Here is a 115,343-nt window from a genome sequence, read left to right as displayed (position 1 = left end):
AGTAGGGCTACACACGTGCTACAATGGTCGGTACAGAGGGTCGCAAAGCCGCGAGGTCAAGCTAATCCCACAAAGCCGGTCGTAGTCCGGATCGGAGTCTGCAACTCGACTCCGTGAAGTCGGAATCGCTAGTAATCGTGAATCAGAATGTCACGGTGAATACGTTCCCGGGCCTTGTACACACCGCCCGTCACACCATGGGAGTGGGCTGCACCAGAAGTAGATAGCTTAACCTTTCGGGGAGGGCGTTTACCACGGTGTGGTTCATGACTGGGGTGAAGTCGTAACAAGGTAGCCCTAGGGGAACCTGGGGCTGGATCACCTCCTTACCTATACGACTAACTCAATATTTGCTGAGTGTTCACACAGATAACTTGTTCTTGTTAGAGCAAGAAACACACCTTAACGGTGTTGTTTGTTCTTTAAAAATTTGGAAAGCTGATAGTGTTAATGTGAAAGGGACTATTGTAAAAGCTACTTCGTAAGAGGTAAGGATTGCAGTGGTTAATAGCATTAGCGCGAAAAATAAATAATTGAGTTCTCAAACACTTAAATCAAGTGCCGACTCTTTCATTAGAGCTTCTTGTATAAGAGGTCTTTAACGATTGGGTCATGAGTATTCTTTTGGCGAAAGTAAACACCATTAGTTGCGATACAGTCCTATGTGGGTTGTATGGTTAAGTGACTAAGCGTATACGGTGGATGCCTTGGCAGTCAGAGGCGATGAAGGACGTAGTAACTTGCGAAAAGCGTTGGCGAGCTAGTAACAAGCATTTGAGCTAACGATGTCCGAATGGGGAAACCCACTCACATAAGTGAGTATCACTACATGAATACATAGTGTAGTGAGGCAAACCCGGGGAACTGAAACATCTAAGTACCCGGAGGAACAGAAATCAACCGAGATTCCCCTAGTAGCGGCGAGCGAACGGGGATTAGCCCTTAAGTCTATGGGGTGTTAGTGGAATGAGTTGGAAAGCTCAGCGGCACAGGGTGATAGCCCCGTACATGAAAACTAACCATAGATGAAAACGAGTAGGACGGGACACGTGACATCTTGTCTGAACATGGGGGGACCATCCTCCAAGGCTAAATACTCCTGACTGACCGATAGTGAACCAGTACCGTGAGGGAAAGGCGAAAAGAACCCCTGTGAGGGGAGTGAAATAGAACCTGAAACCGTATACGTACAAGCAGTGGGAGCGGTTCTTGAGACCGTGACTGCGTACCTTTTGTATAATGGGTCAGCGACTTACATTTTGTAGCGAGGTTAAGCGAATAGCGGAGCCGTAGGGAAACCGAGTGTTAACTGCGCGTTTAGTTGCAAGGTGTAGACCCGAAACCCGGTGATCTATCCATGGGCAGGTTGAAGGTTGAGTAACATCAACTGGAGGACCGAACCGACTTATGTTGAAAAATGAGCGGATGACTTGTGGATGGGGGTGAAAGGCCAATCAAACCGGGAGATATCTGGTTCTCCTCGAAAGCTATTTAGGTAGCGCCTCGAGCGAATACCATTGGGGGTAGAGCACTGTTAAGGCTAGGGGGTCATCCCGACTTACCAACCCTTTGCAAACTCCGAATACCAATGAGTACTACTCGGGAGACACACGGCGGGTGCTAACGTCCGTCGTGGAAAGGGAAACAACCCAGACCATCAGCTAAGGTCCCAAAGTTATTGCTAAGTGGGAAACGATGTGGGAAGGCTTAGACAGCTAGGAAGTTGGCTTAGAAGCAGCCATCTTTTAAAGAAAGCGTAATAGCTCACTAGTCGAGTCGGCCTGCGCGGAAGATTTAACGGGGCTAAGCAATACACCGAAGCTATGGGTACTAGTGCTTGCACTAGTGCGGTAGAGGAGCGTTCTGTAAGCCGTTGAAGGCGAAGGGGTAACCCACGCTGGAGGTATCAGAAGTGCGAATGCTGACATGAGTAACGATAAAGGGAGTGAAAAACTCCCTCGCCGAAAGACCAAGGTTTCCTGTCCAATGTTAATCAGGGCAGGGTAAGTCGACCCCTAAGGTGAGGCCGAAAGGCGTAATCGATGGGAAACAGGTTAATATTCCTGTACTTCTGCTAACTGCGATGGAGAGACGGAGAAGGCTAGACTAGCGCGGCGTTGGTTGTCCGCGTTTAAGGTTGTAGGTTGTATTCTTAGGCAAATCCGGGAATACGCATTAAATTGCAAGACTGAGGACTGATGACGAGACCCTAAGGGGTTGAAGTAGTTGATGCCATGCTTCCAGGAAAATCTTCTAAGCTTCAGGTTAGTAGGAATCGTACCCCAAACCGACACAGGTGGTTGGGTAGAGAATACCAAGGCGCTTGAGAGAACTCGGCTGAAGGAACTAGGCAAAATGGTACCGTAACTTCGGGAGAAGGTACGCTCCCGACGGTGATGAGACTTGCTCTCTAAGCTGTTGGGAGTCGCAGATACCAGGTGGCTGCAACTGTTTATCAAAAACACAGTACTGTGCAAACTCGCAAGAGGAAGTATACGGTATGACGCCTGCCCGGTGCCGGAAGGTTAATTGATTGGGTTATCTTCGGAGAAGCTCATGATCGAAGCCCCGGTAAACGGCGGCCGTAACTATAACGGTCCTAAGGTAGCGAAATTCCTTGTCGGGTAAGTTCCGACCTGCACGAATGGCGTAATGATGGCCACGCTGTCTCCAGCCGAGACTCAGTGAAGTTGAAATTGCGGTGAAGATGCCGTATACCCGCGGCTAGACGGAAAGACCCCGTGCACCTTTACTATAGCTTGGCACTGAACATTGAACCTACATGTGTAGGATAGGTGGGAGACTTTGAAGTTGGGACGCTAGTTCTGATGGAGTCAACCTTGAAATACCACCCTTGTAGTTTTGATGTTCTAACTCAGGCCCCTGAATCGGGGTTGAGGACAGTGCCTGGTGGGTAGTTTGACTGGGGCGGTCTCCTCCCAAAGAGTAACGGAGGAGCACGAAGGTTGGCTAAGTACGGTCGGACATCGTACGGTTAGTGCAATGGCATAAGCCAGCTTAACTGCGAGACATACACGTCGAGCAGGTACGAAAGTAGGTCATAGTGATCCGGTGGTTCTGTATGGAAGGGCCATCGCTCAACGGATAAAAGGTACGCCGGGGATAACAGGCTGATACCGCCCAAGAGTTCATATCGACGGCGGTGTTTGGCACCTCGATGTCGGCTCATCACATCCTGGGGCTGAAGTCGGTCCCAAGGGTATGGCTGTTCGCCATTTAAAGTGGTACGCGAGCTGGGTTCAGAACGTCGTGAGACAGTTCGGTCCCTATCTGCCGTGGGCGTTGGATGATTGAAGGAAGCTGCTCCTAGTACGAGAGGACCGGAGTGGACGAACCGCTGGTGTTCGGGTTGTTATGCCAATAGCATTGCCCGGTAGCTACGTTCGGAATCGATAACCGCTGAAAGCATCTAAGCGGGAAGCGAGTCCTAAGATGAGTCATCCCTAGGAATTTAATTCCTCTAAAGAGCCGTTCGAGACTAGGACGTTGATAGGCAGGGTGTGTAAGCGTTGTGAGGCGTTGAGCTAACCTGTACTAATGACTCGTGAGGCTTAACCATACAACCCAGATGGGTTTGTGTAGTTAGTGTGTGTATTACTTCATAAGCACAAAAGAATACGAACTTGATTTAAGTTGGTCATAAAATGCTCCTGCATTTATGACATACAGTACATCCGTGTACTAAACCCAATTATTTATAAGCTTTCTAAATTTACCAAATTAGTCTGGAAACCATAGCATTGTGGCCCCACCTGAATCCATCTCGAACTCAGAAGTGAAACGCAATCGCGCCGATGGTAGTGTGGGGTCTCCCCATGTGAGAGTAGGTCATTTCCAGGCGCTCATTAAGTGAAAAAGCCACCTGAATAAGGTGGCTTTTTTGCGTCTGGGATTTAATAAAGTTTGGCTGAATAGCTCGAACTTACCGGTACAGATATCAGGTGACTTATCCACTTAGGAAGGCATGAATGCCTACCCCCGATGTCGCCCCGCCGCTGAGCGGGCTCTCCCGCTACGAAACGAAGTTTCTCCGCGTTCAATTAGGGCTGAATACTACGTATTCAAATCGCCGTAATTTCACCCCCATGTGTCCACTTCGTGGACTACGAGAGTAGGTCATTTCCAGGCGCCTAATTTCTCGTAAAGAGAGTCGATAAATCCCCAGCACTTAGTGTTGGGGATTTTTTCGTATATACGCTCCGCGAAGGAGCTACGCTCGATGTCGACTCGCCGCTGAGCGGGGTCCCCAGCTTGCAGCAAAGCTGCTGCGCGCTACGACAGTGCAATGTACTGCGTACATTAAGCACACTGTCTCCCCCCATGTGAGGTAGGTCATTTCTAGGCGGTAGTGGTATCAATAATGCGCCTCCGCTTTTTGTTCCTGCGCATCCAGAACACCTGAATTTCACCCCCATGTGTCAACTTTGTGGACTATGCGAGGTCACTGATATGCTCCTCGGTAACTGCTCCATGCGTTACTCTACCTCCTGAATCCTTTCAGTCGTGTATAAGTGACACTTCCCACATCCATGTGGGTCGTAGGTCATTTCCAGGCAATAGTGGTATCAATAAAGCACTTCGAAACCGGGCAATAGTCCAGACATCTACGAGAGCCAAATACTCTGGATTCAAAGAACCAGTTTCTTCCCTAAGCTCTAGGCATAAAAAAGCCTACATTTATTTGTAGGCTTGAGTGTTTTTTTGGAAGGAAGTCGTTAATCCATCGAGAGTTCTTTTAGCTTGCGGGTGAGGGTGTTACGTCCCCAGCCGAGTCGCTTGGCGGCTTCCTGTTTATGACCATTGGTGTGGGCCAGCGCCGTTTCCAGTAATATGCGCTCGAATGCGGGTTGTACTTCGGTGAGGAGATTATTTTCACCTGCACTGAGTCGTTCATCAATCCAAAGTTTTAATGACTCTTGCCAATTCGCTGGATCTCCCGATGATTGATTTTTGGCTTGGTTTTGCTCCTTAAGCAGTTCGGGAGGAAGATCTTGAGGTAGTATCTCTTGTCCCGATGCCATAACCATGAGCCAACGACAAGTATTTTCAAGTTGGCGGACATTACCCGGCCAAGGTAGTTCTGAGAGTTTTTCGGCTGTTTCTGCAGTCAGGATCTTAGGTTCGACTGCTATCTCTTTAGCGGCCGATGAAAGAAAATGTCTGGCGAGTTGAGGGATGTCTTCCCTTCGTTGTGACAATGGGGGAAGGTGGACCTTAATCACATTTAGCCTATGATAGAGATCTTCTCTGAAACCTCCCTTTTGTACTAACAGCTCTAAATCTTGATGGGTAGCGGCTATTATTCTCACATCGACTTGTACTGGTGAGTGGCCGCCGACACGATAGAACTGACCATCTGCTAACACTCTGAGTAATCGGGTTTGAACATCCAGAGGCATGTCACCAATTTCATCGAGAAAGAGTGTGCCACCATTAGCCTGTTCGAATCTGCCCTGTCTGACTCCTGCTGCACCGGTAAAGGCGCCCTTCTCATGGCCAAAGAGTTCAGATTCGATCAGATCTTTGGGGATGGCAGCCATATTGATGGCAATAAAGGGTTTATCTTTTCGTGGACTGTGTTTGTGCAGTGCGCTGGCGACTAGCTCTTTACCTGTGCCTGACTGTCCGTTGATGAGTACGCTAATAGAAGATCGTGATAAACGACCTATCGCACGAAATACCTCCTGCATAGCTGGTGCTTCACCAATAATTTCAGGGGCTTTAACTTGTATCTCTTCTACCGTATTTATAGTTTGGTCTGTAGAGTGAGTTAATGCTCGTTCGACTAAGGTTACGGCTTCATCGATATCGAATGGTTTAGGTAAATATTCGAAGGCACCAGCTTGATATGCACTCACCGCACTATCCAGGTCAGAATGAGCAGTCATTATGATGACTGGAATATTAGGATAGTGAGCTTGAAGCCTCTCTAATAGAGTGAGTCCATCCGTGCCAGGCATGCGTATATCTGAAATGATCACCTTAGGTTGTGACAGTTCCAGTGCTTCCCATAGAGACTCAGCCGCGGCAAAGCTTGCCGAAGAGATCTTTGCCCCTTTCAATGCTCTTTCTACGACCCAACGAATAGAGCTGTCGTCATCGAGTACCCAAACTTGCTCCGTCATACTGCTCTCCCGTGATGCTCTTCAATTTTTATTGGTGTTGTGCTTCTTGTCATCTTTTTACCGCTGTCTTTTATGTGGTTTTTATTGGCAGTAAAATTGTAAACTCGGTTTCTCCAGGCTTCGAATCACAGTCGATTCTTCCACCATGCAATCTGGCAAAGTTATGGGATATGGACAAACCTAAGCCTGAGCCTTGAGCTCTGCCTGTTACCATAGGATAAAACAAGGTATCCATGAGCTCAGGTTTGATGCCTGGGCCATTATCGATTATAGACAAGGCAATCACGATTTTATGCCTCTGGGTGCCAATAGTGACTTGGTGTTGGGTGCGTGTCTTTATGGTTATATTGCCATCAATACCTTCCAAGGCCTGAACCGCATTTTGCATAATATTAAGCACAGCTTGTTGAAGTTGCTCCGGATCCATATTTATATCTGGAATTGAGGGGTCGTAGTCTTGCTTGAATTGAATGTTTTCCGGCAGTGCCATGGTGACAAGTTTAAGCACTTTTTGAATTACTTCATGAATATTATGCAGTGTATGTTGGGTGGGCTTCTGCGGCCCAAGCAAGCGATCGACGAGATTTCTTAATCTATCGGCTTGCTCGATAATCATGTCGGTGAACTCATTTAGTTCGGGGTCATGTAGTTCACGAGAAAGCAGTTGGGCCGCCCCCCTAAGTCCACCTAATGGATTTTTTATTTCGTGCGCCAAATTACGCACTAGATATTGTGCTGCCTGTTGCTGCGCGTCGAGAGTCAATTGCTGATGAATTCGGCGTTGCTGATCTACCTGTCTCAATTCGAGCAGGCCTAAACCTTGCTCATCTTCTAATGGGGTTAAGGTTATATCCACAGTATGATGTTGATTATCAAGTGTCACTAGAGGTGCAGTGTTGACGGTTAACCCCTGATTATCCCTGATTGCATTACTGAGTATTTGTGTACTTACGCCTAAGACTTGAAAGTTATCTGCAAGAGAATGCTCAGTTAAGCGATGGCTGCTGACGCCTAATAACTGCTCGGCTGCAGCATTGGCATAACATAACCTAAGATCTACATCTATGACCATGACTGCGGTAACAAGGTTATTGAACAGGTGTTTCAGATCCATTAGAGCTCCCAGCAAATTCGATGCACCATCACAGTGCACCATTTTGGTGCGCCGTGCAATACCCTTCACTGAGTGTTTTATATCTAGATTATGACTAACTATCTAAAATAAATGCCTTTTCTAGTTTACACCGCCAAAAGGCGTTGGTGTTCCCTGGCGACTAATGATAGCTCTGTGAAGGTATATCTTTCTTGGAGGTGTTGATGCAAGTTGTTTGCCGTTTTGTGCAACAGCCTTGATAACAAAGCTATGCTCGCCTCTGTCGATATCTTTGAGGCTAAATATAGGGCTGGTTTGTGGAGTGCCAACAACAACCCCATCCATTAGAAGTACCAATACATGTTTGGTATCCAAATCCGGGGAAATTCTAGCCATGATGGTGATCTTGCCTTCGTTATCCCGAATGGTTTCCTCTTCGGCTGGAGAGGCGATACTCAAATTATACTGAGTTAACGATTCGGGATCGTCATTGCTAGCTGAAGCGTTAGCCTTAGGCATCTGCAACTTGATCTGGTTTTGAGTATTACTCTTAAACTCGACGGCTTCAGAGTTTTCGATGGGTTTATCCGAATAATGTATCTTGCCGTCTTTATCGACCCACTTATACACAGTGGCTTGGGCGAATAGGGTAAAAAATAGCAGGGAAATGGTAAGAGATAAGCGCATAGAAGTTCCTTTGTTACATATTTGTATGCTCTTCAAGATTAGCTTTTTTTCAGGCAAAAATCATGAGTAAATTTTTTCAGAGTAAGAGATTCAAGATTTACCATGGATACTTCATCGAAATGACTAGCTTAGTTATGTCGATGAAGTATCTCGCAGTGGGAGTTCTTTTGAAGCCGATATGATCCTAATGAAGTAAAATTGATCGCTATTGTGTACTTTCAATCGACTTGTCTTCGTATCGCTTACCATTTATGCGCTCGATGATCTGTGTCGCATTAAGGTCATGGATCACGTTGATTAAGGTCGCTGGAGCATCGGTAACGGCGCCGATTATCACTAGGATAGGAATGACCTCAATAGGCAAGCCAAGTGTGGTGACAATAAAGATCTCACCCAAAAATGCGCCACCGGGCACGCCACCTATAACGAAGGCTGACAGCACTGAAATCAAAATCGTGATGGCAAATACATCCGGGGTAAATTCTAAGCCTAGAAGTGAATAGATGAAGACGATCTTAAGTGCGGTTGTCATCGAGGCGCCGCCCTTATTTAAATTGACGAGTAGCGGCAAACATATATCGGCAATTTCTTCTCTGATCCCCATCTTACCCGCAGCACGGATATTGACCGGTAGGGTGGCAAGAGAAGAACTGGTGCCTAAGGCGGTTACCGAAGGTTCGATAGCATGTTTCCAGAATTGCCTAACCCCCTTAACTCCACCACCAAGCCAGGCATAGAAAGTGGAGCCTAAGGTAAAATAGGTAACTGCAGCGATAAAAAATAAGCCTATAGCGCGGGCGAAGGTACTGAGTAGATGTGCATCCTGACTCGCCATAGTCGAGGCAAAGTAGGCGCCTAAGCCCACAGGGGCCGCTACCATCAGAATGGAAACTATCTTCATGATGACAGTATTAAGGCTGTCGAGCATACGGGAGACTCTTACCCCATCTTCACCCGATTGACCTATGGCAATACCCGAAATCACAGACATAATAATGAGAGCTAAAATATTCGATTTTGATAATAAGCCGACAAAATCATTAGTGGTAAGCAGTCCAACAAAGTCCATGCTGTCTGAACCCGTTTCGACGCTCTGATGAAGGTCCAATATGACACCTTGAGAAGGGTCAAAAGCCAGTGCTAGCCCTACTATGGACAGAGCGGGAATAATTGCCATCACAATCGATACCAGCAATATAGTGATTAGGATAACGCCGAGCTTTTTTAAATCTGTCATGCGCGCAATTGATGAGGTCACGCTGATGGCGACGAGTGGCACAATTATCATAAACAGCAAGTTAAGGAAAACTTGCCCTATAGGTTTGAGTTTAAGGGCAAACTCGGGGCGAAGACTCCGACACAACCACCGATAACTAGAGCTGAAAGTAAAATGATGGACGAGCGATAGGGTTCGAGTTTTTGCCACATACAATAGATCCATTAATTTTATGTCAGATCACAGACTTACCATGACTTAGAGGCTCCAAACTATAATAAGCTGCATCAAAGTGTCAACTTATCAGCCTAAGTGCCGTATTAACAAAAAACAGGCCTGTAAGATCACAGGCCTGCTTTAGTCTAACTCATTGTCAGCTTTGGACTCACTAACGTCCTCTCCTGCCTTCTCTCATCACGCCGTGCTGACGGGCATTGCGAGAACGATTTAGTCCTTCACGATCTAAATTGCGATTATTCATCTGCTGACTGACATTATTCGGTCTGGCTGGCATAGTCGTAGGCATATTTATATTGCGATTATTTAAACCAGTATCGATTTTCTGACGCACCTCAGGCGTGGGAGTCCAACTGCCTCTGTCACGGCTCTGCCATTGCCCTTGTCATCTCGAGCAAGGTTGCCATTCTTGTCGGCAAAGACATTATTGGCACGATTAGCATTATGAGTCGCTTGCTTAAACTGATTATTGAGCTTAACAGGATCGGCATTACGCTTTCGGTTCTCCGGGCGATTATAGAGGCTGTTCTTACTCACTCGATTGCCTGAAATATTGTTATTTTTAACCAGCTTATTGGAGATGTTGGTTCGGTTACCTATGCTAATGCTATTACCAATATTGATATCGCCAGTGTTAATCACCACAGGTCGACGATAGCCACCACCATAGTAACCGCCGCAACAACGACCTGGATAGTAGTGGTTACCCCAGCCTACACCTACACTGAAGAATCCATTACTCCAACTGACGCCGACATTCCATCCAGTCCATGGGTTGTAGCCAACATGTAGCCCCCAAGTGGGTGGACGAGGGTAGTAGTATCGGCCCCAGTAAGGTGGGTAATACCAGCCAGTGCCGTAGACGGGCACACCGTAGTATGGGTAGGACCACATATATCCAGGAGTGTATCCCACGTAAACCACCTCAGGCGTGGAATCATATATTTCTACATAGGTGGTGTTGTAGACTGGCGAGCTTGGTGGGATCTTGGCTAACTCTTCCGTGGGGACTTTATCCGCGACTTTCCATGGGCCATTTGCCGAGCTGGCGGTGAACCAAACCCCGTTGTCGACCGCGTAATATTGGCCATTAATCTTCAAAACCTGAGTGCCAGTGTTAACGGCATAAGCTACTTGGGTTCCAGGAATTGATTCGAACTTAGGCTCACCATCATAGGTAACGCTCAGCTTAGCCTCGCTACGTTTAATGGCCGCTGTTTGTGGGATTTGTGCATCGAGCATAGCCTGATCGGCTTCCGATGTGCCGGCAACGGATACTCTTAAGCCGCCTATATCAGACTCTGGCGGAATGTCATTAAAACTAGCAGGCAGCTTATCGGCGCGGACAAAGGTCCAGGGGCCCGCTTCTTTTTTCGCTTTAAACCAGCGCCCGGAGAGAAGCAGATACATGTCACCAGTCGCTGTTTCTCTTATCCATGCCGTCTCAGTATTACTCACATAAAGTAGTTTGCCTTGAGTTAGACTCTTCCACTCAGGCTTTCCGTCGGTTGCCACTAACTCGCTGGGTTCATCGACTGCTATCACAGCTGGAGCATCGCCAGCCATAGAGCTTGTCTGATCGGATGTGGGTATCATCTTCACCAGATCTGCTGGCGGATAGTCGGTCATCTGCCATGGTCCCATAGGGTTATCCGCGACATACCAGAATGTCCCACTGCTGAGATAAACCTTGTTAGTCTTAGTATTGCGAGCAACAGCGAAAGGCGTATTTAATGCTCGCTCATAGGGACTGTTTTCTATCTCCCTAAATTGAGGACGACCATCATATGACAGTAAAACACTAAGTTGCTGACGGAAAATAATATTGGGGGCATCATTTTTAATCGCTTGTAGGCTTTTCTTTTCTTGTTTGGCATTGGCAAGACTGGCGGATAGTCGGTCCATGGATATCTCGAAGCTGCTTGCAGCCAACGCTTTCTCTACGACTTGGGTAAACCTTTGTTCATCAGCTTGTGTCGAATCTGGCCACCTCACTCGGGTGACTCTTACGTTTCTGACTGTCGTGCTGTTATTATCGGTATCAATACGTGCATTAAACCAAAATGCACCAAATATGGGATCTTCTCTGTCGATAAGCTCGAGTGACATCGCCGCTCGCCCCTGGAGAATATTACCGGAAAGAGATTCGGGCTGAGGTTGATAAACAACAATAGTGCCTTCTTTTGCTGTTACCTCCTGAGGCCATTTTATGGTGTTGGCGCTGACATTGAGTGTCCCTATTGAGAGGAGGACAATAGCGGCGAAGATAACGCGTAAATAAACTGATATTTTTGCAGGCATGACAGTTCCTTCTATCTGATACTTATCATAAGCTAACATAATTGCTCGATTTAGAAGCGATTTTTATTGTTTCTAGCTAGTTAGTATTACTCTCGTGAACGGCAGGTGGTGTGATTATAAAATGAAACTCGTGGCAAGAAAAAGGCCCTAAACAAGATGTTCAGGGCCTCTAAATACTAGCTGATTAACGAGCAGCTATGGATATACCATTGAGATTATAAGCTGTAGTAAAGCTCGAATTCGACAGGGTGAGTTGTCTGATTAACGCGCTCAACATCTTCAGATTTCAGCGTGATATATGAATCGATGAAATCGTTGCTGAATACTTCGCCGCGAGTCAGGAATTCACGATCCGCGTCCAGACACTCGAGTGCATTCTCAAGTGAAGTTGCCACTGTTGGAATTTCAGCAGCCTCTTCAGGTGGTAGGTCATATAGATCTTTGTCCATGGCTTCACCTGGATGGATCTTGTTCTGAATGCCATCCAGACCAGCCATCAGCATAGCCGAGAATGCCAAATATGGGTTAGCCATTGGATCACCGAATCTTAGTTCGATACGACGCCCCTTAGGGCTTGGAACCAAAGGTATACGAATCGAAGCGCTGCGGTTAGCCGCAGAGTATGCCAGCATTACAGGCGCTTCGAAATGTGGGATCAGACGCTTGTACGAGTTGGTGGCCGGGTTGGAGAAGGCGTTGATGGCGCGAGCATGCTTGATAACTCCACCGATAAAGTAGATTGCCATCTCGCTCAATCCGCCGTATTTGTCACCGGCGAATAGGTTGGTGCCATCTTTGGCCAGCGAGATATGGACGTGCATACCGCTACCATTGTCGCCAACGATAGGCTTAGGCATAAAGGTGGCCGTCTTACCATAAGAGTGAGCCACGTTATGAACGACATATTTAAGTACCTGAACTTCATCGGCCTTGAGCGTTAGCGTGTTGAAGCGAGTCGCGATCTCGTTTTGACCAGCTGTTGCCACCTCGTGGTGATGTGCTTCTACGACCTGACCCATCTCTTCGAGAACCAGACACATGGCTGAACGTATGTCTTGTGAAGAGTCGACTGGTGCTACTGGGAAGTAACCACCTTTAACGCTTGGACGGTGACCCGTGTTACCGCCTTCATAGCTAGTACCTGAGTTCCAGGCTGCTTCTTCGGCATCAACCTTGTAGAAACAACCTGACATATCGGCGCCATATTTAACGTCATCAAACAGGAAGAATTCTGGCTCTGGGCCAAGCAAGACTGTATCTGCTATACCGGTAGAACGCAGGTACTCTTCGGCTTTCTTGGCGATAGAGCGTGGGTCACGGTTATAACCAGTCATAGTGCCTGGGTTAAGGATGTCACAACGAATGTTGGCTGTCGTCTCGGCTGTGAAAGGATCCAATACGAAGCTTTCAGGGTCTGGCATCAAGACCATGTCTGATTCGTTGATTCCCTTCCAACCATTAATAGATGAACCATCGAACATCTTGCCGTCTTCAAAAAAGTCTGCATCGACCTGATGCGAAGGGATTGAGACGTGCTGCTCTTTACCGCGGGTATCGGTAAAGCGTAGATCAACAAACTTAACTTCTAATTCTTCGAGTTGTTGTAAAACTGATTCAGCTGACATTCTAAGTCTCCGAGTAGGGTAAAGGGTAAGCCCTTATTTAATTCTAAACTTCTATTAGCGCTTCTTATGCGATTCTGACTTTTAATAAGCGAGACTCGTGCCAAAAGCGTAAGATTATGATTTTTAAGAGAACAGAAACGATAGACTGCTCGCAGAAATGAAAGGTTGCACTATAATGGTGCGCTGAGTGGTCGATCTTGGTGCGATCACCATGATGGTGCGAAGACAGACAAAACATATTATTCATAGCTGACTAAAAAATAATCCTGTGCGAGAGCCCTCGGCTAGAGTAGAATGACACGTTTTTTATTGCAACAGCTATTATTAAGGCTGTTTCAAATATCCCACTATATATAGATGGTAAGAGGTTTATCAGTGTTAGAGAATTTACGTAACATCGCCATTATTGCACACGTCGACCATGGTAAAACCACCTTGGTAGATAAGTTGCTGGCGCAGTCTGGAACCCTTGAGACCCGAGGAGAAGCCACTGAGCGGGTGATGGATTCAAACGATCTTGAAAAGGAACGTGGAATCACGATTCTTGCAAAGAACACTGCCATCAAGTGGAATGATTACCGTATCAACATCGTGGATACTCCAGGTCACGCCGATTTCGGTGGTGAAGTTGAGCGCGTTCTTTCTATGGTTGATTCAGTATTGCTTCTTGTCGACGCAGTCGACGGTCCAATGCCACAGACTCGCTTCGTGACTAAGAAAGCTTTCGCCCTAGGCCTTAAGCCTATTGTTGTTATCAACAAAATTGACCGTCCTGGCGCGCGTCCTGATTGGGTTATCGACCAAGTTTTCGACCTGTTCGACAACTTAGGTGCTACCGATGAGCAGTTAGACTTCCCAATCGTTTATGCTTCTGCATTGAACGGTTTTGCAGGTCTGGATCCTGATATCACTGAAGGCGACATGACGCCATTGTTCGAGACTATCGTCGAGAAAGTTTCTTCACCAGATGCTGATGGAGAAGGCGATCTGCAGATGCAGATCTCGCAAATCGATTACAACTCTTATGTAGGTGTTATCGGTATTGGTCGCATCAAGCGTGGTAGTATCAAGACTAACCAACAAGTTACTATCATTAGCGCCGATGGCACTAAGCGTAACGGTAAAGTTGGCAAGGTTCTTGGTTACATGGGTCTCGATCGTAACGAAGTTGAAGTCGGTGATGCCGGTGACATCGTTGCCATCACAGGTCTGGGCCAGCTACTAATTTCTGACACAGTTTGTGCAACTACTAACGTAGAGGCATTGCCTCCTCTGTCTGTAGATGAGCCAACTCTGACTATGACCTTCCAGGTCAACACCTCTCCGTTCGCCGGTAAAGAAGGTAAGTACGTGACTTCACGTAACATCCTTGAGCGTCTGCAGCAGGAACTAGTACACAACGTAGCGCTACGTGTGGAAGAGACTGAAAGCCCGGATCGTTTCCGCGTTTCTGGTCGTGGTGAGCTTCACCTGTCAATCTTGATCGAAAACATGCGTCGTGAAGGTTACGAGCTAGCCGTTTCTCGCCCAGAAGTTATCGTTAAAGAGATCGATGGCGAGATGTGTGAGCCATTCGAAAACTTGACGGTTGACATTGAAGAGCAGCATCAAGGTTCTGTTATCGAGAAGCTTGGTATCCGTAAAGCTGACATGAAAGACATGCAGTTAGACGGTAAGGGTCGCGTACGTATCGACTTCGTTATCCCAAGCCGTGGCTTAATTGGTTTCCAAACTGATTTCATGACAGCGACTTCTGGTTCCGGCCTTATCTACCATTCATTCGACCATTACGGCCCTGTGAAAGGTGGTGATATCGGTCAGCGTGCTCGTGGCGTATTGATCTCTAACGCTACCGGTAAGGCACTGACCTTCGCCCTGTTTAACCTTCAAGCTCGTGGTCGTCTATTTATCGGTCACGCCGCAGAAGTTTATGAAGGTCAGGTTGTTGGTCTTCATGCCCGCGCAAATGACTTAACGGTTAACTGTTTGAAAGGTAAGCAGCTGACTAACATGCGTGCATCGGGTACCGATGAGGCGCAAGTACTGACTCCGCCTATCAACATGACACTTGAGCAAGCGCTTGAGTTTATCGATGATGATGAGTTGGTAGAAGTTACGCCGCTGAACATTCGTGTTCGTAAGCGTTACTTGACTGAGAACGAGCGTAAGCGTTATAACCGTAAGTAACTCTTTCGAGTTAGTTACGTCTTTCGAAACATAAAGTTTCGAATTTTAAGAAAAGCCCTGAGCATGCAAATGCTCAGGGCTTTTTTATGTCGGGAACATTTATGCCAGTACCCAGGGATGGACAAGTACTGGTATTTGTATATGGCCATAAATGTTCCATTCATTTATTGGCATTCGCACCATCCATGGCGGTCAGATGTACTAGAAGGGGATAAGTATCTGCGGACTGGCAGATAGTGTCAGTTTCATAGGGCTAACCTTATGGACATTGGATTACTTAATAGGAGAGTTAGGCTTCATTGTTGTCTATCTCCTGCCGTGGGTGCTGTACAGGATGTACGAATGTCGTGATCACATGGATGTGAATGAACGACCTTAAGTGCAAACGCTTCTGTGACACACCAGTAGGGGAAACTTGTCGGATATACAAGTTTCAAATCTCTTTTTAAATTAGGTTCATTGGGCTAGTTTGGTATTTGGCTATTTTCTGAAGGCCATTAGTTTACTGTAATCTAGCGCCTGCCCGGCGAGGAATGTGCAGATACTTCTGCGAGTCGCCGTGAACACATCCGTGTGGGCTCTACCAAAACGTCCCTGTTTTAGAAGCTCGCAGCCGCATCTACACAGGGGGAATTATCTCTTCGATTAAAGGTAGCGTGGTTTTTCAGTGGGGTTAACTGGCTAGTCTGGTATTTTTGGAATATCTAAATACCATTACAGTATTGATGTTTATTACTTGCAGCAGACTTATGCGATACGGTGAATATGGCGTAGCCATGAGCCTATGAACGAGAGGCAAGGATGACGAACGAACTGGAATATCACTCAAGCACTGTCCCTGTGGGCTCTGCGACATCAAACAACCTCCATGTTTAAGAGCCAGTTCGATATCCCTATCTCTCCGATTTGGCAATATAGACCATCAAACAAGGTCTTGGGATAGGAGATAAAGATAGTAAGTTCAGAATTAATAACCTTGTATGAGCTAAGTTGTTGAATTTATCATATATTTCAAAGCTGTGGTGGTGGGCACTTAAAGTAATAGACCCAGTGTTCTTCCCAATTGTCAGATAAACTAAAAACGGGTGAATCCCATGTAGAATTTCTGACGAGCCAACCTTCACTCAACAACAATTCACTTCTCAGTGCCCTAGAAATATTATTCGGAATTTTGGCGTTATCTTTATGTGACACAATATAAGTATTGATTGAATGTGTAATTTCACTACCACTACTCCACTTTTGCCTTTGCTTCTTCCGAATAATCAATCCTGCGAAAATGATAGGGATAAATACAGTCCCTTTAATCTTTTGGGCTTCGAGGTATCGGGGGAACGAGTTAAAAATTTCATCATCAAAATCTAGAATAGTTGTATTCTCAGAATAAAACTGTCTAGGCAGAACAATTTCATCAGTATGCTCCACTAGGGGCAATAAACCTGCATTGTAGTAACGCTCTAAATCCAAGATAGAACTTCGATTATAGATGTTGTCTATTTTGGGAACTAAAATGTAGTTGGCATCATCACATAACAATCCCTTAGGCTCTTCTTTTGTGTTAATTAAGTGTGCATAACAGCCATAATCTAACGAGTACAAGTTGAATTTCTGACTCTGAATCGATTTAACCGAAACGCCTTGTTTGATTAGATGGATAACACGGGAATCAAAGAGAAAATCTATAAGGTTATCATTAACATCGCTTTGAACAAGAAATGCTCTTGTCTTCTTGTGCCCAATTACAATATTGACTATCCACTCAAGTAACTGCACTGCCTCTTTTCGAGAGTTGATATCTTTGCTCTTTGAGGTTGTATACCAATACCTAGCAGCGTTTCGGATAGTTTTTACTCCTATCTTCTGGCCGTTTTGATTAAGTGATGCTTGAGAAATAATATGAATAGCATCTCTAGGAACGCCTTCACTTGCTCTAACAAATTCTTCTAGAGCTGGCTTATTTGTGAATATTTGAGATATAAATGATTCAATTTCATCAGGAACAATGTTGCCTTTATCTGCTGCTTTTACATGTTTATATATTAAGTTTTTAAAGAAATTTACGGATTTATCACTATCGCTATCAAACACCATGAACTGATCTAAGTTTATTGAAGTCGATGCATCAGAAGTGATTTCTAAGCCTATAAATCCACCATTAGCGCTGCAAATTCTGAAATTTGAGCGATGAGGTATAGCTGCAATTTTTACTGTTATGGTCGGTATGGCAAATACTATTCGCCTAAGCATGTCAGCAAGGTAAGGTTGTAGCTCTAAAGGAACTTCACTCCACTCGTCTATGAGTATTAAAAGCCTGTTTTGGGGAAGTTTTTGTACTATGCGTTTTAGCATTTTGGCTAGGGACCCAAAATGCATCCGAAGAATCTTTCTGCCAGTTTCTTTTGTGGTTAATGAATCTGAGTCACTTTCTTTTTTTAAGTTCTGACGTCTTACTGATAAATTTGCTTGTTTTGCGATTGAAGCTGTTAGATTGTGTGACGTCTCAGAGGCAAAAGAATTTCTCTTATTTACTTCTCTTTCAAACTGGCCATCAACACTCATGTTAGTCGCCTCTTCAACAAAGCAATCCAAAAGCGGTGCTAACTCGGATAGGTCGCATTGATCATATTCGTAGCAAGTATCAAGGATTTGCTCTCTAATCTCGCAGAGCGTATCTGAAAGCAAGCGGGATGCTCTTTCACTTAAACTGAGTTGAGAGTCTGAATACATACCACCAGTGGACCCCATTGTTCTCATATCTAGTTCTAGAGTTATTCCACCTTGACTCTGCACGTCGTTTTTCAGGTATTTAAGAAGGTGTGTTTTACCCGTGCCACGCCTACCGTATATGATTTGATTTTCAAGGCATGAAAATAGTGCAAAAACAGAACCTACATGTACAAACGACTTAACTAAATAGTCGTCAGGCTTCCTTTCTGCACGTTTCGGCATAGTTACCAGTATTTCACTCAATGATTTCAAACTTTGCTCCTGAATTCAGATACTCAAAACACATTAACTTTGGTAATGATATAAGTAAACTTAAATCATTGAAATTTAAGGTGTGTCCGACTGTGTTTTTCTATAATTAAGCTCTTATATGGCTGTAATTTTGAGGTCATAAGTAGTTTTAGGAAAATAACTTGATTTAGGTCTAGTTTCTTACACGACTCATTAGCTTTCTATGGTTAATCTGGATGAATGAGATTTGGGGTATATTCGTTAGAAATAAAGCTAATCGAAGAGATAGATAACTAGGTGTAAGTGAGAGCGAGGGCTTCAGGGATAACAACGGGATCGTAGCGAATTAGGTCGGTTTCATGATTTAAAATTGTTTACAGGCAAGGTCAAATAAATAACCTTCTTTGAAAAACTAAATGTAGATGCGGCTGTGAGCTTCGATGACAGGGATGTCATCGCAGAGCCTACAGGGATTGTACTCGCGGCGTTTCGCAGAAGTATCTGCATAAAAGCCCGCTGCAAGCGATAGGTAACCATGAAGGAGTGACATTCAAGAATCTTACCAATCCCAAATGAGCTAAAACTTAAAAAATGAAATCAGCCTTCATTCGAAGGCCAATCCATTTTGAAGGCTAGAGTATCAATGCCCAATTGAACCTAAGTGCTGTATCAGATAGATGCGATCTTCATCGGGTGTTTGGCTATGCCAAAACCCGCCCACATAGGCGCCTAATGGGATGAGGAACATAATGAGTAGCAGGATTATGGTTAATCCCCTTGCGGATAGCTTAATCCCATTGCGGGTGCTGAAGTGTAGCGCTTCCTTCTTGGGGCAGGCCGATACGCAGCGCATGCAGGCCTGGCATTCGTCGGAGCGAATATTCTTCTGAGTGTGGACTGAAATATTGGCCGGACAGGCGCGGGTACATTTGTCGCAGTTCATTCCCTTAGATTCGATCAAGCAGTGTTGTGTGCTTCTACGTATCTTAAACGGGCTCAGGAAGCTGATTAAGCCTAATAAGGCACCATAAGGGCAGATGTAGCGGCAGAAGCCCTGACGTCGCCATGCAGAGAGTCCCAAGATGAAGGCAAAGCAGGCTAAGGTCACTAACCCCGGGGTGATGAAGAACAGGCCCATCTTGAGATCGGCTATCTTGTGGTAGTTTCCCTCCAGATAGTGCGGGATAGATTGAGCTGGCATGCTGATGATGATGTAGAGCAATGCGGCTAACAGCAGGTATTTGAGCATACGAAGGGGCCAGTCTAACCAGGCTGGTGGTAGCATCTCATTCTTAATGAAGCGTTTTCTCAGCTTATACAAGTATTCCCCGCGAGCCCCAGGGGGCAGGCCCAACCACAGAAGGCGCGTTTGCATAGCAGTCCAGTTAGCAAGACCACGGCTAACATCACGGCAGCGGCAGGATGAGTCTGATCCCATAAGCCTAGAGTCAGTATGGCCTTGAGTTCTATGCCTCCGGCTATGGGTAAAAAGGCGTCGCCGACATCTGGCCTCATCAGCCAAGGCGTGATGCCGGCTTTTAATAATGCTGTGTTTATCGCAAATTGAACTCCGACTAACAACATAGACAGTGCCAGTAGATGTTGAATTGCATCTCGCAGGGTATTTATTCTCTGTTCACCTCTGGCTAGCTCAGGTTTAAATTTAGTTAACAGAAAGATCGAAAACGCGGCGATAGCACTCGCGAGCATCAAGGGCCAATACAGTGAGCTTATACAGGCGCCAATAGCAAGAATGATAGTGGCCAAGGCTCCCGATTTTTTCCCACTCCAATAAAGTAAGCTTGCGCTATAGGCGAGTGCAAGCATTAAGGTTAATGATTCTACAAAGGTCATAATGATCTGATATGAGTGACAAGGTGTATCAGTCAGAGGTTAGATTTTAAAGTAAGTTCTTCACATAAAATGCTTTTGTGTGTCACCTCTAAATAACAGCTGGTGTTTAGGGCTAGGCTAGGAGCTGTATCACAAACTTATGATTGAATGGCTTGTGTATATTGGTATCTGGGGTAGGGAAGAAAAAACGAGTATATAAAAACCACAAAAGCCCTGAACCTATATGCTCAGGGCGTTATTTTGTTAGCGGTCTAGGAGCTAGTTACCTTCCATGGAAGCAATAAACTTGTTGGACTCTTCGATAGACTTATTCATCTCTTTGATTAAACCTGAGATATCGGTCTGCAGGCTGGCAAACTCACCCTTGATGGCTCCGATTGCCTGAGCATTCAAGTTATGCTTCAGATAAAGCATATTGTCTTTCATTGCGGTTAATACCGGTGCCATCTTACTCTCGGCGCGCTTCATAGTGCGAACTAACTGCTCGTAGGAACGCTGAGTCTCACGCAACTTGCTTTCACTACTACGGCGTAGGCTGGCCTTGCTTATTTCGCCTATCTCGGTTTGCCATTCATCGAACAGAGCATCGGCCACATCTTCCACTTTTTCGATGCGATTGCTGACGTCATCAGCCGCATCCTGAGAGGATTCATATTCATCCTTGGCCTTGTTATAAGCTGTTTCCAGATCGCCACCATCATGGTTAAGCAGGGCCTGCATCTCTTCGAGTGCCGAGCTAAATTGCTTCTGTGCCTCTTCCTGAGACTCTCTGGCATCCTCTACCCGGTCGACCATGATGTCACGCTTGTGATAACCCACTTTCTCCATGGCACCATAATAGGCACTCTGACAGCCCGTCAGGAGTAAGCTGGTGGCCACGATGGCAATTGATATGTATTTCTTCATTTTTGGATGGTCCTTGTCCATAACTGGAAACTGAGTTCGGTCGAATCTAAACGATTAATCGGCTTTGAATCGTGCGGCGTCAATGATGCTCCATAGGTGAGCGATACCGCCTATAATTGCGGGAAAGATCAGCCACCACATGGCATAGCCTACGATAGTTATTATACAGAAAAGCAATGCTGCCATGATTCTTCCCTGTACCAACTGCCCTAAGCCGGGAAAAAAGAAGCTTGCGATGGCGGCAATAACGTTACCTGCCGAGCCTTGTTGTGACATCTATTTATTCCTTACACTTGTAAATCTTAGGTTATAAGCTTTATTGTACGAATATACGTATTTAATACCAAGTCTTCAAATCAACACAATCAAGAGATCGCAGTGATAAATAAGATAGATGGAACACATTTTCGTACCTTGGGGCTAAGCATTTGGCATTTCATGGTACATCTAAAACAGAGATTAGCGGAAGATCAGATCAATATTCGTGCGGGGCATCTAGCCTATGTCACCTTATTGTCTTTGGTGCCAATGGTGGCAGTGACCATGTCTATGTTGTCAGCCTTTCCTGTGTTTAGCGGTATTAGGAATCAGATAGAAAGCTTTATCTATGATAACTTTCTGCCAGCTGCCGGTGACAGTGTTCAGGTCTATATCAATGAATTTGTCGACAATGCTTCCAAGGGGACGGCTGTGGGTATTGCGGCATTGATGGTCGTGGCGATCATGCTGATATCTAACATAGATAAGTCCCTCAACAGTATTTGGCGCACCAAGGAGAAACGTTCCATGGTGGTGTCATTTTCCATGTATTGGATGGTGTTGACCCTTGGCCCTGTATTGATGGGGGCAAGCCTGGTGGCAACTTCCTATGTGGTGTCACTCAAGGTGTTCAATGGCGCCGACCTCTCGGGTGTTGTCCCCTTATTGGTTGAGCGTTTACCTATGTTTTTCTCGGTCGCTACCTTCCTGCTCATCTATATGGTTGTGCCTAATACTAAGGTTAAATTTTTTCATGCCCTGCTAGGGGCGATTGCAGCGGCACTATTGTTCGAATTCGGCAAGAAAGGCTTCGCCTTCTATCTGACTCAGTTCCCGAGCTACGAGGCGATATATGGTGCGTTGGCGACAATTCCCATCCTGTTTATCTGGGTGTACCTCTCTTGGATGATAGTCTTGATTGGCGCCGAAATAACGGCGGCATTGCCGGAATATCTGGATAAGACATTGCCAACCTCTTCCGAGTCGTCACCGGATACTGCATCTGCTAAAGATGCGATAAAGACCAGCATTTCCTATACCAGCCATATCTTAGAAGTTGGGCCAGAGAAGAAGGTCGAACAAAAAGTTGAAGATAAGGTCGCAGAGATATCGACAGAGAAAGTGACTAAGCTATGACGTCATTACCCACATTTATTCGCCGAGATTGGCTAGATGTGGGTGATGGCCATCAGCTTCATTTGGCGCAATACGGCGATCCAGATGGTGTTCCCGTGCTCTATCTTCATGGCGGACCCGGGGCGGGTTGTATGAGTGACGAATTAGCCCTGTTTGATGGTGATAACTGTCATGTGTTGATGTTAGACCAGCGGGGAACCGGGCGATCTAAGCCTCTGGGTGAGATAGAGAAAAATAATGTATTAGCCTTGCTTAAAGATCTGGAAAAAGTACGCCTATGGCTAGGGATCCCGGCCTGGTGTTTAGTCGGGGGCTCCTTTGGTGCCACCTTAGGCATGCTCTATAGTGGTTTATATCCTGAAAAAGTGCTGTCTCAGGTATATTGGGGACTGTTTATCCCCAGTGAGGATGGCACAAATTGGCTGTATTCGAATAAAGGCGCTGCTAACCTGTTCGCTGATGAGTATTTGGCATTTACAGCTCTTACGCCTTTCTGTTCCAATGTAGATCAGTTATTTAAAACATATCGACTCGGATTGAAGCATAATGATGCCGATACTCGTCATCATTATATTCGTTCTTGGCTAGCTTGGGAGTCTGCGCTTGCTATGCCTGCAAATGAGATGTCTGGCTCCGATGCATTTATGAGTAAAAGTTTAGCCGAAATAGAGCTCCATTATGCCAGTCATCAATATTTTGGAGCTTATTCATTAATGCGAGAAATATCAGCTGGGATTCAGGCTCCAAGCATTATATTACAGGGTGAGATGGATTGGGTCTGTCCCACTCAAATAGTTGAAAATTTCTTAACTCAGTTTGGCTGTGACACCATAAATTACTCTGTGATTAAAAGTGGGTATCATGGATTAGCCGATGATAAGATGTTTCGGGAAGTCGTCTATGCCATACGGGAAATGGCAAATAATATAAAGGAAGTATAGATAAATGAAAAAATTGATTATCGCTGGCTTGGCCATCACATTGAGTGCCTGTGCGGCGACGGAATCTAGCGATGGGGCTGCGACTGCCGTTGTGGCTCCGGAGAGTGTCACCTTAGGCGGCATGACGAATGAAGAAGCGACTAAAACCTTATTCGAGGCATTGATCCATAAGAATTATTTGGCGACTATGGCGAGTCCGAATAGGATTGCCCTGCAGTTTGATGATAACCAGTTTTTGCTGCAACCAAGCATTAACCCGAATGGTATCGATCGCATCATGATGAATCGCTTCTATGCCGTGCATCCCAAACTGAGGGGCAGCAGAGAGCTGCTTATTTTAATCGGTACTCTCAACCATAAGCTGAATTTCGCAAAGTTCACTCTCAGAGATAATGGCGCCGTGATTCAGGTGCAAGGCGCTGCGACCTTCGTCAACACCATAGAGCTGGAAGAGATCAGAAGATTTATGTTGTGGACAGATGAAGGTCTACGTCAGGTCGGTCACTCTCTACCAAAAGGCTCGGAGCAGCTAATCAAGCCTATCCCGGTAATGCAGCAATCTCAGTCTTTGTGATCCACTTAAGTTCCTAGTTCCTAGAACCTAGGAACTTCTTACATAAGAGTAAATTGAAACGTGATAGCCCTAATTCAGCGTGTAAAGCAGGCCAAGGTCGATGTCGATGGTGAAACTATCGGTGCAATCGATAAAGGTTTATTGGTACTGCTTGGTGTAGAACGTGAAGATGATACGGCTAAAATGGAAAAATTAGCCACTAAGGTGATGAGCTATCGTGTCTTTTCCGATGAAAATGGCAAGATGAATCTAAATCTGCAGCAGGCAGGAGGCTCCTTGCTGGTGGTCTCTCAATTTACTCTGGCGGCGGATACCGGGCGTGGCTTGAGGCCTAGTTTCTCCGGGGCGGGTACGCCGGAGCAGGCAAGAGTGCTATATGAAGAATTTATCGCATTCTGTCAGTCTAAAGGTGTGGCAACTCAGACCGGTGAGTTTGCTGCCGACATGCAGGTGAGTCTGGTCAATGATGGTCCTGTTACCTTTAACCTTACCGTATAGGCTAGGTTTTGATGGCTAATTCAGATCAATGTGCTGAGCAGAAAGACTCAGAGAAGCTGGGAAACATAGACAAGCTCTTGTCTGAGTTGCAGCAGACCTGGCATAAGACCATTCCTGTCAGCGGCTTTATGGGGATCATACCCGTGGCATATTCTGATAAGGAGTTTCTCACCACGGCACCACTCGAGCCTAATATTAACCTGCATCAAACCATGTTTGCCGGCAGTATCTATACTCTGATGACGCTCACTGGCTGGGGCATGGTGTGGTTACAACAGTCTCTTGCTGGCTTAAGGGGTGATATCGTCCTAGCCGATGCCAAGATAAGATATTTAGCCCCCATAGAGACGGCACCCGTGGCTAAGGTGACTTGGCCTGATGTGGATATGTCCGTGTTATCTAAGGGCCGCCGACTCAAGGTAAGGCTCGAGGTTAAACTCTATTGTGGTGACACATGTTGTGCGACATTTGAAGGCCTCTATATTAGTCAACCTAAGGGCGAGTAAGTCTGAGCTGAGTTACTCTGAGCTAGATAAACTTGGCTAATCCGTATATCTATAGCTGCTGTTATTTCAGCCAACCCGTCACACTAAACCTTTGTTTATGATTCTCGACCACTTCATGTTCGATGAGATGGCTTTTAAAGATCACGGTTTTACCAAAAATAGGCTCGACCTCGATCACCTCATCGTCGAGGTGCAGCTTTAGTTCGCCACCATCTCCCTGTTGCCAGGTGTCATTCAGATAGGTGATAAAAGAAAACTTTCGATTGGAGTCATTCTTGAAGCGATCTATGTGTTTCTGGTAAAAGGTGCTTTTCTCATAACAGGCGTAATGAAATTCAAAGTCAGAAATTCCGGTGAAGCAGGCTCGGTTCAGATAGCTATAGAAGGCATGTACAGCTTGATAATAAGCCTGTTCACAGGGAACCTTGGAATTGGTGTCGATCCAGGATATTTTATCAGAGCGGATAAGATCATTGATTGAGCTGTTGGCACCATTGCCGATCTCGGCCCGTTTCAACTCTTCCTCGGTATGCTTTTTGAGGAGTTCAGTTTTCAATTCGAATAATATCTTAGGCTCGATCAGACCATCGACTACCACATAATCCTTGGTAGCTAACTCATCTATGATGTGTTCGTAAGTTGCAACTGGAGTCATAATTTCTCTTCTAAAATAAATAAGTTACTCATAGATATGAATAACCTTGATCGATAACTAATAGTAATGGCTCAGGCGTACGTTGGTAAACGTCGAGCTAATACCAGATTTTACCTTAAAACCGACACTTTTTTCTATGATGTATATCCTAAGCTGGATACTTATTATCGACTGGCATTATATCGATTATTTATAATCAAAACTCATTTTCCATCCCAAGGTTGAAACCCGCTTACATCGATACAGTTCTATTTTTTAGGATGTTTTGATAGATTTTATCCGCTTTTATTCTTTTTTATGGTTTATTAAACTAGCTTCATCGAATTGAGAGATGATTTCTCAATCACTGGATCAGCTGGAGTTTATTATGTCTAAAGTTTTAATATTGAAATCGAGCATCTTAGGTGGCTACTCGCAATCGGGTCACTTGATTGAACATTTAAGTCAGCTTTGGACGGAGCAGGGAGCCGATATCACGGTTCGCGATCTGGCGGCTGAGCCTTTACCGGTTCTCGATGGTGAAATAGCCATGGGATTAAGAGGTGGGGATGATCTTTCTGAGCGTCAGCAAGAGGTGTTAAATCTATCTAACCAGCTGATTCAAGAGCTTAAAGATCACGACACCATAGTGATAGCTGCTCCTATGTATAATTTCTCCATTCCGACTCAGCTTAAGAACTGGATAGACCTAATAGCCCGCGCCGGGGTGAGCTTTACCTATACCGAGAATGGCCCAGAGGGACTGATCACAGGCAAGCGCGCCCTACTGATCACAACCCGTGGTGGGGTGCATAAAGACAGCCCAGCGGATCATGTTGTACCGTATTTGAAGACAGTGCTGGGCTTTATCGGCATCGAAGATGTTGAAACAGTCTATGGCGAAGCGCTGAGTATGGGCCCTGAGGCGACAGAGAAAGCCATGAGCGAAGCAAAAGCTGCATTGAATGCTATAGCGGCATAATTATACACTTTTGTAAAAAAGGCGCCTAAGGGCGCCTTCAGTGTTTATAGCTATGGGTATTAGTAATATTTCTTTAAGTACTTTGAGGCATATTTACGCAGCTTCTTCTCGCTACTGCTTTGTACCAATAGCTCGATAGTCAGTTTATATTTCTCATCACCTGTGGTGGCTTAAGCTTAAGCCTATGATCAATAATAATGTTCTCATTAGACTTCCTATCTATTCCATCGTTTAAAAATCAGTGATGTGTTGATCCCACCGAAGGCGAAGTTGTTACTCATCACATGATCTGTGTCGATATGGCGAATGTTATCTCGGATGTAATCTAACCTGCCGCAAGCGGGATCGATCTCGGTCAGGTTTAGTGTTGGCGCGAACCAGCCTTCATTCATCATCTCTATGCTGACCCAGGCTTCTAGTGCACCGCAGGCACCTAAGGTGTGACCCGTGTAGCTCTTGAGGGAAGAGATTGGCATGTTAGGACCAAACACTGAGTTGGTGGCTTGAGTCTCGGCGATATCGCCTCTATCTGTCGCTGTACCATGGGCGTTGACATAGCCGATGGCATCGGGAGCTAATTGGGCATCTTTCAATGCGTGTCTGATGGCGACTTCCATGGTGGTCGCATTGGGCTGAGTTACATGTACGCCATCAGAGTTAGTACCAAAGCCGACGACCTCGGCATAGATTTTAGCGCCTCTGGACTGAGCATGTTCCAGCTCTTCGAGCACTAAGGTGCAGGCACCTTCACCGATAACCAGACCATCACGATTCTTATCGAAGGGGCTGGGACTCAACTCAGGTGAGTCATTCTTGGTACTGGTGGCAAATAGAGTATCGAAGACGACGGCTTCGGTGGCGCATAGCTCTTCGCCGCCGCCGGCAAGCATCAGGTCTTGCTGACCATATTTTATCGATTCATAGGCATAACCTATTCCCTGGCTACCCGATGTGCAGGCGCTGCTGGTGGTGTGGACCCGGCCCTTGAGACCGAAGAAGACGCCTACATTGACAGCAGTAGTGTGGGCCATCATGCGAATGTAGCTGGTGGCGGTGATGCCTGACATGTCACCATCCTTGAGCATGTCGCCGAAGGCTATAATAGGGTCCGTACTGCCTGTAGATGAACCATAGGCTATGCCCATGGCGCCAGAACTGACAACCGGGTCATCGAGTAGGTTTGCATCTATAAGGGCGAGTTCACTGGCTCTAGTTGCCATTAAAGAGACGCGTCCCATGGAGCGTACCTTTTTACGCGAGTAGTGTGCCGGTTTCTCGAAGTCTGTCACCGGGGCCGCTAAGCGGGTGTTGAGACCATCATATCTATCCCATTCGTCGAAGCGAACCACGCAGTTTTTCTGAGCTTTTAAATTTCTGGCAATAGTCGGCCAGTCCTGGCCCAAGCTGGATATGCCCCCTATGCCGGTGATCACTACACGTCTGGACATTAGATCATGCCTCCGTTAACCGAGATAACTTGCCTGGTGATGTACGCTGCATCTTCAGACATCAAGAACTTAGCGAGTCCCGCGATTTCAGCAGGTTTACCCATGCGGCGCATAGGCACGATATCCTTGATCATATCTTTGGGGAAATCTGCGACCATATCTGTCTCTATAAGTCCGGGAGCGATGCAGTTTACGGTGATTTTACGTTTAGCCAGCTCAAGAGAAAGGGCCTTAGTCGCGCCTATGATGCCGGCTTTCGAGGCGCTGTAATTGACCTGACCTCTGTTACCTGCGATACCTGATACCGATGCCATAGTTATTATGCGGCCGCCTTGGCGCGTCTGAATCATCGGCATTATGGTGGGATGAATCACATTGTAGAAACCATCTAAATTGGTATGTACTACCTTGTCCCATTCATTTTCTGTCATGGCGGGAAATGCGGTATCACAATTGATACCCGCATTGAGTATCACGCCATAATAGGCGCCATGCTGCTCGATATCGGCTGTGATGGCGGTTTTGACCTGCTCGCGATGGGCGATATCAAACTGTAGGCAAGAAACTGTGACACCCAGCGCAATAAGCTCGCGCTTAGTCTGTTCGGCCGCTTCGACATTGCTGTGAAAGTGCAGGGCGATATCGAATCCGGCCTCTGCCAACTGTAAGGCTATGGCTTTCCCTATGCCGCGGCTAGAACCTGTGATCAGTACTCTTCTGTTTTCGTTGTTCATTTTTGCTCTTCCTGCTTGCTCTCAGAGATATAGGTTTCGACATCCTGAGGCTGAAATACATTCACATTCGCTGTTGCGACTAAGGTTTGCCGATGGAATATCTGACAATCGAATACCGCCAGTCCGGACTCCTCTTGGTAGAGTCTGGTGACTCGAGTCTGATAACTTTCCCCCAGCCGGTACTCTGGTATATGCATCTGAAGCTTACGTGTGCCAAGCAAGAAACCGACGCGGATAATATCGCCACGGGACTTAGCTTCCACACCCGCGAGGGCGGCAATGCTCTGAGCCATATACTCGATACCAACGTAATTGGGTACGGCGTTGAGCTGTGTATCGAAATAGGGGCTGAGTTCGCCGATATCCACCTGGGTCAATAGGCTGTCAGTTTCATAGCTGATGAGGCGATCGATCAAGATCATAGGATCTCTATGGGGGATTACATCTGCAATCGCCATCTGAGATAGTACTTGGGGTGACATCTGTTGTGGACTCATTATTTATTTTTCCCTCGCTGGTTTCTGGCGAGAATGAGGCTGGCGTTACTGCCGCCGAAGGCGAAGGAGTTGCTCATCAAATAGTTAAGTTCAGCACTCTGACCTTGGCTGACTAAGGGAAGTGACGGATCTTGTGGATCTTGAACGCCGTCCCATATCTGAGGTGGCAAGGTTTGTTGGCTGCTTTCCTGGCTCAATAACAGGTAACAAAATGCTGCTTCTATGGCGCCAGCTGCGCCTAGAGTGTGGCCTGTGATTGGCTTGGTGGAGCTACAGGGCGGAGGCGTCGAGCCGAAAACCTGCTTAATTGCTCTGCTTTCCATGGCATCATTTTTCTGTGTAGCTGTGCCATGTAGGTTGATGTAGTCGATGTCTTCAGCAATCAGATTGGCATCTTTCAGTGCCGACTGGATGGCAGCTATGGCGCCGCGTCCTTCGGGATGTGGCGCAGAGATGTGATGGGCGTCACTGGACTCGCCAATTCCGGCTAAGATCACACTGCTGGTGTCGTCAGCTGTTAGTTTTTCCAGTGTAAAAAGAGCTGCGCCTTCACCTATGTTGATGCCATCCCGGTTAATACTGAAGGGTTGGCAGTGACCCTTAGAGACAGATTCCAGCGAGCTAAAACCGTTAAGGGTTAGCTTGCAAAGACTGTCGCCGCCGCCGACGATCACCAGATCGCACAGATCCGCTTGCAGTAGGCGTCTGGCACTGGCGAAGACCTTGGCGCTGGATGAGCAGGCGGTGGATACTGTGTAACAAGGGCCGGAAATGTCGAAGTAGTGACGTAAAAAATCACTGCTGTTACCTAGCTCTTGCTGGGAATACTGATATTGTTCAGGAAAGGCCCCGGTTTGTGATCTTACCTTTAAGGCATCTTCACCCGCGCCGATCCCGGATGTGCTGGTGCCTATGACAATACCTATCCTTTGAGGGCCCCAGTCTGCTATTGCCCGGGCAACTCTGTCGGCAATCTGCTCTGCTGCACACAGGAGCAGTCGATTGTTGCGGCAGTCATATTTGGCCAGGAGCTTGGGTATCACAGGCAACTCGAAGGTGACTTCTCCCACTAAGGTTTCGGCATCGGGGATGATATCGGTTCGATTCTTCATCGCGCCAGTATCTCCCCTCGAGAGTCGGGGTAGTACGCTTTCAGCAGTCTTGCCCAGAGGCGTACACAAGCCTAAGTGTGAGATGGCTATTTTAGTCATTGTCTCTATTTATCTTCACTTTTTGATAGTGTGGGCCATGAAAAATATCAGCGACCTAAATTGGCGTTAGTGTTAACTCAAATTTAGCTTGCGGTATCTTCAGCGCTATTTCTGCCTGCCAAGGGTCATCATGACTGTACTCGATATTTACAATACTGTCATTCTGAGTGCCTGTGTTTACATTTATGGCCGGGTTGGAGCCAAGAGCATATATTTTTCGGCATCTGGACGCACCACAGTCACTTGAGGTTAGTTTTGCTCCTTGTAAATGAGCATTTACAGTCTCTTCGGGCCAATATATTAATTGAATAAGTGCCAGTAGATACTCGGCCTTGAACTCACTTCCCAATAAAACACTCTGTTCACTGGTGAGCGTGCTGCCGTCATAGATCAAGGTGAACAGTGCCTGACCCAAGGGGGCCAGTCCGACTAAGGTGAGCCCATTGGCGTCAATCTCGACTTGTGTCATAAGCTCATGTTGAGACGAATCGACTCTAATGCCGGCTTTTTGCGTTGCCGAGCGTACCCAGGTCTGACTCGTCTGGTCTAAGGGGATAGGTGCCAGACAATAATTAACGTCTTTGGCCAGAGCTACACAAGTTTGTCTCTGAAACGTCTGACTGCAGGCAGACAGCATGAATGCCAATAGGATAACGGCACTCAGTGCTATCACACTCTTTAGTTTGTGTTTAAGGCTTATAAGCAAGGTCAGTGAAATCACTATGAAACCCTTATCTGCATAATTCGACAATCATGTTTAAGCGACGCGCCGAGTCACTCACGAAGGGGTTGGTTTCATCCCAGGCGTATCCGGCTAAGATGGAGCAGATCATCTGCTTGATCTTATTATCGGGAGCATCGAAAAAAATGATCTCCTGGAAACGGCCATCATACCAAGCCTCGACATAGGTTCTAAAAGTATCGACGCCGCGCATAAGAGGCTTAGCGTACTCGTTATCCCAGTCCAACTCTTCACCATTGAGTTGTCTGACGACACATTTAGCCGCCATGGAGGCTGATTGCATAGCGATAGTTACCCCAGAAGAAAAAACGGGGTCGAGAAACTCTCCGGCATTGCCCAGTAAGGCAAATTTGTCGGTAGCAAGGGTGGTGACATTAGCGGAATATCCCTTGAGCAGTGAGCATTCCCGTACTACCTCGGCATTGGCTAAGAGTCGGTGTAAGTTTGGTTCCTGTTTTATCATCTCCATGAGCACTGTCTGCAGATCGGCTTCGGCATCCCCCAAGAGATGTGGCTCGGCTACAACGCCTAATGAACACCTGCTGTCACTCAAGGGGATCAACCAGTACCAGATATCTTTATTTTCAGGATGAACACTGATTAGAATCTTCTGCCGATCGAAATGGACATTTTCCTGGGCACTGGGGTCGATATTATCCTGAATATGGGTAAATACGGCGGTGCGGCTCGGTAGGCAAGAGGGCTTCTCCAGATCTAATAATCTAGGTAGCACTCGACCAAACCCACTGGCATCGAGTAGGTATTTAGCCTGAATACAATAGTCTTCTCCCTCGCGGTCTCTTATGGTTAGTATCGGGTCTTGAGTCAGATCTATGGCTTGAACCGATTCACCGAAACGTATCTCTACCCCTTGGGACTCGGCCGTATCTGCCAGTAGTTTATCGAAACTTGCGCGCTCTACCTGAAACGTAGTGCCGGGGCCACTGGAAAATTTATCGGTGAAATCGAAGTGGGTATATTTGCCTTTAGAGCTGAAGGCGGCACCATTCTTAAACTGAAAACCTGCATCGTTAACAGCCTCGAGCATGTTGGCTTCTTCGATGACACTCATGCAGGCTGGTAATAGACTCTCACCGATAGAGAAGCGGGGGAAATCTTGCTTCTCTATGACTATGACTCGCTTTCCTTGCTGGTGGAGCAGGCTGGCGGCAATGCTACCCGATGGACCGGCACCGATAATTGCAACGTCGTAACTTGCTCGTATGCCTGGGTTTGAGTGGGGTGCTTGCATCACTTAACAGTCCTTGTAAACGTTTGAATAAAGGGGGAGAGCATAAAGGTGAAACCTATCCCTATCAGTAGGGTTAATCCAAAAAAGTGTATTGCTGGGGTACTGCTAAATGCCAGTAAGCCAAATGCCAGTATCGTAGAGCTAGCCGACATAAACACAGCCATCATTACGCCTCGACTCTGTTGTTTAGATTCGGCGAAGAACACACTGTAATCTACGCCGATACCGAAAACGAGGATCAGTGCCAGGGAATGGAATAGGGTGAGTGAGGCACCCGTTATTCCGAGTATGGCTAAGGTGAAAATCGCCGATAGTGCCGGTACGGCAACGACCAGGCAGGCTAACTTTATACTGAACCGGCTGCAAAAAATCAGTACTGCAGCCAGCATGGCCACAGCCAGCAGTATCAAGGTCAGCTGACGATACTTGCCCATGACCTTAGATATATCGCCGACCTTATCGACCAGCTGCACATGAGGGTAATCTGCGAAGAAGTGACTGAGTTTATCTATATCTGAGATCCCGCCGATTAAGACTATGGCACCGAATTCTTCTTGACCAGCTGAAGGTGCGATCCATAAGGGGGCGAAGAGTTTTCCTGCTTGCGAACTTAAGAATGAGCTGGCATCGATATAATTCCCCTTGGCTGCCAGATACGCCTGTTTAAGCTGAGGGGCTAGCTCATCATCCAGACCAAGAGTGTCAATAACCTGGTTTAGATTCTGCTGATAAATCTCACCCTGAAGGCGATAATTGTTCTCTTGCCTGTGATGACTTGGGAGATAATTGCTCAGGCTGAATGAGTTACCAATTAGCTGTTGATTAAGCGCATTGTTTAATCTTGGGGCCAGCTCCTCTAAGTGCTGTAGCAAAGCTTGCTCGCTGTCGCCCCTGACTAACAGAAATTGATTATCCGTGCCACCACTGAGCAGAGCTCTCAATGTGTTCTCTTGTACTTGTACCTCAGGTGGGCTCTGCTGCAGGTTGCGGATATCATCATCGCTTGTCAGTCTCAGTATGCCAAAACTTGATACCGATAAGCAGATGATAACGATTAAGCTCAAGCCTTTAGTTGGGAGCTTTACCAGTAGGGTGTTGATTCTTTGTAGATATAGGTCTGCTAATTTGAGTTGCTTCTCGCCCTTAGGCAAGGTGCCCGATGCCAGTAATGGATAGGCAAGTACTAAAGTGATATAAGCCGAGATGAGGCCGGAAGCACAGAAAACGGCAACCTGTTGCATGCCGGGGAATGGTGCAAAACCTATGCTGGAGTATGCTAAGACGCTGGTGATAAGGGCCAGAGTGATCGCGGGAAATATGTGTTGGATAACTTGGGTCGCACTGGCATCAGGCTTATTCAAGCGCTCACAATAGAAATGAAAACTATAGTCGATGGCGATGCCTATCAAGCTGGTGCCGAAGACGAGCGTCAGCAGGTGCAGCTCAGAAAACACCCAGGTGGTCATGACGACGGCGACTAACATGCTAGTCGAGATGGTCAGTAAGGCTATGGTCAGTGGCATCAGGGAGCGAAATGCCAGCCAGACCAATAGGCATACGCCTATGAGTGAGGCCAGCCCCAAGCTGGTGACTTCACTCTTAGCTAGTTGGGTTGCGGCGGCGGCATGGAAAAGTGCACCTGCTCTGAGTATCTCTATATCTGTATCTTGTAGCGCTAACCGCTCGAATGCCTGGGTGAGTACCGACATCTGCCGATCTTGCACCTTAGGATTGAAGGCGCTGCCGACTCCTTTTGCCATGACGATGGCAGCCACTTTGACCTTTGAATCTTCTGCCGGCAGCCTGGCAATCAGAATACCTTGATGTACTTCTAATGCTTGTTTAGGAGCTAAAGCTTGCAGGTTTTGCGGATAGAGTAGCAGGGGATCATTGGCTAGCAGGCCGCTGGTTGCGTAGCTAAATGCGTTATAGAGTTGCTGTTGAGCTTGTCCTATGAGGCTATCTAGCTTGCCGCTCTCTAGTGTTTGAGCCTGATCTGGCGTTAGCAGGCTAAACCTATGGGGGAAATAATAGTTATTGAGAGACTCGGCCTGATTGATATCGGCGCTTTTTATATCGACAAAGATGCCTTTACCCTGTTCATTGAGTTCTGCCATCACCCCTTGTGCAGCTTGGATAGCTTGTGCCTGGTTATCGGCAACAAAACCAAGGTAGATGGAGTTTGATAGCTGTTCTTCTACCCGCGACAGGGCGATATCTGTGAGGGGATCTTCCTGAACATTTGGCAACATGGCTAAAATATCACTCTGAACTCTAGCGCCACCTTGCCAGAGTGAGCAACCGATAATCACAATGAGGGACATCATGGTTAGCCAGATGGAGAATTTAAATTTTGCCGAATATTGACTCAGCAGAGTGGCGAACTTATCGATCATGATGCCTGCTTAGGTTTAAGTTCGGGCTCGGTGATGGCTTGAGAAGGCTTGCCTTGTTCCTGAATGAAATCAGGTGAAACTAGCTCTAACTCCGCCTCAGTCAAGGGAGCATTGTTGATCTCTTCGAATTCGATTCTGCTGGTGTCCCCATTAGCGCTAACTAATGTGAGCGCCGAGATCTGATTGGTACCTTCTAATATCATCTGAGGGATGGCTTTTAGCATCAAGGGATCTTTGGGGATCAAGCCAAGTGTCCAAGGTGCCTGTGGATCTGCTGCCAGCAGGTAAAAGCTAAAGTGCTCATCTAAGGTCTGCAGTTCTCCACCGAGTAGGGATTTTAGCAGGGTTGGCAAGGTCTGCGCCAGGGCGCCGGCTCCTTGATTACCGCGGGTTTGAGAGAGCTGTTGCTTACCCGAACTATCGATTTGAATTAATGCATCATCCTTGAGTATTAAGGTGGATTTGAAGGGAGCCTCTTGACTCCAGACCAGACCCAGTTGGGCATCGAATATAAAACTCCCCTTGCTAATCAAAGGTTTTTTAAGCACCTTGAGACTTCGGTATTGAGTAAACTTTCCCTTGGCATGTTGGCTCAATTCGAGTCTCTTGCTGAGTTTCTCTATCTGTTGATTGTTTACTTCAGCTTGAAACAGAGCCTCAAACTTGGCTGTTTGTGCACTGACAACAGACAATTCACTGGTGTTAGCCTGAACTGGGCTGCTGGCCAAGAGTGAGAGTAACAGAGTCGATAGTAGTAATAGCGCCGGAGTTAGTCGCTCTCGAGAGCTGAAATTAATGTCTATCATCGACCGTTCCCCTCAGTACTTTTAGTTTTAATGCTTTCAGTTTGAGCGCTGTCGATATCAAGAGTGGGAATGAACTGGGCTAGCTTCTGCCTGAATACGGTCGGAGTCACGAAGCACAGCTCATTGTTTTTATCTACGGCGGCTTGGATGGTATAACCTTTAGTGAGACGTTTATTACTGGCTAGATCTCTGACTTGGTAGTTGATCTTCAGGCGGTTTTCCCACTCGACCAAGGAGGCTATCACCTTCACTTTTTGATCGAAGGTGCTAGGTTGCACATATTTTATCTGTAGATCTACGATTGGCCAGGAATAGCCCGAGGCTAACATTTCACGATAGCCATATCCGAACAGATCCAGCAGCTGACACCTAGCCATCTCGAAATAACGCAGATAGTTGCCATGCCAGGTGATCCCCATGGAGTCGACATCATGAAAGGGGATCAAGATTTCCAGCTCTGTGGTTAAGATGGATTTGCTGGACATTGAGGTCATGAACAGACTTCCCACTCACCAGCCTGGATTTTATCTACCGTCTGTCTAAGCACAGACTCTAGTGGCCTGTCTTCGGTTAACAGCTCGAAATCTGCCTTGACCTGATCTAAGGTTTTCGCCAACGAAGAGGTAAGTGAAGACTGGCACAGTTCATCTTGTGATATACGTAAATTGATCCCTTGAGTCATAGCCAGCAAGGCCGCTGCTGCTACCTGCTCGGTCAGCTGTAATACCCGCATGCAATCTCGCGCGGCTATGGTGCCCATGCTCACCTTGTCCTGATTGTGACATTCGGTGGAGCGGGAAAATACGCTGGCTGGCATGGTATTCTTCAGGGCTTCGGCGGTCCAGGCGGATGCACCTATCTGTACAGCCTTGAAGCCATGGTTGATGGAGCGTCTGGCTCCGGTCGCCGCCGATAAATTAGCGGGAAGACCGTTGTTGAACTTAGGATCCATGACCAGAGCCAATTGACGATCGATAAGATCGGCGATGTTGGCGACTGTGTTCTTCATCGAGTCCATAACGAAGGCGATATGACCGCCGTAGAAGTGACCACCATGAAGTATGTGCTCACCTTCTGCATCGACAATTGGGTTGTCGTTGGCACTGTTAAGCTCGGTCTCGATAAACTGGCGCATGAAGGGCAATGCATCTTGCATCACACCTATAATATGCGGTGCGCAGCGAATGGAATATCTGTCCTGCAGCCTGTCGGAATTGCGCGGATGCTCATGGTGATTGAGATCTGTGCGGATCCAGGCGGCTATCTGGTTCTGTCCCGGATGAGGCTTGGCGGCAAATAAAATATCGTCGAAGTGGTTCGAGTTACCCTTCAAAGTGAGGGAAGCCATGGCAGTGAGGCGACTGGCCAGACGACACAGGTACTGACCCCTGTCAAAGGCCAGACAGGCGAGTGCTGTCATGACGGCTGTGCCGTTCATTAAAGCTAATCCCTCTTTGGGACGTAGCTTTAATGGCTTGATGTTAAGCTTGGCATAGACATCGGCAGTCGGCTGACGTACGCCTTGGTAGATCACGTCGCGCTCACCCACAATCACGGCGGCAAGATAAGATAAGGGGGTGAGGTCACCACTGGCACCGACTGAACCCTCTTCGGGGATCACAGGAATAATATCTAAGTTGAGTAGCGTCTCTATGCGCTGCAGCAGTTCATAGGTCACGCCAGACTTTCCAATGGCCAGAGAGCTGAGACGACAGGCCATAACTGCTCTGGCTTGTACTGTGCTCAGGATGTCACCGAGTCCACAACCGTGAAAGCGAGAAAGATGCAAAGGCAGTTCGTGAACCAGATCGAGTCCGACCGTGACAGTACACGAGTCACCATAGCCTGTGGTTACGCCATAGACGACGCCTTCTTCATTGAGCAGGCTATCGATGAAGAGAGCACCCTTCTGGATATAGGTCTGAAAATCGCCTGTATCTTTTAATTTTGCCTTAGCGCCTTTGGCTACAGCCACCACATCTTCCAGGGTTAATGCCCTGTGACCAAATTGAACAATCATGTCCGTTGGGTTTGGTTGATTATTCTGAGTCATCTATTTATCTGTCCTATCTTTACCCTGAGAGTTGGCGCGTTGGATGTCGTCATCGTTATGCCAAAAATCAAAAAAATTAAACCATTGCAAGGGTTCTCGCCGTGCAAAATATTCGAGTCGAGCACTGTAGTGATTGACGGCTTCTTCGAGCCTTTGCATGCGGCCTTTTCTGGGGCCTTTGAGTGTATTTGAGAATGTTTCCAGGTGGACCACATAGCGGCCCTGTTCCCGTAAGCAGAACATAAGGTAGACAGGACAATCGAGCAGACCGGCAAGAATAAAGGGCCCCTGAGGGAAGGGGGCTGGTTCTCCCATGAAAGGGGCATATATGACCCGTCCTTGGCTGTTGGACGAGGTCCTGTCTCCTGCTATGACGACCAGTTCACCGTCTTCTATCTTCTGCTGCAGTAGCATAGAGGTGCTGGGACCGAGTTCGCTGACCTGGATCAGGTTGACTGAACTATCCGGGTTCAGCTGTTTCAGCACCCGGTTAAAGTTCTCGGCATTGTCTGTCAGCACCATGACGTTCACTTTCACCTTTTTTTGGTGAACCGATATCGCGCGGCATAGCTCTAAATTACCTAAGTGAGACACCAGTAATACGGCGCCCTGACCGGCTTCGAGCTGATCTGCCAGCAGGGCTCTATTAGGAAAGTCTACCTGGCTGAGTTGGATGCGGTCGCACCAGGCATCGATGCGATCTAGTGCCGCATTACCAAAGCCAAAGAAATGTTTGAGGCCGTGCTGCCATCCCAAGTCACCCTGCAGTTGAGGGTGCTCGGGATCGAATTTTTTCACCTTGTTGAGAAACTCGAGGGAGGCCTTTCTCGCGTTGTGCCCGGTGAGGAAGAAATACAAGATCACCGGATACATGATGGCGCGACAGAGCCAGTGGCCACCGAGTTTATAGCTAGATGCCAGCAACTTGATGCCCCAGTAACTACCTCGCTCGCCTATGCTTGACCAGTGAGAGTCTGATTCATCTCGATTGCCGCCTCCTAGAATCTTGCGAGGCAAGCGTTTTAGCATGCCGAAGAAAAGGCGGGTATGCATGGCTGAAATACGTAAATTATCCCATAAGCCCTGAAAATGGCTGATGCCGTCTTCGGGGTAGATGACTCGGGTCGGAAGATGAATGATTTGAACGCCTTGCCAGTGCAAGCGAACCATGATTTCGGTATCGAAATCCATGCGTTCGCCCAAGGCACTGGTGAGGAAAATCTGCTCGGTTACAGCCAGAGGATAGACTCGAAAACCGCACATGGAGTCCTGGATATCGAAACTTAAGGTCTCAACCCAGACCCAAAAATGGGTGAGGTAGCGGGCGTAAAATCTAATCTTAGGCACAGACTCATCATATTGAGGTAAGCCGGATATGAGTGCCTCTGGTTTTTCTTCGGCCTGAGCAAGCATGGCCGGAATGTCGTCTAAATTATGTTGGCCATCGGCATCGATCTGTAATGCATGGCTGTAACCATCCTTGTAGGCGGCTCTCAACCCTGTGGTAACCGCGGCGCCTTTGCCCCGGTTAAAGGGGTGGTGCAACAGGGTGACCCAAGAATAACGATTGGCTAGAGATGTCAGCAGGTGGCGAGTGGCATCATCGCTGCCATCGTTAACTAAATAGCAAGCCAGCTCAAGATGTGCCAGTTTCTCGAGGGTTTCCTCGATGGCGACAACATGGTTGTAATTGGGGATGACTAATGCAACTTGCATCAGTTGACCTCACAAATAGGTGTTGATTGAGTCGCGAGTGCAAGACGGCCAGATGCGAAGCGTTTGTCGCCATCGAAGTAACTGAAAATTAACTTGGTCTTTGCCTTGTTCTCGCTGATCTCCAGGGTCACTTCCGAGTCCGGTAACATCAATTGCTGAAACTTGAGCACCTCTAAGGTGGCAATATTTCGTGGGTAGCCGAAATGCTGACAACCTAAGCGAATGGCCCAATCCAGTTGAGTCACGCCTGGGAGCACGGCTTGATCGGGAAAGTGACCATTAAAAAATGGCAAATTTGCGGCTATGAAGAGGCGAAATATGATGGCATCGCCATCACTGCTCTTGGATAGGATCTGAGGCAAACTGGATTTAATCATGGTCGAAGAGCTCGGTTAGCTTTGCCTGAATGCGTTTCCCTTGTTTGTTGACGGGCAGCAGATCCGGATAGCGCCAACGTCTGGGTAAGGTCACTCGTTCAAATTGGCTCAACAGCTGGGCCTTGAGCAAGTTGTTCAGGCTCAGCTTGCCTTCACTCTCGAGGTGGGCCTTGCCATGTTTCGATAGTTCGATGACGGCGCCCAGTTGCATACGTGGCTGGTTTAACATAACCAAGGCGGCATGACTGACGAGGGGATGACTCTCGAGTAATGTCTCCATCTGCACCAGAGAGACACGTTTTTCTTCGATCTTGATGATGCGATCCAGGCGTCCTTCCAGTCGAAACAGCCCAGGTTCGATGAGGGTTATCTTATCTTCACATCTAAGCCAATCCTGGTCTTCTAAATAGGGGGACTTGACGGTGAGGGCGCCATCTTTGGGGTCTTGTGATATTTCAACATTGGCAAAGGCTTGCCATGGTTGATCTTGTCTCATCTGGCGTCGATAGCCGATACCACCGGTTTCCGTGCTACCGAAAACTTCGATGGGCTGACGTCCATAACAATGGGCTATGCCTTGAGCCGCGTCGAAACTCAATGGACCGCCGGAACTGAAGACTAAGCTGGGTGATCTCAGCTGCTTCTCGTTGTCCAGAGACTCAGGCAAACGGGACAACTGAGCCGGGCTGCTGATGAGACACAGATTAGGGAACAGGCTGGTGTAGTAGGTCAGGGTCTCCGGATATTCGATGATATCACTCAAGAAGGGACGCCCGGCGGCCAATGGCCAGAGGATTTTGAACAACAAGCCATAAATATGTTGATGTGAAACCGTCGATACCACGCTACATTGAGGCAAATGTTTGGCGAACGTGTGCTCTAATACGGTGACTTCGGCGTCTAATTGAGCGAGTGACTTACGGACGGCTTTGGGCTGGCCACTACTTCCTGAGGTATACAGCACCAACTCGCCCCATTTCTCACTAGTCGGCCATTGGCTTGTAGCCGATGAGAGCTCTTTTTTAAGCATGACTAAAGCCTTACCTTCACATAAGGCCTTATCTGAAATCACGCCATCGAATTTATGGGTCAACTCACTCAAGCTACCCGCTTGGGTATTAGCAGGTAAGATGATCTCTTTTCCGGCAAGTAGTGCGGCACATAAACCGACAGCAAACAGGTCACTGGAATCGCAGGCCAATAACCAACGTCGGCAAGGTGATTGGATCAGCTGCCGATGCACACTCGCAACCTGGTTGGTGAATGCACCGCCAGTGATAATATCATGATGGTTAAAACTGATAAGCTGTTGGCTCGAAGGCCCCTTGGATAACCAAGATTTGAGTAACTCTGTCATGATTTATTCAACCAAATAGTTCTATACAACCACTCGCCACCCAGTAGCGAACCGATAAGCAGATAGGCGATGAGCCCGTTATACAGTGTCCAGATCTCTAATGAGGCGTAGTGTGCCGTGTATAAAGCCACTGACCCATTAAAAACAAATAAGCCACACCATATCTGGGTGACTTTTTTCAGGTAAGGAATCGCCTCGTCCGGAAGTTCGGGCTCCTTCAATCTTGCTAGCCTCTCTATCATGCTGGGGCCTAACTTTAGAGAGTAAACAAACAGCATCAGCATGCTGAGGTTTATGACCACAGGATAATAGAGTAACCAGTCATGCCGTTTGGCAATAAAACTCGCCGCCGTTAACCCTATGCCTACTATGATAGGCAAGATCATGGCTTTGACTTGTTGCTTCTGAATCAATAATCGTAGAATTAAGATGAAACAAAGCACCATAGCTATGGTGCCAGCAGGCAAATAGTTGAGTCCGAAATAGACTGCTAAAGGGTATCCCAGCAGCAGAATACCTGTGACTATTTGCAAAAATAACCGCATTATTCTTCGACGAGTCCTTCGATGGCTGAAACCACATCGTCTACGGTGCGCACGGCTTTAAACTCTTCAGGTTTGATCTTCTTGCCTGTCATCTGTTGTAGCTTGATGACGAGATCGACAGCATCGATACTGTCCAGATCGAGTTCTTCATATAGGGAAGCTGATGGTGATATATCAGCCTCATCGATCTCAAATTCATCAACTAAGATGCGAGTTAAGGCTTGCAGTATTTGTTCACGGCTTTGCATAATATCTCCTAAGCTCGCTGTGATTCGATAAAGCTGGCCAGACTCGACACGCTATGAAAATGTGCCTTAGTGGCGTCTGAATTGGCTTCGATTTTGACATCGAATTGCTTCTTGATTGCCAATCCAAGCTCCAGGGCATCGATTGAGTCTAGTCCCAGGCCTTCACCGAATAGCGCCGCCTCGGTATCGATGTCATCGATAGTGACATCTTCGAGATCCAGGCAATCTATGATTAATTGTTTTATTTCGTTATGTAGTTTCATCATCTTCTAAGTTCGTTTTAAAGTAATCTTCCAGATCCCGTGTCAGTTGACGTGCCATTTTCGCATCGCCACCGGCAATCGCATCATACCTGATATGGTCGATGGTTTCGCCTACTTCGACTCGCATGCCTATGGTGCGACGGGGTATTTGATACCAAGCTTCTTGTTTACTCAAGCCTGGTGCATCGGTACGAAGAACCACAGGCAATAAATCTGTCTTGGTTCTCAGTGCAATATTGGCGGCGCCTCTGGCAAAGTTGTTAATGCTGGTGCCTAAGACTGTGCGTGTGCCTTCGGGGAAAATAATTAAATTGGTCCCGCTTTTTAGCACATGTCTGCAATCTTCGAGTAGTAATTCGGCGCCTCGATTGGGGATATAGCCGGCACAGGCGACCACACCTCGCATGAAAGGGTTTCGCCAAATCCCTTGTTTAACGATACAGCCCGCGTTGGGCATCAAGCTTATCAACACTACCACATCGACTAGGGTGGGATGATTAACGATCACCACTCTTCCTTTAGCCGAGGCGAGACGCGCTATATTATCAGGACTAACCTTGATGACCCCAGTCCAGCTCAGCATATAAACGAAACCGCGAAACATGATGTGCACCGTTTTCTGTACACGGCGGATTCGCTCTAATTCTGTGCCTGGCCAGAATCTCAACAGAGGTAAGATGGTTAATGAGCTCAGCAATCCGCCGATACCAAAGGTGATATAACAACTGACGCCCCCAATCCATCTGGGAATATAGGCTAATCCTGTTAATCTGACAGCAGGCGTGTCAGTCAAAGCTGAGTTGCCAATGATAGTTACCCAAATTACCGGCTAGAGGCCTGGCAACAGACAAACTGTGTACTAGCTCACCATAACTAATATTTTTCACTTCCCGGGTCTGACTGAGCGTTAATTGCGGTTTTGCACATGTCTCATCGTATCGCTTGAGAACTAAGGCGAGAGAGAGGGGAAGGCCAATTTCATCAACAAAATGTGTGTATATGTCAGGCACAGGCTGATCGCCGAAGACGAGTAATACCGGCGTTGAATCTTCATAGAGTTGAGCATATGCTTCGATAAGCGCCTGTGGCAAGCTTTCTTCACCTGCGGCGATAGAAGTCGATGGTGCTCGATTATCCGTAAGAATACTGTAAATACCGCTTGCTGTGTTGTGCACTGATTGGCTAAAGGCCGTCGGAGAAAGAGGTTCTTCTTCTACTATGTTATCCAGTAAGCCTATGGTGCGATGTAACTCTCCGTGCCTGGAGGCAAAAATTGTGCGGCATGAATTAGCTGCATCGGCCTGAAATGCGGCCTCGAGTTGCATCTTAGTCAAGGCGCTATAGCGTCGTCGCTTCATCGCAGGGACTTGAGCTAATTTAGGTGCATCAGGCACAGAGGAGCTTTGGTGATCATCGGAACTTTGCCAATGCTGCCAATCTTGGGGTTGCTGATATCGGGGGGACCAGGCTCCCCAAGAACAAATATTAAACCTTAACTGCAACGGAATGCCTCTGACACTACTAATAAAGATTGAGAATATAACCAGTTAAATCAAGGGATGACCTAGTCAGTTCCCGAGCCAGTTAATTGTCATTTTGGCGTTATTCTACACTAGATTAACTGGGATGATGAAGTGTTTTGAGATACAGGTGTTGTTGATATGTATACACTTGTGTAGTCTGAAGTGTTAAAACCCGCAGTCAGAGCCGCGGGTCAGTTTGTTAGGGTTAGCCTGCTAAATACTTTTTCAGCTTACGCAGCGCCGCTTTCACTTTCTTAGTGTTTTCCGGACCCATGCGGACCAGGAGTTTCTGAGCGTTGGGTAGTGCTTCGAGCTGAGGGTCGACAAATTGATAGTTTACGCTGACACCATCTAACTCAATGGGCTGCTCTATGACAGGTGCCGCCAGCATGATGTCGATCGCCTGTAGTAACCTCTGATTGAAGCTCATCTCACCATAGCCTAACTCCTGGAATGCCTCTCCCAGCAAAGGCGTTAACTCCTTGTAGGTCGCTGCGAGTTGCTGTTCATCCAGGTTGGCGACGAAATTGGCGTACAGATCATATCTGTGATAGCTATCGGGATTAAGATAGGTCTTGTTGGTTATGTCAGAAACGGTGAAGATTCTGTCGGGTGCCTTCAGTGGGCTCACTTTTCGTGCCAGTTCACCTTGGGCTAAGTTATCGACGAAGACCACGAAATGTCTGACCAGATCTTTCTCGACTAACAGAGGCTCGATCTTCATGCCATCGGCAATTTCTACCGTTTTTTTATGTACATAGCCATCGCTGTTACTTAACGTTGGCAGAGGCTCCACTTGAACTTGAGGTTCTACTTCAATGACTTCAGTTTCTACTATCTCTTCGATCACAGGTTCCGGAATATCAGCAACCGTTACCAGGGGCTTTTCAATGATGTCTGCTATTTCAAGAGGCTGCGGCACAGGCTCAGGTTCACCGGCTTGGAAGTAATAATAGGCACCTCCTGCAATGATCGCAGCAACCGCAACGGCAACAATGGCTAAGGTATTGGTATTCGCTGACTTCTCTTGTGGCGCGATTCTATCTTCTTGATTGACTTGCATGTAATACCTTTTATAAATAGGACTCGGTTACAGGAGGTGACGGTTCTAATACCATTCCATATAAGTATCTGGTCAGTTCAGAGACTCTCAGTTTTTTCAATTCAAGGCGCATTGATGAGGAAATGGTTATTCCCTTTTAAGTCAATGCAACACAGAAGTGGAAACATTGAGAGCCTCACGCAGTGCGGGTTTCAAAGCCCTTTATGCTACGTTGAATGTTCTCGATATAGAATAACTATTAGCTTCAAACATCCGCCTTGCCTACAGCGCTTTGAACTCCCGCTGAATGATCAGATACTTACTCGGAATGGTATAAGGTGGAGTACCAAAAAGAGGGCTTCTCCATTTTGCAAAATTTAGCGGCCATGTCTATAGGTATTGGCCGAATTAAAGAATAATTAATCGAATAAAAATTAACGGATTTATGCCTGTTCTCTAAGCTTGAACGTACTGCTCTCGATCACCTAGCCAACGTTGCACTATGCCATCGACATTATCCGGGACCTGCTCCATGATATGCACGGCTAGCTTCTGAATGTGGGGGATCAGCGCCTGGTCTCGAACCAGATCGGCAATTTTCATATCGGCAATGCCAGTCTGCTTGGTACCTAATACTTCGCCTGGGCCTCTTATTTCCAGATCCTTCTGGGCTATGATGAAGCCATCGTTGCTACTCCTAAGTACCCCCAATCGCTTGGTTGCCGTCGGTGACAAGGGGGCCTTATACATGAGTACGCAGTGACTGGCGACGGCGCCTCGCCCGACTCGTCCCCTGAGTTGATGCAATTGAGCCAGGCCTAAACGTTCCGGGTTTTCTATGATCATCAGGCTGGCATTAGGAACATCGACTCCCACTTCTATGACTGTGGTGGCAACCAGAAGGTTCAATTCGCCAGATTTGAACTCGGCCATAATGGCCTGTTTCTCGGCGGACTTCATGCGCCCATGGATCAAGCCAATCTTGAGTTCGGGTAGTGCTAATGTCAGCTCTGCGGCGGTATCTTCTGCCGCCTGACATTCCAGAGCTTCGGACTCTTCGATCAAGGTGCATACCCAGTAGGTCTGCCTGCCATCATGGGTGGCGGCATGGCGAACTCTCTCTATTACTTCATCGCGCCTCATATCGGCAACGGCTACGGTTGTCACCGGAGTTCGCCCGGGCGGCAGCTCGTCGATCACTGAAGTATCGAGATCGGCATAGGCGGTCATGGCCAAGGTGCGTGGAATCGGCGTGGCGGTCATGATCAGCTGATGAGGGTGGAAGCCCTGGCTGATGCCTTTCTCTCGTAAGCCAAGTCGCTGATGAACGCCGAATCTATGTTGTTCATCGATAATGATCAGGGCAAGATTGTTGAAGACTACTTGCTCCTGGAATATGGCATGGGTGCCGATAACGATATTAGCCGCACCGGACTCAATATCTTGTAAAGATTGTGCTCTGGCCTTGCCCTTTATTTTACCGGCTAGCCAGCCGACTTTTAGCCCGAGAGGTTCAAACCAGAGAGCGAAGTTATCGGCGTGTTGCTCGGCTAACAATTCAGTAGGGGCCATCATAGCTACCTGATAGCCATTTTCTATGGCTTGTAATGCCGCTAAGGCTGCCACTAACGTCTTCCCCGAGCCAACATCCCCCTGAACCAGGCGCATCATAGGTGAGTTTTTTTCGAGATCGCTGCAGATTTCAACGCCGACTCTTTGTTGCGCCCCAGTGGGGTTAAATGGCAGTGCCTTCAGGAAAGGGTTGAGTAGTTTGCCCGTTGCGACCAGGCTCACAGCATGGTCGCGATTGCTGCGTTGACGTAACTTGAGCATGCTCAGGTTATGGGCCAGAAGTTCCTCTTGGATCAAGCGTAGCTGCGCCGGGTGGTGACCTTGTTCCAGATCGAACAGGGAAACCTGGTTATTGGGTCTATGTAATAGCTGTAAGGCCGCATTGAGACTCAGATTGTTCGGTTGCAGCTGAGGTGGGAGTAGTTCCTGCAAACCGCCCTCGTCGAGCATGGCTAAGGCTTGGTCTGTCAGTTTTATCCAACTTGCCTGCTTTAAGCCTTCGGTTGTCGGGTACACAGGCGTCAGCGTTTCACTCATCACCAGATCGGCATCTTCGTGAATCAGCTTGTATTCAGGGTGAATGATCTCGGCCTGATGTTTGCCGCGACGTATCTCACCATAGGCCCTGATGCTTGTACCATTGACTAAGCCATTCTTCTGCGCCACAGAAAAATTAAAAAACCTGAGGGTTAAGTAGCCAGTGTCATCTCGTACTGTACAGGTCATCATGCGCTTACGCCCCTGGATGATCTGACTGGACTGGATCACGGCTTCTATGGTGCCGTAACTGCCTGGATAGAGTGAGGCTATTGGGTATATCTGAGTACGGTCTTCATATCTTAGTGGTAGGTGGAATAGTAGATCTTGTACCGTGATGATGCCGAGCTTAGCCAGACGTTCGGCCATCTTCTTGGCAACGCCCTTAAGATCTGTGACAGGAACAAGATCGAGTCTCTTCACGCCCGCTACCCATTTTATCAGTTGAATGTTATCTGAGCGAAACACTCAAACACTGTATTTATATACATATACTATCAGATAAACCCATGATGGCAATGTTAGGGCCGATTTAACCCTTTACAGCCAGCCCTTCTGCCTCGCGATCCGGGCGGCATCGATTCTGTTCGTGGCGTTGAGCTTGCCGATGGCCTCCGAGAGGTAATTACGCACAGTGCCCTCGGCGATGAAGAGGCTGGTGGCTATCTCGGCGGTTGTTTTTCCCTCTGCGGCTAGACGAAGTGCACGGCGCTCTTTGTCATTGAGGGGATCAATTTCATCTCCTATGGCCATGATAGCCAGTTCAGGGTCGATGACCCGCTTACCAGCCATCACCTGTTTTATTGCATGAATAAGGCTGTCAGAGGGGGCATCCTTGAGTAAGAAGCCTCCGGCACCAGATTCTATAGCGCGTTTAATGTAACCGGCTCTGCCGAACGTGGTGAGAATGATCACTTTAATTACGGGTTCTTGCTGCTGGCACCATTTGGCCAGTTCCAGCCCGGTTAATCCCGGCATTTCAATATCGGTTAGCAGAAGATCATAGCGGTTGGCTTTGAGTAGAGATAGGGCTTCATTTCCGTCACACGCTTGAGTGATTTCAAATTCACCATCTAAGCTCAAGAGTGCAGCCAGTGCGCCCCTGACCATGGCCTGATCTTCTGCCAATAAAATTTTCATCCCCGAGTGACTCCTTATGATGCTTGCTGAGGTGGGAGCGTGATGGTGAATCTACTTTGCTGATCCACCATGTAATCTAACTTCCCCTGAACGTCTTTCAAGCGCTCTCTTATGCCTTTCAAACCATTACCTTCGACAATTTTTGCTGCTTTACCGTTATCTGTGATGCTTATGGTGAGCTGGTCTGCAGATCTGTCAAAAGTAAGGCTGCAATGATCGGCCCGACTATGGCGGATCACATTATTGCAAAGCTCTGTGAGACTTAAAATAACTTGAGTTTCAAGTTTAGAATTGAGCTGGGGAATATCTCCCTCCAGACTCACACTTAATCCCTTGTCTCGCAAAGTTTGGCAGAGGTGCATTACGCTGGAACTCAAGCCTTTATGTTTGTAGCCTGAGACGGTTTGCCGTACCTGACTCAAGCTATCTCTGGCTATTTCGTTTAGTTCTCTTAGCTGCACCTTGGCTTGCTCAATCTGATTTTTGTCTAAGAGCTTTGCGGCCAACTCTGCCTTCAAGGAGATGCTGGATAGGTTGTGACCCATGATGTCATGGAGATCTCTTGCGATACGCTCTCGCTCCAACATGGTGGCCAGCTGACTGATTTCGGCTTTACTCTTTTGTGCTCGACAATGAGCTTCGACACGCTTTTGCTCGGCGACGCCGAATAAGCCCACTCCGGCGATCAGTAGTCCACCGTAACTGATAAAGTAATAATGATTTATTTCCAGTAAAAATGTGAGCGTAGCAAGCAGTGCCACAAAGCCTATCAGACTGATAAAAGCCGTTCTCAGTGAATAGTAGAAACCGATGAAGAAGCCGGCGAATGTGAATAGAGAAAGGGAGCCGGTATTGATCGGAGTAATCGCTATGCCCAGAATTATCATGGCTAGAATGGGATAGATAGCTTTATCTTTCGGGCTACGATATGCCCGGAAATAACAATAAATGAAGGGGACCAGAGTTAGCAGGCTTATGGCTATTTGCCATATAGGCTTGTCACCTATGAACAGAGGGATTAGATAGAAGACTAGGTTTACCAGATAAACCCAGGCGAGTTTATCCTCTGGTGAACGCTTCTCTGAATCGACGATAGCATTAAGGTTATTCATAACTCTTTCCTTTGAGATAAGGCCGCTCAGCTCATCACTAAGCAGCTTTATTTGGGTTACTGACTTGCATTCTTGTCTTGCTTGAGTAAGAAGTGAGCCCAGCCGTAATCAGGCTGTACATTAACCGCTTCGTGCCAATCGTCTATCGCACCTTGTCTATCTCCGCTACTCTGTTTTGCCAGCCCTCGCCAAGTATACGCCTCGGCGTGACCCCAACAGATGTTATCGCAAGGATTCGCAAAGAGATCAATAGCCTTACTGCTTAAGCTAATAGCATTTTCCATGCTGCCACCATAGGCTGCCGGCGTATTAAAGGTCGATATTGCTTCGGTGAGCACCACTCTAGGGTTATCGGGCTCTAGTGTTTGAGCTTGGGAAAGTGCTAGGCCAACTTTAGCACCATAGACACTGGCTTTCATTGGGTTGAAGCCTATCTGCATGCCGTAAACGGATGCAAGCAGGGCGAGGTTTTCAGCATTGGATGAGACTTGATTTAATGCTTCAAGACCTGATTGAGCACTGTTTAATGCTGTACTAGCAAGTACTGGTTGGCCGAGTACGTTGGCGCTGATAGCGAGGCGGTAATTTGCATATGCTTGAACATAATCTTGGCTTTGCTGACTTAAGGTTTGTAGCTGCTCTAGATTCATCCTGTTAGCTGCGACATCGATCTGTTCGATATCGGTGGCCATAACCATTTGGCTACAGAGTGCCAACATGCCGCTAAGGCTGCCTAATAGTAAGATAGTTTTCATGATGATCTCCTTGAGAATGAATAAAGTCCCTGTATTGGGTACAGGACTAGTATCAGAGAGATTGCAGGTAACTTGCAGGCACAAAAGTCATAAGATCATGATGACAATTGTCATCATGATCTTATTCTCAGGGTATAGATGAGTTGAATATTAGGCTGAGGCTTGAACGATTAGATAGCCCATATAGCTGAGGTAAGCGATTAGCAGTATGGCACCTTCGCGGCGGCCTATTCTGAATCCTGTCCAGGCGAAGGGCAGCAAAAGCAGGGATAGCGCCAACATGACGATAAAATCGAAGTCTTGAATACCGGCGGAGGCAATAGGATGAACCAGAGCGGTTACACCTAAGATACCCAATATATTGAACAGATTAGATCCGACTATGTTACCTATGGCTATGTCACTCTCTCCTTTACGCGCGGCCACAATAGAAGTGACTAGCTCAGGCATGCTGGTGCCTATGGCGACTATGGTTAACCCTATGATGACTTCACTGATCCCAAATGTCCTGGCGAGATCGACAGCACCATCGACGAAGAGTATTCCGCCGCTGACGAGCATGGCGATCCCTATGATAATAAACAACACAGAAAGCATAGGTTTTTGTGGGCTATCATCTATCTCTTCGCTGTCACCACCATTGCGTGAGCTGATATAGCTGAAGCTGAGATAGCCGACTAATAAGCTGAAGAGCAGGGCGCCATCCCAGAAGCTGAGCTCGCCATCGACGAGTAAGCCCCAGAAGAGCATAGAGGCAGCGATCATGATGGGGATATCACGCTTGACCATCTGTGACTTCACCTGGATTGGACGTATAAGGGCAGTGATTGCCAAGATGAGTCCTATGTTGGCGATGTTAGAGCCGATGACATTACCTAAGGCTATGCCGCTATTGCCAGCCAGGGCAGATTTTAAACTCACGGCTAGTTCGGGGCACTGGTACCGAAGGCGACTATGGTAAGGCCGATAATCAGAGGTGCAATACCTAGTCTGAGGGCGATAGCGCTGGCGCCCCGCACTAAAGCTTCGGCACCTAAGGTGAGGATCACGAAGCCACCTATGATATAGAGAGCGATTAACATCTTAGTTCCAATTATCCTGTGGTAAATTTTCGATTAGCTAGCTTAAAGTTTTTTCACCATAAGGCAAACATTAACGTCATATTATGTCATTAATGTTTCTATAGGTTTCAGATTGGGACCTTAAATGTAAAAGCACGCTGGACGCGTGCTTCTCTATTATTTTGTATTAAGCAGTGAAAATGGTCAGAATTAGTCTATTTCATCTTCCCAGCGTATCTTGCCGCCACGTATGCCGTCGACCCTGTCAGTGAATCTTTTTTCCAGTACATGACGCTTAATTTTCAGTGTCGGAGTCAGCACATCGTTATCGACATCCCAGGCATCCTTGACGACTATGATGGCATCTACAGTCTCATGGGATTCAAGATTGGGGTTGATAGTGTCCAGCGTTGCCTTAAGTGAGCTACGAACCTCTTCTCTTGGTTGCAGGGAGGCGCCTTCAGATAGTTGCACCAAGGCAATCGGGTGGGGCAGGCCTGAACCTATGACACAAAGCAGTTCAATATGGGGATCTTGTGCCAGCTTACGCTCGATGGGCACGGGGGCAACATATTTACCCTTAGAAGTCTTAAAGTTATCTTTGACTCTACCGGTAATTGACACGCAGCCATCGCTGTCGATGGAGCAGAGATCCCCGGTAAGAAAGTAGCCTTCTTCATCGAATGAGGCGGCGGTCAGCTCATCTTGCTTATAGTAACCAGTCATCAAGCCCGGGCTTTTAACCAAGAGCTCGCCGCTGTCGGTTTGTTTGAGTTGACAACCTTCGACGGCGCGGCCGACTGTGCCTATTTTTCTGGCATCGAAGGGATAGTTGATAATGGAGTAGGCGCTATTTTCTGTCATTCCCCAGGCTTCACTGATATTGAGACCTATGCTGTGATACCAGTGTATGAGTGATGGTGGAATAGGCGCTGAGCCCGATCCCAGCAGGCGACAATGTTCCAGGCCTAAGCCTGAATGGATCTTCTTCTTAATGATGCCGTTAATAATAGGAATTTTCAGGAGGAAGTTCAGCTTACTGTTGCCTATCTTGCCGATAATATTTTGTTGGAACAGGCTCCAGAGTCTGGGGACTGAGAAAAATACCGTAGGTCTGGCACGTTGAACATCGGTAACGAAACTATCCAGACTCTCGACGAAGGCGACGCTGCTGCCGGAATAGAATGAGGAGCCTTCCATCGCCACACGTTCGGTGATGTGGGCCAGAGGCAGGTAAGAGATTAATCTGTCGTCGACACCTGTCTTAAGATCTCTTACCACCGCCTTACAGGTCCAAGCATAGCTGGCGAAGGTCTGAATAGCCCCCTTAGGCTTGCCGGTGGAACCTGAAGTATAGATCAACGTCATTATCTGCTCTGGGGTGGCAAATGGGGCATCTAACAGGGGCTCACCAAGTTGAAGTAAGCCTTCCCACTTATATTGAGCCGGCATAGTGTCGTAGGGCATGGCCATTCTTAAGATATCACCGCCAACCCCAGCTTCCTGGTCGGCCCAGTAATCTAGCTTACCAATAATGATTGCCTTGGCTTCGCTGTGCTCCAACACGTAACGTATGGTATCTGCGTTGGCAGTTGGGTAGATGGGCACACTGATATAGCCGCCATGCATCAGGGCAAGATCGGTGATAAACCATTCGGCACAGTTTTTAGAGAGCACGGCGATTTTATCACCTGATTTTAGGCCTAAGTGTCTCAGCGCACCGGCGAGCTGCTGCATCTTCTGCTGTACTTCGCGCCAGCTAAAATCTTGGTATTGACCATTGATCGGTTGTCTCAGGTAGGTCGAGTCACCGAGTGTGTCGACCCAGTGGTCGAGCATCTCTACAGGTGTTTTGATCTGTGATTCCATCGGCAACTCCATACTTGTGATTGTTAATTCCATTCCAATCGGCAAACATTTGTTTTTATAAGGCTTGTGTTTGCTGTTGGTATTAATTTGAGTATGGCGAAAATTGTGATCTATGACAAATGGTTTGAATAACTGTGAGATGAATCGATACAAAATCGGGCTAGCCTTGGAATGAAGGCTGATGACATTTTCTGTTTTAGCTTCTGGCTGAGTTGGTATTGAGTAGTAGTTTGAAGGTCGATCCTTCATTGTAACCTAACGCCTGTCCGGCGAGGATTGTGCAGATGCTTCTGCGAGACGCTGTGAATATATCCCTATACGCTCTGCGATTTCATCCCTGAAATCGAAGCTCGCAGCCGCATCTACACCTGGCTGCTCTACAAGAATGGGGTCTCTTCGATTTAGCTTCATTACTAGGTTTCGTAACTCATGTCAGCCCCTTTCCTTGTTATCTTCGCCAGTAAGATTATCTTTCTACATCACTTTTGCCATACATTTGTTAATGTATGGCAAAAGTTTAAAAGGATTATTAAGATGGATCTAGATAAGAAATTTATGCTTCGAGCATTGAAGATATCTCGGACAGCTTTGCCTGAATGCCAACCTAACCCCCCTGTAGGCTGCGTGCTAGTTCTCGATGAACAAATAATTGCCGAAGGTTATACACAGAAAATTGGTGACAACCATGCTGAGATCGAAGCTCTCAGTGTTTATGATGGCTCTATGGAGCGAGTGACTGCATACGTTACTCTTGAACCTTGCTCATTTGTTGGTAGAACTCCCGCATGCGCTTCTACTCTTGTAAAATCAGGTATTAAGAGAGTTGTAGTTGCCATTTTAGACCCTGATCTTAGGAATAATGGAAAGGGTATTCAAACGCTAGAAAAGGAAGGCATAAAAGTCGATATTGGTGTTGCTTCTAAAGAGGTTAGTGAATTTCTCTCTCCTTATCTTGGAAAGTCATAACTAACCTTTCTGTCCTGAAGTGAGTCACAAGCCAGTAGAACTAAAATCGAAGAAATAAATACTCAGGTGTGAACGCGGCTGTGACCTTCCGTTTCAGGGTGAGGCTTCACTTAGTGAAGCTCTTCGAACGAGAGGCAAGGATGCTGAACTGGCTTTTAAACATGGAGGTTGTTTGTCACGGCAGAGCCCACAGGGCCAATTTTGTTCCATACAAAATTTGGCATTTCCTCCGTCCATGGAGGTCAGAGTACTTGCGGCGAGTCACAGAAGTGGTTGCACATGCGCCCACGGCAGGTGATAGGTAAACATGAAGCTATGGTACTTAGCATAGTAGCAAGTACCCATTCAGCCCAATGAACCCAACCCTAAAAGATATTTAAGCAACCTTGTTATCCGACAAGTGAGCTAGTTTTTTAGTTTGGAACAGCTCAAACAGCTGAATGAAATTCCGGAGAACGCATTTTTGTCCACCAGATTTCATCGGCGACGATTTGTCCCAGATCATTGACGCCGGGATAGGGAATGTTCTTGCGTTTGCAAGCCTTGGCGTAGATGGGGTGGCCTTGTTCAAATAGCTTTATCTGACAGTAGTCATCATCTAGCTTGCGACTGCCGTACATGTCAGCGGCTTGTCGTTGGCGCTGGGCCTCATACATGATGAGTGCAGATGCTACCGAGACATTGAGTGATTGCACCATGCCTATCATGGGAATAATAATATGCTGATCCGCTGCCGCTATGCCTTCGGGGCTCACACCATCATGTTCATTGCCTAAGATGATGGCGGTGGGGCGGGTATAATCTATGTCACGAAAATCGACGGCATCTTCCGAGAAGTTGGTGGCTAATATTTGCATGCCCTGAGCGCGAAACGCAGCTTCGGCATCATGCATATGATAGTGCTTAATCGTTTTCACCCATTGTTGGCTACCGGAAGCGGTATTACCCGAGACACGCATCTCTATATCTGGCCATACCGCATGAATTTGATGAATACCTACGGCATCTGCGGTGCGGATCACGGCTGCTATGTTGTTGGTCTTATGAACCTTATCCAAGCATAGGGTGAGATCTGGCTGACGGTTATCCAACATTTCATTGATACGTGCTAAACGTTCTGGGCTCATGGTGTTACTTCTTAAATCTGTAGCTGTATATGCATTTATGCAAGGAAAACAAAAGGGCGCCGAAGCGCCCTGATCGAGAATAGAAAGGGATTAAACTTCCATCACTCCATCCATCTCCACAAGTGAGTCTTTCGGTAACTGTTTAACCCCGATAGCCGCACGAGCCGGGTAAGGCTGAGAGAAATAACGCTCCATGATCTCGTTGACCGTGGCGAAGTTGCTTAGATCTGTCATAAAAATATTAAGCTTTACGATATCACTCAGAGAGCCACCGGCCGCTTCACAGACCGCAGTCAAGTTGTCGAAGACTTGCACGACTTGAGCTTCAAATTCATCGCTAACCATCTGCATAGTCTTTGGATCTAATGGGATCTGACCAGAAAGGTAGACTGTGCTACCCACTTTAACAGCCTGAGAATAGGTGCCGATCGCCTGTGGTGCTTTATCGGTTGCTATGATGATTTTTTCTGCCATAACGCTCTCTCTAATTAGTCTTGATGAGTTAACTATCGATTACGGGATGTTCTAAGTACTTCGGGCAGTACCCTGATACGTCGCATCACGTTTGCTAGATGAATTCGGTCCTTTACTGAGATTCGCAGGTTGATCAGGAAGACTCTTCCATCACGCTCTTCGGTACTCAGGCTGTGAATATTGGCACCTTCTCCGGCGACAATCGAGGTGATCTTAGCCAGTGCACCTTGGTGATTCACTATCTCTACCCGCAGATTCGCCTGGAACTCGACGCCTTCGGCATTATCCCATTGAACCGGGATATATTTGTCTGGTTCACCTTGATAGCCACGGATATTGGCACAGCTTTCCATATGAACGACCAGGCCTTTTCCAGGACTTACGTGGGCAATAACCGCATCACCCGGAATGGGGCGACAACAGTTGGCGAAGGTGACAAGCATGCCCTCGGCGCCACGAATAGGCATCATGTGGGAATCATTATGTTCCTGAGGTACGACTTTATCGCCCACTAACCTCTGCGCGATCACTATGCTCATCGCATTGCCCAGGCCGATATCGGCCAGCAATTCATCTAAGGTATTATGTTTAGTGTCGTTTACGACTTTATCGATCTGCTGTGGATCGATCGAGTCTAATTTGGTTTCGCCTAATGCATGATTGAGTAGACGTTTACCTAAGATAATCGCGCCGTCTTCGGTGAGGCTCTTGAGTAGCTGACGGATCTTAGCGCGTGCCTTGCCGGTCACCACGAAGTTTAGCCAGGCCGCATTTGGCCTCGCACCTTTGGCGGTGATGATCTCGATCGTTTGCCCCGAGATCAGCGGCTGACTCAAGGGGTAGGCTTGACGGTTAACGCGAGCGCCGACACAGGTGTTACCCACATCGGTATGAACTTCATAGGCAAAATCGACCGGGGTAGCCCCAACAGGAAGCTCGAGGATACGACCTTCAGGGGTAAATACGTAGATCTCTTCCGGGAAGAGCTCGGTCTTGAAATTTTCCACAAATTCGAATGAGGTGCTGGCGCTCTGCTGCAGTTCGAGCAGACTCTGCATCCACTTGCGGGCACGAACTTGGCTCGTCGTGCCTGGCTGCGCCGAGTTGCCTTTCTTATAGATCCAGTGAGCAGCAACTCCTTTATCCGCCATCTGATCCATATCTTCGGTACGTATTTGTATTTCGACCGGTACACCATGTGGGCCAAATAGCGAGGTATGCAATGACTGATAGCCATTGGCCTTTGGAATGGCGATATAATCTTTGAAACGGCCCGGGCGAGGCTTGTAAAGGCCATGCATGGCACCCATGACTCGGTAGCAGGTATCTATGGAATCGACGACGATGCGAAAAGCATAGATATCCATGACTTCCTGAAATTGAAGCTCTTTATTCCGCATCTTATTGTAGATGGAGTAGAGGTTTTTCTCGCGACCGTTGACGGTACCTGGGATCTTGGTATCTTCGAGGCGAGTACGTACCGCGGCTTCTATGCTTTGGATTAACTCTTTGCGGTTACCTCGAGCGGCTTTTACTACCTCTTTCAATACGCGATAGCGCATAGGGTAGTATGCCTGGAAGCCTAAGTCTTCCAGCTCTATCTTGATATTATGGATACCGAGACGATTGGCTATAGGAGCATAAATTTCCAGAGTTTCCCGCGCAATACGGCGACGCTTATCGGGCCTTAAGGCTCCTAGGGTGCGCATATTGTGAGTTCGGTCGGCTAACTTGATGAGGATAACTCGGATATCTTGAGTCATGGCCATCATCATCTTGCGGAAGTTTTCGGCTTGTGCCTCTTTCTTATCGCGAAATTTTAGCTTATCGAGTTTGGAGACGCCTTCGACCAGTTCGGCGATTGATTCACTGAAAATTTCAGCCAATTCATCTTTGGTGACCGGGGTATCTTCGATGGTGTCATGCAGGAGGGCGGCCATAAGCGTCTCATGATCGAGACGCATATCGGCCAGGATGCGGGCGACCGCAACCGGGTGGGTGATATAGGGTTCACCACTTGTGCGCATTTGACCTTCATGGGCATCACGCGCCACCTGATAGGCCTGCTTGAGTAATGCTACCTGATCAGGTTCTAAATAACTTGATGCAGACTCTTTGAGACCTTCAAACAGATACAAGTGGTTGTACTCCTTATATTATGTTGTTGCGACCTTCGGCAATCGCAGCAACAGCAGCAATTTCTGCTGCTTCACGTTCACGAACAGTTTGGCGCTCATCGGCATCCAAAGTGTCAGCTGTTACTAGACCTAATTCGATTTCGCGCAGGGCGATAACCGTAGGCTTGTCGTTCTCTTCTTCAACCATAGGGTCTTTACCCTGCACAGCGATTTGGCGAGCACGACGCGCTGCAACCAGGATCATATCAAAACGGTTGCCGATTTGGTTTACGGCGTCTTCTACAGTTACGCGAGCCATGTGTGGAACTCCAGTGTTAGGATGAAAAAATGACGCAAAATTGTACATGATGGCGGCTAGTCTGCCAACAGATCTTTAATCATATCATTTTGTGCATGAATTTGGCCAGCACCTGTTAGGCGTTGACTGCGGATAATTGCGACTAAGTCGGCTAAAGCTGTGTCGAAGTCATCATTAATGATGATGAAGTCATATTCGCGATAATGAGATATCTCTGATGCAGCTTGAGCCATACGGCCGGCGATGACTTCGTTGCTATCTTGGCCACGACCCGTTAGGCGTTTTTCTAATTCGGCTCTTGAGGGGGAAGAATAAATATTCCAATGGCTTCGGACATCACTTTCTTGACCTGTTGTGCCCCTTGCCAGTCGATATCGAGAAAGACATCTATGCCATCGGTTAAGGTTTGCTCGATCACTTGTCGTGATGTGCCGTAGTAGTTGCCAAACACCTCGGCCCATTCGAAAAAAGCATTTTTGGCGATCAAGGATTTAAATTCTTCAGTTGTCACGAAATGATAGTGCTGTCCATTGACCTCACCCGGACGAGGTTTGCGGGTCGTATGCGACACAGAAACTTGTTTATCGGCGGGCTTATCTTGTAGCAATGCCGAAATGAGAGAGGATTTACCTGCGCCGCTGGGCGCCGATACGATAAATAGATTTCCGCGTGCGGTCATGGGGTAAGCATCCAAAAATGTAAAACGAAATGTGGTTCCCGAGCATCGGGAAGCCGTACATTATACGCTCGACTGTACCTGTGACGCCAGTGGCAGTTTAATCTGAAACCGTTGAACGTTTTTTTGAGCGAACTCATAAGTGAAACAAGTTTAATGCCACTTTACTCGCTTTATTCAAGCTGGCACTGACTTTGAGTAATAAATTGGTTAGTCTGTATACGGTTAATTTGACCATTTTAGGTGTATTGTGCCTAAGGGATGTGAGGCCTATTGGCCGTTTCATTTTTACTCTTAACTCATTGAGGTGAGAGTATTTAATTTTATTAGGTGTTTTTTCATGCAATATCAATCACTTTTTTGCTTCAAGGGCCGAGATAACGGTGCCAGATTTGCGGTAATTAGTGCCTCTGTGTATTTTATCTTAGCACTTGGTTTTGTGCTCCTTGGTCAAAGTGCTGCCCTCTTAGTGTTAGGCTGTTTACTCGCTCCGGTTCTTGGCTTGAGTGCCTATAGGAGGATGCGTGATGCGGCGCGACCAACTTGGTATGCCTGCCTGATTTTAATCCCCCTATTGCTGTTTTCAATGACACTCGTCTATGCCGCTAGCCTGGCGCTAGCAGTCGTTATTCTTGTTATCGCTGTTTTACTCAGTCTGTTTTTTGCCCGGCTCGCCCCCGTTGGCAAGGCTACATTTTATCATCAAGGTTATGTGGGCCCGGCAGTCACAACTGGATCTAGCGCTAATCGCAGAAGGGTAGAACCTAGCTTAGGTGGTCATGTGGGCGTTGCAGATTTAGATGAGTATGACGCTGAAGAGCCTCATGCATATGAAGGCGTGAGTGAAGAGGATGATCAGCAATGGAAGGCATCTTCTCCTCAGAAATTTTCGGACTCGATGGCACTTAAGCAGTGGACTAATTGGGCCAAACTGAATAAAAAATTATTGTTAGGTGTCGTAGCCGGTCTGGGTGTTTTAGTGCTTATAGGAGGCCTGTTGGAGGCATTATCTTCTGATAACCAAGTCGCGAGCGAGCTTGTTCAAGAAAGATCAAAACAGGTACCAGTGCCAGTTAGAGGAGAAGCAAAAATCCCAGACGGATTTAGCGTGCTGCTGGAAAATGATGTGCTGATCATTCGCTGGTTAGGAGAGAGGCGTGCAGAAGGTGAGATCTGGTCCCTTGCATCTGCACAGGGTGACAGCAGCTGTGCCAATTTGAGTTTTAACGATGGCAGTAATTATCGACCTATGCTGGTGGAATATATGCCTGATACGTCTATCGAGGCGCGTTTTTCGCCGTTAGATACTCAAGGTATAATCTCGGACATCGCAATGCGTGGCAGCATCAAGTTATGCGGCTATGATTTCAGCCTCAAGGGGAGTCAGTCCGCACTGGCTAAAAACGCCGCATTTATCCCCTATTTATAGCTGGAATAAATGTCACTTAGACTTTAGACTGCTTGGCTGAGCTGGGTTTACAGTATACTTGTATTTTAATATCTAGAAATTTCGTATATGGCAGTTGAATTAATGAGTGATGACGATGCGCCTCTGACCTTGGTCATTATGGCGGCAGGGCTTGGCAGCCGATTCGGTGGCGATAAGCAGCTAGCTAGCTTAGGTCCTAATGGCGAGACCATGCTGGAGTTGTCGACTCTATCTGCCTTTCAGGCTGGATTTACCCGAGTCGTCTTAGTGATTCGGCCCGAGCTTGAGGCTCAACTTGAGCGTTTATTTGAAGAGCGCATCAAGCCAAGAGTGTCATCAAGTTTCGAGTATAGCTTCTGTTATCAGCGGATGAATGATCTGCCTGATGCCGCATTAGCCAAGGCCCAGGATTTAAACCACAGGTTAAAACCTTGGGGGACGGCCCATGCACTTTGGACTGCCCGCCATCAGGTTAAAGGCCTAATGGCGGTCATCAATGCCGATGATTATTATGGCGATAGTGCATTTAAGCTGCTTGCCAAAGGTTTGAGAGCTGCGCCCAATGATTGGATGCTGGTGGCCTATCCACTGCATCTGACTCTGTCCGATCATGGTGGAGTTAATCGTGGCGTATGCCGGGTAGAGCTGGGGAGCTTAACCGGGGTGGCCGAGTGGACCGATATTCGCCGGGAACATCAGGGTTTAACGGGCGAATTTGATGGGAAGCGTCGAGCGCTAGACAGTGCTTCACCTGTCTCCATGACCTGCTGGGGATTTTCTGTAGATATATTTTCCATTATAGAGTCTGAGCTAAATCGATTCATCTTAGAGCATGGTTCGGAGGCTAAATCTGAGTGTTATCTGCCAGCCGTCGTGCAGCAGAGTATGCATGCCATCCATCATCAAGATGCAGAGCGTGATAGCAAGTCAAGCAAGCGGATCCGAGTGGCGATGGCACAAGAAGCTTGGTTCGGGGTAACTTACCCTCAGGATGTAGCCTGGGTGAAAGAAAAACTCTCAGGAGTTTTACATAATAAGAGAAATGGAGTTATTGAGTGATCGATTTTGTCAGGCAGTCTGTGCTGCCCTATTTTGGTATTCGGACCAGCGATGCCAAAGTTTCCCCTCTGGGGAATGGTCATATAAATGATACTTTCCTAGTCCGTTGGAGTGATGGTGAGCTCGTTCTTCAGGGGATCAATACTCAGGTATTTAAGACACCGAACGCCTTGGTCGAAAATGCTTATAAAATTTCTGAACACTTAGCAAGAAAGCGTAAGAGCAGTGACTATTCGCTTAAAGTTGTTAAGCCTGTACGTACCGATAAAGGTCTGCTGGCTGTCGATCTCGGTGAACAAGGTTTCTGGCGTGCCATTAACTATCTTCCCCATAGCCACAGCATAGATGTGGTGAGTTCTGAAGATGAAGCCTTTTCAGCCGCCAAGGCATTCGGACATTTCTCATCGGCATTAAGCGATCTTGATGCGACTCAGCTTGAGGATGTTATTCCCCAGTTTCATCACCTTCCCGGGCGCATAGACCAGCTTAAAGCGGCGGTAAAAAGTGATCAGCATAATAGATTAGAAACCTGTTGTGACTGGGTTGACTTCGTATTTTCTCAGCAAGATATTTTGCAAGAACTTGCCGAAGTTTCGCCAATATTACCTCTTCGAATATGTCATAACGACACTAAAATCAACAATATGCTCTACGATAAGCGTGATATGAGCAGTTTAGCTATCATAGATCTTGATACCTGCATGAAGGGACATCTCATGTATGACTTCGGTGACATGGTGAGAACCTTTACCTCGCCAGAAGAGGAAGACTCGACATCTCTTGAGAATGTTCATGTCCGCGAATCTATCTTTGCCGCTATCTGCCGTGGTTATTTGAGTGAACTCGAAACTGTGCTGACTCAAGATGAGAAAGCCAGTTTATGGCTGGGTGCCAGGGTGATCTGTCTGATGATAGGGGTGCGCTTCCTGACCGATCACCTTAATGGTGATATTTATTTTCATATACACCATGAGAATCATAATTTAGAGCGTGCGGCGAATCAATTCACCCTATACAAGAGCCTGCTTGAGCAGGAAGTCAGGCTTAAGACTTATTTCAATTGAGTCTTAAGCACATAGGTCTCTCTATAAATGATTTAATTCGATGTCTGGGTAATCATTACAGGTAAGCTGTATTTTTGTCTACGCAAAAAAGAACCGAATCATAGTGATTCGGTTCTAAGCTTAGGCTGTAAAGATTGTTGAATTCTTTGAACTAGTCTCTTAGTAAATTAAAGGGTGAATAGCTGCAGTTTTCCACTCCAGACTTCGCCAGCGGTGCCGTCCATAGGTGACCATTCGATATCTTCGGTAAAGCCCTTAACCGAGAAGTGATCACCATTTTTCATGATTAAGCTGATAACAGCCCTGAGGTCGTTAGTGCCTTGGGAGTTTGCTATTTCAATGATAATTTGACCGTTGGCATTCACCACCCAATCAAACTCTTCCACTACGGCTTGCCCATCTTCATGGTCTGTTAACAAGCCTGTGCCATTAGCGTTAAACGCTAATGTGGTTTCAATAACCCCGTTTTCATTGAAACTTTTTAGTCTGTGGTCGGCTAGTACATCCGCGACAAAGGATAAGGCCTCTCCTTCACGACAGGCTGCGACAAACTCTTCATATTCAGCCATAGAGCGTAATGTATCTAGTGCGGGTTGATCGCTTGCATCGTTCCAGTCTGAGTCCCCCTGGGTGCAGACAGCAATGTTGTTAGTGGGTTGTTCGAGTGGAAACAAGGTTAATTTCTCACTCCAGACTTCTCCGGCAGTACCATCCATAGGTGACCAGGCTATATCTTCGACAAAGCCTTTAATCGAATAGTGGTTGCCATCTTGTCTGATTAAACTGATCACGGCTCTCACATCATTGGTCCCAGCCGAATTCCCCATCTCTATGATGAGCTCTCCAGAAGCATTGACGTCCCAATGGAAATTTTCAACCATGGGAGGCTCGGCGTCGTGTTCAGTTATGCTACCTGTGCCATCGGCATTGAACACAAAAATAGTTTCTATATTGCCGTCTGAGTCATAACTTTTTAATCTATGATTGGCTATGACATCGGTGGCAAAGGAGAGTGCTTCACCATCGCGGCAGTTAGCGACGAGAGCCAAATATTCTGCAAAAGATCGAGTGGTTCCCTCTTTAGGGCGATCGTTGACTTCATCCCAATCAGAATCACCATCACGGCAAATAAAATCGCTATGATCCGGCTCAGGTGGAGTGATATTCTGCAGTAAGGTGAGATCGACATTGTTCAAAATGTCATTCTTGGCGGTTAAATTATAGACCCACTCATCGTCATCAAATTCTTGTCCTGCTTCAGCAAATTCACCTCGACGAACAGCGCCTTGATATTCTACCAGTAGCAGTACATCATCCTGGTCATCATTGTCTCCAAAATCCTGGATAACCTCCGGCATGGTTAACAGGAATAATCTTTTTCCATGTATCGTGGCTTCAAGCCAGCTACTCGTTGCAATCAAGCTGGCTATATTGACAACTTCTCCAGAGTCGCTCTCGGCTTGCCACTCGATTTTGTAGAAGTTAGCGGTCCCATCAGCAAGCATCTCTGCAATCACTGAGCGATTGCCATCCCAGGCGACATGAGGACCTACAATATTTTCGACCATCCCATCTGAGGCTATGGCTGATACTAAACTATCCAAGGTTATGGCTGGTCCATCCATCTCACTGCCGGCTGTATGGGCCCAGACACTGTTACACATGCCTTCGACCATATGCTCAGGCTCGCAATCATTCCAATTGAAGATAGAGTAGACATCATTGGTGTTACTAAAGCTCAGTTTGAATGCTTCGGCGCCTTCACTGAACGTCGTTTCTTCAGGTAAAGCTTTATGCCAAAGTTCGCCATTATTCTCCTCGAGGAAAAGTTTTATATTAAGACTGACAATAGAAAGTTGCTCGGCAGTGAGGGTTTCGCTGAGTATGGGCAGATCATTATTCACTAAGGTGATACTGCCATCATCGTTGAGATCGCCAATGGCAAAGTTATCACTACCCATAACCCAGCCTTGTTCGGTAAGGATTAAATCTTCATTGTCCCGGCTGGAATCATCAGTTACAAATACCCCCTCAACTAGCTTGAAGCGGGTTTCGGTAGTTGTCTGTGTATCTGAGTCATATAAGATAGTGGCATATCTGAGATCGATCATATCGCCATGAAAACCGCCTTCGAAGATATTGATACCATCGGTGGATACTAATTCAGTTAGGTTGGCTGCGGCAGCACTTGCTTCAGCATCCCTGATGGCAACCTGGTCTTCTAAATTCTCGGTAGGTACAGTGCTGGCATCTGTGACCACTTCTGAGTCTAAAACATCGTCCGGATTAAATTCACCACCTTGCTCTTCGACAAATTCAACTTCATTGACGATGATTTCTAGTGCATCTATGATCTGGTCGACAATTAAACCGATCACATCATCTAAGCTAATTCCTGCCGTATCGGCAGCATCCTGAATTGTTGCTAAGTTGTTGGCGATGATCTGGGCGGTCACCTGTGCGATATGGTGTAAGCGTTCATATTCTGCTTGCTCATCGCTTCCAAGTTCATCGTTGAGCTGTTGGGCAACATAATCTTGGGTGAGATCTAGGCTAGTTCCCAGAAGACTCTGCAGGCTTGATTCTGCATCACTAAGCTCACTGCCTTGTTCGACTTCATTTTGTACCATAGTGGTCAAAGGACTGACGAATTCATATCCTACAGGGGCTGACATGGTATAGGGCTGTGTAATTGCTTCTCCGGTATCTTCGTCGACGACACCTACTGTGACTTCAACCAGCAAGGGGAAGTTGTCTATCTGCTCTTGTGTTGCCCCGGTAATCGTGAAATCTCCCCCGGCAGTGCTCGTCGTGCTGGGTTCGTCCGGGTCACAGGTTTTATTAAGGTTCAGGTCTAAACAAACCGTGGCACCCACTAAATATCCATCTGCAACTTTACCGGTTTTAGTTATAGCGGCAGGTTCGGGAATGGTGGGGTCGGGATTGCTGTCGTTGTCACTGCCGCCACAGGCACTGAGGATTGAACCGGCTAAAGAGATTAAGAGTAATTTTTTTATATTCATCAAGTCGCTCCATTGATCTAGATGGGATAGGTCAATATCCGTTGAAATCAGACGTGTGTTCATATGACTTGTAATTAAACAAGCCGTCGTTATGAGCGCGTTGCCGGTGGGAATAAAGATCGGCTTTTTATTAGAATTGATAGCTAGATTAAAAGTAGTGCTTGATGGCCGATAGCGCCAATACTTAGAAGTGGACTTGACTCGTTTTGAGATCGGATTAGTCCGATGACGACTTAACCTCTATGGACTGGGTTGATAGTAAATTCGAGTCTAAATAGCGAGATATAGGAGTGTAGATTCAATTGATAAGATATTCAGCTTAAGAGGTAAATGGGCAAAAAAAACGGCAATGAGTGTCTAATGCCAGTACTCGATGGGCTTGCCAGTAGGAAGAAACGGCTTACTGTTGAAAATGTTTGGGAGGCTTGTTGATTATGATGTTAATACGTCACGTATTTTTCGCGCTTTCTCTTGTCCTATACCCTCTACTTTGATGAGCTCTTCTGCTGATGCTATGAATACGGCCTCGATGTTATCAAAGTGATTCAACAGGCGTTTTGCTAATTTGGGGCCGACCTGAGGAAGGCTTTGAAGTATGAAAAGTTGGCGGTTTTTTTTACGTTTAGGTTTTCTGCCATTGAGTTTTAATTCTGTTTCTCTGCTATATAATTGTTTGGCGCAAAAGTAGAGTATTTTAGCTGATTCAGCCTGAGACAAACTACGTAAAATAGGCATGTTGAAGTTGATTGAAATAGAACACAGCGCCCCTATCAATGCTTCTCGAGTAATATCATAAGATGCAATATCACGAGATGAACCTTCTATAAGCAGTGCTGTATTGTGGTCGCATGCAGATAATCTTGCTACCTGTGAAAATAGCCTACCGTCACAAAGAGAAATTACCAGGTCGGGGAGTGTCTTTCTTTCGATAAGCCAGTTACTTATCTGATAATCACCTAGGGCAAGGCGTTTTTTCACAAGACATAGATTGTCATGGAGGGATAATTGCTCCAGCAATATTTCCGCGTGTTCCCTGTCGTCATAGGCTATCTCAATTAGGTTTTTATTCATCCTGAATACTTAATCAAAACTTTGACTATTACTGAGTTTAGCTTAAATATGAATAAGGAAAATTCTATTTACCTCCTTTTTATACGCTGTAGGTGTATATCTAATTAAGGGTGATAACATGATGGCCATCTAACGAGTTAATCTGAGTGACCTTGATGGCGTTGTTTTTAAGTCTGTCCAATTCCATGTGTAAAATGCTTAAGCAACCTCTTGAGCGAATGACAGACGCTGATAGCAATAATCCTGGCGTGCAGCCGATTAGCACCAATGCTAATCGTGTGAGCTGGCAGGGGCAGGTTATTCACTTATCCGGCCGTCAGTGGCAGCCCTATGATGATGGCAGTTGGTTAGTGGTGTTTATGGAGTCCCATAGCCGTTACTGCATGATGCTTCACTATCCTCTTAAGCCTGACTGGGCGCAGTTACAGCAAGATTTTTATAGTCACTGGAAACTACATGCCATTGGCTGGTTACGAGCCAATAGGTTTATTCGAAACGATGATCATGGTATGCAGGTACTCGATAATATTGAGCATTACTTTGAACAAACTAAGGTTCACTGTTTTCGTAATTTAGATCCCAGCATAGGCGCCCATATTACTGAGGTTCAGCACTATTTACATTCATTGTTTGATGACTACAAGCCGCGAGATTTTGACAGCGAGGAGGCGTGGGAACTGAGCATGTTTATTAATCAGCAACCGCGAAAGATCAATGGTCAGCGCAGTAAGAAACACCAGTTTATCCCAGTTGACCGCTTTATCGATGATGTCCTATACCGCTTTGCTAGTGGTATCTGCGACCAGCATTTTCCGGATATCAAATCTGGCGACTTTCCTTGCCCTTACTCAGATAAACCGATACTTCGAATATTGAACGGATATTAGAAAATAGTGAAAATATTCACTTTTCAATAACGTATGAGCTCATGCCTATTCAATCGACATGTAAAGTAAACATGTAAAGTAAACATGTCTGAGTGTTTTTGTCATATGTATAAAAAGCGCAGAAATCTATACATGTTTAGCGTTGGATTAGAGTTTGCCGATCATTCTTATTGCCCGCTGGGATATTGATGGTAACTCATTAGGTTAGAACGATCATGAAGGTGACTAACTCAAAATAGCTTAGTACGTATCTCAAAGATGCACGGCTTAATATGAAGCTCTCGCAAAGCAAAGTGGTTAGTAAGGTAGGCATCCGTCAGGATACGGTTTCAAGCTTTGAGCTGAATCCAGATTCTACTAAATTAGAAAACGCTGTTTAAAATTTTTTCTGCCTTGAATCTTGAGCTAGATATTAAAGTTAGGAACCCTGAATTGACTGTTCAGCCCCATGATGAGAAAAATACAGCCTCTGAACAAGAGTGGGAGGAGGGGGAATGACCCTTCTATATGTTGATTCCATCGACATATAAATATTACGTGTCATGGAATTGATTTTTATCGACATGGGTTGATTCTAGTTAGTTGAGATGATGTCTTGCACAGATAACAAAAAGCCCTGTAAGTAAAGGGCTATGCTAGTCGCTTTTACCAAATTTAGCAGTTAAACGTGACTATTCTACGTTCTGGATCTGCTCACGCATCTGCTCGATTAGCACTTTAAGCTCTACTGCGGCAGCAGTGATTTCGCTGCTGATAGATTTAGAGGCTAAGGTGTTCGACTCGCGGTTGAACTCCTGCATCATAAAGTCGAGACGACGGCCCTGAGCACCACCTTTCTTGAGGATGCGTTGAGTTTCAGCGACGTGGGCGTCGAGTCTGTCCATCTCTTCTGCGACATCCATCTTCTGGGCGAGAATAACCATCTCTTGCTCCAGACGGGCAGGATCCAGTTCTCCGGTTATCTCGGCCAAACGGTTAGTCAACTTATCACGCTGCCATTGCATTACCGTAGGCATATGTTCTCGAACTACGGCTACTTGCGCGACTATGGCGTCCAGACGTGTTTGTAGCATGGTCTTTATAGCAGCACCTTCGCGGCCTCGAGCTTCGATAAACTGGTCGATGGCGCTGTCGAAGGCAACCAATAGCTCCTTGCTTAATGCATCCATATCTTGCTCTGAACCCGACATCACACCTGGCCATTTAAGGATATCGACCAGATTGAGTTCCCCTTGACCGGCTTCCTGTTTGACCCAGTTGGCTGCGTTTACCAGCTGTTTGGCAAGATCTTGGTTGAGCTGCAGTTCGTTGCTCTTGTTGTCGGCAAGATCGTATCTGAGGTTAACTTCGATTTTTCCACGGTTTAAACGCTTACGTAATTTGTCTCGTAAGATTGGCTCTAGGCTACGGAAATGTTCAGGCAGACGCAGATAAGTCTCCAGATAGCGCTGATTGACTGAGCGAATTTCCCAGGAGGCATTGCCCCAGTCTGCTTTATGTTCGATACGTGCGTAGGCTGTCATGCTTTGGATCATGGTTTTTCCAATTGTTTAACCGTGAAAGTGATCTGGGATTATAGACCTATGGCTGTAATGGTCAAAGCAAAGCAGCGCAGCTTTACTTTGTTGGGCTAAATAACATGGCATCCGTGGCCACATGCCCTTATACTATTGACCGAAAATAATGCAGTAAAAATCGCCAATTGATCCATGAATACAGGAATTATCTATGCGCCCTAGTGACAGAACGCCAGCTCAATCTCGCCCAGTGACGATCACTCGTCAGTTTACAGCTCACGCTGAAGGCTCTGTTTTAGTCGAGTTCGGCGAGACAAAAGTACTTTGTACGGCTAGCTTCGAAGTGGGTGTTCCTCGTTTTCTTAAAGGAAAAGGCCAAGGTTGGGTTACGGCTGAATATGGCATGTTGCCTCGCTCGACTCATACTCGCATGAACCGTGAGGCGGCCCGTGGTAAGCAATCTGGTCGTACTCAAGAGATCCAGCGTCTTATCGGTCGCTCACTACGTGCAGCCGTGGATATGAAAGCCTTAGGCGAAAACACCATAGTTATCGATTGTGACGTGATTCAGGCCGATGGCGGCACACGTACTGCGGCTATCACCGGCGCCTGTGTAGCCTTGGTCGATGCGCTTAATTGGGCGCGTGGTAAGGGTATCTTGAAAACCAACCCGCTTAAGTTTCTTATCGCTGCGGTAAGTGTTGGTATCTATAAAGGTGAGCCAATCTGCGATCTTGAATATATCGAAGACAGTGAAGCTGAAACGGATATGAATGTGGTCATGACCGAAACCGGTCAGATGATTGAGATTCAGGGGACTGCCGAAGGTGAGCCATTTAGTCATGAAGAGTTGCTTAGTATGTTAGAACTGGCTAAGCACGGTATTCGTGAAATAGTCGATGTACAGAAAGCGTCATTGAATTAAAGTTAAAAAGGACCCAAATGGGTCCTTTTTTGAATAAGAATGTGTTGCTCAAACAAATATTAAAAGAGTTAAATTGAGGAGAGATTGTGAAAGCCTATCAGCGTGAGTTTATCGAGTTTGCCCTAGAGCGTCAGGTGTTGAGATTTGGCGAGTTTACGCTTAAATCCGGCCGTATCAGTCCCTATTTTTTCAATGCTGGTCTGTTTAATACCGGACGCGATCTAGCCCGTCTGGGGCGTTTTTACGCGACTGCTTTGGTCGACTCTGGCATAGAGCATGATCTGCTTTTCGGTCCTGCTTATAAAGGGATCCCAATTGCGACCACGACGGCAGTAGCCCTATGTGAGCACCATGATATCGATATGCCATATTGCTTTAACCGTAAAGAGAAGAAACAGCACGGTGAAGGTGGCAGCCTAGTCGGTAGCGAGCTAAAAGGTCGTGTCATGCTAGTCGATGATGTGATCACCGCTGGCACCGCGATTCGTGAGTCGATGGAGATCATTCAGGCTCATGACGCTTCGCTAGCGGGCGTGCTTATTGCTCTGGATCGTCAAGAGAAAGGTAAGGGTGAGCTCTCTGCTATTCAGGAAGTTGAACGTGACTTTGGCTGTGAGATCATCTCAATCATCAAGCTGGGCGATCTGATCAACTACTTGTCTGAAAAGCCGGGCATGGAAGTGCAGTTGGCCTCGGTGAGTGCTTATCGCGATAAGTACGGGATATAGAAGATAAGTTTAGAGTGCTAGAGCGTTCGCACGCTCACTTCGAGAGCGCCAGCGAACAGGCTTAGAGTAAAGGCTAAAATAAAAACGCTGCATTTATGATGCAGCGTTTTTTATTTTCTGAAATAGCATTTTTCGAAACTCGAAACTCGAAACTCGAATCTGCTATATTTAATTACTTAAGAATTCAGCGCGGGTCGCCGGGTTTGACTTGAATATGCCACCTAGTGCGGTGGTCGTTGTCGAGCTGGTGGAATCCATGATGCCACGAGACTTAACGCAGTAATGCACCGCATCCATTTTCACCGCCACATCTTTTGTCTCAAGCAGAGTCTGTAAAGCTACTAACACCTGTTGAGTGAGGCGTTCTTGCACCTGGGGGCGTTGGGCAAAGAAGCGTACGATACGGTTAATCTTAGACAGACCTATGATGTTCTTGCGTGGCAGGTAAGCCACGGTCGCGAAACCATCTATGGTGACCAGATGATGCTCACAGGTACTGGTTAGGCTGATATCTTTGACCTTAACCATCTCATCGAAGCCCATCTTATTTTCGATGACGGTGATCTTAGGAAAGTTGGCGTAATCTAAGCCGGAAAATATCTCATCCACATACATCTTGGCGATTCTACGTGGGGTATCGACCAGACTGTCATCGGTTAGATCCAGAGACATCAAGGTTAAGATCTCGCGCATATGATGTTCGATCCTCTCCTTACGTTCCTCTGCGCTAAATTCTGAAGGTAGCATAGGTGTCTCGAGTCCTCGGGCTAATAATGCCGTTTGAACTTGTAGTGCTGACTCACTGAGCTGTGCTTCTTTCGATGTCATAGTTTCCTCCACTATCCAGATAGTGGTTATTTCCGGTACGTTTTTATGGCTGTAAATATCGAGTGTTAATTTCGTTTAGCTAAAAGCCATGGGCTAGTTAGCATTATATTAGAATAACAAACAGAGATGGAGGATACCCTGAATCGACGATAAATTATACCCTGAAACTGTGTGGGAATAGCAAAAAAGCCGATTGAGCCAATCGGCTTGAAGTGTTAATTAACGGTTATAATTTGAGATTAGTTTCTAGGAAAGCCATCATAAGTTTGTAATATTTCTCTTGGTGTTCATCATTATAGAAACCGTGGCCTTCATCATCCATGATCAACTTTTCATAGGGGTAGTTGATTTCTTTCAGTGCATCTTCAAGAGACTCAAGCTGCTCTATAGGAGCGCGCTCGTCTTCTCCTCCGTGCACTAATAACAATTTAGCTTTGAGTTTATCGACATTATGGCTTGGAGACATCTTAGCTAGAGCTGCTTCGTCGGTGCCAAGCACTTCTGTCAGGTATTTTCTGCCGGCTTTTCGTCCTTGAACATCGCCCTCTTCAAACATAAGTTCAAGATCATAGACGCCAGCGAAACCAATCGCACACTTAAATAAGTCGGGTTCGATAATAGAGCTTTGTAATGCCGAGTATCCGCCGAAGCTTCCGCCGACGATACAGATCCGCTCTTTGTCGACATATCCCTGTTCGATTACATAGCGAGTGGCATCTATTATGTCATACTGAATCTCAGTTCCCCACTTTTGGTGACCAGCATATTCAAAGCTGGATCCGTAGCCACCAGAGCCTCTAAAGTTGACCTGAAGTACGGCTGCACCTTGGCTGGCTATTAATTGGTTTTGCGTGTCGAATCCCCACCAATCCCTTGGCCCATGTGGACCGCCATGTGGGTTGACTACCAGAGGTAAATCCTTGGCTTCCTTGCCGTTGGGTAGAGTGAGGTAGCCATGGATCTGCTTGCCGTCTCGGCTGGTGAAAGTGATAGGTTTAACCTCAGCCATCAGCTCTGGGTCAAGCCATTTTTTTTGAGAAACAAGATACTCAAGCCTTACCGTTTTGCTGTTGAACAGATAGTAATCTCCTGGATTCCTATCGTTAAATGCTTTGATTATAAACTGGCTGCCATCGTTAGTTTCACTGACTAGATGGATCTGATGTCCCGGTAATGAAGCGAGTAATTGCTTAACATATTTAGCGTGTGTATCTTTTTTATCGACAAACTCATAGGTCGGATAGCCATTTTCATACTCAACGGCGTAGAGTTTTTTACTTATTTTATTAAGCCAGATGTTGCTCGGGTCGACAATTTCATCTTGGCTTATTAGTTTTTTTGTGCCCGTTTTAATGTTGACAAGATACACGCCTTTAGGTTTGCCATTTTCACTGCCTACAACATAAACACTGTCGCTATTTTCGCCAAAAGCGATAGGGCTCATCTGGCTCAGGTTTAGATTGAGTTTATCTGTATCTACCCATTTACTATCTTGTCGATAAAACAGTGTGTAGCTAATGTAATCTCTTGTACCACTGACAAAGTGGACCTTGCCCTCATCGTCATTGAGGAATCTGGCATAAGGAATAGGGGATGTGGTAATTTTTTTACGGGTGCCCTTATACACATCAACTTTATAGACCCTTTGTCGGTTTTCTGCCGTATTACTTCCCCCTGAGCCCCAAGGCAGTGCCTGAACTAGCATGAAACGTTCATCTTTAGGCAAGGGGTCTAAGATATAAGCTGTGGCACGAATGGGGGTATTTTTTTTCAGCCTAGATCCCGTTTGCATTTCACCACCTTTATAGCCAAAAAGGTATTTAGCTTGGGAACCATCGGCATTTACAGCCATTAATTCGCCATAGTATTGTGGGTGGTCTTTCCAACCTTTCAGGTATTCTTTTTGTAAAACGATGCGCTCATGATTGACCCATTCGTAGTTGCCAACTTGAGCATTTCCGGGAAAATGAATAACGTTAATTGGTTTTTTGGAGATGGCGTCTAATATCATTAGCATTTTCTTTCCCTCTTTTGAGGTCAAGACACTAAGGTATTCTCCATTAGGAGATATTTTTACATTAGAGTATTCGGTGGATCGGCTAAATTTGGCAATGAGATCATTTGTTTGAGCTTGGCCTATCAGACTATTTAGCAGTAGGCAGGTAAAACTAAACCACTTAATTAGTTTCATTGAGACATCCTTGTTACAAGTTTCTATTAATTTTACGTATATATCCCTAGGTAAAACTAAAACAACTAATTAGTTTCATTGAGACATCCGTGTTACAAGTTTCTATTCATTTTACGTATATATCCCTAGGTAAAACTAAAACAACTAATTAGTTTCATTGAGACATCCGTGTTACAAGTTTCTATTCATTTTACGTATATATCCCTAGGTAAAACTAAAACAGCTAATTAGTTTCATAGAGATATCATTGTTACGTGAGATCGTTGGTTTTTGCGAATGCGTTAAATGAGGAGGGTAAAGTAAACGGTTAGGATCTGCAATTAATTTTCTTTGGGAGCAGCAGCCTTTATACAGGCTGCTATAGGGTATATGGGGTTAACTTTGTAGCAGTTGCTGTTGAATAAATATCCACTGTTGGTCGAAGTGCTGAGTCGGTTTTTGCTTGAATTCGCTGCGAACAAATTGAGCGATCCGTCCTTCGGCGACGGCGAGTAATAGATTCGCCAGAATCGCCTCGTCCAGTTTGAAACCCTTGCCTTCACGTAAAGTCTTCTCTCGGAGGATCTGTTTCAGGTGGGTCTCTATCTTACAAAATATCAAATTAACCCGGCTGCGCAGGCGTTCATTTTCACCCAAAAGGGCGTCGCCATTGAGAATTCGAGAGATCCCCGGGTTACGCTCGGAGAAGATAAGCAGCAGTTGCAGCAATAACTGGCAGCGTTTCATGGTGTCTTTCTCTTCATCCATGATGAGGTTGATGCGTGAAAGTAGCGACTCTTCGATAAAGTCTATCAAACCCTCAAACATGCGGGCCTTACTCGGGAAGTGACGATACAAGGCCGCCTCGGATACACCAACTTCGGCAGCGAGTTTGGCTGTGGTAATTCTTTGTCCTGGATTGGTTTCTAGCATGGTGGCTAGACATTGGAGAATATGTTCGCGGCGATTAATTTTAGGGCTTGCAGCCATTTAGTTTTCCTTCACTCGAATACGACAGGAGCTAGGTGATATCTTCATTTACCTTTGAATGGGTCTTGGGCAAGTGAATGTCACTCTTATTGATCACACTCAGCTAGCTAATATCTAGCTATAGGGTGTTTTGCTATTTGGTACCTGAGTGGCCAAAGCCACCTTCGCCACGACTTGAATTATCAAATTCATCGACAAGCTTAAATTCAGCCTGCATTACCGGTACAAACACCAGTTGGGCTAATCTGTCACCTATCTCTAAGGTAAAAGGTTCACTGCCTCTGTTCCAGCAAGAGACCATAAGAGGGCCTTGGTAGTCGGAGTCGATCAGGCCAACTAAATTTCCAAGCACTATGCCATGTTTATGACCCAGGCCCGAGCGCGGTAAAATCATGGCCGCAAGTCCAGGATCGGCAACATGAATCGAAATACCGGTTGGAATTAAGATAGTTTCACCCGGCTCGACGATTATACTTGTCTCAATCATGGCCCTAAGGTCCATACCCGCACTGCCTGGTGTTGCGTAGGCGGGGAGGGGGTACTGTGAACCGATACGTGAATCGAGAATTTTGATTTCTATGGGTGTCTTCATTTCTTGTCATCTTTTAAAATGGCTATTCGTTTGGCGACAATGGCGAGTAGTTGGCTGGCCAAGGTTTGCTTATCGGTTGCCGGAAGATCTTCTTGGCCCTTAGCCCAAATGACCTTGAGTGCATTGTTGTCGGCATTGAAACCCAGTTCAGGATTAGACACATCATTGGCGGCAATCATATCGAGTTTCTTGCGCACTAGTTTATCTTTAGCGTAGCGTTCGACATCTTGGGTCTCGGCGGCGAACCCTAAGGTAAATGGTCTTGGACTATGGCTGGCAACGGTGGCTAAGATATCAGGATTTCTTACCAAGGCAAGCTGCATATTGGAGGATGATTTTTTTATCTTATCCGTTGCGACATCTGCCACTCGATAATCGGCTACGGCGGCGCAGCCGATGAAAATATCGTGACTATCGACTCGGCTCATCACAGCATCAAGCATGTCTTGGGTCGAGATAACATCGACTCGTTTGACTCCAGCTGGTGTCGTCAGGTTGACTGGTCCGGAGATTAAGGTGACCTCGGCGCCCATGTCGGCCGCCGCTTTAGCGATGGCGAAGCCCATTTTGCCCGAGCTATGATTGGAGATATAACGCACAGGATCGATTGCTTCCCGTGTCGGTCCGGCTGTCAGCAGTAGTGAGTGGCCCGCCAGTAATTTAGGCGCGAAAAATTGCATTGCCAGAGCGACGATATCTAAAGGTTCGAGCATGCGTCCAGGGCCTATTTCGCCACAGGCCTGGCTGCCCGATGCGGGTCCCCAAATCTTAAGACCGCGTTTGGCTAAGTTTGCCAGGTTATCTTGTGTCGCCTGATTACGATACATCTGCTGGTTCATCGCCGGGCAGAGTATCATTGGGGCCTCGGTAGCTAAGCAAGTGGTGGTAATAAGCTCATCGGCCATACCTGCATTGATTCGGGCTATCAGGTTGGCAGTTGCCGGGGCGACAATCACCAGATCCGCCCATCGAGCCAGCTCTATATGACCCATGGCCGCTTCAGCTGCGGTGTCGAGTAGGTCCGATGCCACCGGATATCCCGATAAGGCTTGCAAGGTAAGCGGAGTGATAAATTCCTTCGCACTCTGACTCATCACAACACGTACGTCGAAGCCACGCTCTTTTAAGCGTCGGATAAGATCGGCTGATTTATAGGCCGCTATTCCGCCGCCTATAGCGAGTAGGATATTTTTATTGGTTGGGCTTGAAGTCTTACTTTGGCTCATACTTTTGCTCATAGACCGTGGCTCATAAGGATGACCTATGAGAAACAATGCAGTCGCTAAATTGAATTGCAGCCTAAGATATCACAAAGCTTAGGCTGTGGAGGATACAAGTTTTAGAAAACTCGACCATACTCAGCATAAGTTGAAAATCACGCAAGGAGGGGTGATGGGGATCAAAGATTGGCCGTCAGGAGAGGGGCCGCGGGATAAACTGTTGAGCCATGGGGCCGGTCAGTTATCAGATTCTGAGCTGTTAGCTGTGGTGCTTAGAAATGGCTTAAAGGGATTGAGTGCCGTTGAGTTGGCTCGGAATCTAATCGCAGAGTTCGGCGGGCTCAGGGAGCTACTGAAGGCCTCTCAGCAGGAGGTCTGTAAATTACCTGGTATGGGGCCGGTAAAGTTTGCTCAGATTCAGGCTGCGGCTGAGTTTAGTACCCGGATTTCGGCGGAAAAGTTAAAAAGAGGCAAAATATTGAGTGATCCTGATTTAACTCGGGACTATTTAATGAGACAATTACGGGATCGTGCCTATGAAGTGTTCGCCATTTTGTTGTTGGACAGTCAGCACCGAGTCATTCAGTTTGTTGAATTATTCCGCGGCACCATAGATTCAGCGTCAGTTTATCCACGAGATGTGGTGTGTCTGGTGCTTGAGAAAAAAGCCGCGGCCGTGATTGTCTGCCACAACCATCCATCTGGAGTTGCGGAGCCAAGCCTGGCCGATAGGCGAATTACTGAGCGATTAAAGTGTGCCTTGGCAACCATAGATGTTTCCTTGTTAGACCATATGGTTGTAGGCGATCGCGAGATAGTTTCATTTGCAGAGCGGGGATGGATAGACTAACTATTCCTTGATCTTTGCTTTTAGATCCTGTATAAAATGCGCCCTCTGTTGTGTGCCTCAGGCGACGGCCGTGTTCGAGGTGCATTAATGCTCGAGCGTTAAAAATATTTTGTTTTGGAGAAGATTGACATGTCAAGAGTATGCCAAGTAACTGGCAAGAAGCCGATGGTTGGTAACAACCGCTCGCACGCGAAGAATTCTACGCGTCGTCGTTTTTTACCTAACCTACAAAACCATCGTTTTTGGTTAGAAGGCGAGAAGCGCTTCGTTAAGCTACGTCTTACCCCTAAAGGTATGCGTATTATCGATAAGAAAGGTATTGAAGTTGTTGTTGCAGAACTTCGTGCACGCGGCGAGAAGGTATAATAAACCATGGCTAAATCTAAAGGTAATCGTGAGAAGATCAAGCTAGTTTCTAGCGCTAAGACTGGTCATTTCTACACGACTGAAAAGAACAAACGTAACATGCCTGAAAAGATGGAAATCAAGAAATTTGATCCCGTTATCCGTAAGCACGTTATGTACAAAGAAGCTAAAATCAAGTAATAACTTGTTGCTAACTTCTACTAAAGCCCCTGATTCAGGGGTTTTTTTTTGCTTAAAATTTAGTTTGTTCAACGCATTGTCATGTAGATCGAGTAAGATGAATAATCTAAATTGTTATTCATTTGTGTTATTTTCATTTTATTAGTCCGTGCCCTATTTTAAAACAGTTTTTACATATCCACGATTAAATATAAATGCTTTTATTTTGAATTAAAATGCAATATCATGTTTGTTATAACCTACGGCTGTGGCCGTCAGTTTTGCATAAATGAATTAAGGTGAGAATATATTCGTGCGTACCACTGAACTCGTTGATGGATTTCGTCACTCAGCTTCCTACGTCAATTCCCATAGGGGCAAGACCTTTGTGGTGATGCTAGGGGGCGAGGCGTTAGCTAATAAACAATTTCGTTCGATCATTAATGATATTGCCCTCTTGCATAGTCTGGGGATCAAGATTGTTCTGGTGCATGGTGCCAGGCCGCAGATTGATGAGGCTTTGGCGGACAAAACCATCCTGCCTGAATACTACAATGGCGTAAGGATCACCGACGAAGATGCCTTTAAGGTGATTAAACAAGTTGTGGGTGGACTGCAGCTGGATATCACCGCCAGACTCTCCATGAGTCTGAGTAATACCCCGATGCAGGGGGCGCAGATCAATGTGGTGAGTGGTAATTTCGTTATCGCTCAGCCTCTTGGTGTCGATGATGGTGTCGACTATTGCCTGAGTGGCAAGGTCAGGCGTATCGATGTGCAAGGCCTCAAGGGGCAGCTGGAAAGTAATAGCATAGTGTTACTCGGGCCCGTTGCCGCTTCAGTTACGGGAGAGAGCTTTAATCTGACAGCCGAAGAGGTCGCCACTCAGATCGCAGTGAAACTCAAAGCCGATAAGATGATAGGTTTTAGCTCACAGAAAGGCATCCTGGATAGTACGGGTCAAGTGCTGGCCGAGTTGATGCCAAATGATGCTCAAGCTATCTTGAACGATTTAGACTTAAGCTCGAGTGTCTGTCCAGGTACTAAAGCCTTTCTCAAGGCCAGCATAGATGCCTGTCGAAATGGTGTTTCCCGTTGTCACTTTGTTAGTTATCTGGATGATGGTGCCTTGTTGCAGGAGCTCTTCTCCAGAGATGGTATAGGTACCCAGATTGTAACCGAGAGCGCCGAGCGTCTGCGCCGTGCCGGCATTGGCGATATAGGCGGGATCTTAGATCTGATCCGTCCGTTAGAGCAGAAGGGCATTCTAGTCCGTCGTTCCCGTGAGCAGCTGGAGATGGAGATTGAGCAGTTTATGCTTATCGAACGCGATAACCTGGTCATAGGCTGCGCGGCCTTTTACCCGTTCGAGGAAGACAATGCCGGTGAGTTTGCCTGTCTGGTGGTGCATCCAGAATACCGGGATGCCGACAGGGGGAGCATACTGCTTAAAAATATTATCGGTCAAGCCAGGGTCAGGGGCTATTCTAAATTGTTTGCCCTGACCACGCGCAGCATTCATTGGTTTCTGGAACAGGGTTTCGATATTGTCGATGTGGAAACCTTGCCAGATAAGAAGAAGCAATTGTACAACTATCAAAGAAAATCCAAGATACTCGCCTTAGAACTATAAGGTTCTGAGTAGCTGTGGATAGAAAATGCCAGCATTAGCTGGCATTTTTATTTGGAATTGATCTGTCTAATGATTCATTTGCCAGTCTGAGCTCTCAGGTATGCGGTATTGATGAGGATCTTTCGATATCCTATGCTGATAAAACCATCCTTCTCTAATCCAACAAGCAGTTTATTGGCAGTTTGGCGTGATAGGTTGAGGAAAGAGGCCAAGTGCTCTTGAGTGACATTCACCTGTAACCAGCCGGGCTTGTTATCCATGGGTGTCGCACTTATCTGTGCCAGAATCTGGATCAGCATGCTGGCTCTGGCGCTGAGGGAATGCAGGGAGACAAACTCGGTCCAGCTCATGAGTAACTTAAATTGACGATTAATCTCCGCCATTATCTTGGGGTATAAGTCCGGGTTCTTGCTACATAGTTTTCGTATTGCAATACCAGGGAGGACTATGATGTCTGAGTTCGCTGTGGCGACCCAATCATGGGACAAGACTTGGTCATCGAAACAGGATATCCAGCCGATCCATCGGTTAGGTCCTATGGGGGGAAACCTCACCTCTTTACCGTCTAAGCTAGTGGCTACTATGTTTAAGCTGCCCTTGATCACAAACCTAATCTGATCTCCCACATCTTCTCTATGAGCGATAACCGTTTCATTATCATAATGATAAATCTTAAGTTGTCTCAGAATGTAATCGATATCCTCAGACTTACAGGCATTAAAGACCTCCGAGCATTTCAGAAAACCTTTAAGCTGTTCATCGGTGACTTTTATCTGAGATTGTCTATTTGGCGACAATTGACCCTCTCTATATCGACTAGGTTAATAAGCTACATACTTTTACGGAAAAGTAACATCAGTGTTTCATTTCCGCTGGGGAGAAAGATGAGTTACGCAATTACTAATATAATAAACACGCATCGCCTTAAATGGATATCTGTTTTTTTTCTGGGCATCAGCAGCCTGTCGGTTCAGGCTTCACCTCAAGCACAGGCACAAGCTTTAGACTATGAGAAGCCAACATCTGATGTTGGTGGCCCACGTACCTGCTTCTGGAATCGAGGCCCTTTCAGTGCCGATCCCTATATCAATGTGGCCTATCCGGATGCAAACGTCTTCTATTGGGCGGCGACTTTCACCATACCTAAGGGAGCCAAGTTGCAGATCGACGGTGAGTTTGCCCATGCACGCTACCAGTCATTGATCAGTTATGACGAAGGAGGGCGCCCCATGGACTCGGTGGCCGATTACCTGGTGGCACCTAAGCTAAATAATATTAATCCTTATCAGGCTGGCGCCGATCGCCTGGCTGAGAAACGCAGCTACCGCATCGCGGTACAGACAGGAATTCCGCCGGAGATAGAGCGAGGCGTGATGCAACGCAATATGGTGCGTAAGAGCATTTATGCACCTACCTATAAGAAAGATCAGCAGCTGTTGATTTATCGTATCTATTTGCCCGATGAGCAGGCATCTATCACAGGTGGTGTGCCATTGCCCGAGCCGATATTAACTCTGAGTAATGGCAAGACGTTAAAAGGCAATGCAGCTTGTGACAGCTTGAATGTCGGACAACCCTTGAGGATCGATCCCACGGCACTCAACATTCCTGCAGAGCAATATATAGCCCTTAGAGATCAGCCGGATAAGCCTGCTACCTGGCCGGCTACCAACCCGGCGAGTTGGTACATCCAATACGATAGAGAATTCTTGTTGTCCATGTATTCGGGTAAAAAAATCACCGCGGGTCGCCGTTCTGAGGGGGGCTTCTATCCGAACCTGGATAATAATTACATTCGCACCATAGTGAACCGTAAATTTGGCAAGATATTGGTTATCCGCGCCAAGATGCCTAAGGTCACTAAGTCCTTCTATGGTGCTCGTGAACAGCTCGATGCCGACCTGAGATATTGGTCTATTTGTTCCAATCAGAGCTTCGCCAACACTCGGGTAACCGATTGCCTGTTCGATGAGGAGGTGCCTCTGGATGCCAAGGGCTACTACACCATAGTGGTTTCACGTGAGGAGGACAGGCCCCGTAATGCCAAACGCCAATGTGGCGTCGCCTGGCTAGAGATGGCGGCCGATGGTGATGGCTTGGGCGATGAGGATATGGCTGTGGTGCAGATCCGTAACTTACTCGCCTCGCCTGACTTTCCCAACGCGGTGCAGAAAATCCTTAAGCCAGGTGATGAGCAGACTGTGATGAAGGAATACTTTCCTAAATCCCGCTACATGATGCCTTCCATGTTTGAGGCTGTTTTCCCCTGTATTTAATACCATTCCGAGTAAGTATCTGATTATTCAGCGGGAGTTCAAAGCACTGTAGGCAAGGCGAATGTTTGAAGCTAATAGTTATTCTATATCGAGAACATTCAACGTAGCATAAAGGGCTTTGAAACCCGCACTGCGTGAGGCTCTTAGTGTTTCCACTTCTGTGTTGCATTGACTTAAAAGGGAATACCATTTCCTCATCAATGCGCCTTGAATTGAAAAAACTGAGAGCCTCTGAACTGACCAGATACTTATATGGAATGGTATAACACATTAAGGCGGGCCCGCAGGGGAGTGCGGGCCTAAATCAGATGGAATAAAGTCGTATTCATCTGCGTAATCCCAAAATAAAATAAGAGAGTGGACTATGCAATTAAATATAATAACTAAACTGCTGATAAGCAGCATGATTTCAACGCCTATGCTGGTGTTTGCAGATGATGATAGTAATGAGAAAGAGCAAGAGAATGCTCGTCAACTTGAGGTGATCACAATCACGGCCCAGAAGCGTACCGAGAGTGTGAAAGATGTACCCTTGTCGGTGGCGACCATCAATCGTGAAGCCTTAGAGAATATGAACATCAGTAACACAGAAGAGTTGTCGAGCCGGATCGGTAACTTCAGTGTCAGTCAATCCGGCCAAGGCTTTAATATCTATATGCGCGGCCTGGGATCTGGGCCTAATCAGGGCTTCGAGCAGACGGTGGGTACCTATGTCGATGGTATCTATCGCGGCCGTGGGCACCTGATGCGCAGCACCTTTCTCGATCTGGAGATGGTAGAGGTCTTACGTGGCCCTCAGGGCACTCTGTTTGGCATGAACACCACGGCTGGCGCGCTTAATCTTACTACAGCGTCACCGACGGACTACTTCAGTGGCTACATCAATACCAGCTATGACATGACCTATGATGGTTTGACGTTCGAAGGTGCAGTATCTGGCCCCTTAGCCGATACTCTGCAGGCCCGCTTCGCTTTTAGGGCTGTGGACAGCGATGGCTATATGAAGAACATCATTACTGATGAATCTGAAGTCCAGCATGAGACGCTGCTGGGGCGGTTATCTTTAGCCTGGCAGCCAACGGATAAATTGAGCATAGATCTCAAGTTGCAACAGGATAAGGATGAGTTTACCGGTGACAGTAATACTAAGGGCATTTTAGAGCCTGCATTAGCCGCAGCTAACCCAGATCTTGCGGCCAGCCTGGGGATTATGGTGTCAGCCTCATATCGGCTAAGACCACGCCAGCAATCGGAGAGGTGGAGGGCGGCGAGTTCACCGCCAGTCATCAGACCTTGAAGATAGAGTATGAACTGGGTGATCACACTCTAAGCGCCATCAGTGGATGGCAATCCTATGAGGTCGATACCTCAAATGATGGCGACAGGACGCCCAGACCTCTCTTGTATCGCAGTGTCAGCGATGAGGAGTACAGTCAATTCAGCCAGGAGTTGAGGCTGATGTCGCCTGGACATGAGCGCTTCAATTATATCTTAGGCGCCTACTATCAAGATTCAGATCTCACCTATGATGAACACTTTTTGGCCTATGCGCTGCAATTTGATGGGGTGAGGCAGTTTCGAACTCAGTCCGAGGTGATGAGTGCTTTCGGTAAGTTCGATTGGAACCTGGATGAGCAGTGGAGCGTCAGTCTGGGACTCAGATATACCCATGAAGAGAAAGACGGTAGCCGGGACTTGACGCTTATCGATCTTTTGTCCGGGGATCCAATCTCACAGGTGCCCTTGATATCGCCGCCGGCACTGCAAGGCGCACTGGATCAGTTCGGACTACCTGGTATCTCCGGAGCCGCTTATAGCCTGATGTTAGGTCCGGACTATCCCTATCTGGATCCCTTGTTGCTGGGTAACAATACACAAAATATTGCCAACCCAATTTATAGAACGGGTGAGGATCATAGTATCAGGGCTCAGCGCACCGAAGAGAGCTTCACTCCTGCGCTCTCGCTCAAATATCAAATTGATGATGCCATGTTTTATGCCAGTATCGCCAAAGGAGCGAAATCAGGCGGATTCGATGCCAGGGCAAATTTGCCGGAAAACTTCGAGTTCGATGATGAGTCGGTATTGTCCTACGAGTTAGGCAGTAAACTCACCTTAGACGGCGGAGCCGCCGATCTTAATTTGGCGGTGTTTTACATGGAGTTCAGCGATCTGCAGACATCGACCTTCGATGGCAGCACAGGCTTCTATGTGGAAAATGGTGCCAAGGCAACCTCCTTCGGCCTAGAGCTGGATGGTCGTTGGGCGTTTGCCGATGATTGGTTATGGTCGGGAAGTCTGGGTTTACTCGATTTCAGTTGGGATGAGTTTACCGGTGCCAAGTGCTTTACTAGTTTGAGTCAAACATCGGATCTGGTGGAGGCTAATGGCAGCTCTTGCGACCTATCAGGCCAGCCAAATGCTCTTTCGCCTAAGGTATCGGGTAGCACCTGGCTCGAGTATCGCACCGAGTTGAGTAGCGACTATGACATTCGGCTGATGGCCGAGACAGTGTTTAAGTCCAGCTACTTCACCAACGCGGATCTCAACCCTTATACCGAGCAGGCTGCATTTGCTAAATACAATGCGCAGATAGCCTTGATTAATACCGACTCGGACTGGCAACTGGGCTTGGTACTGAAAAACTTGAGTGACGAGATCACCATCAATAGCTCCTACGATATGCCGTTTACTCCAGGAGGTTACGTGGTCTATACCGAGCCTGGACGCAGTGCGACTCTGCAGTTTAGCTATAAGTTCGAATAGTAGGTGTTAAAAATGCTATAGAAGAGACAAGGCCTCTATTTCTATGATGAGAAATAGGGGCCTCTTGATGATTAATTTGTCGATTACTGTTTCTTGCGTTTGTAGAACATGTCTATGGTGAATACGACCAAGGCTCCCCAGATAAACAGGAAGGTGATTCCTTTCTCCAGATCGAATGATTCGCCATAGAGGGTGATAGCTAAGATAAACATGATACTAGGGCCGAGATATTGGATGAAGCCCAGTACTGATAGTGGGATCCTCACCGCCGCAGCGGCGAAACAGAGCAAGGGTATGGTGGTCACTATGCCCGCCGCTAATAGCAGCAGATTGAGTGACATCTCGTTGGTCATCATGTTGGTTAATGAGCCGCCCACATTGGTAAGCAGGTAGATGAGTGCAACCGGGAATAGGATGGCGGTCTCGACCAGTAAGCCTGTCTTGGCATCTACATTAACTTTTTTACGTAGCAGTCCGTAGAGACCAAATGAGCAGGCAAGACCCAAAGAGACCAGGGGAATTGAGCCAAACGAGATCAACTGAACCATTACGCCGCTAGCGGCCAATGCGACGGCAAACCATTGTAGTTTCCGCAGTCGCTCGCCCAGAAAGGCCATGCCCAACATGACATTTACCAGTGGGTTGATGAAATAACCTAAGCTGGCATCCAACATATGATCATTATTGATGGCCCAGATAAACAGTAGCCAGTTAGCCGCGATCAGAATCGAGGTCAAGGTTAATACCATGAGCTGCTTCGGCCGCTTCAACACTTGTCTGAGGCGAGAGAAGCCACCGAATGTCATCATGAGTATAGTGACAAACACGAATGACCAGATCACCCTGTGTATCAAGATCTCGGTTGCGGAAACCTGTCCCAGCAACTTGAAATAGAGTGGCGCGAAGCCCCAGAGAGTATAAGCACAAATAGCAAAGACTATGCCTTTGCGGTATTCAGAATCGAGCATGAATAGAACTACAAAGTGAGAAAGTGCCTCATTGTATTCCTCAAGCCTTACAGCCTCAAGCTTAAAGCTGTGACTAACCGTTTCTTGCCTGTCTCATGAGAGTGACACCAGGAAAGTAAAACTGACACTTGGAAATAAGCGAGCTACAGGCAAACATAGCTGTGGCAAGAAAAGCTTGCGACCGCTGTGTTCTGAAGCCGTTCCTTCTACAGACTTAGCCGACCATGTAAGTACCCGTGCCGAAGGCAATGTGATCGCCACGTTCATTATGCAGCTCCATGCGGCAGACTGATACGCGATTTCCGGCGCGGATCACAGTGCCGGTGCCGGTAAATATCTCACCTCTGCCGGGCCTGAGGTAATCGATTCTCAGATCTATGGTGCCTAAAGTTTGCAAGCGGCTCTGTAGCTCTTCTACGCTCCAGTCATCGCGACTGGCGACTAAACCCGAGAAGGCTGTCAGTCCACCGACAACGTCGAGTACCGTGGCAGTGACGCCGCCATGGAGGATTTGCTGGTGGATATTGCCGATAAGCTCAGGCTTCATATTGACGCTAACTTCGACGCCATCGATATCATAACGTTTGATGTCCATGCCCAAGAGGTTATGGAATGGCACTTGCTTATCGAACACCTCAGCCACTCTCTTAAGAATTTCGGCTTGCACTGGATTGGTCATAAGCATCCCTTATACGACTTTAAATGGGTCGTTGATTATTATTAGAGCAATTAATCTATCGCTTATTTACCTTGGTATGCAAGATTATTCTCAAACATTAGCCGATCATGAGAGACAAGAGGCGTGAGCTTTATTAGAATGGTCGGCCTTATTTCAGACTCCCGATGCCCATGGACCAAGTGATGCCGCAACCTCAATCAGATCCACTCTCTTCGAGCCTGCAGTCGGTATTCGGCTACCGCACCTTCAGAAAGGGCCAGCGGGAGGTGATAGAGCAGATTTGTGCCGGTATCGATTGCTTGGTGATAATGCCTACAGGTGGTGGTAAGAGCCTGTGTTATCAGCTGCCGGCATTGCAGATGCCAGGGTTGACCATAGTCGTCTCACCGCTGATATCCCTGATGAAAGATCAGGTCGATAGCCTGCAGCAGATGGGAGTCAATGCCGGATACCTAAATTCATCTCAGGCAGGGGAAGAGCGGGCTAGGATCCTCAGGGAGATGCACAGCGGCGAGCTAAAACTGCTTTATGTTTCTCCCGAGCGTTTGCTGCAAGCCAGCTTTATCGACCGTCTGCATGAATTGCATATCTCGCTTTTCGCCATAGATGAGGCGCATTGTATTTCCCAATGGGGTCATGATTTCAGGCCCGAGTATGCGGCGCTAGGCAGGCTGAGACAGTATTTTCCCCATGTGCCGATTATGGCACTGACGGCCACGGCAGATCAGGCCACCAGACAAGATATCTGTCAGCGTCTGACTATTACTCCTTACTCCTTACTCACCAGTTTCGACCGTCCGAATATTCGCTATACAGTGGCCGAGAAGCTCAATGCTGCTAATCAGTTACGTCAGTTCGTTACTGCCCAAAATGGCACCAGTGGCATCATCTATTGCGGCAGCCGTAGACGAGTCGATGAGGTGGCGGAGCGTCTGAGACTCCAGGGCCATAATGCCGACTCTTATCATGCGGGCAGGACTCAGGAGGAGAGGGCCGATGTTCAAGACCGCTTCCTGAAAGATCAACTCGATATCGTGGTGGCAACCGTGGCATTTGGCATGGGTATCAACAAGTCCAATGTTCGTTACGTGGTGCATTACGATATCCCCAAGAGCGTGGAGTCATATTATCAAGAGACGGGACGGGCCGGACGTGATGGTTTAGATTCTGAGGCCTTGATGCTGTTCGACCCCGCCGATATCGGCCGGGTACGCCATCTGATAGAGCAATCTGAGCCGGGTCCTCAGCAGCAGGTCGAGTTGCATAAGCTCAATACCATGGCCGCCTTTGCCGAGGCGCAGACCTGTCGTCGTCAGGTGCTGCTGCACTATTTCGATGAGAGTGCCGAAGAGCCCTGTGGTAACTGTGATATCTGTTTAGATCCGCCTAAGCGATATAACGGTATTCAAGATGCACAGAAGGTGCTCTCCAGCATCTATCGTTTGAAGCAAGGCTTCGGCATCAATCACCTCATCGAGGTGTTGCGTGGCTCTAAGGCCGCCAATGTGCTGGACCGCGGCCATGACAAGTTATCTACCTGGGGAATAGGCAAAGACAAGAGTCATGAATTTTGGCTGAGTATCATCAGGCAGATAATCCACTTAGGCTTTGCCAGTCAAGATATTACCCGGGGCTCATCGGTCAAGTTGAACCCCTCGGCGCGAGCAGTGCTCAAAGGGGAAGTTGAGTTATTGTTGGCAGAGCCGAGAATCATACTGCAAACCACTTCTAAGCGTCGTAGTGGCAGTACTCGTGCGCCATTGAATTATGATCGTAAGTTATTTGCCAGATTGAAGCTGCTGCGTAGACGCTTGGCTGAAGAACTGGATGTTCCGCCTTATCTGGTATTCAACGATGCGACTCTGGCCGAAATGGCGGCCATGACCCCCACGAGTCCAGGCGAAATGTTGGCTGTTAACGGTGTCGGTGAGCGTAAGTTAAGCCGTTTCGGTGGTGAATTCCTCGATGAGATCGCTAACTACCTAGCCGATAGCTAGGAGAGCCAGATTCAGGGAGTTCGAGCTAAGCCGTTTCGGCGGTGAATTATCTTAATAAGATCGCTAACTACCTAGCCGATAGCTAGGAGAGCCAGATTCAGGGAGTTCGAGCTAAGCCGTTTCGGCGGTGAATTATCTTCATAAGATCGCTAACTACCTAGCCGATAGCTAGGAGAGCCAGATTTAGGGAGTTCGAGCTAAGCCGTTTCGGTGGTGAATTATCTTAATAAGATCGCTAGCTACCTAGCCGATAGCTAGGAGAACCAGATTCAGGGAGTTCGAGCTAAGCCGTTTCGGCGGTGAATTATCTTCATAAGATCGCTAACTAACTAACTAACTAACTAACTAACTAACTAACTGGCTGATAGCTAGGAGAGCTGGAGCTAAACAGTTGTTGTGCTATGGCTTGCTTGTTTCCTGTTCTTCAAAATTAACTGTTTCACCTTAGCTCGTTTTATCAAAGACTTGAGGCTGTCCTGTTGTTGCAATTTTGAATAGCCAATATTAGCCCGATCACCTTGCTGTAGTGGCTGCATCACTGTTTTTATCTGTTCGATAATCTTTAAGGTGCCTTTCTCCTGTGTATGAGGTAACAAGATCACCACCTCCTCATCGATAGTCGTTGTGATTATGTCTTGCTCTCTGAGGAGGTTCTCCAGTCGTGTATGCAAAAGAGGTAGATCGGCAGGAAAAATATGTCTGGAATCGATAAGAATAAGACTCAAGTGGAAACCGACAAGTTTGCTGTGGCCGATCAGTTTATCTATTTTCTGTTCGAGTGAGCTGGAGATTTTTGGCGCTTGCGCGAGCTTAGTTGATTTTAGTCTCTGCCTTATGGTCATAAGAGCCACTAGGATGAATAGAGTCAGTAGTACATATTCACTCTTAAACTGAGCTTGACTGCCTAGCATAGGACTGTGTCTATCTATGGCAGAATGTGCAATCTGTTGTCGGCTCAGACGAGTGTTTAATTGCTGTAAACGCGTATCTTTGATGAAGTTAAAGGTGTTTTCTGCGGCACCGAATTTGAGCACTTGGTAATGATAAGCCTGCTCGAAATTGCCCTGATCAACGTAATAGGCACTCAATACCTGATAGCACAGTACTAACTCATGATATTTAAAAGTTTGTAGACCCGTTGCTATGGCTTGGTTCATCAGGGTCATGGCTTTGGGCTGGTTGCCGCTTGTCAGTAGTACTTGGGCAAGTAGACGTTGGGTTCGTAATTTTTCTATGGTGCTTTTTTGTTTAATGAAGGTATGTAAACTGATCTCCAATAGCTGAATCGCTCGACTGTAATTTTCTCTGCTATATTCTAGCTGAGCAATATCCTTGTAACTCACGGCAAGCTCGAAAGCCGTTTCGAGTTCTGGTAATAAATTTTTTGCCTCTTTAATCAGTTGGTCACTGGATATAGCATGATTAAGCTGAGCCATCTTTGCCACTTGTATGCTGGCTGTGAGTAGCACCTTACCCTTGGGATCATCTCTAACGAGGGCCTTTTCTAATAACTGGTAGGCGGGTTTAAACTTACCGTTTTTGGCTAGCAGTTGGCTCATAGCTAGTGTGATACTGATCTTTGGAGGCAGTACCCAATTGATAGCTTGTGATCGGGTATCGGAGTAGATATCACTGGCTAAAACGAGATCTTCGAATGCGCTACTATAGCTGTCAATCTGAGTATCTATTATACCTCTAAGTCTCAATCCGTTTACAAGGGACTGAGGTTGTTTAAGCTCCCTGGACAGCATGACAGAGCTGTCCAGTATGGGTAATGCCTGTCGGTAATCACCATAGTTATTGAATGCGGCAGCCATGCAGTTGAGGAAGTAAGGACGCGCTTGATCTAGCTTGAGAATCTTCGCCTTAGCTTCATTCATGCGGGCAACGTTAATTGCTGCCTCATTTTCGCCTAGTTGCAGGAAGGTTTCACATCTGAGTAGTGAGAGCCTTAATTTATCTGTTTCGGTAAGCTTGATGGGAGAGGTAATGTTTTCTAGGGTGTTGATCTCATTGAGGGCTTGAGTAGGGTATTGATAAAGGAGCCTGTCGATCGTATCGAGTCTGTCTTGTATGTTTGCCCATGCTGGCGCTAGCCAGAATGTGAGGCAAAGCACTACGATACGAAAGATCATTGGGTGAAGCTCCGTTTACTTATTCGAAATCCATGTGGCAGGCATTATAACTAATTTGATGTATTAAAAAACAACAGAGTATGATTTAGAACTATTTGTTTCAAAATCGACTTTTTATCGAGATATCTTAGGTAAATGGCTGCAGATTATAGGGTTAATGAAAAGATAGTCAGGGTTTAAAGGTGTTTTCTCTGGTCTAATAAGGCGAAAATGAAAAGAATGGGGTTGACACTGGAGCCGCCACACGTTAAAAATTAAACGTTCTTTACGAAAATAACGTCAAAATCGAGTATTAACTTCTGCATAATTAATTATGCACATTGAATAAATAAGACAGATGAATATAAAGCGTGCATTACTCAACCTCCTCATTCTCATTCTCGCAGGTCCTGCGCGGAGGATGTAGTGTTGCACACTCGATAGAGAAACAGCATTCACAAACCCCGCGCTAACAACCGCGGGGTTTTTTGTTTTTAAGCGCAAATAATAATTAGGTCTTCCACGGAGAAACCAGATGTCTAACCGAGTGATTATTTTTGATACGACCCTACGTGATGGCGAACAAGCCTTGGCGGCAAGCTTAACGGTTAAGGAAAAGCTACAGATAGCGCTATCTCTGGAACGACTGGGTGTTGACGTGATGGAGGTGGGTTTTCCTGTTTCGTCTCCGGGAGATTTTAAGTCTGTTCAGACCATAGCCCGTACGATAAAAAACAGCCGAGTATGTGCCCTGTCTCGCGCTTTGGAAAAAGATATCGATGCAGCGGCTCAGTCACTGTCGGTTGCCGAACAGTTCCGTATTCATACTTTCATCTCCACTTCGACCATACATGTTGAAAGTAAGCTGAAACGTTCTTTCGATCAGGTATTAGAGATGGCGGTTGGCGCCATCAAGTATGCACGACGATTCACCGACGATGTCGAGTTCTCCTGTGAAGATGCGGGTCGCACGCCTATCGACAACCTATGTCGCATGGTCGAAGAGGCGATTAAAGCGGGCGCCAGGACAATTAATATTCCCGATACCGTAGGTTACACCATACCGAGCGAATTCGGTTCCATCATAGAAACCTTGTTTAATCGGGTTCCTAACATAGATCAGGCGGTGATCTCGGTTCATTGTCACGATGACTTAGGCATGTCTGTCGCTAACTCGATCACCGCTGTGCAGCATGGTGCACGCCAGATCGAATGTACGGTCAATGGCATCGGCGAGCGGGCGGGTAACTGTTCTCTGGAAGAGATAGCCATGATCTTGTCTACCCGTAAGGCAAAACTTGGTTTCGAAACCGGCATCAATGCCAAAGAGATCCATCGTACTTCAAACCTAGTCAGCCAGTTGTGTAACATGCCGGTACAGGCAAATAAGGCGATAGTCGGTGCTAATGCATTCACTCATTCATCGGGTATTCATCAAGATGGCATGCTTAAGTCACAGAATACCTATGAGATCATGACGCCAGAGAGCATAGGGCTACCCCGTAATAATCTCAATATGACTTCTCGCTCGGGACGTCACGTGATTAAGCATCGCATGGCCGAGATGGGTTATGGCGAGAGCGATTACGATATGGATACCTTGTATAACTCCTTCGTTGAGCTGGCAGACAAGAAGGGTCAGGTATTTGATTATGACCTAGAGGCACTGGTCTTTATTGAGGCTCAGGTCGATGAGGACGCGCATTATAAATTGCAGCAGCTGGTGGTCCATTCTGATTCTACTCAAGGCAATGCAACTGCGACGGTTAAAGTTGAAATCGATGGCAAGACTGTCACTGAGGCGGCCACGGGTAACGGTCCTGTGGATGCTGCGTATAATGCCATCGCCCGTGCGAGCAAGTGTGAAGTGAATATTACCAGCTATAAGCTAAGCGCCAAGGGTGAGGGACAAGATGCCCTGGGTCAGGTAGATATTGAGGCGAGCTATCAGCAGCAGAGCTTCCATGGCGTCGGGCTGGCGACCGATGTGGTTGAAGCTTCGGTTCAGGCGCTGATACATGTGATGAACCTGACTTGGCGTGCAGATAAAGTTGCCGATTGTAAAGAGAAAATTCAGCAGAAGCGTAGCGAGTTAGGCGGCGTATAAAAAAGTTATCAATTATTCGAATAGTAAAATTAAAGAGTTGGGAGTAAGTGTCGTATGAGTTATCAAGTAGCTGTATTAGCCGGAGATGGAATTGGACCCGAAGTGATGGCCGAGGCGCGCAAGGTGCTGGCCGCGGTCGAGAAGCGTTTCGATCTCTCAATCGAATATAGTGAATATGATGTTGGGGGCGCGGCCATCGATAATCATGGTTGTCCTCTACCAGAAGCGACTCTAAAAGGTTGTGAAGCGGCCGATGCCGTACTGTTTGGTTCAGTTGGCGGTCCTAAGTGGGAGCACTTACCGCCAAACGATCAACCTGAGCGTGGCGCGCTACTGCCTCTTCGTGGACACTTCGAGCTTTTCTGCAATATGCGTCCGGCTAAATTACATACGGGCCTCGAACATATGTCGCCACTGCGTAGCGACATCTCAGAGAAGGGCTTCGATATTCTTTGTGTGCGTGAATTAACTGGCGGTATCTATTTCGGTAAGCCTAAGGGTCGTCAGGGCGAAGGCGAGAATGAAGAAGCATTCGATACCATGAGATATAGCCGCAAAGAGATCAGGCGCATAGCTAAGATTGCATTCGAATCTGCCCAGGGTCGTCGCAAGAAAGTGACTTCGGTCGATAAGGCTAACGTCTTGGCTTGCAGTGTACTCTGGCGTGAAGTCGTCGAAGAGGTCGCTAAGGATTACCCGGATGTCGAACTTGAACACATCTATATCGATAACGCCACCATGCAGTTGTTACGTCGTCCAAATGAATTCGATGTCATGCTCTGCTCTAACCTGTTCGGCGACATCGTCTCGGATGAGATTGCCATGTTGACCGGTTCTATGGGTCTGCTGTCATCGATTAGCATGAACAGTGAAGGTTTCGGCATGTACGAGCCTGCTGGTGGCAGTGCGCCGGACATCGCCGGTCAGGGAATCGCTAATCCGGTGGCACAAATTCTGTCAGCCGCCTTGCTTTTGCGTCATAGCCTGAAACTCGAAGATGCTGCCCAAGCGATAGAAGCCGCCGTGAGCAAGACACTGAGAGATGGTTACTTAACTGGTGAGTTACTGCCTGCAAGCGAGCGTAGCCAGGCTAAATCTACCAGTCAGATGGGTGATTATATTGCTCAAGCTGTTGCCGAAGGGGTTTAATATATGACTAATACTTTATACGAGAATGGTATGAGGGATGGTTGTACTGTCTCAGTTATTGCATTAACTGTAGGGGAGGCGTAGATCATGGCTAAGACTTTATACGAGAAGGTATGGGATGCACATATCGTCGTTGAGAATGAGGGTGAAGCGCCGCTTATCTATGTAGACAGACATTTGGTCCATGAGGTGACATCACCTCAGGCATTCAGTGGTTTGAGGGCCGCGGGTCGCAAAATGCGCGCGCCAGGGAAAACCTTCGCAACCATGGATCATAACACCTCGACTAAGAGTGCAAGCCTGGATGCTTTGAGCCCTATGGCTCGAATCCAGGTAGAAACACTGCAGGATAACTGTAAAGAGTTTGGTGTGCGCCTCTATGACATACATCATAAGAACCAAGGTATAGTGCATGTGATGGGGCCTGAACTTGGCATCACCATACCCGGCGCTGTTATCGTATGTGGTGACTCTCACACCGCCACTCACGGTGCATTTGGTGCACTGGCGTTCGGTATAGGCACGTCTGAAGTTGAGCACGTGATGGCGACGCAAACCTTGCGTCAGCTAAAAGCTAAGACGATGAAGATTGTGGTGCGTGGGCATGTCGCTGTCGGGATCACAGCCAAAGATATCGTGCTTGCCATCATAGGCAAGATTGGCATGGATGGCGGCACGGGTTATGTCGTTGAGTTCTGTGGTGAGGCTATCGAAGCCCTAACCATGGAAGGTCGCATGACTGTGTGTAATATGGCCATTGAGATGGGGGCTAAGGCGGGAATGATTGCGCCGGATGCTACCACTGTCGAATATATGAAGGGGCGTGAATTTGCACCCAAGGGCGAAGCTTGGGATCAAGCTGTAGCGGATTGGGCCGAATTAAAAACTGATGAAGATGCAGTTTTTGATGCGACAGTTGTGCTCGAGGCCGGTGATATAGCGCCTCAGCTCACATGGGGAACAAATCCGGGACAAGTCGTTGCCATCGATGGCGTCGTACCAAACCCAGCAGATGAGCAAAACGCTACGGTTAGACACAGCATCGAAAAAGCGCTCAAGTATGTGGCGCTTTCAGCCGGGACTAGTATGACTGATGTGAGTATCAACAAGGCCTTTATCGGTTCATGTACTAATTCTCGTATCGAAGATCTACGTGCTGCGGCTGCACAGGCTAAGGGCCGTAAGGTTGCCGATGGCGTGATTGCGATTGTAGTACCAGGATCAGGTTTAGTTAAAGAGCAGGCGGAGGCCGAAGGACTGGACAAGATCTTTATCGATGCGGGATTCGAGTGGCGTCTACCGGGTTGCTCTATGTGTTTAGCGATGAACGATGATCGTTTAGAGGCAGGCGATCGTTGCGCCTCAACCAGTAATCGTAATTTCGAGGGACGTCAGGGACGAGGTAGTCGTACTCACCTTGTTAGCCCGGCCATGGCCGCAGCGGCGGCTATCGCTGGTCACTTCGTCGATATTCGCAAACCTTACTAGGAGCACCGAGATGTATGAATTTTTTATAGCCGATGATGTCGTCGCTATTCACAGAGCTTACTAGGAGCACAGAGTAATGAATCCATTTACCTCACACACTGGGCTTTCGGTCATGATCGATAGCGCTAATGTCGATACCGATCAGATCATCCCTAAGCAGTTTCTGTCTAAAGTGACTCGCGATGGTTTTGGTGTACACCTCTTCCATGATTGGCGTTATTTGGACGAGGCTGGCGATCAGCCAAATCCAGAGTTTAGCCTCAACTTTCCCAGATATAAGGGCGCATCGGTTCTCCTTACTAAGGAAAATTTTGGCTGTGGTTCTAGCCGTGAGCATGCCCCATGGGCGTTAGCCGATTTTGGTTTACGCGCCATTATCGCACCAAGCTTTGCCGATATTTTCTATGGTAACTCTATCAACAATGGCCTACTGCCGGTGCGTTTGACTGATGTCGAAGTGCAGCAGTTGATGGATGAGGTTGAGGCACAAGAGGGCGCCGAGATCACAGTCGATCTTGAGGCTTTAACTGTCACATCTCCATCGGGGGCTAAATTTAGTTTTGAGATTGAGACTTCGGCTCGACATAACCTACTAAATGGCTTGGATGCTATTGGTTTGACTTTAGGTTATGTCGATCAGATTGCGGCTTATGAAGCTAAACTCCCAAGCTGGAAGCTGTAAGATTTTTTAAGCGTACATTTGTACTTAAGTGTTAAGAATCTAGAGCCGGATGAACAAGTGTTTATCCGGCTTTTGTTTTAAATCGTAACCAACTAGCTCCATCCTATTGAAAATATGATTGTTTTATTTTTTCTGTGAACTGATTCAAGGTTTTGTTATTTCTTCTAGTGATTTTAACTACCAGAAGATTTCTATTTAAGCTAACGTGTGTAAGTCGCTATAAATTTCATTGTCTATTGATTTATATGGTTATTTATAACATTCTCCCCATGAAATTCATCTCCAATGGTGACGCTGTCTCGTCATAGTTGACTTGCAGACTGTTTTAAATAGCCATTTCATCTTAATAAATACTGAATACCTCGGCATATCCAGTTAATTACTCTGAATTATCTCTCTTGCTTGCAAAGATATTCTGCATAAGTACACTCCAGATGCTAAAAATCGAGCTATTACTCTAAAGCTGATGTCGATTAAGAAAGATAATAATTATGGGAATAAAAACTAAGATGATGAACAAGCGCATAATATCTCTGGCCGTGACTGGGGTGCTCCTGGGAAGTGTATCTCATGTACAGGCGGCAGGTTTTCAATTAGCCGAGTACTCAGCCACGGGTCTGGGCCGTGCTTTTGCCGGTGAAGCGGCTATGGCCGATAATGCATCCACTCAGGCACGTAACCCTGCCATGTTGACCTACCTTGAAGGGACGAGTTTCTCTGCAGGTGGCATCTATGTGATGCCAAACGTAGATGTGACTGGTGATATCTCTATCGCTTCTCCGCTGTTCGGCTCACAGGCGATGACGATGAATGCCGATGCCATAGATGTTGCCGATAATGCTGTGGTACCTAATTTTTATTTTTCTAGTCAGATTAATGATAGCTGGACCTGGGGGATGGCGATTAACTCTAATTACGGTTTGACGACTGAGTTACCAGCCGATCACGCGGCGGCCATCTTCGGCAGCGAGACTTCGGTGACTACTGTCGAGTTTAATCCCAATATTGCATACAAGATCAATCAAGCATTCAGTGTCGGTGCAGGACTGAGAATCGTATACGGCGAGGGAAATATCGGCGCATCGGCTCCTGGCTGGATCGATGGATTGAAGGCTCACCCTTCGCTGCCAGCAGACGTCGCAGAGGCTCTACCAGCTGGTGGTACCAGCCTTAAGAGCATGGAAGGTGACGATATTGCTATGGGTTGGAAAGTTGGCGCCAGCTGGCAGATAAATCCTGCACATCGTCTGGGTTTCGCCTATCACAGCGGTGTTGAGCTAGAACTTGAGGGCTCGGCTTCGGGTCTGCTTTATACTGGCGGGCAAGATGTCGATATTGAAGGAAACTTGCCACTGGAGTTACCAGCATTTGCTGAGCTGGCTTCTTATCACCAACTCAGTGACAACTGGGCCATGCATGCCAGTGTTAACTGGACGCAATGGAGTGTCTTCGATGAATTAGTCGCTTATTTCCCGGGTGACGTTAAGCCTGTGGGTGGATTGGAGTCAGATCTTGTTAAAGAAGAGAATTTTAAGGATAACTGGCGCTTCGCATTGGGCTCTACATATCAGTTAGATAACGAATGGCTTTTACGCACGGGTATCGCCTACGATAATACCGCAGTGGATGATGAATATCGCACCATGACTATTCCGGATTCTGATCGTTTGTGGCTCAGTGTCGGTGCCGGTTATCAAGCCTCTGAAAATCTGACTGTAGATTTTGCTGTGACTTATATTAAGGCTTACGGTGATGCACCGATCAATGAGTCGATGAATCTAATGGATCTGGCTCAGGTGAACTTCGATGGTGAAGCTGTTGGCGATGTCTGGTTAGTCGGTATGCAATTAAGTTACAAGCTATAATCCACTTAGCTTAGTTGTGAAGCTGTGGGCTATGTCTGGCTAATCGGGTTAGTTTATATTCAGTTCAGTGACTCGATGTAGCACTAAAGGCTTACCTAAAGCTGGATAACAATGCCTCACTTATGTGGGGCATTGTCGTTTCTGTCGTATTTGACTATATTTTGTTAGTAAAATGAACTTCATAAGATTATATTCATCTAATACGATGAACTTAATCTGTGATCTATTTTAGATCGGCAACTACCAAACAAGAGGTGTGATATGAAGCCCTATCTACTTGCGGCGACCCTGTCTTTACTTCCTTTTACCGCAATGGCCAATCAGACCTCTACTGAGATTGTCGAAGGATTTATCGCAGCCTACAACAGCCATGATGTCAAACAGATGCTGCAATACACTACAGATGATGTTCGTTGGATGCATGTTACCGGGACCAAGGTTGAGGTCGAAACCTCTAGCCAGAAAGAGTTTGCGGCCGCGATGGCGGATTACTTTGAGACATTGAAAGATGCTAATGCCACTATTCTTCAGATGATCGATTCGGGCAATTATGTCAGTACTGTGGAAAGGGTGACCTGGGACAATGATGGTGAGCAACTGAGTCAGTGCAGCATCGGCAATTTCCATATTAAAAATGGCAAGTTGGCCGAGTTTTGGTATCTGCCAGCTCATGCCTGTGATGAAATCACGGTGGAAGCCAATGCTGAAGAGCCCGAGTCAGCGAATACTGTGGAACCAGAAACAATAGTGGAACCCGAAATAGGAGTGTTACAGGAGACTCAGCAATAACCTGTATGGTTATGATTGAGAAATACTAGCCAACAATAGGAAAAAGTTGTGACCAAGAAATATGTGATTGCGTTAGATCAGGGGACCACGAGCTCAAGAGCTATCGTATTTGATCATGATGCCAATATTGTTGCCATGTCTCAGCGCGAATTTACTCAAGTATACCCTCAAGCGGGCTGGGTTGAGCATGATCCTATGGAAATATGGGCATCCCAAAGTTCGACCCTGATCGAAGTGCTCGCCAGAGCCGATATTCATAGTGATGAAGTGGCCGCCATTGGCATAACTAATCAACGTGAAACTACGATCATATGGGATAGAAAAACAGGTAAGCCGGTATACAACGCCATTGTTTGGCAATGCCGTCGTAGTAGTAGTATCTGTGATGAGCTCAAGTTACAAGGCTTAGAAGAATATGTACGCGAGTCTACCGGGCTTCTCTTGGATCCCTATTTTTCAGGCACTAAAATAAAGTGGATATTAGATAATGTTCCCGGTGTCAGAGCTCGGGCGGAAAAAGGCGAGCTCCTGTTCGGCACTATCGATACCTGGCTGGTGTGGAAGTTGACCGAGGGCAAGGTTCACGTCACAGATCCGACGAATGCGAGTCGCACCTTACTATTTAATATTCATACTCAGCAATGGGATCAAAAGTTACTCAAAGCACTCGATATACCCAGCTCTCTATTACCCGAGGTTAAACCATCTACTTGTATCTATGGTAAGACAAGAATTGCAGGGGAAGGTGGGGAGATAGATATTGCAGGAATTGCAGGTGATCAGCAATCGGCCTTGTTTGGTCAGCTCTGTATCGATGAGGGCATGGCCAAGAATACCTATGGCACTGGCTGTTTTCTGCTGATGAATACCGGTAAACAGGCGGTGCGATCTCAACATGGCTTGTTAACCACTATAGCCATAGGTGCCAAGGGGGAAGTCAATTATGCCCTGGAGGGAGCCGTGTTTATGGGGGGGGCGACTATTCAATGGCTCAGAGATGAGCTTGGCCTTATTCGTGATGTCCAGGATACCGAATACTTCGCTTCTAAAGTAGCAGATACCAATGGTGTTTATTTGGTCCCCGCTTTTGTCGGTTTAGGTGCGCCTTATTGGGAGCCAAATGCGCGTGGTGCCTTAGTCGGTTTAACACGAGGCTCCAATCGTAATCACATTATCAGAGCCGCACTAGAGGCTATAGCCTATCAGAGCCGCGATCTTCTCGAGGCGATGACTAAAGACAGTGGAGTCATGTTAAAACAGCTTAACGTCGATGGTGGCGCCGTTGCTAATGACTTTTTAATGCAGTTTCAGGCAGACATAAGCAACGTAGAGGTGCATCGTCCGGTCGTCACCGAGACTACGGCAATGGGAGCTGCTTTTTTGGCTGGTTTGGCTGTGGGGTTTTGGCAGTCTACGGCTGAGCTGAAACATAAAGCAAACTTAGATAAATCCTTTAGTCCTGATATTTCTGCCGAGGCTAGAGAGAGTCTTTACCTCGGTTGGAAAGAGGCTGTTTCTCAAGTTACGTCAACCAAGGCCTAGCTGAAAATGATCTTGCTGTTATTAGCTATGGGGGCTGATTAAATATCGATATCAATTCTGGGGAGTGGTGAGTTCACCGCTTCATGTTCGGCGAGATCTCTGCTTGTTTTACGTTCTCTTTCACTTGCTTCATTTTTTTCAGAGTCACTGCGGCGATCGCCACGAAATAGACCTTCACGTCTATCTTCCTGTGATTGTCGTCGTTCAAGACTCGACTGCTCCGATTGTGGGGTCTCATGATCGTCGGCAGCAATACTCGCGCTATTGTCAGCTTCCTCGACCATCAAGCGTTTACGTTTAATGCTTAGCTGAATGGGGCGTGCAAGCATGGCATAAAGGCTATCTAAACCAACCATGATATCTCCTGTTAAGTACTCCTACTTAGTACTATCGGCAGTTTCTGCTCGATATTTAGTCATGCTTAAGTGTTAAAGTTGGTTCTTACATAATAGACCAATGATTAATCTTTGTTTATCTGAGCTTCTTCATTCATAAGTATTTTGATGAGATACGATGTAAATAGCGCTCATAAAATCGAATCGGAACGCTCAATTTCCAACTGAGTCGAATATTTCTGGGATTTCCTACCACTTTTCACCTCTAGTATTCGACATTAGTTTCCTCTTCTGTCTGTTTTTTCAACTCTTTAGGGTTCTAGATCCACTTTCCTCCATCTAGTTTCGTCAACTCAATCATTTTTTAAACATGCTGCTAACCCGCTTGAGTACTGGATTTTTAAATAGGTGGTGCTCTTGACAAGTCTTGTGTTCTGTCTCTAGAATTAGCAATTGTGGGAATTTGTGGATATATGTGGATCATTTACTGACAGCAAGGACAAGCTAACGTGTTTCGTGGTGCGAGTGCTATAAACCTTGATACAAAAGGCCGGATCGCTATCCCTAAGCGTTACCGTGAGCCATTACGTGCCGAATATCATGGTCAGTTAGTGATTACTGTTGATTTTCAATCATCATGTCTTCTGCTGTATCCATTAGATGAATGGAACAAGATTGAAGCAAAACTGCTTCTGCTTTCCGATACCCAAGCTTCTGAACGAGCTATGAAAAGATTGCTATTAGGCTATGCACACGAGTGTGAGCTAGATGGTAACGGTAGGTTATTACTTCCTCTGCCGTTACGTCAATATGCGAATTTAGATAAACACGCAATGTTAGTGGGTCAGTTAAACAAATTTGAGCTCTGGGATGAGGCTGCATGGCAGCAGCAGATAGAGCAAAGCCGAGAGACGATTCGTAGCGAAGAGTTCGCCAACAATGAACGTCTTGCCGATTTCTCACTGTGATCAGTGACGCAAAAATAGATAGAAGATACTAATGAGCCAAGAATTTTCACATTTATCAGTACTGCTTTCTGAAACGGTTGCAGGCCTGAACATAAAACAAGATGGCATCTATATCGATGGCACCTTTGGCAGAGGCGGGCATTCTCGTGAAGTGTTGAAGTACTTAGGTGAGAATGGTCGTTTAATTGCTATAGACAGAGATCCACAAGCCATTGAGGCTGCTAAGCAGTTTGCCGACGATAACAGGTTCAGCATAGTGCATGGTGGTTTTGGTCAACTGGCTACTTATGTTGAAGATCTTGGCTTGAAGGGCAAGATAGATGGTGTATTGCTCGATTTTGGTGTTTCATCACCCCAACTGGACGATGCTGAGCGTGGATTCAGTTTCTTAAGAGATGGTCCACTAGATATGCGTATGGATAACTCTCAGGGGGAAACCGCTGCAGAGTGGATCGCCCGCGCCGAAATTGAAGATATGGCTTGGGTATTTAAAACCTATGGTGAAGAGAAGAATTCTCGTCATATCGCGCGTTGTATTGTGGCAGATCGTGAAAAGACTCCTTTCTTGAGAACCAAGGAACTGGCGGACCTTATCGCTAGGATCTGTAAGAGTAAGGAACGCAATAAGCATCCAGCCACACGAGTATTTCAGGCCATACGCATCTACATCAATAGTGAATTAGAGCAGATCGACCAGGCATTAGAGGGCGCACTTGTCGTGCTGGCACCTCAGGGACGTTTATCGGTGATCAGCTTCCATTCTCTCGAAGATAGGATGGTGAAACGCTTTATCCGTCGCCATACCCGAGGGAAAAGTGTTCCCCATGGCTTACCGATCACAGAGGCCGAACTCGATAAAACGCGTTTGTTGAAGGGCATTGGTAAGGCGACCAAGCCTTCTACCGAAGAAGTTGAGATAAACAAGAGAGCCCGTAGTTCTGTTTTGCGAGTCGCAGAGAGATTAGAGTATTGATAATGGGTGTGGAAGCAAATGCTAATACCTGGCTCATTGGATATAAGCATGCGTAGCAGGGAGTGCTGATATGGGGCAAGCTCAGCTTAATCTGACTCGAATCGTCTTACTCGATCTTTGGCATCATAAGTGGGTATTACTGCTTGCGGCGGCAGTGGTTGGTAACGCGATCACCATTGTATATACAAGCTATGTGAGCCGTAAATATATCAGCCAATGGGATCAGATGTGGCAGGAAAGAGATAGGTTAGATATCGAATGGCGAAATCTATTGCTCGAAGAGCAATCTCAGTCTGAACATAGTCGAATTACCCGGATTGCGAGTAAACAGTTAGACATGAGTCGGCCATTGCCTAAGGAAGAAGTTGTGGTAAGGATACCGTGATAATAATCCCGTTTATATATTGAAAATGTATAAACATTCACAGCTACAAACAATCAAGGATAGGTGATAACAAGAGTATCATGAGGAAGAACAAGCAGGCTAAAAGGAAGCAAAAACCACAGCTCATTCACTGGCGTTTATACGTAGTGGTAGGGTTCGTCTGCCTGTTATTCACCAGCTTGATTGGTCGTGCCGCCTATATTCAAATTATTGAACCTGAAAAGTTGCGCCATGAAAGTGATATGCGCAGCTTAAGAACGACCAGCAGAGAGGTTCAGCGGGGACTCATTACCGATCGTAATGGTGAAATGTTGGCTGTCAGTGTACCTGTGAAAGCCGTGTATGCCGATCCTAAAGTGGTTTACGACAAAAATGGCTTTGCCGATATGCGTCTTTGGGAGGCGTTAGCCGATGTACTCCATGAGCCCGAAGACAAGATTTTAAGTCGGGTTCAAGCCAATCCCAAGCGACGTTTCACCTACTTGAAGCGTCAAGTGACTCCAGCTGTTGCCGATTACATTAAAAAACTCAAATTGCCCGGGATATATCTTAAAGCCGAGTCGCGCCGTTATTACCCCACCAGCGAAATCACCGCCCAATTGATCGGCATTACTAACATAGATGATGTGGGTATCGAGGGGATTGAAAACACCTATAACGATTGGTTGACGGGTACTCCTTCGAAACAAAAGGTACGTAAATCCCGAGATGGACACGTAGTTGAGCGCCTGGACATGGTGCAAGAAGGTGAGAGTCCCAATGACTTGGTTCTGAGTATAGATCAGCGTATTCAGCAATTAGCCTATCGAGAGATCAAGCGTGTCACTGAGATCAATCAGGCTACGTCTGCCTCGATAGTCGTCATCGATGTGAACACAGGTGAAGTATTGGCTATGGCAAATACCCCATCCTATAACCCTAACTCCCGAGACAACTTACAAAGTTATCGTATGCGTAATCGTGCGTTAACCGATGCCTATGAGCCGGGCTCAACAATTAAGCCTTTTGTGGTCGCTGCAGCATTAGAAGCGGGCACAATTGACAAGGACCAGATCTTTAAGACCTCACCGGGACGTATTCGGATCGGCGGTAAGATAGTGCGTGATGGCAGGAACTATGGCGACCTTTCCTTGGGTGAAGTATTGGTTCATTCCAGCAACGTAGGCATGACCAAGATAGCCTTATCTATGCCGGTGCAGGAACTATTAGGCTATTACCAGGCCATGGGCTTAGGCAATTATTCAGGCATTAATCTTGCGGGTGAGAGTACAGGCTTACTTCATGACCGTAGACGCTGGTCTGAGTTTGAACGAGCGACGCTTTCTTTTGGTTACGCTCTCACAGTGACTCCGTTACAGATCGCAAGAATGTATGCCATGTTGGGCGGTAAAGGTGTCTTGTACCCATCTTCTATCTTGAAGCTCAAGAAGAAGCCTGAGGGGGTACAGGTGATATCTCCGGAAGTTGCCCAGCATGTGATGGAGATGCTGATAGGCGTGACAGAGGCTGGTGGCACAGCCAGGAAAGCGCATATTGAGGGCTATCCAGTTGCGGGCAAGACAGGTACGGCGCGAAAAGCCGTTGCCGGCGGCTATGGTGAAGACTATGTCGCCCTATTTGCCGGCGTCGCCCCTGTGCATAACCCAAGACTGGCGATTGCAGTCGTGGTGAATGAGCCCAAAGGAGACAGGTATTATGGTGGCGATGTGGCCGGTCCCGCATTTGCTAAGGTGATGTCTGGCGCATTACAGATGCTGAATGTGGAGCCTATTTCCTCGAAAGAAAAAGTACGTTTAGAAAGTCATGTCAGGAGAACAGAATAATGCGGCTAAGTGATCTTCTAGCGCCTTGGTTGCATTACTCAGGGCTGGAATCATTCAATAACATATTATTGGACAGCAGAGTGATTGCTGTCGGGGATCTATTTATTGCGGTCCCTGGACATCTTGTCGATGGCAGAAAGTTTATTTGTGCTGCATTCGAACGAGGTGCGGTGGCAGCCTTAGTCCACACGGATGACCCTGCCGAACATGGTCAGCTCAAGCTTGAAAAAACGGACTCACCTCAGGTGTTGTTTTTCCAATTAAGCCAACAGTTGTCGGCAATCGGAGCACAAGCTTATCCATTGGGGGCACTGAGACTCAAACTCATTGGTGTCACCGGAACTAATGGTAAAACATCCATTACTCAATTGATGGCTCAGTTAGTCGCTCTTTTAGGCAAGCAAGCTTCCTTGATGGGCACTTTAGGTAATGGTTTATGGGGGGACTTAGTCGACAGTGGCAATACCACTGCCGATCCCATCACTATTTTCGCCCAGTTACAGGCTTTTAACCTGGCGGGTGCCGACTTGTGCGCCATGGAAGTATCCAGCCATGGTCTTATTCAGGGCCGGGTTGAAGCCGTTCCTTTCGATGTCGCCGTGTTTACTAATTTGAGCCGAGATCACTTAGATTACCATGGCACTATGCAGGCTTATAGCGACGCAAAGAAAAGGTTATTTAAGTTTCCATCCTTGCAAGGCAGCTTGATAAACCTCGATGATGAAGTCGGACGTCAGTGGCTCTCTGAGGAGCAATCGGCTAAGCACCTTGGTTTCAGTATCTGTTCGGCACATGCCGAAGCCGCGAGTATATACACCCAAGATAACCATCAACACCATCAAGGTGTCACGGCGACCCTTGTCTGGCCCGAGGGGCAGGCTAAGTTGGCGTCACCTCTGTTAGGTTCTTTCAATCTCTCCAATTTAGTTGCAGCACTGGGTGCCTTATATTTGATTGGCTACGATATGCAGGCCATGGCGGCCATGGCGCCTCAGCTAAAACCTGTCGCGGGAAGGATGGAGCGTTTTACCACTGAAAATGGTGTGACCCTAGTGGTTGATTATGCCCATACCCCGGATGCTATAGAGCAGGCTCTCAAGGCGTTGAGAGGCCATTGTGAAGGTCAGTTGTGGTGTTTATTTGGCTGTGGCGGCGATCGCGATAAGGGTAAACGGCCATTGATGGCTCAAGCTGCCGAAGTCTATGCAGATAAGGTGATGGTTACCAGCGATAATGCCAGAAGTGAATCTCCTGAAGTCATCATCGAAGAGATATTAGCGGGTTTGAATGCCCCAGAGCGAGTGCTAACTCAAATGAATAGGGAGAAAGCCATCAGACAAGTTGTCGCCTTAGCTAAGCCTGGAGATCTCGTCTTGCTGGCGGGGAAAGGACATGAAACCTATCAAGAAATAGCAGGCGAACGCTTGGATTATGATGAGAGAGCATTAGCGAAATCACTGGCGGGAGAGCGGATATGATCCCATTGAACTTGTCAGGTATATGCCAACGCTTGAATGCCAGGCTAGTGGGCGCAGACGGTGAGTTTCGTCATGTTTCCAGCGACAGCCGAGCTATCCCAGCGCAAACTCTTTTTATCGCATTGAAAGGCGAGAAATTCGATGGGCATGATTTTGCGGGCACGGCAGTGGAAAATGGCGCAACAGCCTTGTTGGTCGATCACGAATTACCACTGAACATTTCTCAACTGATCGTTAAAGATACCCAGAGGGCGATGGGAGAGCTGGGAGCTCACCTAAGAGAGCTTATCCAGCCCAAATCAGTTGCGTTAACCGGTTCAAATGGCAAGACTAGCGTTAAGGAGATGGTGGCGACTATCTTATCTCAAAGGCACAAGGTCTTGTACACCGCTGGTAACTTCAATAATGAAATTGGCGTGCCTTTGACACTCTTACGCTTAGAGGCCGATGATGAATTTGGTGTGTTCGAGTTAGGCGCGAACCACAAGGGGGAGATCGATTACACCTCTTCCTTGGTAAAGCCTGATGTGGCCTTAGTCAACAATGTAGCGTCGGCGCATCTGGAGGGCTTTGGTTCTCTTGAAGGCGTTGCCAGTGCAAAGTCTGAAATATTTAATCATTTAGCATCGACTGGGACGGCAGTGATTAATGCCGACGATCAGTTTGCATCTGTAATGCTGGCAGCATCGATGAGTTTTACTCAACTGACGTTTGGAGTCGAGTCAGAAGCTGATATTCAAGCATCTGATCTTGAAGCCGATTCAGTGGGGTGTTACCGCTTCAAATTGAGTTACTTGCAAGAGACTGTTTTTATCGCTCTGCCACTATCTGGACGTCACCAGGTGAGTAATGCCCTAGCCGCTACGGCCATCTGTTTATCTTTTGGATTAACGCTAAATGAAATAAAATTAGGCTTGTCACTTCTAGTGCCTGTCAAAGGTAGAATGCTGCCCACTCAATTGGGGCGGGTCCGTGTGATCGATGATAGCTATAATGCAAACCCTGCTTCAGTCACCGCTGCAATCGACTGGCTTCAAGAAATTGAAGGTCATCGCTGTTTAGTGCTGGGTGATTTGGGAGAACTGGGCGACAATGCGGCCCTTTTGCATACTGAACTAGGCGAGCTGACAAGACAAAGAGGCCTGGATTCGCTGTTTACCTTAGGTGAGCTCAGTGCTAATGCGAGTCGTGCCTTTGGGGGCGATGGCCATATTAGCCTCGAACGTTTGGTAGAAGATTTAATAAAAAATATTAAGCTGTTACAAGGTGATGTAACTGTTTTGGTCAAAGGATCACGTAGTGCCAGAATGGAGCGCGTGGTCGAAGCTTTAATACTTGCCTACGGGCGCGGGGAGTTTGTTTAATGCTGGTGTATCTGGCGGAGTATTTAACTCAGTTTTATTCTGGGTTTAACGTTTTTTCTTATGTCACTTTCAGAGCCATCTTAGGTCTGATGACCGCTTTGGTCTTCTGCCTTTGGTGGGGACCTAAAATGATCGAGCGTCTACAGACGCTGCAGATTGGACAGGTTGTGCGCAACGATGGACCAGAATCACACTTTAGCAAGAGTGGTACGCCAACCATGGGCGGTATTCTGATCTTGGCTGGTATTTTTATCAGTGTATTGCTTTGGGGAGATCTGGGCAGTCGATATGTTTGGGTCGTGTTGTTCGTATTGGCAAGCTTTGGTCTCATCGGTTTCATCGATGATTATCGTAAAGTGGTTCGTAAAGATACCAAGGGATTGATTGCAAAGTGGAAATATATTTTGCAATCAATAGCGGCCATAGTGATCGCATTTTACCTTTATGCCTCTGCAGATACTCTGGGTGAAACCCAACTCGTGGTGCCATTTTTCAAAGATGTTATGCCGCAGATGGGAGCTTTCTTCATTGTTTTAGCCTACTTCACCATCGTAGGCTCGAGTAATGCAGTGAATTTAACCGATGGGTTAGACGGTTTGGCGATCATGCCTACTGTCATGGTTGCGGCTGCGTTTGCCCTGATTGCCTATCTGTCTGGTCACGTACAGTTTGCTAACTATTTGCATATCCCTTATCTGCCAGGGGCCGGTGAGCTGGTCATTGTCTGCACCGCGATTGTGGGTGCGGGTCTTGGGTTTCTCTGGTTTAACACTTACCCGGCACAGGTCTTCATGGGAGATGTTGGATCCCTTGCTCTGGGGGCCGCATTGGGAGCCATCGCAGTCTTAGTTCGTCAGGAGATCTTATTGGTCATCATGGGGGGGTGTTCGTGATGGAAACTGTTTCGGTGATTCTACAGGTCGGATCATACAAGCTTCGTGGTCAGCGAATCTTCCGTATGGCACCTATCCATCATCATTATGAATTGAAAGGTTGGCCCGAGCCCAGAGTGATCGTTCGATTCTGGATCATCTCACTGTTCTTGGTTTTGCTTGGCCTTGCCACGCTGAAGTTAAGGTAATTGACTATGGAACTGCACAATTCGCACTTAGTTTTAGGATTGGGAGCCACTGGGCTCTCGGTTGTGCGCTATTTGTGCCAGCAGGGGATCACACCTCTAGTCATGGACACTCGTGAGGAACCTCCAGGGGCCAAGCAGCTAGCGCTCGAATTTCCTGAGGTGAACTTAATTACCGGAGGCTTCGATTGCCGCTATCTGGTGCAGGCCAGTCAAATAGTGATTAGTCCAGGCATAGCCATAGATACGCCTGAGATCCGTGCAGCAATAGACATGGATATCGAGGTTATCGGTGATGTCGAGTTGTTCGCACGAGCAGTTAAAGATAGAAGCCCATGCGTCATAGGGATCACAGGCTCGAATGGTAAGTCAACGGTCACAACATTAATGGGCGAGATGGCTAAAGCCGCCGGCCTTAATTATGCACTGGGTGGCAACATAGGGATCCCGGTTCTGAACCTATTACAGAGTCCAATCGATCTTTATATACTCGAGTTGTCCAGTTTTCAACTAGAGACAACTCATAGCCTGAATTGCATTGCGGCGACTTGCTTAAATATCAGTGAAGACCATATGGATCGTTATAGAGATCTAGAGGCTTACAGGCAAGCTAAGTTGTCCCTCTACGATCAGAGTAAGAGAGCCTTGTTTAATCGTGAAGACTCCCTGACTCAACCCAATGACCCAATGAACCAAAACAGCTTCGGTTTAACGTCGCCAGTAAACGACGAATGGGGCGTTAAGGATGGCAAGATAGTCCATGGGACAACCGAGATTGTCTCATTACATGATGTTGCGATCGTCGGCAGTCATAATCATGCCAATTTAATTGCCGCCATGGCTCTGGCTTATCATGCCGGTATAGAAAAAGAATCCATGATAGAAGTGGCTAAACACTTTACTGGCCTAGCTCACCGATGTGAGCTAGTGGCAAATATAAACGCAGTCTCTTACGTCAATGATTCAAAGGCGACGAATGTCGGTGCTACGGTTGCCGCGTTGCAAGGCTTGAGTGAGCATTTAGGTGACATCATTCTGATTGCCGGTGGCGATGGCAAGGGGGCCGACTTTAGCCCATTGGAAGCTGTATTAGATAAGGTTACTCACCTCATTACCTTGGGTAAAGATGGCGATGAAATTGCGGCACTAAAAGATAATTCCAAGCGAGTCGACTCGATGGCCGATGCCGTCAAGCAAGCTGCTGGTTTGGCAACGGCTGGCGACATTGTCTTATTGTCTCCGGCTTGCGCGAGTCTGGACATGTATAAGAATTTTATGGCTAGAGGCGATGATTTTCGTGAACAGGTACAGGCGTTAAGCGCCAAAAACTTAGATCCTGAGGCTGTCACGGATGCCTAGCCAAGAGAGGCAACTTAACTTGTTTGGCTCGTCTGTTACATGGCGTTGGCTCAACTTGTTTAAAGACAATGAGGCTCCAGGCACACAGCTGTATGATCGTGCCTTGCTGTTCTCTATCCTCGCATTGATAAGTTTTGGTTTTGTCATGGTGATGTCGGCCTCTATGCCTGAGGCGCAGAGCCTGACCGGTAATCCTTTTCACTTTGTGATCAGGCATATTGTTTATCTTATTGGCTGCGTGGTTATTTCCGCCGTGGTGCTGCAGATAGAGATGAGTCACTGGCAGAAGTTTAGTCCCATGTTACTGCTTATCGTAGGAATCATGTTGGTTGCGGTTTTGCTGGTAGGGACCACAGTGAATGGGGCTAAACGTTGGTTAACGATCGGGCCGATTAGAATACAGGTAGCTGAGCTGGCCAAGTTTGCATTCGCTATCTATATGTCTGGCTACCTTGTGAGGCGCCATGAAGAGATTAGAGAAAATGCCAAGGGCTTCTACAAGCCTATTGCCGTGTTTGCGGTATATGCGGTGCTTATCCTGTTGCAGCCGGATTTGGGTACGGTCGTAGTCCTGTTTGTGGGCACCGTTGGCTTGCTATTTTTGGCTGGAGCTCGACTGTTTGATTTCTTCGCCCTGATTTTGACCGGAGTGTTGGCGTTTGTGGCCTTGGTATTATTGGAGCCATATCGAATGCGCCGGGTGACATCTTTCTTAGACCCCTGGCAAGACCCGTTTGGCAGCGGTTATCAGTTAACTCAGTCTTTGATGGCCTATGGCCGTGGCGACTGGTTTGGGCAGGGCCTGGGGAATAGCATTCAAAAGCTCGAGTATCTGCCAGAAGCACATACCGACTTTATTTTTGCTGTGATAGGTGAAGAGTTGGGTTTTGTGGGCATTATTGTAGTCCTGTCTGTGTTGCTCTTTGTGGCGTTAAGAGCGATTAGGTTAGGTAATTTATGTATCGCGATAGATAAAGCCTTCGAAGGTTATCTCGCCTATTCCATCGGGATCTGGATCTGTTTTCAGACGGTTGTGAATGTGGGAGCGAGTATCGGCATGTTACCGACCAAGGGCTTGACCTTGCCATTTATCAGTTATGGGGGCAGTAGCCTCTGGGTTATGACAGCCGCAGCCATGATACTCATTCGCATCGATCATGAGCGGCGTTTGAGTTGTATCCAGGCAGTACAAGGAAAAATTAATTAATGACAAATGTCTCCGCAGATAAACGTATCTTAATCATGGCCGGTGGTACAGGTGGCCATGTGTTTCCTGCGTTAGCGGTCGCCAAATTCCTAAGCCAAAAAGGCTGGAAGGTAAGGTGGCTGGGTACGGCCGAGCGCATGGAAGCTCGTCTAGTGCCTCAGCATGGCTTCGATATTGATTTTATCGATATCAAGGGTGTCAGAGGCAACGGACTAGTGCGTAAGTTAGCCGCGCCATTTAAGGTGATGCGCTCTGTGATGCAAGCGAGGGAAGTGATACGAGAGTTTAAGCCGGATGTAGTCTTAGGCATGGGTGGTTTTGCCAGTGGGCCAGGAGGGATTGCAGCGAGACTGATGGGAATACCTCTGGTGTTACATGAGCAAAATGCCATCCCCGGGATGACTAACAAGTTGCTGTCTCGTTTTGCAAGCAAGGTTTTATGTGCCTTCGAAGATACCTTTGAGCAGGTATCGGCTCAGGTCGTCGGTAATCCGATACGTAAAGAGTTGGTTGAATTAGGCCTATCCGCAGAAGAAGACTGCGTCGAAGATGCATTAAAAGTATTAGTCGTTGGCGGGAGTTTAGGGGCGAAAGTATTTAATGATCTTATGCCCGGAGTGACTGACGCTGTGAGTAAGACTCACTCCATTACTGTCTGGCACCAAGTGGGTAAAGGCAATCTGGTATCGGTAAAAGGTGAGTACCAGCATCTAGGTCAAGACGGAAGCGTCATCGTCGCCGAATTTATTGACGACATGGAAGCTGCATATCGTTGGGCTGATGTCGTGTTATGCCGGGCTGGAGCCTTGACGGTATCAGAGTTAGCCGCCGTCGGTTTACCCAGCATACTAGTGCCTTACCCGCACGCGGTCGACGATCATCAAACAAAAAATGCTCGAGTGTTGGTGAATGCCGGGGGCGCATTTTTACTGCCTCAGACCATTCTGGATGCCGACAAATTAATTAATAAGTTACAGATATTAGCCTCCGACAGAGCCGAGCTTTGTCATATGGGCGAAAAAGCTAAAGATGTTGCTGTTATTGACGCCACCGAAAAAGTGGCTGAGGTTTGCATCGAGTTGGCACAGAAGGATTGAGATGAGTAAGAGTAAAGAGAAATATTCACAGTTAAGAAGCATCATTCCTGAGATGAGACGAGTTAAGCATATCTATTTCGTCGGTATCGGTGGTGCAGGCATGGGTGGAATAGCCGAAGTGCTGGTCAATGAAGGCTACCGCCTATCCGGTTCTGATATTGCCGAGAATCCTGTCACTGACAGGCTGAGAGCTTTAGGCGCTCAAATTTATATCGGTCATCAAGCAGAGCAAGTTCATGATGCAGATGTTGTGGTGGTATCGACCGCCATCGATGCAGAAAACCCTGAGCTAATCGCGGCGAGAAAGTTGAGAATACCCGTTGTTCAGCGTGCAGAGATGTTGGCTGAGTTGATGCGCTACCGTCACGGGGTTGCCGTTGCTGGCACCCACGGTAAGACCACGACAACTAGCTTGATTGCCAGTGTCTATGCTCAAGCCGATCGAGATCCCACTTTCGTTATCGGTGGTCTGCTTAATAGTGCAGGAACCAATGCGAGGTTAGGCCATAGTCGTTACCTTATTGCCGAGGCTGATGAGAGTGATGCGAGCTTCTTGCACCTGCAGCCCATGGTTAGTGTGGTGACAAACATTGAAGCCGATCATATGGACACCTATGGTGGAGACTTTGAGAAATTAAAATCCACCTTCATAGATTTCCTGCACAACTTGCCATTTTATGGTGTCGCAGTGATGTGTATCGATGATCCGGTTATCCGTGAACTGCTGCCTAAAGTAGGCCGGAAAATTGTCACCTACGGTTTTCATGAAGATGCAGATATTCAGGCATTAAACTTTGTTCAGCAAGGTTATCGCAGCCACTTCACACTCAGACGAGATGGTCTGACAGACATAGAAGCGATGGTAAATTTACCTGGTGAGCACAATGTACTCAACGCACTGGCGGCGATAGCAGTGGCTACCGAAGATGAGATAGAAGATGAGGCAATTGTGCGTGCCTTGGCTGAGTTTCAAGGTATAGGGAGACGCTTTCAGCAACTGGGAACTTTTGCTACTAGCAAAGGTGAGGTGATGTTAGTCGATGATTATGGTCACCACCCTAGTGAAGTCGCTGCAACCATCAAGGCGGCAAGGCTGGGTTGGCCAGATAAACGTCTTGTCATGATCTACCAGCCACATAGATATAGCCGCACTCGAGACCTTTATGATGATTTTGTCGAGGTGCTATCTCAAGTCGATAGCTTAATCTTGCTCGATGTGTATGCCGCAGGCGAAGCCCCTGTACCGGGAGCCGATAGTCGGGCATTATGTCGCTCCATTCGCCTGCGCGGGCAGCTGGAGCCAATTTTTGTTGCCGGAGCAGAGCAGCTGCTTAGCTTATTACCGGATATTCTACAAGGCGGTGACTTGTTGCTGACTCAGGGGGCTGGCAATATCGGCGCCTTATCAAAGTTGATTGCTCAAACAAACTTAGGTTTTGATACTGCGAGTTTAGATGCAGGAGAAGTGTGATTATTTACTGTATATCATTGAAGGTGATAGAGGTTTTGACCCTGAGCATAAGGTCTATATAATGACCGGTTTTCCGTGGCGTACTGATGAAAGGCATTCACACCGAAAGAAAGAGAGAAGGTGGGGTGCTCGTGTCTTGGGGTGAGGTTGGTAGCCGTTGGAAGGCTAAGCTGTTGCAGATGGATTGGTACCTTTGTTTTGGGCTGATATTTCTTTTCCTTGTCCTCATAGGTTTATCTATGGCTGCTTGGAAGTTGAATTTGATACTCAATGATGCGGACGCCCTGCCTATTGAAGCCGTTGCCATTAAAGGGGATCGAACGCATACCTCAGACGAGGAGATACAGACGGCCCTGCAGGACTTGATGCAAAGAAGCTTTTTTTCTGCCGATGTGAATCAAGTTCAGGAAGCATTAGAGGCATTGCCCTGGGTTTATCAAGCGTCAGTGAGACGTGAATGGCCTGCTAAATTGAAAATCTATTTAGTCGAGCAAGATGTGGTCGCCCATTGGAATGGTGATGCCTGGCTTAACAATCTTGGGGAAGTGTTCGATGCTCCTCAAAAAGAGGATATTGGTCCCTTACCAAGATTGGCAGGTCCTGAAGATCAGTCTAAGATCGTGTTGACCACGTATCGGCAAGTGAGTGAGTTACTGAACATTAATGGCTTTGACTTAGAGGGATTAAGTTTGAGTCCTAGACATGCGTGGCATGGTGTCCTAGGCAGTGGAATCATGCTAGAGCTAGGTAGAGAAGATAAAATGGCCAGGATACAAAGGTTTATAAACGTGTATCCGACGCTGATTAAGCAAGATAAAGACGTTGCTAAGGTAGATTTGCGCTACGACACCGGATTAGCCGTGGGTTGGGTTAACGCACAGAAGAGAGCCAGTAAATAATGACCAAGAATCAAGATAGAAACCTGATCGTTGGATTAGACATAGGAACGTCAAAAGTTGCTGTGATTATAGGTGAAGTGCTGCCCGATGGTGAGATAAGTGTCGTCGGTTTGGGGACCCACCAATCCAGAGGCATGGATAAAGGTGGTGTGAATGACCTTGATTCAATTGTACGCAGCGTCCAGCGAGCCTTAGATCAGGCTGAACTGATGGCAGATTGTCAGGTCTCGTCTGTCTACTTGGGCATCTCTGGTAAGCATATCGCATGTCAAAATGAAAATGGCATGGTGTCAATCAATGATGAAGAAGTCACCCAAGACGATGTCGATAACGTTATCCATACGGCTCGTTCGGTGAAGATACCGACAGAGCGTCGTATTTTACATGTGTTACCGCAAGAGTACGCCATCGATGTCCAGGATGGGATTAAAAGCCCTATTGGCATGTCCGGTATGCGCATGGAAGCTAAAGTTCATATCGTCACATGTGCCAATGATATGGCGAAAAATATAACTAAGAGTGTCGAGCGTTGTGGTCTTAAAGTCGATGATCTCGTGTTCTCGGCGATTGCTTCAGCCGACTCGGTATTGACCAATGATGAAAAAGATCTCGGGGTCTGCCTGGTCGATATCGGCGGTGGCACAACCGATATCACGGTATATACCAATGGTGCATTGAGGCATTGTGCGGTTATACCAGTTGCGGGGAATCAGGTGACTAATGATATCGCCAAGATTTTCCGTACGCCTCTGGCCCATGCAGAGCTGATAAAGGTTCAATACGCTAGCGCTCGAAGCGCAATGGTAAGTCGTGAAGACAGTATAGAGGTCCCATCTGTAGGGGGGCGTCCGTCTCGAACAATGTCGAGACACACCTTGGCTGAAGTGGTTGAGCCTAGATATCAAGAGTTGTTTGAGTTGGTGTTGAAAGAATTACGTGATTCTGGTCTAGAGGACCAGGTCGCTGCTGGTATCGTTCTCACTGGTGGAACATCTTCCATCGAGGGGGCAGTGGATGTGGCTGAGGCTACATTCGGTATGCCGGTAAGAGTAGCAAACCCACTACCTGTGAAGGGCTTATTCGAATATGTTGATCAGCCCATATATTCGACAGGTATTGGCTTGTTACACTATGGAGCAAGAAGGTTGTTTGAACGTCAGTTTGAGCGTCCTGAGCGACAAGGGGTAACCAGCATTTGGAATCGGGTTCAAAGTTGGTTTAAAGGTGAATTTTAATACCAGGTTAGTACATTAACTTAGTGTTTGATTTGGTATTTCATATATAACGCAGGCAAAACG

The 115,343-nt window shown here is 47.0% G+C and carries 93 protein-coding genes, 3 rRNA genes and 6 pseudogenes (1 of these 102 only partly in view); 46 read left to right on the top strand and 56 right to left on the bottom strand.

The window, feature by feature from the left end; all coding sequences use genetic code 11:
* From FM037_RS26645 to rrf, 3 genes are all read left to right on the top strand, one after another.
* Positions 1-329 (top strand): 16S ribosomal RNA (locus FM037_RS26645) (it extends 1,216 nt beyond the left edge of the window).
* A gap of 346 nt (positions 330-675) precedes the next feature.
* A 23S ribosomal RNA gene (locus FM037_RS26640) occupies positions 676-3,580 on the top strand.
* Positions 3,581-3,745: 165 nt separating this feature from the next.
* Positions 3,746-3,861 (top strand): 5S ribosomal RNA (gene rrf, locus FM037_RS26635).
* Together the 16S, 23S and 5S rRNA genes form the textbook arrangement of a ribosomal RNA operon.
* Before the next feature lie 875 nt (positions 3,862-4,736).
* Here the strand turns inward: rrf and glnG are convergent.
* The 7 genes and pseudogenes from glnG to glnA form a co-directional block, all read right to left on the bottom strand.
* Positions 4,737-6,146 (bottom strand): nitrogen regulation protein NR(I), encoded by a 1,410-nt coding sequence (gene glnG, locus FM037_RS26630; RefSeq protein WP_144048486.1) that lies wholly within the window; start codon positions 6,144-6,146, stop codon positions 4,737-4,739.
* A gap of 70 nt (positions 6,147-6,216) precedes the next feature.
* The gene (gene glnL, locus FM037_RS26625; RefSeq protein WP_144048485.1) at positions 6,217-7,260 is read right to left on the bottom strand and encodes a nitrogen regulation protein NR(II); all 1,044 of its coding nucleotides are present in this window, start codon (positions 7,258-7,260) and stop codon (positions 6,217-6,219) included.
* A gap of 120 nt (positions 7,261-7,380) precedes the next feature.
* Positions 7,381-7,926 carry a DUF4124 domain-containing protein gene (locus FM037_RS26620; RefSeq protein ID WP_144048484.1) on the bottom strand — a complete coding sequence of 182 codons (546 nt, stop codon included), beginning with the start codon at positions 7,924-7,926 and terminating at the stop codon, positions 7,381-7,383.
* 205 nt (positions 7,927-8,131) lie between these two features.
* Positions 8,132-9,354 (bottom strand): annotated as a pseudogene (locus tag FM037_RS26615) (dicarboxylate/amino acid:cation symporter).
* A gap of 176 nt (positions 9,355-9,530) precedes the next feature.
* The gene (locus FM037_RS29865; RefSeq protein ID WP_229381028.1) at positions 9,531-9,668 is read right to left on the bottom strand and encodes a hypothetical protein; all 138 of its coding nucleotides are present in this window, start codon (positions 9,666-9,668) and stop codon (positions 9,531-9,533) included.
* Positions 9,669-9,685: 17 nt separating this feature from the next.
* Positions 9,686-11,680 (bottom strand): carbohydrate-binding family V/XII, encoded by a 1,995-nt coding sequence (locus FM037_RS26610; RefSeq protein WP_229381027.1) that lies wholly within the window; start codon positions 11,678-11,680, stop codon positions 9,686-9,688.
* Between the two features lie 215 nt (positions 11,681-11,895).
* Positions 11,896-13,305 (bottom strand): glutamate--ammonia ligase, encoded by a 1,410-nt coding sequence (glnA, locus tag FM037_RS26605; RefSeq protein WP_144048483.1) that lies wholly within the window; start codon positions 13,303-13,305, stop codon positions 11,896-11,898.
* A gap of 375 nt (positions 13,306-13,680) precedes the next feature.
* Between glnA and typA the strand changes: the two genes are divergently transcribed.
* A complete protein-coding gene (typA, locus tag FM037_RS26600) occupies positions 13,681-15,492 on the top strand; it encodes a translational GTPase TypA (RefSeq protein WP_144048482.1) in 1,812 nt (603 codons plus the stop codon).
* Between the two features lie 1,011 nt (positions 15,493-16,503).
* Here the strand turns inward: typA and FM037_RS26595 are convergent.
* From FM037_RS26595 to FM037_RS26580, 4 genes and pseudogenes are all read right to left on the bottom strand, one after another.
* A complete protein-coding gene (locus tag FM037_RS26595; protein ID WP_144048481.1) occupies positions 16,504-18,471 on the bottom strand; it encodes an ORC-CDC6 family AAA ATPase in 1,968 nt (655 codons plus the stop codon).
* Positions 18,472-19,090: 619 nt separating this feature from the next.
* Positions 19,091-20,304, bottom strand: a pseudogene (locus FM037_RS26590) (4Fe-4S binding protein).
* 258 nt (positions 20,305-20,562) lie between these two features.
* Positions 20,563-21,210: a DUF2959 domain-containing protein gene (locus tag FM037_RS26585; RefSeq protein WP_144048480.1), complete on the bottom strand. Its 648-nt coding sequence runs from the start codon at positions 21,208-21,210 to the stop codon at positions 20,563-20,565.
* A gap of 54 nt (positions 21,211-21,264) precedes the next feature.
* On the bottom strand, positions 21,265-21,486 hold the full coding sequence (locus FM037_RS26580; RefSeq protein WP_077753532.1) for a hypothetical protein: 222 nt from the start codon (positions 21,484-21,486) through the stop codon (positions 21,265-21,267).
* A 162-nt stretch (positions 21,487-21,648) separates the two neighbouring features.
* Here FM037_RS26580 and FM037_RS26575 point away from each other — a divergent pair, with 162 nt between their 5' ends.
* Genes FM037_RS26575 through FM037_RS26555 form a run of 5 tightly spaced genes read left to right on the top strand, consistent with a single transcriptional unit; the run spans position 21,649 to position 25,124 of the window.
* The gene (locus FM037_RS26575; RefSeq protein ID WP_229381258.1) at positions 21,649-22,605 is read left to right on the top strand and encodes a virulence factor BrkB family protein; all 957 of its coding nucleotides are present in this window, start codon (positions 21,649-21,651) and stop codon (positions 22,603-22,605) included.
* On the top strand, positions 22,602-23,546 hold the full coding sequence (locus tag FM037_RS26570) for an alpha/beta fold hydrolase (protein WP_144048478.1): 945 nt from the start codon (positions 22,602-22,604) through the stop codon (positions 23,544-23,546). The genes FM037_RS26575 and FM037_RS26570 overlap by 4 nt, the downstream gene beginning before the upstream one ends.
* Positions 23,547-23,550: 4 nt before the next feature.
* Complete coding sequence (locus FM037_RS26565; protein ID WP_144048477.1) at positions 23,551-24,120, top strand: hypothetical protein; 570 nt, start codon at positions 23,551-23,553, stop codon at positions 24,118-24,120.
* A gap of 60 nt (positions 24,121-24,180) precedes the next feature.
* Positions 24,181-24,618: a D-aminoacyl-tRNA deacylase gene (gene dtd / locus FM037_RS26560; RefSeq protein WP_144048476.1), complete on the top strand. Its 438-nt coding sequence runs from the start codon at positions 24,181-24,183 to the stop codon at positions 24,616-24,618.
* Positions 24,619-24,629: 11 nt separating this feature from the next.
* Positions 24,630-25,124 (top strand): thioesterase domain-containing protein, encoded by a 495-nt coding sequence (locus FM037_RS26555; RefSeq protein WP_144048475.1) that lies wholly within the window; start codon positions 24,630-24,632, stop codon positions 25,122-25,124.
* A 61-nt stretch (positions 25,125-25,185) separates the two neighbouring features.
* Here the strand turns inward: FM037_RS26555 and FM037_RS26550 are convergent, their stop codons facing one another.
* A complete protein-coding gene (locus FM037_RS26550) occupies positions 25,186-25,779 on the bottom strand; it encodes a 2OG-Fe(II) oxygenase (protein ID WP_144048474.1) in 594 nt (197 codons plus the stop codon).
* Positions 25,780-26,146: 367 nt separating this feature from the next.
* Here FM037_RS26550 and FM037_RS26545 point away from each other — a divergent pair, with 367 nt between their 5' ends.
* Complete coding sequence (locus tag FM037_RS26545) at positions 26,147-26,740, top strand: FMN-dependent NADH-azoreductase (RefSeq protein WP_144048473.1); 594 nt, start codon at positions 26,147-26,149, stop codon at positions 26,738-26,740.
* A 215-nt stretch (positions 26,741-26,955) separates the two neighbouring features.
* Here the strand turns inward: FM037_RS26545 and FM037_RS26540 are convergent, their stop codons facing one another.
* From FM037_RS26540 to FM037_RS28710, 26 genes and pseudogenes are all read right to left on the bottom strand, one after another.
* Complete coding sequence (locus tag FM037_RS26540; RefSeq protein WP_144048472.1) at positions 26,956-28,188, bottom strand: beta-ketoacyl-ACP synthase; 1,233 nt, start codon at positions 28,186-28,188, stop codon at positions 26,956-26,958.
* Positions 28,188-28,922: a 3-ketoacyl-ACP reductase FabG2 gene (locus FM037_RS26535; protein WP_144048471.1), complete on the bottom strand. Its 735-nt coding sequence runs from the start codon at positions 28,920-28,922 to the stop codon at positions 28,188-28,190. Before FM037_RS26535 ends, FM037_RS26540 begins: the two co-directional genes overlap by 1 nt.
* Positions 28,919-29,419, bottom strand: coding sequence for a hotdog family protein (locus tag FM037_RS26530; RefSeq protein ID WP_229381026.1), 501 nt, complete (start codon positions 29,417-29,419; stop codon positions 28,919-28,921). The genes FM037_RS26535 and FM037_RS26530 overlap by 4 nt, the downstream gene beginning before the upstream one ends.
* Complete coding sequence (locus FM037_RS26525) at positions 29,419-30,630, bottom strand: beta-ketoacyl-[acyl-carrier-protein] synthase family protein (protein WP_144048470.1); 1,212 nt, start codon at positions 30,628-30,630, stop codon at positions 29,419-29,421. Before FM037_RS26525 ends, FM037_RS26530 begins: the two co-directional genes overlap by 1 nt.
* Positions 30,631-30,685: 55 nt before the next feature.
* Positions 30,686-31,351, bottom strand: a complete 666-nt coding sequence (locus tag FM037_RS26520; protein ID WP_144048469.1) for a DUF3261 domain-containing protein — start codon at positions 31,349-31,351, stop codon at positions 30,686-30,688.
* Between the two features lie 10 nt (positions 31,352-31,361).
* A complete protein-coding gene (locus FM037_RS26515; protein ID WP_144049152.1) occupies positions 31,362-32,624 on the bottom strand; it encodes an NAD(P)/FAD-dependent oxidoreductase in 1,263 nt (420 codons plus the stop codon).
* Positions 32,624-35,020 (bottom strand): MMPL family transporter, encoded by a 2,397-nt coding sequence (locus FM037_RS26510; protein ID WP_144048468.1) that lies wholly within the window; start codon positions 35,018-35,020, stop codon positions 32,624-32,626. The genes FM037_RS26515 and FM037_RS26510 overlap by 1 nt, the downstream gene beginning before the upstream one ends.
* Complete coding sequence (locus tag FM037_RS26505; RefSeq protein ID WP_144048467.1) at positions 35,017-35,826, bottom strand: outer membrane lipoprotein carrier protein LolA; 810 nt, start codon at positions 35,824-35,826, stop codon at positions 35,017-35,019. Before FM037_RS26505 ends, FM037_RS26510 begins: the two co-directional genes overlap by 4 nt.
* Entirely contained in the window at positions 35,823-36,320 is a 498-nt protein-coding gene (locus FM037_RS26500; RefSeq protein ID WP_144048466.1) for an acyl-CoA thioesterase, read from the bottom strand. The genes FM037_RS26505 and FM037_RS26500 overlap by 4 nt, the downstream gene beginning before the upstream one ends.
* Positions 36,317-37,879, bottom strand: a complete 1,563-nt coding sequence (locus tag FM037_RS26495) for an HAL/PAL/TAL family ammonia-lyase (RefSeq protein ID WP_144048465.1) — start codon at positions 37,877-37,879, stop codon at positions 36,317-36,319. The genes FM037_RS26500 and FM037_RS26495 overlap by 4 nt, the downstream gene beginning before the upstream one ends.
* Positions 37,880-39,595 carry a glycosyltransferase family 2 protein gene (locus tag FM037_RS26490; RefSeq protein WP_144048464.1) on the bottom strand — a complete coding sequence of 572 codons (1,716 nt, stop codon included), beginning with the start codon at positions 39,593-39,595 and terminating at the stop codon, positions 37,880-37,882.
* Entirely contained in the window at positions 39,595-39,972 is a 378-nt protein-coding gene (locus FM037_RS26485) for an ApeI family dehydratase (protein WP_144048463.1), read from the bottom strand. The genes FM037_RS26490 and FM037_RS26485 overlap by 1 nt, the downstream gene beginning before the upstream one ends.
* Complete coding sequence (locus FM037_RS26480; protein ID WP_144048462.1) at positions 39,965-41,329, bottom strand: AMP-binding protein; 1,365 nt, start codon at positions 41,327-41,329, stop codon at positions 39,965-39,967. Before FM037_RS26480 ends, FM037_RS26485 begins: the two co-directional genes overlap by 8 nt.
* Positions 41,326-41,874 carry a COG4648 family protein gene (locus FM037_RS26475; protein WP_144048461.1) on the bottom strand — a complete coding sequence of 183 codons (549 nt, stop codon included), beginning with the start codon at positions 41,872-41,874 and terminating at the stop codon, positions 41,326-41,328. Before FM037_RS26475 ends, FM037_RS26480 begins: the two co-directional genes overlap by 4 nt.
* Positions 41,874-42,122 carry an acyl carrier protein gene (locus FM037_RS26470; RefSeq protein ID WP_112350979.1) on the bottom strand — a complete coding sequence of 83 codons (249 nt, stop codon included), beginning with the start codon at positions 42,120-42,122 and terminating at the stop codon, positions 41,874-41,876. Before FM037_RS26470 ends, FM037_RS26475 begins: the two co-directional genes overlap by 1 nt.
* Before the next feature lie 8 nt (positions 42,123-42,130).
* A complete protein-coding gene (locus tag FM037_RS26465; protein ID WP_144049151.1) occupies positions 42,131-42,385 on the bottom strand; it encodes a phosphopantetheine-binding protein in 255 nt (84 codons plus the stop codon).
* Complete coding sequence (locus tag FM037_RS26460) at positions 42,372-43,178, bottom strand: lysophospholipid acyltransferase family protein (protein WP_144048460.1); 807 nt, start codon at positions 43,176-43,178, stop codon at positions 42,372-42,374. Before FM037_RS26460 ends, FM037_RS26465 begins: the two co-directional genes overlap by 14 nt.
* Entirely contained in the window at positions 43,171-43,887 is a 717-nt protein-coding gene (locus tag FM037_RS26455; protein ID WP_144048459.1) for a beta-ketoacyl synthase chain length factor, read from the bottom strand. The genes FM037_RS26460 and FM037_RS26455 overlap by 8 nt, the downstream gene beginning before the upstream one ends.
* 226 nt (positions 43,888-44,113) lie before the next feature.
* The gene (locus FM037_RS26450) at positions 44,114-44,971 is read right to left on the bottom strand and encodes a DUF3014 domain-containing protein (protein ID WP_144048458.1); all 858 of its coding nucleotides are present in this window, start codon (positions 44,969-44,971) and stop codon (positions 44,114-44,116) included.
* A gap of 435 nt (positions 44,972-45,406) precedes the next feature.
* Positions 45,407-47,482, bottom strand: a complete 2,076-nt coding sequence (gene recG, locus FM037_RS26440) for an ATP-dependent DNA helicase RecG (protein WP_144048456.1) — start codon at positions 47,480-47,482, stop codon at positions 45,407-45,409.
* A 117-nt stretch (positions 47,483-47,599) separates the two neighbouring features.
* Positions 47,600-48,199 carry a response regulator transcription factor gene (locus FM037_RS26435; RefSeq protein WP_144048455.1) on the bottom strand — a complete coding sequence of 200 codons (600 nt, stop codon included), beginning with the start codon at positions 48,197-48,199 and terminating at the stop codon, positions 47,600-47,602.
* Positions 48,200-48,213: 14 nt separating this feature from the next.
* Positions 48,214-49,311, bottom strand: coding sequence for a sensor histidine kinase (locus FM037_RS26430; RefSeq protein ID WP_144048454.1), 1,098 nt, complete (start codon positions 49,309-49,311; stop codon positions 48,214-48,216).
* Positions 49,312-49,367: 56 nt separating this feature from the next.
* Positions 49,368-50,066: a tetratricopeptide repeat protein gene (locus tag FM037_RS26425; protein WP_144048453.1), complete on the bottom strand. Its 699-nt coding sequence runs from the start codon at positions 50,064-50,066 to the stop codon at positions 49,368-49,370.
* A gap of 150 nt (positions 50,067-50,216) precedes the next feature.
* Positions 50,217-51,148 (bottom strand): annotated as a pseudogene (locus FM037_RS26420) (calcium/sodium antiporter).
* A gap of 189 nt (positions 51,149-51,337) precedes the next feature.
* Positions 51,338-52,996: an AMP-binding protein gene (locus FM037_RS26415; RefSeq protein WP_144048452.1), complete on the bottom strand. Its 1,659-nt coding sequence runs from the start codon at positions 52,994-52,996 to the stop codon at positions 51,338-51,340.
* A 255-nt stretch (positions 52,997-53,251) separates the two neighbouring features.
* The gene (locus FM037_RS28710) at positions 53,252-53,407 is read right to left on the bottom strand and encodes a hypothetical protein (protein WP_185976919.1); all 156 of its coding nucleotides are present in this window, start codon (positions 53,405-53,407) and stop codon (positions 53,252-53,254) included.
* A 123-nt stretch (positions 53,408-53,530) separates the two neighbouring features.
* Between FM037_RS28710 and FM037_RS26410 the strand changes: the two genes are divergently transcribed.
* Positions 53,531-53,962, top strand: coding sequence for a bifunctional diaminohydroxyphosphoribosylaminopyrimidine deaminase/5-amino-6-(5-phosphoribosylamino)uracil reductase RibD (locus FM037_RS26410; protein ID WP_144048451.1), 432 nt, complete (start codon positions 53,531-53,533; stop codon positions 53,960-53,962).
* Positions 53,963-54,390: 428 nt separating this feature from the next.
* Here the strand turns inward: FM037_RS26410 and trmH are convergent, their stop codons facing one another.
* The 5 genes and pseudogenes from trmH to gmk form a co-directional block, all read right to left on the bottom strand.
* Positions 54,391-55,089 (bottom strand): tRNA (guanosine(18)-2'-O)-methyltransferase TrmH, encoded by a 699-nt coding sequence (gene trmH / locus FM037_RS26405; RefSeq protein WP_144048450.1) that lies wholly within the window; start codon positions 55,087-55,089, stop codon positions 54,391-54,393.
* 90 nt (positions 55,090-55,179) lie between these two features.
* Positions 55,180-55,563 (bottom strand): RidA family protein, encoded by a 384-nt coding sequence (locus FM037_RS26400; RefSeq protein WP_144048449.1) that lies wholly within the window; start codon positions 55,561-55,563, stop codon positions 55,180-55,182.
* Positions 55,564-55,595: 32 nt separating this feature from the next.
* Entirely contained in the window at positions 55,596-57,701 is a 2,106-nt protein-coding gene (gene spoT, locus FM037_RS26395) for a bifunctional GTP diphosphokinase/guanosine-3',5'-bis pyrophosphate 3'-pyrophosphohydrolase (protein WP_144048448.1), read from the bottom strand.
* 13 nt (positions 57,702-57,714) lie between these two features.
* On the bottom strand, positions 57,715-57,999 hold the full coding sequence (rpoZ, locus tag FM037_RS26390; protein WP_144048447.1) for a DNA-directed RNA polymerase subunit omega: 285 nt from the start codon (positions 57,997-57,999) through the stop codon (positions 57,715-57,717).
* A gap of 56 nt (positions 58,000-58,055) precedes the next feature.
* Positions 58,056-58,678, bottom strand: a pseudogene (gene gmk, locus FM037_RS26385) (guanylate kinase).
* Positions 58,679-59,015: 337 nt separating this feature from the next.
* Here gmk and FM037_RS26380 point away from each other — a divergent pair.
* From FM037_RS26380 to FM037_RS26370, 3 genes are all read left to right on the top strand, one after another.
* Positions 59,016-60,104 carry a DUF805 domain-containing protein gene (locus FM037_RS26380; RefSeq protein ID WP_144048446.1) on the top strand — a complete coding sequence of 363 codons (1,089 nt, stop codon included), beginning with the start codon at positions 59,016-59,018 and terminating at the stop codon, positions 60,102-60,104.
* Between the two features lie 87 nt (positions 60,105-60,191).
* Positions 60,192-61,163 carry an NTP transferase domain-containing protein gene (locus tag FM037_RS26375; RefSeq protein WP_407695619.1) on the top strand — a complete coding sequence of 324 codons (972 nt, stop codon included), beginning with the start codon at positions 60,192-60,194 and terminating at the stop codon, positions 61,161-61,163.
* Positions 61,160-62,227, top strand: coding sequence for a phosphotransferase enzyme family protein (locus FM037_RS26370; RefSeq protein ID WP_185976918.1), 1,068 nt, complete (start codon positions 61,160-61,162; stop codon positions 62,225-62,227). Before FM037_RS26375 ends, FM037_RS26370 begins: the two co-directional genes overlap by 4 nt.
* A 167-nt stretch (positions 62,228-62,394) precedes the next feature.
* Here FM037_RS26370 and FM037_RS26365 read toward each other — a convergent pair whose 3' ends face one another.
* Both FM037_RS26365 and FM037_RS26360 read right to left on the bottom strand, forming a co-directional pair.
* Positions 62,395-65,250 (bottom strand): hypothetical protein, encoded by a 2,856-nt coding sequence (locus tag FM037_RS26365; protein ID WP_144048445.1) that lies wholly within the window; start codon positions 65,248-65,250, stop codon positions 62,395-62,397.
* Between the two features lie 432 nt (positions 65,251-65,682).
* Positions 65,683-66,321: an ERCC4 domain-containing protein gene (locus tag FM037_RS26360; protein WP_144048444.1), complete on the bottom strand. Its 639-nt coding sequence runs from the start codon at positions 66,319-66,321 to the stop codon at positions 65,683-65,685.
* 194 nt (positions 66,322-66,515) lie between these two features.
* Between FM037_RS26360 and FM037_RS26355 the strand changes: the two genes are divergently transcribed.
* Positions 66,516-67,208 carry an amino acid adenylation gene (locus FM037_RS26355; protein ID WP_227993381.1) on the top strand — a complete coding sequence of 231 codons (693 nt, stop codon included), beginning with the start codon at positions 66,516-66,518 and terminating at the stop codon, positions 67,206-67,208.
* A gap of 272 nt (positions 67,209-67,480) precedes the next feature.
* Positions 67,481-67,706, top strand: a pseudogene (locus FM037_RS30245) (helix-turn-helix domain-containing protein).
* 173 nt (positions 67,707-67,879) lie between these two features.
* Here the strand turns inward: FM037_RS30245 and FM037_RS26345 are convergent.
* Positions 67,880-68,743: a YicC/YloC family endoribonuclease gene (locus tag FM037_RS26345; RefSeq protein ID WP_144048443.1), complete on the bottom strand. Its 864-nt coding sequence runs from the start codon at positions 68,741-68,743 to the stop codon at positions 67,880-67,882.
* A 193-nt stretch (positions 68,744-68,936) separates the two neighbouring features.
* Here FM037_RS26345 and rph point away from each other — a divergent pair, with 193 nt between their 5' ends.
* The gene (gene rph, locus FM037_RS26340) at positions 68,937-69,650 is read left to right on the top strand and encodes a ribonuclease PH (protein ID WP_144048442.1); all 714 of its coding nucleotides are present in this window, start codon (positions 68,937-68,939) and stop codon (positions 69,648-69,650) included.
* A gap of 86 nt (positions 69,651-69,736) precedes the next feature.
* Positions 69,737-70,378, top strand: coding sequence for an orotate phosphoribosyltransferase (gene pyrE, locus FM037_RS26335; RefSeq protein ID WP_144048441.1), 642 nt, complete (start codon positions 69,737-69,739; stop codon positions 70,376-70,378).
* A 168-nt stretch (positions 70,379-70,546) separates the two neighbouring features.
* On the opposite strand, the gene folE is transcribed toward pyrE, so the two are convergent.
* The 5 genes from folE to coaBC form a co-directional block, all read right to left on the bottom strand.
* On the bottom strand, positions 70,547-71,206 hold the full coding sequence (gene folE / locus FM037_RS26330; RefSeq protein ID WP_077753487.1) for a GTP cyclohydrolase I FolE: 660 nt from the start codon (positions 71,204-71,206) through the stop codon (positions 70,547-70,549).
* 226 nt (positions 71,207-71,432) lie between these two features.
* Complete coding sequence (locus tag FM037_RS26325) at positions 71,433-73,397, bottom strand: alpha/beta hydrolase family protein (RefSeq protein WP_144048440.1); 1,965 nt, start codon at positions 73,395-73,397, stop codon at positions 71,433-71,435.
* 375 nt (positions 73,398-73,772) lie between these two features.
* The gene (gene slmA, locus FM037_RS26320; protein ID WP_144048439.1) at positions 73,773-74,366 is read right to left on the bottom strand and encodes a nucleoid occlusion factor SlmA; all 594 of its coding nucleotides are present in this window, start codon (positions 74,364-74,366) and stop codon (positions 73,773-73,775) included.
* Between the two features lie 133 nt (positions 74,367-74,499).
* On the bottom strand, positions 74,500-74,958 hold the full coding sequence (gene dut / locus FM037_RS26315) for a dUTP diphosphatase (protein ID WP_144048438.1): 459 nt from the start codon (positions 74,956-74,958) through the stop codon (positions 74,500-74,502).
* On the bottom strand, positions 74,955-76,184 hold the full coding sequence (coaBC, locus tag FM037_RS26310; protein ID WP_144048437.1) for a bifunctional phosphopantothenoylcysteine decarboxylase/phosphopantothenate--cysteine ligase CoaBC: 1,230 nt from the start codon (positions 76,182-76,184) through the stop codon (positions 74,955-74,957). Before coaBC ends, dut begins: the two co-directional genes overlap by 4 nt.
* 166 nt (positions 76,185-76,350) lie before the next feature.
* Here coaBC and radC point away from each other — a divergent pair, with 166 nt between their 5' ends.
* The 4 genes from radC (at position 76,351) to argA (ending at position 79,186) form a co-directional block, all read left to right on the top strand.
* Positions 76,351-77,028, top strand: a complete 678-nt coding sequence (gene radC, locus FM037_RS26305; RefSeq protein WP_144048436.1) for a RadC family protein — start codon at positions 76,351-76,353, stop codon at positions 77,026-77,028.
* A gap of 129 nt (positions 77,029-77,157) precedes the next feature.
* Positions 77,158-77,394, top strand: a complete 237-nt coding sequence (gene rpmB / locus FM037_RS26300) for a 50S ribosomal protein L28 (RefSeq protein WP_144048435.1) — start codon at positions 77,158-77,160, stop codon at positions 77,392-77,394.
* Positions 77,395-77,400: 6 nt separating this feature from the next.
* Entirely contained in the window at positions 77,401-77,574 is a 174-nt protein-coding gene (gene rpmG / locus FM037_RS26295; protein WP_013053319.1) for a 50S ribosomal protein L33, read from the top strand.
* A 292-nt stretch (positions 77,575-77,866) separates the two neighbouring features.
* Positions 77,867-79,186, top strand: coding sequence for an amino-acid N-acetyltransferase (argA, locus tag FM037_RS26290; RefSeq protein WP_144048434.1), 1,320 nt, complete (start codon positions 77,867-77,869; stop codon positions 79,184-79,186).
* A gap of 74 nt (positions 79,187-79,260) precedes the next feature.
* Here argA and FM037_RS26285 read toward each other — a convergent pair whose 3' ends face one another.
* The gene (locus FM037_RS26285; protein WP_144048433.1) at positions 79,261-79,983 is read right to left on the bottom strand and encodes a Crp/Fnr family transcriptional regulator; all 723 of its coding nucleotides are present in this window, start codon (positions 79,981-79,983) and stop codon (positions 79,261-79,263) included.
* Between the two features lie 87 nt (positions 79,984-80,070).
* Here FM037_RS26285 and FM037_RS26280 point away from each other — a divergent pair, with 87 nt between their 5' ends.
* The 3 genes from FM037_RS26280 to FM037_RS26265 all read left to right on the top strand — a co-directional run bounded on the left by FM037_RS26280 (position 80,071) and on the right by FM037_RS26265 (position 84,228).
* Entirely contained in the window at positions 80,071-81,462 is a 1,392-nt protein-coding gene (locus tag FM037_RS26280; protein ID WP_144048432.1) for a hypothetical protein, read from the top strand.
* 364 nt (positions 81,463-81,826) lie between these two features.
* On the top strand, positions 81,827-82,759 hold the full coding sequence (locus tag FM037_RS26270; protein WP_144048430.1) for a TonB-dependent receptor: 933 nt from the start codon (positions 81,827-81,829) through the stop codon (positions 82,757-82,759).
* Positions 82,720-84,228: a TonB-dependent receptor domain-containing protein gene (locus tag FM037_RS26265; RefSeq protein WP_185976917.1), complete on the top strand. Its 1,509-nt coding sequence runs from the start codon at positions 82,720-82,722 to the stop codon at positions 84,226-84,228. The genes FM037_RS26270 and FM037_RS26265 overlap by 40 nt, the downstream gene beginning before the upstream one ends.
* 83 nt (positions 84,229-84,311) lie before the next feature.
* Here FM037_RS26265 and rarD read toward each other — a convergent pair whose 3' ends face one another.
* Both rarD and FM037_RS26255 read right to left on the bottom strand, forming a co-directional pair.
* Positions 84,312-85,196: an EamA family transporter RarD gene (gene rarD, locus FM037_RS26260; protein WP_144048428.1), complete on the bottom strand. Its 885-nt coding sequence runs from the start codon at positions 85,194-85,196 to the stop codon at positions 84,312-84,314.
* Between the two features lie 214 nt (positions 85,197-85,410).
* On the bottom strand, positions 85,411-85,875 hold the full coding sequence (locus FM037_RS26255) for a thioesterase family protein (RefSeq protein WP_112350919.1): 465 nt from the start codon (positions 85,873-85,875) through the stop codon (positions 85,411-85,413).
* Positions 85,876-86,039: 164 nt separating this feature from the next.
* Between FM037_RS26255 and recQ the strand changes: the two genes are divergently transcribed.
* Positions 86,040-87,872: a DNA helicase RecQ gene (recQ, locus tag FM037_RS26250; RefSeq protein WP_144048427.1), complete on the top strand. Its 1,833-nt coding sequence runs from the start codon at positions 86,040-86,042 to the stop codon at positions 87,870-87,872.
* A gap of 383 nt (positions 87,873-88,255) precedes the next feature.
* Here the strand turns inward: recQ and FM037_RS26245 are convergent, their stop codons facing one another.
* Positions 88,256-90,007 (bottom strand): nucleotidyl cyclase domain-containing protein, encoded by a 1,752-nt coding sequence (locus FM037_RS26245; protein WP_144048426.1) that lies wholly within the window; start codon positions 90,005-90,007, stop codon positions 88,256-88,258.
* Between the two features lie 514 nt (positions 90,008-90,521).
* Here FM037_RS26245 and leuA point away from each other — a divergent pair.
* The 7 genes from leuA to glpK all read left to right on the top strand — a co-directional run bounded on the left by leuA (position 90,522) and on the right by glpK (position 99,608).
* Positions 90,522-92,093 carry a 2-isopropylmalate synthase gene (gene leuA / locus FM037_RS26240; protein ID WP_144048425.1) on the top strand — a complete coding sequence of 524 codons (1,572 nt, stop codon included), beginning with the start codon at positions 90,522-90,524 and terminating at the stop codon, positions 92,091-92,093.
* A 54-nt stretch (positions 92,094-92,147) separates the two neighbouring features.
* Positions 92,148-93,242: a 3-isopropylmalate dehydrogenase gene (gene leuB, locus FM037_RS26235; RefSeq protein WP_144048424.1), complete on the top strand. Its 1,095-nt coding sequence runs from the start codon at positions 92,148-92,150 to the stop codon at positions 93,240-93,242.
* An 87-nt stretch (positions 93,243-93,329) separates the two neighbouring features.
* Positions 93,330-94,730 (top strand): 3-isopropylmalate dehydratase large subunit, encoded by a 1,401-nt coding sequence (gene leuC / locus FM037_RS26230; RefSeq protein ID WP_144048423.1) that lies wholly within the window; start codon positions 93,330-93,332, stop codon positions 94,728-94,730.
* A gap of 76 nt (positions 94,731-94,806) precedes the next feature.
* Positions 94,807-95,412: a 3-isopropylmalate dehydratase small subunit gene (gene leuD, locus FM037_RS26225; protein WP_144048422.1), complete on the top strand. Its 606-nt coding sequence runs from the start codon at positions 94,807-94,809 to the stop codon at positions 95,410-95,412.
* Positions 95,413-95,924: 512 nt separating this feature from the next.
* Positions 95,925-97,277 carry an outer membrane protein transport protein gene (locus FM037_RS26220; protein ID WP_144049147.1) on the top strand — a complete coding sequence of 451 codons (1,353 nt, stop codon included), beginning with the start codon at positions 95,925-95,927 and terminating at the stop codon, positions 97,275-97,277.
* A gap of 261 nt (positions 97,278-97,538) precedes the next feature.
* Entirely contained in the window at positions 97,539-98,066 is a 528-nt protein-coding gene (locus tag FM037_RS26215) for a nuclear transport factor 2 family protein (RefSeq protein ID WP_144048421.1), read from the top strand.
* A gap of 48 nt (positions 98,067-98,114) precedes the next feature.
* Positions 98,115-99,608, top strand: a complete 1,494-nt coding sequence (gene glpK, locus FM037_RS26210; protein WP_144048420.1) for a glycerol kinase GlpK — start codon at positions 98,115-98,117, stop codon at positions 99,606-99,608.
* Between the two features lie 38 nt (positions 99,609-99,646).
* Here the strand turns inward: glpK and FM037_RS26205 are convergent, their stop codons facing one another.
* Positions 99,647-99,964, bottom strand: a complete 318-nt coding sequence (locus FM037_RS26205; RefSeq protein ID WP_144048419.1) for a hypothetical protein — start codon at positions 99,962-99,964, stop codon at positions 99,647-99,649.
* Between the two features lie 488 nt (positions 99,965-100,452).
* On the opposite strand from FM037_RS26205, the gene mraZ reads away from it, so the two are divergent.
* The 13 genes and pseudogenes from mraZ (at position 100,453) to ftsA (ending at position 115,280) form a co-directional block, all read left to right on the top strand.
* Positions 100,453-100,911, top strand: coding sequence for a division/cell wall cluster transcriptional repressor MraZ (gene mraZ / locus FM037_RS26200; protein ID WP_144048418.1), 459 nt, complete (start codon positions 100,453-100,455; stop codon positions 100,909-100,911).
* Positions 100,912-100,942: 31 nt separating this feature from the next.
* Positions 100,943-101,884, top strand: a complete 942-nt coding sequence (gene rsmH, locus FM037_RS26195; protein ID WP_144048417.1) for a 16S rRNA (cytosine(1402)-N(4))-methyltransferase RsmH — start codon at positions 100,943-100,945, stop codon at positions 101,882-101,884.
* A 70-nt stretch (positions 101,885-101,954) separates the two neighbouring features.
* Positions 101,955-102,269 carry a cell division protein FtsL gene (gene ftsL, locus FM037_RS26190; RefSeq protein WP_144048416.1) on the top strand — a complete coding sequence of 105 codons (315 nt, stop codon included), beginning with the start codon at positions 101,955-101,957 and terminating at the stop codon, positions 102,267-102,269.
* Between the two features lie 80 nt (positions 102,270-102,349).
* Positions 102,350-104,092: a peptidoglycan D,D-transpeptidase FtsI family protein gene (locus FM037_RS26185; protein WP_152831179.1), complete on the top strand. Its 1,743-nt coding sequence runs from the start codon at positions 102,350-102,352 to the stop codon at positions 104,090-104,092.
* Positions 104,092-105,570: a UDP-N-acetylmuramoyl-L-alanyl-D-glutamate--2,6-diaminopimelate ligase gene (gene murE, locus FM037_RS26180; protein ID WP_185976916.1), complete on the top strand. Its 1,479-nt coding sequence runs from the start codon at positions 104,092-104,094 to the stop codon at positions 105,568-105,570. Before FM037_RS26185 ends, murE begins: the two co-directional genes overlap by 1 nt.
* A complete protein-coding gene (locus FM037_RS26175; protein WP_144048413.1) occupies positions 105,567-106,934 on the top strand; it encodes a UDP-N-acetylmuramoyl-tripeptide--D-alanyl-D-alanine ligase in 1,368 nt (455 codons plus the stop codon). Before murE ends, FM037_RS26175 begins: the two co-directional genes overlap by 4 nt.
* Positions 106,934-108,015: pseudogene (mraY, locus tag FM037_RS26170) on the top strand (phospho-N-acetylmuramoyl-pentapeptide-transferase). Before FM037_RS26175 ends, mraY begins: the two are co-directional and overlap by 1 nt.
* Before the next feature lie 6 nt (positions 108,016-108,021).
* The gene (gene murD, locus FM037_RS26165) at positions 108,022-109,371 is read left to right on the top strand and encodes a UDP-N-acetylmuramoyl-L-alanine--D-glutamate ligase (RefSeq protein ID WP_144048412.1); all 1,350 of its coding nucleotides are present in this window, start codon (positions 108,022-108,024) and stop codon (positions 109,369-109,371) included.
* Positions 109,364-110,578, top strand: a complete 1,215-nt coding sequence (ftsW, locus tag FM037_RS26160) for a cell division protein FtsW (protein ID WP_144048411.1) — start codon at positions 109,364-109,366, stop codon at positions 110,576-110,578. Before murD ends, ftsW begins: the two co-directional genes overlap by 8 nt.
* A complete protein-coding gene (gene murG / locus FM037_RS26155) occupies positions 110,578-111,675 on the top strand; it encodes an undecaprenyldiphospho-muramoylpentapeptide beta-N-acetylglucosaminyltransferase (protein ID WP_144048410.1) in 1,098 nt (365 codons plus the stop codon). The genes ftsW and murG overlap by 1 nt, the downstream gene beginning before the upstream one ends.
* A 1-nt stretch (position 111,676) precedes the next feature.
* The gene (gene murC, locus FM037_RS26150) at positions 111,677-113,146 is read left to right on the top strand and encodes a UDP-N-acetylmuramate--L-alanine ligase (protein ID WP_144048409.1); all 1,470 of its coding nucleotides are present in this window, start codon (positions 111,677-111,679) and stop codon (positions 113,144-113,146) included.
* Between the two features lie 131 nt (positions 113,147-113,277).
* Complete coding sequence (locus FM037_RS26145) at positions 113,278-114,045, top strand: cell division protein FtsQ/DivIB (protein ID WP_144048408.1); 768 nt, start codon at positions 113,278-113,280, stop codon at positions 114,043-114,045.
* On the top strand, positions 114,045-115,280 hold the full coding sequence (gene ftsA / locus FM037_RS26140; RefSeq protein ID WP_144048407.1) for a cell division protein FtsA: 1,236 nt from the start codon (positions 114,045-114,047) through the stop codon (positions 115,278-115,280). The genes FM037_RS26145 and ftsA overlap by 1 nt, the downstream gene beginning before the upstream one ends.
* Positions 115,281-115,343 lie beyond the last annotated feature (63 nt).

This window comes from Shewanella psychropiezotolerans, assembly GCF_007197555.1.
GTDB lineage: Bacteria > Pseudomonadota > Gammaproteobacteria > Enterobacterales > Shewanellaceae > Shewanella > Shewanella psychropiezotolerans.
This window is presented reverse-complemented; position numbering and strand designations above follow the sequence as displayed.

Excerpts from the sequence above, each read along its gene's own strand:
- glnG (WP_144048486.1), bottom strand. The coding sequence starts at position 6,146 with ATGACGGAGCAAGTTTGGGTACTCGATGACGACAGCTCTATTCGTTGG.
- glnL (WP_144048485.1), bottom strand. The coding sequence starts at position 7,260 with ATGGATCTGAAACACCTGTTCAATAACCTTGTTACCGCAGTCATGGTC.
- FM037_RS26620 (WP_144048484.1), bottom strand. The coding sequence starts at position 7,926 with ATGCGCTTATCTCTTACCATTTCCCTGCTATTTTTTACCCTATTCGCC.
- FM037_RS29865 (WP_229381028.1), bottom strand. The coding sequence starts at position 9,668 with ATGCCTACGACTATGCCAGCCAGACCGAATAATGTCAGTCAGCAGATG.
- FM037_RS26610 (WP_229381027.1), bottom strand. The coding sequence starts at position 11,680 with ATGCCTGCAAAAATATCAGTTTATTTACGCGTTATCTTCGCCGCTATT.
- glnA (WP_144048483.1), bottom strand. The coding sequence starts at position 13,305 with ATGTCAGCTGAATCAGTTTTACAACAACTCGAAGAATTAGAAGTTAAG.
- FM037_RS26585 (WP_144048480.1), bottom strand. The coding sequence starts at position 21,210 with ATGAAGAAATACATATCAATTGCCATCGTGGCCACCAGCTTACTCCTG.
- FM037_RS26580 (WP_077753532.1), bottom strand. The coding sequence starts at position 21,486 with ATGTCACAACAAGGCTCGGCAGGTAACGTTATTGCCGCCATCGCAAGC.
- FM037_RS26575 (WP_229381258.1), top strand. The coding sequence starts at position 21,649 with ATGGTACATCTAAAACAGAGATTAGCGGAAGATCAGATCAATATTCGT.
- FM037_RS26570 (WP_144048478.1), top strand. The coding sequence starts at position 22,602 with ATGACGTCATTACCCACATTTATTCGCCGAGATTGGCTAGATGTGGGT.
- FM037_RS26565 (WP_144048477.1), top strand. The coding sequence starts at position 23,551 with ATGAAAAAATTGATTATCGCTGGCTTGGCCATCACATTGAGTGCCTGT.
- FM037_RS26555 (WP_144048475.1), top strand. The coding sequence starts at position 24,630 with ATGGCTAATTCAGATCAATGTGCTGAGCAGAAAGACTCAGAGAAGCTG.
- FM037_RS26550 (WP_144048474.1), bottom strand. The coding sequence starts at position 25,779 with ATGACTCCAGTTGCAACTTACGAACACATCATAGATGAGTTAGCTACC.
- FM037_RS26545 (WP_144048473.1), top strand. The coding sequence starts at position 26,147 with ATGTCTAAAGTTTTAATATTGAAATCGAGCATCTTAGGTGGCTACTCG.
- FM037_RS26540 (WP_144048472.1), bottom strand. The coding sequence starts at position 28,188 with ATGTCCAGACGTGTAGTGATCACCGGCATAGGGGGCATATCCAGCTTG.
- FM037_RS26535 (WP_144048471.1), bottom strand. The coding sequence starts at position 28,922 with ATGAACAACGAAAACAGAAGAGTACTGATCACAGGTTCTAGCCGCGGC.
- FM037_RS26530 (WP_229381026.1), bottom strand. The coding sequence starts at position 29,419 with ATGAGTCCACAACAGATGTCACCCCAAGTACTATCTCAGATGGCGATT.
- FM037_RS26525 (WP_144048470.1), bottom strand. The coding sequence starts at position 30,630 with ATGACTAAAATAGCCATCTCACACTTAGGCTTGTGTACGCCTCTGGGC.
- FM037_RS26515 (WP_144049152.1), bottom strand. The coding sequence starts at position 32,624 with ATGCAAGCACCCCACTCAAACCCAGGCATACGAGCAAGTTACGACGTT.
- FM037_RS26510 (WP_144048468.1), bottom strand. The coding sequence starts at position 35,020 with ATGATCGATAAGTTCGCCACTCTGCTGAGTCAATATTCGGCAAAATTT.
- FM037_RS26505 (WP_144048467.1), bottom strand. The coding sequence starts at position 35,826 with ATGATAGACATTAATTTCAGCTCTCGAGAGCGACTAACTCCGGCGCTA.
- FM037_RS26500 (WP_144048466.1), bottom strand. The coding sequence starts at position 36,320 with ATGACCTCAATGTCCAGCAAATCCATCTTAACCACAGAGCTGGAAATC.
- FM037_RS26495 (WP_144048465.1), bottom strand. The coding sequence starts at position 37,879 with ATGACTCAGAATAATCAACCAAACCCAACGGACATGATTGTTCAATTT.
- FM037_RS26490 (WP_144048464.1), bottom strand. The coding sequence starts at position 39,595 with ATGCAAGTTGCATTAGTCATCCCCAATTACAACCATGTTGTCGCCATC.
- FM037_RS26485 (WP_144048463.1), bottom strand. The coding sequence starts at position 39,972 with ATGATTAAATCCAGTTTGCCTCAGATCCTATCCAAGAGCAGTGATGGC.
- FM037_RS26480 (WP_144048462.1), bottom strand. The coding sequence starts at position 41,329 with ATGACAGAGTTACTCAAATCTTGGTTATCCAAGGGGCCTTCGAGCCAA.
- FM037_RS26475 (WP_144048461.1), bottom strand. The coding sequence starts at position 41,874 with ATGCGGTTATTTTTGCAAATAGTCACAGGTATTCTGCTGCTGGGATAC.
- FM037_RS26470 (WP_112350979.1), bottom strand. The coding sequence starts at position 42,122 with ATGCAAAGCCGTGAACAAATACTGCAAGCCTTAACTCGCATCTTAGTT.
- FM037_RS26465 (WP_144049151.1), bottom strand. The coding sequence starts at position 42,385 with ATGAAACTACATAACGAAATAAAACAATTAATCATAGATTGCCTGGAT.
- FM037_RS26450 (WP_144048458.1), bottom strand. The coding sequence starts at position 44,971 with ATGCAAGTCAATCAAGAAGATAGAATCGCGCCACAAGAGAAGTCAGCG.
- FM037_RS26435 (WP_144048455.1), bottom strand. The coding sequence starts at position 48,199 with ATGAAAATTTTATTGGCAGAAGATCAGGCCATGGTCAGGGGCGCACTG.
- FM037_RS26430 (WP_144048454.1), bottom strand. The coding sequence starts at position 49,311 with ATGAATAACCTTAATGCTATCGTCGATTCAGAGAAGCGTTCACCAGAG.
- FM037_RS26425 (WP_144048453.1), bottom strand. The coding sequence starts at position 50,066 with ATGAAAACTATCTTACTATTAGGCAGCCTTAGCGGCATGTTGGCACTC.
- FM037_RS26415 (WP_144048452.1), bottom strand. The coding sequence starts at position 52,996 with ATGGAATCACAGATCAAAACACCTGTAGAGATGCTCGACCACTGGGTC.
- FM037_RS28710 (WP_185976919.1), bottom strand. The coding sequence starts at position 53,407 with ATGAAGCTAAATCGAAGAGACCCCATTCTTGTAGAGCAGCCAGGTGTA.
- FM037_RS26410 (WP_144048451.1), top strand. The coding sequence starts at position 53,531 with ATGGATCTAGATAAGAAATTTATGCTTCGAGCATTGAAGATATCTCGG.
- trmH (WP_144048450.1), bottom strand. The coding sequence starts at position 55,089 with ATGAGCCCAGAACGTTTAGCACGTATCAATGAAATGTTGGATAACCGT.
- FM037_RS26400 (WP_144048449.1), bottom strand. The coding sequence starts at position 55,563 with ATGGCAGAAAAAATCATCATAGCAACCGATAAAGCACCACAGGCGATC.
- rpoZ (WP_144048447.1), bottom strand. The coding sequence starts at position 57,999 with ATGGCTCGCGTAACTGTAGAAGACGCCGTAAACCAAATCGGCAACCGT.
- FM037_RS26380 (WP_144048446.1), top strand. The coding sequence starts at position 59,016 with ATGCAATATCAATCACTTTTTTGCTTCAAGGGCCGAGATAACGGTGCC.
- FM037_RS26375 (WP_407695619.1), top strand. The coding sequence starts at position 60,192 with ATGGCAGTTGAATTAATGAGTGATGACGATGCGCCTCTGACCTTGGTC.
- FM037_RS26365 (WP_144048445.1), bottom strand. The coding sequence starts at position 65,250 with ATGAATATAAAAAAATTACTCTTAATCTCTTTAGCCGGTTCAATCCTC.
- FM037_RS26360 (WP_144048444.1), bottom strand. The coding sequence starts at position 66,321 with ATGAATAAAAACCTAATTGAGATAGCCTATGACGACAGGGAACACGCG.
- FM037_RS26355 (WP_227993381.1), top strand. The coding sequence starts at position 66,516 with ATGCTTAAGCAACCTCTTGAGCGAATGACAGACGCTGATAGCAATAAT.
- FM037_RS26345 (WP_144048443.1), bottom strand. The coding sequence starts at position 68,743 with ATGATCCAAAGCATGACAGCCTACGCACGTATCGAACATAAAGCAGAC.
- rph (WP_144048442.1), top strand. The coding sequence starts at position 68,937 with ATGCGCCCTAGTGACAGAACGCCAGCTCAATCTCGCCCAGTGACGATC.
- folE (WP_077753487.1), bottom strand. The coding sequence starts at position 71,206 with ATGACATCGAAAGAAGCACAGCTCAGTGAGTCAGCACTACAAGTTCAA.
- FM037_RS26325 (WP_144048440.1), bottom strand. The coding sequence starts at position 73,397 with ATGAAACTAATTAAGTGGTTTAGTTTTACCTGCCTACTGCTAAATAGT.
- slmA (WP_144048439.1), bottom strand. The coding sequence starts at position 74,366 with ATGGCTGCAAGCCCTAAAATTAATCGCCGCGAACATATTCTCCAATGT.
- dut (WP_144048438.1), bottom strand. The coding sequence starts at position 74,958 with ATGAAGACACCCATAGAAATCAAAATTCTCGATTCACGTATCGGTTCA.
- coaBC (WP_144048437.1), bottom strand. The coding sequence starts at position 76,184 with ATGAGCCAAAGTAAGACTTCAAGCCCAACCAATAAAAATATCCTACTC.
- radC (WP_144048436.1), top strand. The coding sequence starts at position 76,351 with ATGGGGATCAAAGATTGGCCGTCAGGAGAGGGGCCGCGGGATAAACTG.
- rpmB (WP_144048435.1), top strand. The coding sequence starts at position 77,158 with ATGTCAAGAGTATGCCAAGTAACTGGCAAGAAGCCGATGGTTGGTAAC.
- rpmG (WP_013053319.1), top strand. The coding sequence starts at position 77,401 with ATGGCTAAATCTAAAGGTAATCGTGAGAAGATCAAGCTAGTTTCTAGC.
- FM037_RS26280 (WP_144048432.1), top strand. The coding sequence starts at position 80,071 with ATGAGTTACGCAATTACTAATATAATAAACACGCATCGCCTTAAATGG.
- FM037_RS26270 (WP_144048430.1), top strand. The coding sequence starts at position 81,827 with ATGCAATTAAATATAATAACTAAACTGCTGATAAGCAGCATGATTTCA.
- rarD (WP_144048428.1), bottom strand. The coding sequence starts at position 85,196 with ATGCTCGATTCTGAATACCGCAAAGGCATAGTCTTTGCTATTTGTGCT.
- FM037_RS26255 (WP_112350919.1), bottom strand. The coding sequence starts at position 85,875 with ATGACCAATCCAGTGCAAGCCGAAATTCTTAAGAGAGTGGCTGAGGTG.
- recQ (WP_144048427.1), top strand. The coding sequence starts at position 86,040 with ATGCCCATGGACCAAGTGATGCCGCAACCTCAATCAGATCCACTCTCT.
- FM037_RS26245 (WP_144048426.1), bottom strand. The coding sequence starts at position 90,007 with ATGATCTTTCGTATCGTAGTGCTTTGCCTCACATTCTGGCTAGCGCCA.
- leuA (WP_144048425.1), top strand. The coding sequence starts at position 90,522 with ATGTCTAACCGAGTGATTATTTTTGATACGACCCTACGTGATGGCGAA.
- leuB (WP_144048424.1), top strand. The coding sequence starts at position 92,148 with ATGAGTTATCAAGTAGCTGTATTAGCCGGAGATGGAATTGGACCCGAA.
- leuC (WP_144048423.1), top strand. The coding sequence starts at position 93,330 with ATGGCTAAGACTTTATACGAGAAGGTATGGGATGCACATATCGTCGTT.
- leuD (WP_144048422.1), top strand. The coding sequence starts at position 94,807 with ATGAATCCATTTACCTCACACACTGGGCTTTCGGTCATGATCGATAGC.
- FM037_RS26220 (WP_144049147.1), top strand. The coding sequence starts at position 95,925 with ATGAACAAGCGCATAATATCTCTGGCCGTGACTGGGGTGCTCCTGGGA.
- FM037_RS26215 (WP_144048421.1), top strand. The coding sequence starts at position 97,539 with ATGAAGCCCTATCTACTTGCGGCGACCCTGTCTTTACTTCCTTTTACC.
- FM037_RS26205 (WP_144048419.1), bottom strand. The coding sequence starts at position 99,964 with ATGGTTGGTTTAGATAGCCTTTATGCCATGCTTGCACGCCCCATTCAG.
- rsmH (WP_144048417.1), top strand. The coding sequence starts at position 100,943 with ATGAGCCAAGAATTTTCACATTTATCAGTACTGCTTTCTGAAACGGTT.
- ftsL (WP_144048416.1), top strand. The coding sequence starts at position 101,955 with ATGGGGCAAGCTCAGCTTAATCTGACTCGAATCGTCTTACTCGATCTT.
- FM037_RS26185 (WP_152831179.1), top strand. The coding sequence starts at position 102,350 with ATGAGGAAGAACAAGCAGGCTAAAAGGAAGCAAAAACCACAGCTCATT.
- murE (WP_185976916.1), top strand. The coding sequence starts at position 104,092 with ATGCGGCTAAGTGATCTTCTAGCGCCTTGGTTGCATTACTCAGGGCTG.
- FM037_RS26175 (WP_144048413.1), top strand. The coding sequence starts at position 105,567 with ATGATCCCATTGAACTTGTCAGGTATATGCCAACGCTTGAATGCCAGG.
- murD (WP_144048412.1), top strand. The coding sequence starts at position 108,022 with ATGGAACTGCACAATTCGCACTTAGTTTTAGGATTGGGAGCCACTGGG.
- ftsW (WP_144048411.1), top strand. The coding sequence starts at position 109,364 with ATGCCTAGCCAAGAGAGGCAACTTAACTTGTTTGGCTCGTCTGTTACA.
- murG (WP_144048410.1), top strand. The coding sequence starts at position 110,578 with ATGACAAATGTCTCCGCAGATAAACGTATCTTAATCATGGCCGGTGGT.
- murC (WP_144048409.1), top strand. The coding sequence starts at position 111,677 with ATGAGTAAGAGTAAAGAGAAATATTCACAGTTAAGAAGCATCATTCCT.
- ftsA (WP_144048407.1), top strand. The coding sequence starts at position 114,045 with ATGACCAAGAATCAAGATAGAAACCTGATCGTTGGATTAGACATAGGA.